We start from the raw sequence: 115343 nt of genomic DNA, 5'->3' as shown, positions 1-115343 counted from the left end.
CGCGCACGAACTGAACCAGCCGCTCGCCGCGATCAATAACTATTGCTCAGGAACCGTAGCACTGGTTAAATCCGGTCGAACGACCCCGGACAACCTGCTGCCCGTGCTCGAAAAAACCGCTCAGCAGGCAGTGCGGGCCGGCATGATCATCAAGCGCATTCGCGAGTTCGTCAAACGCAGCGAGCCGAAACGGCAGGCGACGCGCGTGGCCGATATCGTCGCGGACGCGGTGGGTCTCGCCGAACTCGAAGCACGCAAGCGGCGCATTCGCATCGTCACCGATCTGCGCTCGCGCCTGCCGGTCATCTATGTCGATCCGGTGCTGATCGAGCAGGTGCTGGTCAACCTGCTGAAGAACGGCGCCGAGGCCATGCACGACGCGCGCCCGAATGCGGTCGATCCCGTGATTCGCGTGGTCGTACGGCTGGAAGGCGGGTTTGTTTGCATCAGCGTCGTCGACCAGGGACCGGGCGTCGACGAAGCGACAGCCGAGCGGCTGTTCGAACCGTTTTACAGCACCAAGTCCGATGGTATGGGCATGGGGCTGAACATCTGCCGTTCGATTATCGAATCGCACCGGGGTCGCTTGTGGGTGGTCAACAACGTCGAATCTGACGGCCACATCATAGGCGCCACGTTCCATTGCAGTCTGCCTATTGGAGAGCCTGACGGCCCGAGCAACGGCGGGTCAGAGGCGCCGACACCACAAACCGTTACGGGAGAGCTATGAACAGCCCAGTCACCACACAGGAAACAGTCTTTGTCGTCGACGACGACGAGGCCGTGCGAGATTCGCTGCGCTGGCTGCTGGAGGCGAACGGCTACCGCGTGCAATGCTTCTCCAGCGCCGAGCAGTTCATCGACGCATGGCAGCCGCATCAGCATCCGGGCCAGATCGCGTGTCTGATTCTCGATGTACGGATGTCCGGCATGAGCGGGCTCGAGTTGCAGGAACGCCTGATCGCCGACAACGCGTCGCTGCCGATCATCTTCGTGACGGGTCACGGCGACGTGCCGATGGCCGTGTCGACGATGAAAAAAGGCGCGATGGACTTTATCGAAAAGCCGTTCGACGAAGCCGAGTTGCGCAAGCTGGTCGAGCGCATGCTCGATAAGGCGCGCAGCGAAAGCAGCAGCGTGCAGCAACAGCGCGCTGCCGCCGAGCGACTGGGCAAGCTGACCGCGCGTGAGCATCAGGTGCTCGAGCGCATCATCGCCGGCCGCCTGAACAAGCAGATTGCCGACGATCTCGGCATCAGCATCAAGACGGTCGAAGCACACCGCGCGAACATCATGGAAAAGCTCAACGTCAACACGGTCGCCGATCTGCTGCGCCTCGCGTTGTCGAACAAGCCACAGCAAGCGTAATAGTGCGATAAGCGCTGCACGCCCCGCCTGAGCGCTGTTGAGCCGTAACGCGGCCGGACTGTCGAAAGTCCGGCCCGCCCGTACCCGTCCGCTTCTCTGCTTTCGATTCTCTGCTCCCGCCTCTCTCTGCCGCAACGCAATGACGACGAGGCCATCAAATCGTTCGATCCGCACGACTCCTGGCAGGCGGTGCAGCAATAAGCGCAGGGCCGGCGGTGGTTTGACGGTCGGCAATAAGCTTTAAGCGGCGTCGAGGGCGCGCGGCACGCGAGGGCCGCGCCGGTATAATGTTGGACTTCGCAGCGGCGCGCGTCTTTCCGATTCGCGCCGCGCGCTTTTCCCAAACCGACAGGTTCGCGGAAAAGCGCCACCGAGCGTGCCGCGCCAGCGCGCCCGCGTCGTCCCGCTTTCCAAACCGCCCATCTCGACCGACCATGACTGCCAAACTGATCGACGGCCTAGCCCTTTCCAAGACCCTGCGCGCCGAAGTCGCCACGCGCGCCGCCGCCCTCACCGCCCGCGGGCATCAGCCTGGCCTCGCCGTGGTGCTGGTCGGCGATAATCCGGCCAGCGAAGTGTATGTGCGCAACAAGGTCAAGGCGTGTAACGACAACGGCCTCGGCTCGTCGTTCGACCGCTATCCGGCCGATTTGCCGGAAGCCGATCTGCTCGCGCGCATCGACGAACTGAACCGCGATCCGCGCATCCACGGCATTCTGGTGCAACTGCCGTTGCCGCCGCATATCGACAGCCACAAGGTGATCGAGGCAATCGCCCCGGAAAAGGATGTCGACGGTTTTCACGTCGCCAATGCCGGCGCGCTGATGACCGGCCAGCCGCTGTTCCGCCCGTGCACGCCGTACGGCGTGATGAAGATGCTGGCCGCCTACGAAATTCCGCTGAAAGGCGCGAACGCGGTGGTGATCGGCCGCTCGAACATTGTCGGCAAGCCGATGGCGCTGCTGCTGCTCGAAGCCGGTGCGACCGTCACGATCTGCCATAGCAAGACGCGTGATCTGGCCGTCCATACGCGTCACGCCGACGTGGTGGTCGCCGCCACCGGCTTGCGCAACATTCTCACGGCGGACATGGTGAAACCGGGCGCGGCCGTGATCGACGTCGGCATGAATCGCGACGAGGTCGGCAAGCTGTGCGGCGACGTCGATTTCGCGGGCGTCAAGGAAGTAGCCGGCTACATCACGCCGGTGCCGGGCGGTGTCGGTCCGATGACCATCACGATGCTGCTCGTCAACACGATCGAAGCCGCCGAACGCGAAGCCGCGAAAGCTTAAACGCAGCCAGCTAGCGCAAAGCCGGCGAAACGCTTTCGCCGGCTTTCATGGCGGTTTGGAGGCCGCTTTTAAGGCGGTTTTTTTAGGCCTTATCCATCGGCATCGAATCACGTCGGTCAACAACGCCCCCGACACGCTCAACGCGCGACGTGATCACGTGGAGAGAGGCCCGCGGCGCTCGGCGCGTCTGAACGCGCGAGACGCCGCCGGCACCACTTCAGCACCGGCCGTTCCACGAAGTGCCAGGACAGCGCCGCGCACAGCAAGATAAACGGCGCGGCAATCAGCACGGCCGTCACATGGCTTAAGTGCGGCGCGATACTCGCGACGCATTGCTGCATCATGAAGCCATACAGATAGATCCCATACGAGTAATCGTGGCGCGGCACGAAGCGGCGCAGGAGCGGCGTCGTGCCCACCCACAGCACGCCGTACACGAAGGCCAGATAGAACAGCGGCTGTGCGCCGGCCGTATCGCGGAACACGAGAAAGACCATCAGCAGCGTGAAGGCCATCAGCCCGTTGATGTCGATCCGCTCACGCCAGCCATACAGCAGCATCCCGACCATGAAAAACGGCTCCGGCCAGAACGAATAGCCGCCGGGCGTTTCACTGAAATCACGCAACCCGACCTGCAAATGCGGCGCATGCACGCGCAAGACGAACGCGGCGCAACCGAGCGCCACGGCCAGCACGACGCCGCGCGGGCTCGACAGCAACCCCAGCATGCCGGTCACGAGCACGATCAGATAGCAGCGCACTTCGAGCGGCAGCGTCCACAGCGGCGCGCAGACATCGAAAGCAAACCGGTTATGTTCGAACACGCCGGGTAGCACCCAGCCGGTTTTCAGCACGATGGTCGAGAAGTTGTCCAGGTTAGCCCATGTCACGCTGGAAGCGAAATAGTCGCGCAGCGGCAGCGTCGTGAAGAGTGGTCCAATCAGCAGCACCGTCACTAGCGAGCCGCCCGCCACCGCCGGCCACAAGCGCGCGATGCGCAACGCGACGAAGCGCGGCACCGAGCGTTGCCGGTCGAAGCTGGCGGTCACCAGCATGCCGCTCAGCAGAAAGAACGCGTAGACGCCGAGCGCCCCGAAACCGTCGAAGCCGAGCGCGTTCTGGACCCAATCGGTCGTGCCGTCGGGCGCTTGCAGCAGATACGAATGGCCATACGCCACGGCGACGGCGGCAAGCAGCCGCACGAGGTCGAAATTGTTGCCGTTGCGCGATAGAGCATGCGAAAGCGGATTCATCGATACCTCTTGCAGAGCGTGCCGTTGACGGACGGCGATTCTCCACAATGCGGCGCGGCAGCAATTTTCACCGTTCGTTTTCGCACAAAGTGAAGCGGCCAATTCCGCACGCATAAACGACGAACAAGCGACGCGCGGCACGCCGCGCCCGCGCACAGCGCCGCGACATCTGATAATTTGTCTGTCGACGGATTGGAATCGGCGCGCCCTGCCCCAATAATGGCTGTACCGGGCGTGCTTGGGTTGTCAGCGCGCGCCCGTCGATTCACTGCGTCGATTCACCGAGATTACCCGTTCACCCGCGTCAGACAGGAAGCCTTATGTCCACTACCCCCTCGACACACGACAATCCGCTCCTCGATTTCTCCGACCTGCCGCGCTTTGGCGAGATCCGCCCCGAACACGTCACGCCCGCCCTCGACGTGCTGCTCGCCGATGCGAGCGCCGCCGTCGAACGCGCCGCCCAGCCCATTACGCCCGCCTCATGGGCCGACGTGGTCGAGCCGGTGGAGCGCGCCACTGAGCCGCTCTCTCGCGCCTGGAGCGTGGTCGGCCATTTGAACGCCGTCGCCGATACGCCGGAGCTGCGTGCCGTGTACGGCGAAAATCTGCCGCGCGTGACCGAATTCTGGTCGAGCGTCGGACAGAATCTCGCGCTGTACGAGAAGTACAAGGCGCTCAACGCAAGCGGCGATTTTGCATCGCTGACCGGCGAGCGCAAGAAAATCCTCAGCAATGCGCTGCGTGACTTCCGTTTGTCCGGCGCGGAATTGCCGGAAGACCAGAAACCGCATTTCGCCGAATTGCAGGAGCGCCAGGCAGCCTTGTCGAAGGCGTTTTCGGATCACGTGCTCGATGCGACCAACGCCTACGCGTACCTCGTCGAAGCCGGCAATGAGACCGAACTGGCCGGCCTGCCCGAAGACGTGATCGAAGCCGCAAAAGAAGCCGCCGAACGCGACGGCAAGACCGGCTATAAATTCACGCTGCACTTCCCGTCGTATTTCCCTGTCATGCAGTACTCGGAAAATCGTCCGATGCGCGAAGCGATGTACCGCGCCTACGTGACGCGTGCATCCGAACTCGGCCCGCAATACGGCAACGGCAAACCCGAATGGGACAACACGGCGGTCCTCGCCGAACAGCTGAAGCTGCGCGCCGAAGAGGCGCACATGCTCGGCTTCAACAACTTCGCCGAAGTGTCGCTCGCGCCGAAGATGGCCGAATCGCCCGCGCAAGTGATGGCCTTCCTCGAAGACCTCGCCACGCGCGCGCGTCCGCATGCCGAACAGGACTGGAAAGAACTGCGCGAATTCGCCGCGAACGAACTCGGCATGACCGGGTTGCAACCGTGGGACATGACGTTCGCCGCCGAACGTCTGCGTCAGAAGCGCTATTCGTTCTCCGAGAACGAAGTCAAACAGTACTTCCCGGAAGACGCGGTGTTCAAGGGCCTCTTCAAGGTGACCGAGACGCTGTTCGGCGTGCGCATCCGTCGCGACGAAGCGGCCGTGTGGCATCCGGACGTGCGCTTTTTCCGCGTCGAGAATCAGGACGGCGGCCTCGTCGCGCAGTTCTATCTCGACCTGTATGCACGCGAAGGCAAACGCGGCGGCGCCTGGATGGACGATGCGCGCGGCCGTCACAAGCACACGCCTGGCGGCGTACAAACGCCGGTCGCCTATCTGACCTGCAACTTCTCGGCGCCGGTTGGCGGCAAGCCCGCCTGCTTCACGCATGACGAAGTGATCACGCTGTTCCACGAGTTCGGCCACGGTCTGCATCACATGCTCACGCGTGTCGACGAACTGGGCGTGTCGGGCATCAACGGCGTCGAGTGGGACGCGGTCGAGTTGCCGTCGCAATTCATGGAGAACTTCTGCTGGGAGTGGGACGTGTTGAGCGACATGACCTCGCACGTCGAAACCGCCAGGCCGCTGCCGCGCGATCTGTTCGACAAGATGCTGGCGGCGAAGAACTTCCAGAGCGGTCTCGGCACCCTGCGGCAGATCGTGTTCTCGATGTTCGACATGCAACTGCACGTCGATTTCGATACTTCAGGTACGAAGAACGCCACCGATCTGGCGCGCGAGATCAACGAGCGCTTCCATGTGGTGCCGCAAGCCGAGTTTTCGCGTTGGCCGAATACGTTCAGCCATATTTTCGCGGGCGGTTATGCGGCCGGCTACTACAGCTACAAGTGGGCCGAAGTCTTGTCCGCCGATGCGTACGCCGCGTTCGAAGAGGCGGCGCAAGCGGCTAGCGGCAGCGTGCTCGATGCGGCAACCGGCATGCGCTATCGCAAGGAGATTCTGGAAGTGGGCGGCAGCCGCCCGGCGATGGAATCGTTCAAGGCGTTCCGCGGCCGCGAGCCGAATATCGACGCGCTGTTGCGGCACAACGGCATGACGCCGGCGGCGCATTGATGAGTTGAAACATCGGCGGGATTGGTCTGTTAGTTAGCGCCGGTAAAAAAGCCGGTGACTTGCGCGAGCAAGCACCGGCTTTTTTTATTCGAGCGCCCGGCGCTGCGGCTAACCGCGGTGCAGTTTGAAGTCCACCTGCGACGGACGCCCTTCGAGCAACAGCGCCGCGCGTGCAGCAGGCGCGCGGCTCACCACCTTGCCACGGCTCACCACGGCGAGCCGTGCGGCGCGCAAGCGGATCGCTTCGACCGGATCGCGTGCATCGAGCAGCACGAGATTCGCCGCGCAGCCCGGCGCGACGCCGTAGCCTTCAAGGCCCAGAATGCGCGCGGCGTTCACCGTGACCGCATCGAAACACGCATGCATGCCCTCGACGCCCGTCATCTGCGCCACGTGCAAGCCCATGTGCGCGACTTCGAGCATGTCGCCGGAGCCAAGGCTGTACCACGGGTCCATCACGCAATCGTGACCGAACGCGACGTTGATGCCCGCCGCCATCATCTCGGGCACGCGCGTCATGCCGCGCCGTTTCGGATACGTGTCGCTGCGGCCCTGCAACGTGATGTTGATCAGCGGATTGGCGATCGCGGCGACGCCCGACTCGCGCATCAGCGGCAATAGCTTGCTGACGTAGTAGTTGTCCATCGAATGCATCGAGGTCAGATGCGAGCCGGTCACGCGCCCGTGCAAGCCGAGCCGATGGGTTTCGGCCGCGAGCGTTTCGATATGGCGCGACATCGGGTCGTCCGACTCATCGCAATGCATGTCGACGCGCAAGCCCTGCTCCGCCGCGTATTCACACAACAGGCGCACGGACTGAGCGCCGTCGGCCATCGTGCGCTCGAAATGCGGAATCCCGCCGACCACGTCGACACCCATCGCAATCGCACGCTTGAGATTCTCGAATGCGCCGGCACTGCGCAAGAGGCCATCTTGCGGAAACGCGACCAGTTGCAAGTCGAGATACGGCGCGACGCGGCGCTTCACTTCGACCAGCGCCTCGACCGCGAGCAAACGCGGATCGCACACATCCACATGACTGCGGATCGCCAGCAAACCGCGCGCGACTGCCCAGTCGCAGTACTGCAACGCGCGCTCGATCAGCGCTTCCTGCGTCAGGTCCGGTTTGAGCTCACCCCACAGCGCGATGCCTTCCAGTAACGTACCGGACGCGTTTACGCGCGGCAGTCCGTACGACAGCGTCGCGTCCATGTGGAAATGCGGATCGACGAACGGCGGCGTGACGAGCAAGCCGGCTGCGTCGATTTCTTCGCGCGCGGCCGCAGCCAGATTCGACTCGACAGCGACGATGCGGTCCGCTTCGATGCCGATGTCGACCGGCTGCTTTTGCTGCAGTGCGGCGCCAGGCGGCAGCATCGCGCGGCGGATGATCAGATCCATGTATCGCTCCCTTTAAGCCTCTTCGACCCTCTTTGACCGATATCGATTCTATCGGCGTCAGAATGTGCGTGCCGGCGTTTTATCAAGGTGCCGTACCGGCGCGCAGCGGCAAATCCGTACCGGCTGCGCGCCCTGCCGCCGGCCTATACTCGGCGTTCGACTTCGACGCACAACGGCGCACATCATCGAACAGCGGAGCAAGCGCATGAAAACGATCGGCGTGATCGGCGGGATGAGTTGGGAATCGTCCACCGAGTATTACCGGCTCATGAATCGCCACGCGAAGGCGCGCCTCGGCGGCCACCACAACGCACGCAGCCTGATGCTGACGGTCGACTTCGCGTCGATCGAAGCGAACCAGCGCGCCGGCGACTGGGCCGCGCTAGGCGAACAGATGGCCGATGCCGCGCGGCACCTCGAACGAGGCGGCGCCGATCTCGTGATGCTGGCGACCAACACGATGCACCGCGTGTATGAAGCGATCGAACAGGCGATCAAGGTACCGTTTCTGCATATCGCCGATCCGACCGGCACTGCGCTGCGGGCCGCCGGCATCGAGCGTGTGGGCTTGCTCGGCACGCGCTATACGATGGAGCAGACGTTTTACACGGGGCGCCTGCGCGAGCGCTACGGCCTCGACACGCTGATTCCCGATGAAGCCGAACGCGCGGACGTGCACCGCATCATTTACGACGAGCTATGTCACGGCAACGTGGATGGCGGCTCGCGTGCGGCGTATCAACGTGTGATCGAAGGGCTTGCCGCGCGCGGCGCGCAGGCGGTGATTCTCGGCTGCACCGAAATCACGTTGCTGATCAAGCCGGAGGATGCGGCGCTGCCGGTGTTCGATACGACCGCGTTACATGCGCAAGCGGCGGTGGAATGGGCGATCGATTCCGAGTGAGCGACACAACAACGTGGGCGGTGCCAGAAGTTAAAAAGCCCGCGTGGCTTGCGCCAGCGGGCTTTCAACAATGCTTGGTTGCGGGGACAGGATTTGAACCTGTGACCTTCGGGTTATGAGCCCGACGAGCTGCCAGACTGCTCCACCCCGCGTCAGAGAAACCGGATTGTATAGAGATGTTCTCGAAGCGTCAAACAATCGTGCGGAATTATTTCGAACGGCGCAGACAGCGCGCCTGCGCGCTCAAAGATCGGAGACTGTTGCGCCTTCCACCTTGCCGTCGATAATGTCCGCACCGTACTGGCTCGCGCTGCGTTTGGCGACACCGAAATCGGAGAACGTCGCCGGCAACACAAGCCGGAACACACGGCTTGCCTTCGAACCGCTGATTGCGCCCGGACGGCAGACACGCACCGCGACGTCGTAACCTTCGGCGTGACGCTTGTGGCCGTCGAACTTGTCGAACTCCCGCGAAAACACCAGCGGATGCACTTCGAAGTCCTTATAAAGGGCTGGATAAAATTCGGCCATGATGGATCCCCGATGCGCGTGAGTGTAATCCCACTATACGCTGCGGCATGTGGCGCACGAGTAAATATTTTGGGGCTGTCGCGGCCGCCGGATCAGCAGCTTTGCTGCACTGCGCTGGACCTGAATTTGCAAACCGGTGCATGATAGCGGCGATTGCAGCGCTGAAACCGGCTAACCGGCACCCTCTCGCCGCCTGGCGAACACAATTTACCGAACGACATGCGAATCGCCACCTGGAACGTCAATTCCCTCAAAGTCCGCCAGCAGCACGTGATCGACTGGCTCGAAACCAGTCACACCGACGTCCTCGGTCTGCAGGAACTGAAGCTGACCGACGATAAATTCCCGCGCGCCGAGCTCGAAGCGAAAGGCTTCCGGAGCTGGTACGCGGGCCAGAAGACGTATAACGGCGTCGGCATCCTGGTGCGCGAAGGCCTGAACGTCGACGAAACCAGCGTCGTGCGCAATATTCCTGGCTTCGAAGACCCGCAGCAACGTGTGATCGCCGCGACCGTCGAAGGCGTGCGCATCATCTCCGCGTACTTCCCGAACGGCCAGGCGCCGGGCACCGATAAATTCGCGTACAAGCTGCGCTGGCTGGCCGCGCTGCACGACTGGATCGCGAGCGAAATGGCGTTGTATCCGAAACTCGCATTACTCGGCGACTACAATATCGCGCCGGAAGATCGCGACGTGCACGATCCGCAAGCATGGGAAGGCCAGAATCTGGTGTCGCCCGAAGAGCGCGCCGAGTTCGTGCGGCTGATCGAACTCGGTCTTGCCGATGCGTTCCGTCTGTTCGACCAGCCGGAAAAGATCTACTCGTGGTGGGACTACCGGATGATGGCGTTTCGCCGCAACGCCGGGCTGCGGATCGACCACATTCTGCTGTCGACAGTGCTTGCGCAAGCCTGCTCGCTTTGCGAAGTCGACAAGACGCCGCGCAAGTGGGAGCAGCCGTCGGACCATGCGCCGGTAGTGGCGCAGATCGACTGATCCGGCCGGGGTCCGGCCAGCCCCGGCCGGACACAAGGGCTGGAGCCTTATCAGGCGCTATTCGCAGCCCTTGCCGGGCCGCTCAAACAGCGCCACAAGAACTCGAACACCATCGCGTCATGCTCGGCCTGCTCCAGTTCATCGGAGCCGCCGTGCCCGCCTTCCATGTTCTCCCGATACCAGACCTTGTCGGCGCCGAGCGCCTGCATCCGCGCGGCCATCTTGCGCGCGTGGCCCGGATGCACGCGGTCGTCGGCAGTCGATGTCGTGAACAGCACCGGCGGATACGCCACATCGGAAGCGACGCGATGATAGGGCGAATAAGCGGCCAGCACGCGCGCTTCGTCGGGCTCGTCCGGATCGCCGTATTCGTCGATCCATGACGCGCCCGCGTGCAGCAGGTGATAGCGGCTCATATCGAGCAGCGGCACTTCGCACACCACCGCGCCGAACAACTCGGGCCGCTGCACCATGCACGCCGCCACCAGCAAGCCGCCGTTGCTGCCGCCCTGAATGCCGAGTTGCGCGGCGCTCGTCACGCCGCTGTCGATCAGCGCCTCGGCGACTGCGATGAAGTCGTCGAACGCGCGCTGGCGATGCTCGCCTTGCGCCGCCGTGTGCCACTGCGTGCCGAACTCGCCGCCGCCGCGAATATGCGCGACCACATACACGCCGCCCCGCTCCAGCCAGCCGATGCCCGGCCCGGTGAGATAGTTCGGCGTCAACGGGATCGCGAAGCCGCCGTAGCCGTTGAGCAGGCAAGGCCGCGTGTGCTGTGCGGTATTTTGTTGCACTGCACGTGGCCCGATCACGGTGTATGGCACCCACGTGCCGTCGGCGGACACCGCATGGCCGCGCGTCACGGCGAACGGCGCCGCGTCGAACTGGGTCGGCCAGCGGTCGAGCAATTCCCAGTCGGTCAGATCGTCACGGGCGAGATCGGCGAGCCAGTACGCGGGCGGTTGCAGGTAATCGTCGGTATCGACGAACACTTCGTCGTTCAACGTCGGTTCGACCGGCGAGACGTCGGCTTGCTCGTCGCCGCGCGACGGAAACAGGCGCTGATTCCATTGCCACGTTTCATCGGAGGATTGCGACGGGGTCCACAGGACGGTCCTGCTCTGCACGTCTTCCAGATACGAAACGATCAGATGGTGACGCGTATGGGTCCACTCGCAGGCCGACGTTTGCGGCGTCGGCGTGAAGAGCGGCACCACCTCGCGCTCGCCGCGCAAAAAGGCGGCTTCGCGGATCGCCAGCAACGCGCCGCCGGAAAAGCGCACGCCATTGCAATCCCAATCGAACCGGGGCTCCAGCAGCAACCAGCCCTGCCAGCCGTCGACCGCCACGTGCGACGGCACCTCGTACTGGCGCCAGGCGGCGGCAGCATCGGCGGCGGCGAGGTAATACGTGTGCGAATCGAAGAAATCGACGCTGCTCACCACCGTGTGGCGCTGCTCGACCGGATCGTAGTGCGCTTCGACGCCGATATCGTCGAACGTGCCTTTGAACACGACCGGCGCCGCAGCCAGCGCACTGCCCCGCGTCCAGCGCCGCACCTCGCGCGGATAGCCGGAGCGCGTCAGCGTCTTGCGGCCATTGTCCCAACCGACGTAAAGCGTATTGCGATCGATCCATGAAGCCGTGTGCTTGCCGGCCTTCGCGATGACGAAACCGTCGTCGACAAAACGCTGGGCGCCGATGTCGAACTCGCGCACCACCAGCGCATCCGAGCCGCCAGGCGACAGCGTGATCAGCGCGCGATCGCCGTCCGGATAGAGAATATCGAGTTCGACGCAGACCCATGGCGTGCCTTCCGCGGCGCCGAGCGCGTCAAAGTCGAGCAGGTTCTGCCAGACGGGTGCGCCGCTACGCCAGGCGGCCCATGGCGTGCGCCGCCAGAGACCTTTCGGATTGCGCTCGTCCTGCCATAGATCGTAGGCCCAATCCATCCAGCGATCGGGGATGACCGGGCGCTCGCGCGGCAGATAGGCATCCGCGAGCTTTAGCCTGAGCGTGTCGAACGCCGCGCTGCCGCACCATGCCGCGCGCGTGCGGACATTCTGCGCTTCGACCCACGCAAGCGCGTCAGGGTCGTCGAGCGCTTCGAGCGACAGAAAGGGATCGGGGGAAAGCGGCCAGGAAAAGGGAACCGGAGAAGCAGGCATCGTGAGCTGTCGAATGAAAACAGCGTCGATTATGCCTTGCGAGAGCCCGAAGGCTTTTGACGAGCAGCCGGGGCGACATTTAAGCCGCCCCGGCCGGCAATACAAACCTCAAGGCTCGAGGTTGAGTTCCTGAATCTTGCGGGTAATCGTATTGCGGCCGATGCCGAGCCGTTCCGCCGCTTCGACCTTGCGCCCACGCGTGAAATCCAGCGCTTCGCGAATCACCGCGGCTTCGAAACGGCGCGCGAGTTCGTCCATCACATCCGCCGCGTTCTCACGCAACATCCGCGCGACTTCGGTACGCAAGCCGCCTTCCCAGGCGCTGACGGGTGTCGTGACCGGCAGGCCAGTCGCTGTGGCCGGCAGCGCCGACGCGCTGATCCCGTTCATCGGAGCGCCGCCGGCAAGGCCGGCTTCGCCCGTGCCGAGCACACCACCGCCCCCACCCGCGAGGTCGGTCACGCCCGCTTGCGCCGGCCCGAGGTCCGGCGGCAAATCCTTGATCTCGATGGTCTGCGCCGGCGCCATCACCGTCAGCCAGTTGGCGAGATTCTCCAGTTGCCGCACGTTGCCCGGAAACGGCAACGACGCCAGATACGCAAGCGCTTCCTCCGACACGCGTTTCGGTTCGACGCCCAGATCACGCGCACTCTTTTGCAGGAAGTGGCGCGTGAGCAGCGGAATGTCTTCGCTGCGCTCGCGCAAGGCGGGCAAACGCAAGCGGATCACATTGAGCCGGTGATACAAGTCCTCGCGGAACAGGCCCTGGCGCACGCGCGATTCGAGATTCTGGTGCGTCGCCGCGATCACGCGCACATTGGCGCGCAACGGATTGTGGCCGCCGACGCGATAGAACTGCCCATCCGACAGCACGCGCAACAGGCGTGTCTGCAAATCGAACGGCATATCGCCGATTTCGTCGAGAAACAGCGTGCCGTTCTCGGCCTGTTCGAAGCGCCCCTGGCGCATGGCCTGCGCGCCCGTAAATGCGCCGCGTTCATGCCCGAACAGTTCGGATTCCAGCAGATCCTTCGGAATCGCCGCCGTGTTCAAAGCGATGAAGGGACCGTTCGCGCGTGGGCTATGTCGGTGCAACGCACGCGCGACCAGTTCCTTCCCGGTGCCTGATTCGCCGGTAATGAGCACAGTGGCCGCAGAATGCGACAACCGGCCGATCGCGCGAAACATATCCTGCATTGCCGGCGCCTGGCCGAGCATTTCCGGTGCATCGGCGACGCGGTCGTCCCACGTCTGTTCGCCGCGCATGCTTTCGTCGACCGCGCGGCGGATCAATTCGACCGCCTTGTCGACGTCGAACGGTTTGGCGAGATACTCGAACGCGCCGCCCTGGAACGCGGCGACCGCGCTATCCAGGTCCGAGAACGCCGTCATGATGATGACCGGCAAGCCGGGCACCTTGTCACGCACGGTTTGCAGCAATTCGAGGCCGGAGCCTCCCGGCATCCTGATGTCGGACACCAGCACTTGTGGGCTGTCGTGATCGAGCGCGGCCGATGCCTCGCGCACATTCGCGAAGCTGCGTGTCGCGAAATTTTCGCGGGCGAGCGCTTTTTCGAGCACCCAGCGAATCGATTGATCGTCGTCTACTATCCAGATCGGCTTCATATAGTTCGGTCAGAAGTCTTGAGGTGCGTTTGGTGTTAGCAGTCGAGCGGCAGCAGAATCTGAAACTCGGTATGGCCCGGGCGGCTATCCACTTCGATCAGGCCGTCGTGTTGTTGCACGAAGGTCTGCGCAAGCGTCAGACCGAGACCGCTGCCGTCCTCGCGCCCCGACACGAGCGGATAGAAAATGCGGTCACGGATTTCCTCGGGAATACCTGGGCCGTTATCAATGATATGCAAGTCCAGTGCCAGCTTACATAAGCGTTTCGACACGGTGATCTTGCGGGCAATCCGGGTGCGCAATTCGATGCGCGCGTCGCCTTGCGAAATACGTTCGCGCAACGCTTCGGCCGCATTGCGCACAATGTTCAGGAGCGCCTGGATCAGTTGCTCCTTGTCGCCGCGCAAATCCGGCACGCTCACGTCGTAATCGCGTTCGATCGTCAGACCGCGCGGAAACTCCGCGAGAATCACCTGGCGCACGCGCTCGCACACCTCGTGAATATTCACGTCGCCAACGATATGCGGATGACGGTGTGGCTCGAGCAAGCGGTCGACCAGCGTTTGCAGCCGGTCCGATTCCTTGATGATGACCTGCGTGTACTCGCGCAACTCGTCGCGCTGGCGCTCGCCGAGTTCGAACTCGAGCAATTGCGCCGCGCCACGAATCCCGCCAAGCGGATTCTTGATCTCGTGCGCGAGATTGCGGATCAGTTGTTTGTTGACCGCCGTGAGGTCGTTGATGCGCTCCTCGCGGTCGGTGCGTAAATGCCGCTCGTTCTCGAACAGTTCGAGCAGCACATAGTCTTGCGCGCTTTCCAGAAAACCGACGATCGCATGCACATGCAGCAGCTCGTGGCCCGGACGCTCGAGCACGGCGTCCAGATGCGTCGCGTGAAAACGGTGGGCGGCGATCGCGGAAATGGTCGCGAGCAGTTCGTCCGCATTCGTGAAGATGTCCGGCCACGCCATCTGCGTCAGTTGCCGGCGCGAGAGCTCCAGCATCGACTCCGCCGACGGGTTCGCGAACACGACGCGCAGCGTGCGCTTTTCGAGCACCAGCACGACCGTCGGCAACGCCTCGAAGCCGGGCAGCAAACCGGAACTGACAAGCTGAGCGTCATCCGACAACGTCTGCTCGTGCCCTTTCCTTGCCTTGATCAGATTCTTGAGAACCATCTTGCAGTCTGTGGCCGATAGGAGATGGTGATAAATCAGGGTACCGCTTGTGGTGCTGCTTATGGTGCCGCCTGTGGCGGTGCTTATTGCCCTGTGCATCGCAAACGTTCAGGCCGGAGCCTCATTCGGGTCCAACAAAAAAGGGACGGCGCCGCCGTCCCTTCGTGACCGATCGCGAGCGTCGGGCAAGCGCTTCGCCGTTTGAAGGGCGAAGCGTCATTGCCGCTTACAGCGAGTAGTACATTTCGAACTCGATCGGGTGCACCGACTGACGATAGCGTTGCAGCTCGCCCGTCTTCAGTTCGATGTACGCGTCGAGCATCGAATCCGTGAACACGCCACCGCGCGTCAGGAATTCGCGGTCCGCGTCCAGCGCGTCCAGCGCCTGGTCGAGGCCTGCACACACGGTCGGGATCTTTGCATCCTCTTCCGGCGGCAGGTCGTACAGGTTCTTGTCGGCAGCTTCGCCCGGGTGAATCTTGTTCTGCACGCCGTCCAGACCCGCCATCATCAGCGCGGAGAAGCACAGGTACGGATTCGCCATCGGATCCGGGAAACGCGTTTCGATACGACGGCCCTTCGGGTTCGACACGTGCGGAATGCGGATCGATGCCGAACGGTTGCGTGCCGAGTAAGCCAGCTTCACCGGTGCTTCGAAGTGCGGCACGAGGCGCTTGTACGAGTTCGTCGACGGGTTCGTGATCGCGTTCAGCGCGCGAGCATGCTTGATGATGCCGCCGATGTAGAACAGCGCGAATTCCGACAGACCTGCGTAACCGTTGCCTGCGAACAGGTTCTGGCCGTCCTTCCAGATCGACTGGTGAACGTGCATGCCCGAACCGTTATCGCCGACCACCGGCTTCGGCATGAACGTTGCCGTCTTGCCGTACGTGTGCGCGACGTTGTGGACGATGTACTTCAGTTGCTGCAGCCAGTCGGCGCGTTGCACCAGCGTCGAGAACTTCGTGCCGATTTCGTTCTGGCCCTGGCCCGCGACTTCGTGGTGGTGCACTTCGACCGGGATGCCGATCTGTTCGAGCAACAGACACATTTCCGAACGGATGTCCTGGAACGTGTCGACCGGAGCGACCGGGAAGTAGCCGCCCTTCGTGCCCGGACGGTGGCCGGTGTTGCCGCCTTCGAATTCCTTCGCCGACGACCACGGTGCTTCTTCCGAACCGATCTTGATGAAGCAGCCCGACTGATCCGTGTTCCACTGGACCGAGTCGAAAATGAAGAATTCCGGTTCCGGACCGAAGTAGGCCGTGTCGCCGAGGCCGGTGCTCTTCAGATACGCTTCAGCGCGCTTTGCCAGCGAACGCGGGTCGCGTTCATAGCCCTTGCCGTCAGCCGGTTCGACGACGTCGCAGGTCAGGACGAGGGTCGACTCTTCGTAGAACGGGTCGATGAAGGCCGTGTTCGCGTCCGGGATCAGCAACATATCCGATGCCTCGATGCCCTTCCAGCCGGCAATCGACGAACCGTCAAACGCATGGCCGCTTTCGAACTTGTCTTCATCGAATGCCGACACCGGCACCGAAACGTGTTGCTCCTTGCCGCGCGTGTCGGTGAAACGGAAGTCGACAAACTTGACGTCTTCGTCTTTGACGAGTTGAACGACGTCGGCCACGGATTTACTCATAACCTATCTCCTGATTAACGAATTCGGCGGGTTCAGCCGCCGCCCAATCTAGCTGACCCGTCCCGGCGCGTCCACCCCGGATCGTTGAAGGCGGACATAAAGATTTGCTGGGACAAATCGATCGGGACCAATAAAGCAGCTTCTGTGCCATGTATGCGCCAAGCAGGCGCAGAACCATATTGTGCGCGCGTTTGCGGGGAATGCACGCACCGAATGACATGCAGCCCCGATATCTTTGAACGGAACAATGCACCAAATAAGTGCCACCGCAAATGCGAAGGCCGAGTTAGTCTTTATTTTGGTGCATTTTCAATGATTTGCACCAGTCAGGGGCATTTCATGGGCAGCCGTGTGCGCATCCCTGACTCTGACTGTGGGCGGCATCCGCGCCGCACGCCGCGCGCTAGAATGGTCATTTGGACGGAAGGAGATTTGCGCTCATGAGCACGCTCGAACAGTTGTACGCCCAGGCGGAAAAACGCCGCACCGAGAGCCAGCTGCCCTACGCGGGCGCGGTGTCGCCCGCGGAGGCGTTCGAACTGCTGCAACTCGATCCGCGCACGCGTCTCGTCGACGTGCGCACCCGCGCCGAACTCGATTGGGTTGGCCGGCCGGTGATTGGCGACGGTCAATACGTGCATATCGAATGGACGCGCTACCCGGGCGCCGTGCCGAACCGGGAATTCCTCGATCAACTGAGCCAGGCGGCCTCGCCCGATACGCCGGTGCTGTTTCTGTGCCGCAGCGCCGCGCGCTCCAAGCTCGCCGCGATCGCCGCCACCCAAGTTGGCTTCACGAAGGCGTACGACCTGCTGGAAGGCTTCGAAGGCGACAAGGACGGCCAAGGGCATCGGAAGACGGTGTCGGGCTGGTGTTTTCGCGGCTTGCCGTGGATTGGCGCCTAAAGAGAAGATGCGCGTCCGTCAGAATCGCTTTTGACGGCGCGTGGTTCGCGCGGTGTAAGTACGCATCGTCGGCGCTGGATTTGACAGGCCGATGATGCGTCGAGTCTTGCCGTTTGAGCCGTTGGTCAGGCGTGGGCGCGAGCGCGCCCGAGGTTTGGCGCGCGGCGCAGACGGCTTACGTGGCGTGGATCAACCGCGCGCTTTAGCCGCAACCGCAGCTGCAGCCGCCTCCGGTTCGACGATATCGCCGCCCAGCAGATGCACGCCCTCGCGCAGTTTGACGAACGCCGCCGCCACCGCTTCGGGCTCGCCCTTCACGCCCAGATCGATGTGGTGCCGCGCATACACGCCACCGCGCTCGGCATCGCCGACGCTCGGAAGGCTGAACACCCGCACGCCCGGAAAGTCGTGCTCGATCTTTTCCATCAAAGGCGTGAGGCGTGACTCCGGCAACTCGAACACCAGCAATGACTTTTCCGCATGCGGCATCGCGTGATGCAGGTGCGCGTACTGGGTGTCCAGCACCCACTCGATCATCGGCCACGCCATCACCGGGAAGCCCGGCACGAAGTAGTGCTCCTTGATCGAGAATCCCGGAATCTTGTTGTAGCCGTTCGGAATGATCGACGCGCCCTGCGGATACGTGCCCATGTTCAGACGATGGCGGTTTTCCGCCGAGTCGAGATCGAGCGGCGTGGCCGAGTTAGCCGGATGCATGTCGCGGATGCGCTCCTGAATCAATCTGGCGGCTTCCGGATGCAGCTCGAGCGGCACGCCTAATGCGGCCGACGCGCATTGGCGCGTGTGGTCGTCCGGCGTGGCGCCGATGCCGCCCGTCGAAAACACGATGTCGCCCGACGCGAACGTACGGCGCAGCGTCGCCGTGATGCGCGCCGGATCGTCGCCGATGTACTCCGCCCAGCCGAGCGACAGTCCACGCGCGCCCAGCAATTCGATGACCTTCGGCAGATGCTTGTCGATACGTCTGCCCGACAGAATTTCATCGCCGATGATGATGACGCCAAATGCCATTGTCGCCTCTTCCGTTCAATCAGTAAGGAACCGGCGCCGCGTGCCGCGCGCCGTGCTCTTCCGCGCGCATGCGTTGGAGCGCGCGCAGACAGTAGTAGCCGAACCACAGGGCCGAAAACACGAGGATGAACGCGTAGATCCAGATCGTCACCGCGGTAATCACCGGGAACAGCACGATCATCCATACCGACGACGCCCACAGCAGCGTCGGCAGCGAACCCAGCAGACCGCTGGCGATGCCGATCAGCAGTAGCGGCAGCCGGAAACGCCGCATCAGCTGACGCCGTTCGTCGCGCGTCGCATGCAGCGCGAGCGCGTCGTAGCTCATCACGCGATAGGTCAGCCAGCCCCACAGCAACGGCGGAATCAGCGCAAAAAACGGCGGCACCAGCCAGAGCGGCAACGTGACGATCAGCAGCACCAGACAGACCAGCGTGGTCCACAGCGCCTGGCCGAGACTACCGTACCACGTTCCGCCACGGCGCATTTCAAGGCTCGCGAATTGCCGCGCCGACAGAAAGCGGATCACCGCCGGCATCGACAGCGTGGCGATCAGCAGCAGCACGCTGACGACGATCAGCGGAATCGCCATCGCAATCACAATAAAAGGCGCGATTGCCGTGTGCAGCGCCGAAAAGCCGAGCCAGTCGAACAGATGATAAAGCGTGACGGTAAACGACCAGCTTTCGAGCCATGTGCGGGTCGCGCCGATCAGCGTCTGCCAGGAAAACCAGAGAATCACACCCCACCCGACCGTTGCCGCGAGAAACGGCATGAAGGTCAGCCAGAGCATGCGCGGGTGGAGCGCGCTTGTGAGCGCGCGTCCGAACGAGCGCAACAAATCATTCATGCGAGCCAGTGCCGGTGAACAAAACAATGGGACAAGGGGAACAGCGAAACGAACCGGGATACGGACCAGGACACTGTCCAACAAGCGAACCAGGAACGCACGCGAAAACGTGGACAGGATAAACCACGCGACGCGCCGCCGGGGAAACCGGCGGCGCGAGAGGGAGAATGTTCAGACTGCAGCGGGGTCGCTGCCTTCCGCGCGGCGCTTCGACGAGAGCCGCCCGGCGATCCGCACAAAAGCGAGCCAATGCTGCGCCCAGAAACCGTCGCCATAGCGGCGGCCTTCGAGTTGATCGCGGATGCCGGTGGGCTCCATTTCGCGGCTCCACGACACGCTGCGAAACAGCATGTCCCACCACGGGAACAGCACCCCGAAGTTGCAGCCGTACTTCAGCCCTTCGTGGCCGTAGCCGATCGCATGATGCCGGCGATGGAAGGTCGGGCTGACCAGCAGACGCTCGCCAAGCCAGCCGAAGTACAGGCGGATGTTCGCGTGCTGCACGCTCTGCGCGAGATTCGTGATCGCCACCAGCACGACGAATTGTGACGGCGGCACGCCGATCACCAGCGCGATCGCGGCGAAAAACGACGCCTGCAACAAATCGTCGAGCAGATGGTTGCGGTCGTCCGACCATAGCGACATCTGTTGCTGGCTGTGATGCACCGCGTGCAGCTCCCACCACACGCCGATCCGATGCTCCCAGCGGTGATACCAGTAACCGGCGAAATCGAGCACCAGCAGATACATCACGAACGTGACAAGTGGCTGCGTGGTGACGCCCGGCCACAGATTGTCGAACTCGATATTCGCGATGTTATGCAGCCGCAGCCAGGCCTGCACGTTGTCGAAGAACGGCTGCAGCGCGAAAAAGAACAACAGGTTGAGGATGCCGAGCTTGGCGATCCAGGTGTAGATCACGTCGACCTGCACCGCCTTGCGGTTTTCCCACTGCTCGACCGGGCGCAGCGCCTCGAGCGGGCGCAGCACCGCGTACATCGCCAGCACCTCGAAGACGCCGACGAGCACCCAATACAGGCTGTCGAAAGTGTCTTCGTCGTAGTCCATCAGGTCGAAACGGAACAGCAGCGGCTGCACCACGTCGACGTACAGCAGCGTCTGCACGGCTGAGACGAAGCTGTCGAGAGAAGAAAAAATCAGATGGAACATGGTGCTAGCCTGGTTACTTCATTCGTGACGGCTCGTTGACGTGCTGCCTTGGTGCTGCCTTGGTGCTGCATTACGCGCCGTTCGGCGCCGTCACCGGCGCGCGATTGAAGAAATAGATTCCGTGCGGCGAACGGCCGACGGCAATCGTCTGGATCAGCTTGCGCGAATTCAGGTCGATGATGCCGACGTGCTTCGCGAAGCGGAACGTAACCCACAGATAGCGTTTGTCGGCGGAAAGTTCCATGTCGTCCGGCCCCGGCATCAAACCGGTGATGTCGCCGACGTTGGTGAGCGTGTCTTCGTCGATGATGCTGATCGTGCTCGCAACGCGGTTCGACACCGCGACGTGCTTGCCGTCAGCCAGCGAGCGGAAGTTGTGCGCGCCCTTGCCTGTCTGGATCGTCTTGACGATCTTCTGATTGCGCCAGTCGACCACAGCGACGTAATCCGCGCCGGTCATGCCGATCAGCAGGTACTTTTCGCCCGGCGTCATCCACAGGCCGGCCGGCACCTTGCCGACCTTCATCTTCCATTTGACGGTTTGCGTGGCCAGATCGATCGCGGCCAGTTCACCCGAAACCTGCAGTGTGACGAACACCGTCTTGCTGTCGCTGGTGAACGCCATGTGGCTCGGCATCACCGCGAGCGGCAGGCGCGAGGCCAGCGTCATGTTGTTCTGGGCGTCATAGTGATAGATGTCGAGGCGGTCCAGACGCAGACCGGTGGTGACGAGCCACTTGCGGTCAGGCGAAAAGCCGATCTGGTACGGATCCTCGATATTCTCGATCCAACGCTGCACCTTGCCCGACTTCGGATCGACGAACATCAGGTTGTTCGACACCGAATTCGCGACGATCAGCGACGAATTGTCCGGCGTGGCCATCAGGTGATGCGGTTCCTTGCCCGTCGGCACCGTGCCGACGACCTGGCGAGTCGTCTCGTCGATCAGGCTCAGCGTGGCTTCGCCGGAATTGAGCACGATCACGTTGTTGGCGTGGGCCGCCGGAGAAAAAAAGCCTGCGGCGGCGACCAGCGCAGCGCCTGCGGCGAACGTGGCAGTCACGCCGGGAAGAAAAAATTTACGCATGAAAACTCACTTCGGAGAACGACCGTCATTGTAGAACGTTTGCCGCGGGGAGCGGTTGACGTGGATGCGGGTGTGGTGCGCGGAAAAACGGGAATGCGCGGCACCCAGAGGCGAGTCTGCCAGCGAATTCTGGCGCATCGACAACCAAGCGCCGATTTTATGCAGGAGAGTCGGCGGCGGACCGTATAAAACCATTTTAATTTGCAAAATTACAGGCCAATGCCACCGGCACGAACGCAATCGCCATGGGCGCGAACGCGGTCGCAAGCGGTCTTGCCGGGTCGCGGCATGGTTGCGATTGCCGGCGGTACCTACGGCGGCCAGTCGGCGATGGCCATCGGCGTGTCGCAGCTGTCTGAAACGGGCGAACACGGTCTACAAGGTGCAAGGCACCACCGACTCGCGTGGCCAGTTCGGCGCGTCGGTCGGCGCCGGCATGCACTGGTAAGACGCAGGGCTGGCTCGACCTGAGCCAGTCACTGCGAAGGCTTTGGCATTGTTTTAATAGCAGCGAGCGGGAGCGGGTCCGGAAGGGCCCGCTCCCTTTACGCGTGATGTCATTCTCAAAAGGAGTGGCGTCGCGCGCTTTTTTATGCGCGCCGCAAAAGCGCGCCACACCGCGCCGCCGAACGCCACTCAAGTGGAGCGAACGCACGCGGCGCCCCCCCACGCGCCGCTCAGCGCTGCATCGATTCCCACACCTTGTAGAGACGCTTCACCGATACCGGCATCGGCGTACGCAACTCCTGCGCGAATAGCGAAATCCGCAACTCCTCCAGCAGCCAGCGGAATTCCGATAAGCGCGGATCCAGCACGCCGCCGCGTTGCGCCAACGCGCGCTGGTAGTTCTGCAGCAGTGGCTGGAATTCGGCGAACTGCCTTGCGTCGCGGGCGGAATCCGCCTTGAGCTTATCGATGCGCAGCGCGATACCCTTCAGATAGCGCGGAAAATGCGCCAGCTGGGAATACGGCGTGTCGACCACGAAGCGCTTGCCGATCAGTCCATCGAGCTGGTTCTGCAGGTCCGCATGCGCCGCCGTGAACGACTTTGCCTGCACCAGCTTCTTCGCCACGGTCGCGTACTCAGTGAGTATCTGGCCGACCAGCCGGGCGATTTCCTGGGCCAACAAAGTCAGACGGCTGCGGCCTTCGTCGCGGCGGGTGTGGAAACTGACGTCGTCGCCGGGCAGCGGGTCTTGCAGACAGGCGCGGTCGAGCGCGGTGTCGATGAGTTGGTCGCGCAGTTCTTCCTGGGTGCCGCGCGGCATGAACTGCATCGCCATTTCGCGCAGGCCCGGCAGATTCTTTTCCAGATATTTGATCGGCTCCTTCAACTGCAGCGCGAAGAGGCGCCGCAGCCCCGCGCGATGAATCCGCGCGGCTTCGTCCGGCGAATCGAACACTTCGACGTCACAGTGCGTGCCGCGATCCACCAGCGCCGGATAGCCGAACAGCGTCTGCCCGCCGCGGCGAATTTCGAGCAACTCGGGAAGCTTGCCGAAATTCCAGGTGGTGAGCTTTTCGTACAGCGCAGTGGCCGGCGCACCATCTTGCGGCGCGGTTTGCGGACCGGGTGCCGCGCCCTTGCTTCGCGGCGCAGCGCCTGCGGCCGCGATACTGCCGCCACCCGCATCCGCCAACGCCGCTCCAGCCGCACTGGACGCGATCTTCTGAAAATGCTGCTGCGCCTGCCCGCCGAGTTCGGCGCGCAGTTGCGACAGGTTGCGGCCCATCGCGAGTTGCCGCCCATGCTCGTCGACAACCTTGAAATTCATGAACAGATGCGGTGTCAGCGTCTCGAGCTTGAAGTCCGATTGCTTCATCGCGATCTGGGTCTGCTCGCGAATGTCGGCGATCAGCGACTCGAGCACGCCGCCCGCGCCGAAACGCGGACCGCTATGCCGGTCGACAAAGCCTGCCGCGTACTCGGGCAGCGGCACGCAATGACGCCGCAGCTTCTGCGGCAGCGACTTCAGCAGCAGTTGCGTCTTCTCTTTCAGCATGCCGGGCACAAGCCACTCACAGCGCCGCGCATCGACCTGATTGAGGGCATAGAGCGGCACCGCGAGCGTCACGCCGTCGCGCGGCGAACCGGGTTCGAAGTGATAGGTGAGCGCCATCTCGACGCCCGCCATGGTCATCCGCTTAGGAAACAGATCGGTCGTCACGCCGGCTGCTTCGTGTCGCATCAGATCGTCGCGCGACAGATAGAGCAAACGCAGCTTGTCTTCTGGCTGGCCGCTCTTTTTCACCTCATCGCGATACCAGCGCTCGAACGACGCGCCGGTGTAAATGCCCTGCGGCAACGCCTGATCGTAGAAGCCGAAAATCAGTTCGTCGTCGACCAGCACGTCCTGGCGGCGCGACTTGTGTTCCAGTTGCTCGATATCGGCGAGCAGCTTGCGGTTGTGCGCGAAGAACGCGAGCTTCGTATCGAATTCGCCTTCGACCAGCGCGCCGCGAATGAACAACTCGCGCGCACGCGCCGGATCCTGTTTGCCGAAACTCACGCGCCGCCGGTGATAGATCGGCAGGCCGTACAGCATCGCGCGCTCGAACGCCGACACCTGCGCCGCGCGCTTCTCCCAATGGGGCTCGGAGAGCGACTTTTTCAGCAAGTGCGCGCCGATCCGCTCGATCCATTCCGGCTCGATCTTCGCGATACAACGCGCGTACAGACGGCTCGTCTCGACCAGTTCGGCGGCCATCACCCACTTACCCGCCTTCTTCACCAGCGCGGAACCCGGCCACAGATAGAACTTGATGCTGCGCGCGCCGAGGTAATACGGTTCGTCGTCGGCTTTCAAGCCGATGTTGCCGAGCAAGCCGGTCAACAACGCAAGGTGAATCTGCTCGAAGGTCGCTTCGGCCTCGTTCAGACGCCAGCCGTGCTCGCGCACCACCGTCAGCAGCTGCGAATGCACGTCGCGCCATTCACGCAGCCGCAGTTGCGATAGAAAATTCTTGCGGCACTCGTCCTGCAACTGCCTGTTCGACTTCTTGTGCGCGATCGCTTCTTCGAACCAGTTCCAGATTTTCAGCCATTGGAGGAATTCGGAACGCTCGTCGGCGAAACGGCGATGCGCCTGATCGGCCTGCTCCTGCGCTTCGATCGGCCGGTCGCGCGGGTCTTGCACCGACAACGCGCTGGCGATGATCAGCACTTCCTTCAACGCCTGCTGATCGCGCGCGGCGAGAATCATCCGGCCGACGCGCGGATCGAGCGGCAAGCGCGCGAGTTCACGGCCGAGCGGTGTGAGCTGGTTGTCGTCGTCGACCGCGCCGAGTTCGTTGAGCAGTTGATAGCCGTCGGCGATCGCACGGCCCGGCGGCGGCTCGATGAACGGGAACGTTTCGATCGCGGTCAGGTGCAGCGACTTCATCCGCAGAATCACCGACGCCAGCGACGAGCGCAAAATTTCCGGATCGGTGAAACGCACGCGGCCCTGATAGTCGCTTTCTTCATACAGACGAATGCACACGCCATCGGCGACGCGGCCACAGCGCCCCGCACGCTGATTGGCGGCAGCCTGCGAAATCGACTCGACCTGCAACTGCTCGACCTTGTTGCGATACGAGTAGCGCTTCACGCGCGCGAGCCCGGTATCGACCACATAGCGAATCCCCGGCACCGTCAGCGAGGTTTCGGCGACGTTGGTCGCCAGCACGATGCGGCGCGCGTTCGAGGTGCGGAACACGCGCTCCTGTTCGGCAGCGGAAAGGCGCGCGAACAGTGGCAAAATTTCCGTATGCGGCGGATGGTGCTTGCGCAGCGCCTCGGCGGCGTCGCGAATCTCGCGCTCGCCGGGCAGGAAGACGAGCACATCGCCGGGACCTTCGCGGCACAGTTCGTCGACGGCGTCGACGATGGCTTCCATCAGATCGCGGTCAGTCTCGCGCTGGGTTTTCGGCCTTTCACGCGACGACGCAGAAGAGCCTTCCGCCGCCTTCACCGCCGGGCTGTCCTCCGCCATCGGCCGGTAACGCACTTCGACCGGGTAAAGACGCCCGCTCACTTCGATCACCGGCGCGGGTTTCTCCTCGCTGCCGAAATGGCGCGCGAAGCGGTCCGCGTCGATCGTCGCCGAGGTCACGATCAGCTTCAGATCGGGGCGCTTGACGAGAATTTCCTTCAGATAGCCGAGCAGAAAATCAATGTTCAGACTGCGCTCGTGCGCTTCGTCGATGATCAGCGTGTCATAGGCTTTCAGCAGCGGATCGGTCTGGGTTTCGGCGAGCAGAATACCGTCGGTCATCAGCTTGACCGACGCGCCCGGCGACAGATTGTCGGTGAAGCGCACCTTGTAGCCGACCACTTCGCCGAACGGCGCGCCGAGTTCTTCGGCGATGCGGCGGCCCGTCGCCGACGCGGCGATCCGGCGCGGCTGCGTATGGCCGATCAAGCCGGTGCCGCCGGCGCCGAGGCCGCGCCCCAAAGCGAGGCAGATTTTCGGCAACTGCGTCGTCTTGCCGGAGCCGGTCTCGCCGCAGACGATCACCACCTGATTCTGCGCGATCGCGCGCGCGATCTCGTCGCGTCGGCCGGAGACCGGCAGCGCTTCGGGGAACGTGATCGGCGGAATCGGGTTCGGTTCGACCACGCGCTGAATGCGCGGCGGGCGCGGCGGATTTTTTTTCTGCGCAGACGCCTGCGCGCCATCCGCGGCACGCCGCTGCTCGCGCGCCGCCGGCGGCGTGTTGCGGGTAGCGTCCTGCGCGATACGGCGCGCGGCGTCGCCGGCGTTCACCTGATCGGCGGCCGGCACCACATTCTCGTTCGCCGTAGCGGGACTTTTGGGTACATTCGACATGGGGGCGCATTATAATCCCCGGCATGAATTCCCAAACCGACCTCGTCCCCGCGCCCGCGAGCGTTCCGGCCCCCGCCGGAGCAACGGAAGACCTCGCACAGCACGCGCAATTCGTCGACTGGATGCGCTCAGTCGCCCCTTACATCCATGCGTTCCGCAACAAGACGTTCGTCGTCGGGTTCGGCGGCGAGGTGGTGCATCAGGGGCTCCTGAATGCGCTCGTGTCGGATATCGCGCTGTTGCAGGCCATGGGCATCCAGATCGTTCTGGTGCATGGCTCGCGACCGCAGGTCGAAGAGCAGATGAGCCTGCACGGCGTGGAGTCCGAGTTTTCGCACGGCATGCGTATTACGGATGCGCGCGCGCTGGAGTCGGCGAAAGAAGCGGCCGGCGAAGTGCGTCTGGACATCGAGGCCGCGATCAGCCAAGGCTTGCCGAACACGCCGATGGCGCACGCGCACATCAGCGTGGTGTCGGGCAACTTCGTGACAGCCCGGCCGGTCGGCATTCTGGACGGCGTCGATTTCGCCCACACTGGCGTGGTGCGCAAGATCGACGCGGATTCGATCCGTCATTCGCTCGCGAGCCGCAAGCTGGTGCTGCTGTCGCCGCTCGGCTTCTCGCCGACCGGAGAAGCGTTCAATCTGTCGATGGAAGACGTCGCCTCGGCTGCAGCGATCGCGCTGCGCGCCGACAAGATCGTGTTCCTGACCGAAACGCCGGGCCTGATGGGAGCCGGCGAAAACGGTCCCGAGTTGATCCGCGAACTGTCGCTCGACGACGCTTACAAGCTGCATGAAAGCGGCGAAGTCACCGGCGACGCCGGTTTCTACCTGAAGCACTCGATCCGCGCCTGCCGCGGCGGCGTGGCGCGGGCGCACATCATCCCTTACGCGCTCGACGGCAGCCTGCTGCTCGAACTGTTCCTGCACGATGGCGTCGGCACGATGATCTCGTACGAGAACCTCGAAAGCCTGCGCGAAGCCACGCCGGACGACGTCGGCGGCATTCTCGCGCTGATCGAGCCGCTCGAATCCGACGGCACGCTGGTGCGGCGCGGGCGGCACCAGATCGAACGCGACATCGACCATTTCTCGGTGATCGAGCACGATGGCGTGCTGTTCGGCTGCGCGGCGCTGTATCCGTACACGCAGGAGCGCATCGGCGAAATGGCGTGTCTGACAGTCGCCCCTGAAGCGCAAGGCACCGGCGACGGTGAGCGCCTGCTCAAGCGCATCGAACAACGCGCGCGGGCACGTGGCCTCACGCGGATTTTCGTGCTCACCACGCGTACCGAACACTGGTTCCTCAAGCGCGGCTTCGTCAAGGTCACGGTCGACGACCTGCCGGAAGACCGCCGCCGGCTCTATAACTGGCAGCGCAAGTCGCTCGTGCTGATGAAACAGCTCTAAGCGCCCCAACATAAGCGCCTGCCCGCCCCCACATCGATTACAGGAGAAGCACAGCATGACTCGTATGGTTCAATGCGCGAAGCTCGGCAAGGAAGCCGAAGGCCTCGATTTCCCGCCGCTGCCGGGCGAACTCGGCAAGCGGATCTACGAAAGCATTTCGAAGGAAGCCTGGCAGGCCTGGTTGAAGCAGCAAACCATGCTGATCAACGAAAACCGCCTGAACATGGCCGATCCGCGCGCACGCCAATACCTGATGAAGCAAACCGAAAAGTTCTTCTTCGGCGAAGGCGCGGACACGGCGCAGGGTTACGTGCCGCCGACGGCTGAATAAGCGCTTTAGGCCGCAAGCCGACCAGACAAAAATCCGCGCAGCGTGCGCGGATTTTTTTCGCCCCCCTTTCGTTGCGATCCTGCCACCGACTCGCCGAACAATACATTTCGAGCCGTTTTCAAGCCGCCTCCACATACCGCCGCAATCGGCGCAATCCCCCGCCCCGCAAGGGATTGAGCGCTCGCCGCCGGCCCCTTGCCGAACCCCGGGTTTGCACGATCCTCTGTCATCGTGCTACTATGGGCGCCGTTCCAACGGCAATTCACCTTCATTCGCGTTCAGTTCATTGTGTCGCGCCGTGCGTGCGACCCACCGGATCGAACAGTTTTTATACAAGAAGGCTTGTCGGTCGTTTCACCGCTTGATCTCGCACCATGAGCGGCGATCCAGCACCGGCCTTTTTCGTTTCGAGCCTTCCAGCGGCGCGTGGGCCAGCTTTCAGCCACCCCAGCGTCCTCATGCATCTGCCCCCCTTCCACGGCCACGCAGATGCAACAGTCAGCACAATCTAGACGAGTGTTTTTTCGCGAATCGTTCGCGCGGCACGGGCGTTCTGTGTTCTTTTTTGCGCCCTGATTTTTTGCCCTCGGTATCGGGCAACAAAAGCGCCATCGCCCTGCTCGCGAAACCGCACTTCCCCAGCACCCGTGGCGGAACGTTCATGCGCATTCATGAGTTTCGTCGCAGTCATTGGAGTTTTCACCTTGACCGCTTCCAGCAACGGCTTCTGGCGACACCACAAAGAAGAACAACGCCTCTCTCCCGACGACATCACGGTCGTCGACACATCTCTCCTCAAGCGGGCCGTCGGCGCGATGGCGCTCGGCAACGCAATGGAATGGTTCGATTTCGGCGTGTACAGCTACATCGCTGTCACGCTCGGCAAAGTGTTCTTCCCGTCGTCGAGCCCGTCCGCCCAGTTGATCGCCACCTTCGGCACGTTTGCCGCGGCGTTCCTCGTGCGGCCGATCGGCGGCATGGTGTTCGGGCCGCTCGGCGACCGCATCGGCCGTCAGCGGGTGCTGGCGATGACCATGATCATGATGGCAATCGGCACCTTCGCGATCGGCCTGATTCCGAGCTACGCAACGATCGGCATTTTCGCGCCGGTGCTGCTGCTGGTCGCGCGTCTCGTGCAAGGCTTCTCGACCGGGGGTGAATACGGCGGCGCCGCCACGTTCATTGCTGAATTCTCGACGGATAAGCGCCGCGGCTTCATGGGCAGCTTCCTCGAGTTCGGCACGCTGATCGGCTACGTGCTCGGCGCCGGTACGGTCGCGCTGCTGACCGCCACGCTGTCGCACGACGCGCTGCTGTCGTGGGGCTGGCGTGTGCCGTTCCTGATCGCAGGTCCGCTGGGTCTGGTGGGCCTGTACATCCGGATGAAGCTCGAAGAAACGCCTGCGTTCAAGAAGCAGGCCGAACAACGCGAAACCGAAGACAAAGCGCTACCGAAGCAATCGTTCCGCGAGTTGCTCCTGCAACAGTGGAAGCCGCTCTTGTTGTGCGTCGGCCTCGTGCTGATCTTCAACGTCACCGATTACATGGCGCTGTCGTATCTGCCGAGCTATCTGTCGGCCACGCTGCACTTCAACGAAACGCACGGCCTGTTCCTCGTGCTGCTGGTGATGGTGCTGATGATGCCGATGACCCTGGCGGCGGGCCGCCTGTCCGACACGATCGGCCGCAAGCCGGTGATGCTGTTCGGTTGCGTGGGTCTGTTCGTGCTGTCGATTCCGGCGTTGCTGCTGATCCGCACGGGCGAGATGCTGCCGGTGTTCGGCGGCCTGATGATTCTCGGCACGCTGCTGTCGTGCTTTACCGGCGTGATGCCGTCGGCACTGCCGGCATTGTTCCCGACCAGGATCCGCTACGGCGCGCTCGCGATCGGCTTCAACATTTCGGTGTCGCTGTTCGGTGGCACGACGCCGCTCGTCACGGCATGGCTGGTCGACAGCACCGGCAATCTGATGATGCCCGCGTACTACCTGATGGGTGCGTCGCTGATCGGCATCGTGTCGGTATTCGCGCTGCACGAAACGGCGAAGAAACCCCTGCTCGGCTCGGGTCCGTGTGTCGCGACGCGTGCGGAAGCGCACGCTGTGCTGCGCGGCGAACGTGAAGCGGCGGAGATGGATGAAAACTACGCCGCGGCAGCAACCGCGCGCGCTTGATCCTGTATTGATCCTGTACTGCGCAACTGAGTCACCAAGCTAGAAAACGGGCCGGCCTATTTGCCGGCCCGTTTTTTTATGTCAGCAGCGGTTCAAGCGTAGCCGTTGCGTGCGCACCTTCGACGATCAGCATGCCCGCCGAAATCGGCAACTTGAAACGCCGCGGTCCGGCGCTGCCTGGATTGACGAACAGCACGCCGTCGCGCTCGGCAATCGACGGTTTGTGCGAGTGACCGGTGACCACCACACCGATGCCTTCGCTGCGCGGATCGTTGGTGAAGCCGCCGACGTCGGCGATATCGTGCACGACGAGGATCGTCACCTGTTGGACTGTCAGCTTTGCGTGGGCCGGTAAGGCGGCGGCCCATTCGCCGGTGTCGTTATTGCCGCGCACGGCCGTGACCGGCGCGATCTGCGCGAGTGCATCGAGCACCGGCTGATTGCAGATATCGCCTGCGTGAATGATCGCATCGCAGCCTACGAGGAATTGCAGCGCCTCCGGACGCACAAGGTTATGCGTGTCGGAGATCAAACCGATGCGGGTGGTTCTCGCGTGTGAACTCATGCTGGGCAGTATCCACTGAATCAACGGAGCGCGCTCAATCCGCTTGCGGCTGCTCGGCCAGCTCACGCCGCAGTGTCCGCACCGGCCGCTTCGCACCGAGCATCCGTTTGGTCGCGCCCTGCACGATCACCGACACCGCCGACGCACATGCGAAGCTCAGCAATACGCTGTAATGTGGCAGCATCGTCGCGGTCACGGCGAAGAACGCGGCGAACGAGCCGCGACCGATCACCATGCCGCGCATCAGCAACGCCACGAAGTCCGCGCCGTGCGCGCGCTGTGCCGACACTGCGAGCACGATGCCGAGCAAAGGAAACACCGACAGCAGCCCGCTCCAGGTTGTGCCCATCGACGCTGACAAGGTCGTCACCGCGACGGTCAGCAGCGCACCGGCAAGCATGCGCAATGCGAGATCGCCGAGGCCAGGCCGCGTCGCCGGCACATGTCCCGCAATACGCGGCAAGCCGCTTTGCGAAATGGCGACGGCCACACAGGCCGCCGCCACCGCCCACATGAGTCCACTGCGCAGATACGTGAGCAGCATCGCGACGCCGACCCACCCCGCCATCCCGGCGACCAGAGCAAGCGGCCACGCAAAGCGCCGGCAACTCCACGCGTAAGCAAAATTGAACGCTTCCGATGCGGCAATTGCCGCGATCGACGCCGCCGACGCCTGCGCCGCGAACGCCGGGCCGCGCTCCAGCGCGAGCAGCAACACGATCGGCCCAGCGACCACCGGCAGTCCCGCTAGCCACCCCGCCACCGACGGCCCCCACACGCGCCCCGCCATCGTCAATGCGGCGAGAAACGCGGGCACCAGCGCCAGCTTGAGCGCAAGCAGCATGCTTATGCCTCGAGAAGGTGTTCGATGCGCCGGTCCGGCACGAGCCACCACGCCGCGGCCAACGTATAGAGCGCCACCGAAACCCACGGCGCGACGAACGCCAATACGATGCCCGCGAGATAGATCACGACCGAGACCTTGCCCTTGAAGTCGTTGCCGACCGCTTTGGCGAGCGTCGAATCCTTGCCGTGGTGACGGATCAGCACCTGGGTCAGAATGAAGTACGCGATCGCCGCCATGAACAGCACGACGCCGTACATCGCGGTCGGCCACGAGGCCAGATGGTTTTCGCCGACCCAATGCGTGACCGCCGGCAGCAACGACAACCAGAACAGCAGATGGAGATTGGCCCACAACACCGCGCCGCTGACCTTCTGCACGGTGTGGAACAAGTGGTGATGATTGTTCCAGTAGATGCCGACGTAGATAAAGCTCAGCACGTAGGCGAGAAACACCGGAATCAACGGCCGCAGCGCGGCGAGATCGAAGCCGTCCGGCACCTTCAATTCGAGCACCATGATCGTGATGATGATCGCGATCACGCCATCGCTGAAGGCTTCGACGCGTCCTTTGCCCATCGCTCGGTTTCCTGATGATGAATGTGATTAGGCGCGCGGCTCGCCGCTATCCGCTATCGGTTATCCCGCCGACGGCCCGCGCCGCTGCCGATTATCGGCGATGGCGCGGCGCTTTGTCGATGCTGGCCGATGCCGGGATGTTCAACTCGCGCCGCCCGGGTAATACACTGCGAGCCAAACGCTCGGCTCCGCCTCGCTCGTCCATGCCACCCGATGACGGCAATGCGCTTCGATCAGCACGTGATCGCCGGGCTTCATCGGATGCAACTGCGGGTCGCCTTCGAATTCGAGCGCCGCGGCGCCGCTCAGCAGCAAGACCCATTCCGCGCGCGGACTGTCGTACCAGAAGCCGGGCGCACTCGCCTGGCCCGTCGAGACGATTCGCTCGATGGTGACGCCGGCCCGTTGCACTAGCGTACCGACCTGCTCGCCGGGACCTGCCGGTTTGCCGATATCGAACAGATTGCCGCTGCTGATTGCGCGCTTCATCGCTCGGCTCGTCACTTATGGTCGTTACTCAGGCTCGCCGTTCACTTCATCGGTTTCAGTCCATCGAGCAGGGTCGGTACCAGCTCACCGATGGTCGGATGGATATGCATGGCGTACTGCAGCGTCGGATACGGCGCGCCGGCCGTCATGATGTCGATGAATGTATGTATCGCTTCGTCGCCCTCGATACCGTGGATTGCCGCGCCGAGAATCTGCTTGCTGCTGGCGTCGACCAGCGCCTTCATGAAACCGTCGGTCTCGCCGCGTTCACGGGCGCGGCCCACGCGCGTCATCGGCATGGTGGAGATCAGCGCCTCGCGGCCGGACTTGCGCACGTCGTCTTCCGAGAGCCCGACGCGTGCCAGCGGCGGATCGACGAACACCGCATACGCCATGATCCGCGTATCGACGCTGCGCGCGCCGCCGTCGAGCAGATTGGCCGCGACGATCTGGAAGTCATCGTATGAAGTGTGGGTAAAGGCGCCACGGCCGTTGATGTCGCCGATTGCCCAGATACCCGGCACATTGGTGCGCAACTGGCCGTCGACGGGGATCATGCCGTGCCTGTCGGCAACGATACCGGCGGCCGCGAGGCCGAGAGAGTCGGTATTCGGCACGCGGCCGGTGGCGAACAGCAGGTGCGACGCTTCGAGCACGGGAATGTTCTGCTCGAAGCCGATGCACACTTCGCCCTCGCGTTGCGGATGCGGTTCTACCCGTGACGGCTGCACGCCGAAGCGGAACTCGACGCCCTCGCGCGTCAGCACTTTCTCGACGGACTGCGCGAAATCGGCATCTTCGCGGGTCAGCAAGCGTTCGCCGCGCACCAGCACCGTTACACGGCTGCCGAAGCGGCGAAAGATCTGCGCGAATTCGAGCGCGATATAGCTGCCGCCGACAATCGCCAGATGCGTCGGCAATTCGGTGAGTTCGAGCAGCGAGGAATTCGTGTAATAGCGAATCCGCTCGAGGCCTTCGAGCGGCGGCACGACTGCGCGCGTGCCGGTATTGAGGAAGATTTCGTCGGCGCTGAGTTCGGCGAGCGCCGAACCGCCCGTCCCGCCGATGGACAGCGTATGTGCGCCGGTAAAGTGTGCGTGGCCGTTGAACACGGTGACGTTATCCGTGCCGCGCAGCCATTTCTCGACGCCGTCGCGCGATTGGCCGATGATCCGGTCCTTGCGCGCCTTTACGGCGGCCAGATCGACGCCGATTGCCCCGCTCACCTGTACGCCCAGCGCCGCGGCGTGGCGCGCCACGTGCGCCGCGCGGGCGCTTGCCACATACGACTTGGTCGGCGTGCAGCCGACGTTCACGCAGGTGCCGCCAAACGCAGCGCGTTCGACGACAGCGGTTTTACGTCCGCTTTGACCGAGACGAACCGCGAGCGGCGAGCCGCCTTGTCCGGTGCCGATCACAACTGCGTCGAAGTGCTGTGGCATGGCAAATCTCCCGAGGCGTGGTGGCAGGTCGTAGCATCTTACCCTTACGTCTCGTGTTGCCCTTATCGGCGCCCTTATCGGTGCGCCGGTACCTCCGCCGTGTGCCGCTTTGCGATCTGGTTTTGCCCCATCGGGGGCGGTGCTGTCCGGTTGCTTCTGGTTGTCCTTGATTGCGCTCAGGCGTGGCAGTGCGCTGCGCAGATCAACTCGCGCGAGCGTTGCAGTGCGGCCTGCGCGCCGCGCGTCGCGACTACCCAGCCGACCTGACCGAGGTTGAAGTCCTGCGACACCATCACTTGCATGAGAGCGACCATCGGCAGGACCACCGATGGTCGATAAAGCTGGTTCTTGATCAAGGCTGGCATGGCCGCTCCTGTTGCGCAACGCCGCTTCGGCGCAGCGCTGAAAAATACGTTTCGATGGCGGGATTTTAGGCAGGCGGCGGCCGTGGATAAATACTGCGAACGCGAAGTCACTTGTTTGCCAGCGCGAACAATCGGTTTGATGCCCGGTGGGCGGGGGTTGTGGGCCTGCGGTGTTGGGATTTTATTGGTTTTTTTTGCCTGCGCGGCGCTTTTGGTCTGTACGCCTGCGGCGGTGGCCTTTGCTTGTTTTGTTATTGGTTTATTGGCGTTCCCCCCGTGCTGTTTGCCTGCTCGGCGCTTTTTGGCTGTGTGCCTACGGTGTTGGCCCCTCCTTGCTTTGTTATTGGTTTATTGGCGTTCCCCCCGTGCTGTTTGCCTGCTCGGCGCTTTTTGGCTGTGTGCCTATGGTGTTGGCCCCTCCTTGCTTTGTTATTGGTTTATTAGCGTTCCCCCTGTGCGGGGGGCACCTACTTTTCTTTGCCTGCCGCAAAGAAAAGTAGGCAAAAGAAAGCGGCTTTACACCGCCAGTTCTTAAGCGGGTCCCCTGGCTTGGAGGAGGTAGTGGAGCATCTGGAATCGGTGTCCTCGCACACTCCGCGCTGGTGACAAGGCAGTCATTCTTCCGGCGGCGCTGCGCGCGCCGCGGCGGTACTTCATCAAACCGCCGGGCGGTTTGGGCGTCTGCGCCTGGTTCGGCACTTTTTCGGTGCCTGCGGTGGCTCGCCCTCGTGTCCCCAATGGCTCGCTAAGGCAATAGCATCTCACTCGGAGTGGTGGCCACACTCGCACATCTGGTCACTTCGCCTCGGCGAGGCGCCGAAGTGATTTGCGACTTGCGCTTTATGGATTGCTGGAAAAGTAACGCCCAGCAGTTTATTCGGCGAGGCGCAGAAGATTGCTTCGGCTTGAAAAATGCCGCCGCGGTTGCCTCAACATGGAGTGGAAACGACCAGATGGTTTTAGGGGCGCGAGTGCGAGCCACCGCAGGCACCGAAAAAGTGCCGAACGAAACGTAGCCGCGAGTTACGCTAGCGCAGCAAAGGCAAGCCGCTACGCGTGAACAACTGCAGGCGCCGAAAGCGCCCGACGGACCCGACGGTTTGATGAAGCACCGCTACGGCGCGCGCAGTGCCGCCGGAAGCATGACGGCCTTGTCACCGGCGTGGAGTGTGCGAGAACACCGATTCCATATGCTCCACTACCTCCTCCAAGCCAGGGGACCCGCTTAAGAACTAGCGGTTTGAGCCGCTTTCTTTTGCCTACTTTTCTTTGCGGCAGGCAAAGAAAAGTAGGTGCCCCCGCACAGGGGGAACGCTAATAAACCAATATCAAAGCAAGGAAAGGCCAACACCGTAGGCACACAGACATAAAGCGCCGCGCAGGCAAAAAAAAGCAAAAACCCAACACCCCAATCAGGCGCTACGCGCAAAAAAACCCTGTGTTTCACCCAACACGCGAGCATAAGCGCTCGCACTAACCGGCCGGCTATACAAATACCCCTGCTGCTTATCGCAGCAAATCGCCCTCAGGAACGCCGCCTGCTCCGCGGTCTCCACACCTTCGGCGGTCACGTTCATGCCGAGCGAATGCGCCATCGCCACCACAGCCTGCGTGATCGCAATCGAATCGCGATGATCCGGCAAGCCGGCAACAAACGAGCGGTCGATCTTCAGGTTATGCAGCGGGAAACGCTTCAAATACGACAGCGATGAATAGCCCGTGCCGAAGTCGTCGACGGAAATACGCACGCCCATATCGCTCAGCGCAATCAGCATCGGCAGCACCGTGTCGCTGTCGCTCATCAGCAAGCGCTCTGTGATCTCCAGCTCCAGCGCGGCCGGTTCGAGCCCGGACTGGACGAGACAGCGCTCGATCCGCTCCACCAGCCCGTCGTTGAACTGGCGCGGCGACAGGTTCACCGCGACGATCAGGTCCGGCGCCAGCGTACGGCGCCACTGCGCGACCTGCTCGCAAGCCCGCCTCAGCACCCAGGCGCCGATCTCGACGATCAGGCCGGCGTCTTCAGCCACCGGAATGAACTCGACCGGCGAGACGTTGCCGAGTTCATTGTTGTACCAGCGCAGCAGCGCTTCAGCGCCGATGGTCCGGCCGTACTGGCTATCGACGATCGGCTGGTAGACGAGGCTCAATTCGTCGGCGGCGAGCGCGCGGCGCAACGATTGCTCGATCGTGAAGCGGCGTTGCAGATGCTGATTCAGTTCGGCAGTGAAGAACTGGAAGTTGTTGCGGCCGCGCTGCTTCGCGAAGTACATCGCCGAGTCGGCGTTGCGCAACAGCGTCTGCACGTCCAGGCCGTCTTCGGGAAAAAGGCTGATGCCGATCGAAGCGCCCAGGTAGTACTCGTAGTCCGCCACCGCGAACGGCACCGCGATCATGTCGAGGATGCGGCGCGCGAGCGCAATCAGATAAGCAGCGTCTTCGTAAGCGCTGACGACGATCACGAACTCGTCGCCGCCCACGCGCGCGAGCGTATCGTCCGGCGCGACGCAAAGCGACAACCGTTCCGCCACACTGCACAGCAGCGCATCGCCGGCCTCGTGACCGGCCGTGTCGTTGACCTTCTTGAAACCGTCCAGATCGACGAACAACACAGCTACGTGCGCCAGCTCTCCGATACCGCCCGCGCCGTCCGGGGCGAACAGATCGCGCATCCGCTCGGTCAGATAGGCGCGGTTGTAGAGACCCGTGAGCGAATCGCGGGTCGCGAGAAATTTGAGCTGCCGTTGTGCCTCGCGCACCGGTCCGATATCGGTAAAGGAGATCAGCACCGAGCTGGGTTCGCTGTCGCCCGGCTTGATGATCGGCACGACGTTCTCGGTGATCCAGATGATTTCGCCGCTGATCAGTTCCAGACCGATCGTGACGCCAAGCAACGGTTTGCCGGTCTCCAGCACCCGAGTGGTCGGGCGGTCCGCATCGGTGACCAGCGAGCCGTCCTCGTGATACGCACGCACCATCACAGTGAGAATATCGTGGCCGACGAGTTCGGCGCTCGCGCGCAGAATGCGTTGCGCACTCGGATTGCAGGCCAGCACGACGCCCGCACGCGATTGCACGACGATGCCTTCGTTCAGATGGTCGACAACCAGCCGGTGATGTTCCTCGCTGCGTGCAAGGCGTTGCGCCATGGCGTCCTGGTGGACGGCCAAACCGACACTGCGGCTGATGTCGCGCAGCATCGCTTCCTCTTCGACGCTGGGACGGCGCGGCGCACGGTAATAAACCGCGAACGCGCCGAGCACCACACCAGCATCGTTCTCGAACGGCACCGACCAGCATGCGCGCAAGCCGAGCGGCAACGCGAGCTGCCTGAAGTCGGCCCACAGCGGATCGGTTTCGATATCTTCGACAGCGACCATGCGCCGCTCGTACATCGCCGTACCGCACGAACCTGCTCGCGGACCGATCGCGACGCCGTCGATCGCGGCGCTGAAATGCGCCGGCAGCGACGGCGCGACGCCCATTCTCGTGTGCACGCCGTCCGCATCCAGCAGCAGGATCGTACAGGTCGCGCCCTCGCCGAGCAGCGCTTCCGCGCGGCGGCACACTTCATCGAGCAATTCCGGCAGCGGCGTGTTGCGGGTAAGCAGCCGCAACACCGTGCGCTCCGACGCCAGCACCTCCTCGGCCAGATTCGGCCGGTAGCGGGTGCCCTCAGGCGTTGCTCCCATCGTCTTATCTGATGTCGCTTCGCAAGTCATATGTACGCCCCCTAACCCGACATCGGCAAGTTAGTGTACGCGGCACACGGGGGTTTACGCCAAGCAAATGCACTTTAATCGCGCTGCATAACATGCATGCTGCACGGCGCCGGGTCGTGAGTTGGCAGCGAGTGGCTTCCAGTGGCATCAAGTGGCGTTCGGCGGCTCCAGGTGGACTTGGGTGGCCGCCGTCGGCTGGCTTCCGGTCAGCCAGCCGACGTTAGCCGGCTTGCAGTTAGTCAGCGCATCGACAGCGCGTCAGCACGGCTAGTCCGACGATCACGCCCACTGCCAGCGCCAGCCCCGCCAGATGGGTGACCAAGCCGTGCAGGCGTCGAGCGGCGCTGACGCTCGCGTAGGCGTAGGCTCAGGCTCAGACGCTCGCGCTCGCGCACTGCATTGGACGGCACGCCTTGTCGTCAAGTTGGTTTGGCCGGCCACGCCGCTACACGCGCTACACGCGCCACTCGGGCTCACGCCAGGCTCGCGATGCCCGGCCGTGCCAGGTGCAGCACCTCGTAGACCGTGCGACCGGCCGTTTCGGCCGGCTCCGCCGACGACAGCGTCAGCCGGATCAGACGCCAGTTGGTGATATCGAGCGCGGAGACCACCGCGACCGTATCGTCCTGTTCGGCGATACGGCGGTTCTGCGCGGCATGCGCGGCGCGCAACCCGGCACGGTCGTCGTGCTCGCCGATCGGCTGCTCTTCGCGATACAACGCGTGCGCCTGCTGCGCCGGCCCCTTGCGCGCATCGAGCGGCAGCCAGGTTTCGACCTCGGGACGGCCGAAGTCGTCGATCACTTTCTGAAAGCGCGAGCCCATGAAGAAGTCGGCGGTCCGCGCGGCGTCGAGCCACAGATACACCGCGGAATACACATTCGCGCTCGCGCCGTAACGGCCTCGCTCACGAACCACAAAAGCCTTGAAACCCAGGCCCTCGGTCGCGTCCCACAGCGGACCGCGCTGCGCCGCGCGCTGGCGGATGATCCCCATGTCGTAGCTGGAAGGCAGACGGTGTGAATACTGCTTGGCGAACATCACGGACTCCTTGTGGTTTGGGCTGGTGATGAGCTTGCGCCCACCCACTCATTACAGCAAGATATGACGCTTTATATCTGCGATAAAGGTTTGATATGGCTACCCTTCCCCGTCCTCTCGATCTGGATGCTATCCGGGCTTTCGTGCTGGTCGCGGATCTCGGCAGTTTCACGCGCGCCGCGGAAATCATGGACACCTCGCAGGCCGCGATGAGTCTCAAGCTAAAACGGCTCGAAGAACGTTTGGGTTACCGCTTGCTGGAGCGCACGCCGCGGGTGGTGAAGCTCTCGCCGCGCGGCGACACGTTCATCGGCGCCGCGCGTCAATTGCTGCTCGCCCATGAGCGGGCGCTGGCAGGCTCCGCCGAAGCGCCGGAGCGCCGGCTCAAGCTCGGCATCAGCGATCACGTTGCAGGGCCGAATTTGCCGGCGCTGCTGGGACGGCTGGCGGCTTACGATCCCCTGCTCGTGATCGAGGTGCGGATTGCCGCGTCGCGCGATGTGCTGGCGTGGTTCGAGCGCGGTGAAGTCGACGCGGCGATCGGCCGGCGCGAGGGTGATCGCCACGACGGTCAACTGCTGGCCGAAGAACGGCTCGGCTGGTTCGCAGCGCCAGGCTGGCAGCATCGCCAGGGTCAGCCGCTGCGTCTGGCGACCCTCGCCGCGCCGTGCGGAATTCGCGCGATGGCCACCGATGCGCTCGACGCAGCCGGGATTGCGTGGACCGAGGTATTTGTGGGCGGAGGCGTGATGGCGGTCGGCGCGGCGGTCAGCGCCGGCTTGGCGGTGGCAGCGCTGGCGCAGCGGGTGGCGCCGCCGGGCGCAGTCGACGTCGGTGAGCAACTCGGCTTGCCGCCGCTACCGACCTCGAGAGTGGTGCTGCATACACGGCTTCGCGACCCGCGTTCGCAGGAGACTTTGCGGGCGGTCAGTTCGGCGTTTTTGAACGCGGCGTATTGAAGGAGGTTGGGTCTTGCGCCCATGCGAAGCAAGATTTTGTAATCACCCACCTGAAGTCACGCTGTTTTCCGGCGTCTGTGTCCTGGCGACTGCACCGATCATTCATTGCATGAAAAACCCTTGCACCGCCGGGACCGCAATGAAAATCATCCGCCCAATTCTCACTGCCGCCTTGATGTTGACGAATCTGCCTGCGCACGCCACCAGCTTCGATTGCAACAAGGGGCGCTCGCTCACCGAAAAGATGATCTGCACCGATCCCGCGCTATCGAAACTCGACGACGCGCTGGGTCAGTTGTACTGGAAAGCGCGCCGGCGAGTCGTGAACCGGCGAGCCTTTCTTAACGATAGCGACAGCAAGTGGGCCTGGCGGGAAGCGAATTGCCGCGATGCGGCGTGTCTGGGGGCGTGGTATGCCACGCGGATTGACGAACTGCGACGGTTGATCGAAAGCATGCAAAGCGGGACGACGGGTATTCCGGCTGAACCGCTTGCGCCGCAGCAAGCCGAGACCGTGGTGCTTCAATGCACGGCTGCGAATCCAGGTATCGTGGTGAATGAGCAGTGTTCCACTGTGATCAAGCAGAATGCCCACTGGCGATATGAGCCGCATGGCGGCGATTGGTTTTGCGGACTCGCTATGGTGGGGCCGGCGGATGCGGCCCTGACACAATGAGATTGCGGTTTTTTGCCTTAGTCCGATCTTGAGCAGTAGCAGCACCGAGCACAGCAACCATAGCCGCCCCGCCACCAGCAGCAACAAACTCCCCTAGAACAGCTTGCAAAGCAGAATAAAACCCAACATCAAGCACCATCACAACAATCGCATCAAACGCCTCCTGCGAGGCGAGAAAAACCCCATCCCGCAGATCATCGGCCCGCTGCAGACTATGCGCGCTCTCCTGCAGCGCCTTGAACAGCCAGGCGGCTTCGGGATGAGAGGGAGCCACGAACAGAACCCGCATTCACCCCCTACCAGGCTGCGCATTGCCGATCGTCATCGTGAAGTCATGCACACGCATCACCGCGGACACGATGCTCAAACCCAAGCCGGACCCAGCCAGGTGCCGGGTGCTCTCACCGCGATAAAACCGCTGCAGCACCGCATCGCGTTCGTCCGCGGCGATGCCTGGGCCGTTGTCGATAATGTCTACCTGCGGCCCCGCCGATGTCTGGTGCAATTCCATCCGCACCGTCCCGCCTTCAGGCGTGAACTTGATCGCGTTGTCGACCAGATTGCTCAATGCTTCAAAAAGCAACGCGCGGTCGCCGTGAACCGCATCGACCGGTTGGGCGCGCACCGAAAGCTGAATCGCTCTACTTTCGGCCAGCGGCTTATAGAGTTCGCCCACTTCCCGCACCAGCGTTTCCAGTTGCATCTCACCAAAGCCGCCGCGCCGCTGCAACGTGCCGATCTCCGAGATACGCAACATCGCGCGAAACCGGTCGAGCAATGCGTCGGTCTCGATGCGCGCGCTCCACCAGTTGCGACAGCGCGGCATCGTCGAGTGCATCGGTGCGCTCCGCCGCGTGTGCCAGCAAGGTCCGCACGTGTGCAAGCGGCGTGCGCAGGTCGTGGGCGATGCCGTCGCAAGCGCCCTTCACTTCGTTCATCAGGCGCTCGACTTCGGCGAGCATATGGTTCACCAGATGCGCGAGCATATCCACTTCATCGCGTCCGCCGATCGGCAGACGCTGCGCGAGATCGCCCTGCGCAATCCGTTGCGTGCCGGCTTCACGCAGCAGCAATGCAACGACTATCCGTTCAACGCGCTCAAAGGCGAAGTCACGCATAAGCAATTGATGCACGAGCTGGGCGAACTGGAAGCAGTCGGCTACAACCCCGGCGACGACGACAGCGAATACCCCAACGATCTGCAACAGGCGGAACAGAAGCCGCAAGCCGAATATCGCGCGGATTACGTGCCCGCCAAGCCGATGACCCATGCGCAAACACCGGCCGGCGAAGCGCCCGCGCAAGCGGCCAATCAGCCGGCAGGTTGAACGTGACGTTCAGCGCCGCGGTCACACGGACCCGGCTTGCGCGCCGTCACCGGCCATTCGTCAAGCGGCCGGTGTCGCTCGCCGCGCGGTCCTCACGCCGCTCACGCCGCTCGCCGCGCCTGCGATTCAGCTCCGCAAGCCGCCGTCTGCCATGCGTGAGCGACGCGACCGCATGGAACGCGAGGGGTGCGAACACGAGCCCGAACAACGTTGCAGCCAGCACCCCGCCGAACACGCCGGTGCCGATCGAGCGGCGGCTTTCAGCGCCCGCGCCGCTCGACACCACCAGCGGCACGACGCCCAGCAAAAAAGCCGCCGAGGTCATCACAATCGGCCGGAAGCGCGCGGCGGCTGCCTCGGTCACCGCGCGCGTCAACGGCAAGCCGCGCTGATGCAGATCACGGGCGAACTGCACGATCAGAATCGCGTTCTTCGCCGCGAGACCAATCACGGTAATCATGCCGACCTTGAAATAGACGTCGTTCGGCATGCCGCGCAGCAGCACCGCGGCGACCGCGCCGATCACGCCGAGCGGCACCACCATCAATACCGAAAGTGGAATCGTCCAGCTTTCGTAGAGCGCGGCCAGCGCCATGAACACCGCCAGCAGCGATAAACCGATCAGCAATGGTGTGAGCCGCGCCGCCGCGGTTTCTTCGCGCGCCGCGTCGACCCAGTCATAGCCGATGCCCTCCGGCAGCGTCGCCGCGAGCCGTTCCATCTCGGCCATCGCCGCACCGGAACTATGACCCGGCGCCGCGCGGCCGCTGACGTCGAGCGACGGATAACCGTTGTAGCGGCTCAACATCACCGGACCGATGGTCCAGTGGCGCGTTGCGATCGCCGAGAGCGGCACCATCCCGCCCGTCGCGTTGGGCACCGCGAGCGCCATCAGATCGTCGTCGGTCATGCGTGCGGCGGCGTCGGCGGCGATCATCACGCGGCGCATGCGGCCGCCGGCCGGAAAATCGTCGATGTAGGTCGAGCCGAACGTGCTGCCCAGCACCTCGGCAATGCGCTCGAACGGCACGCCGAGCGCATACGCTTTGGCGCGGTCGATATCGAGCTCGACGCGCGGCGCGTCCGGCAAATCTTCGGAATGTATCGAGGTCAGCACCGGACTCGCCTTGGCCTGCGCGAACAGCTGCTCGCGCGCCGCCTTCAGCGCGTCCACGCCGATCCCGCCGCGGTCCTCGAGCCGGAACACGAAACCGTCTGAATGCCCAAGACCCGGCACCGAAGGCGGCAATTGCGCTTGCACATCGCCGTCGATAATCTTGTCGAACTGTTCGTTGAGCTTATCGCGCAACGCCAGCGCGCCAGTGTCGCGCTTGTCCCAGTCCTTCAGTTCGACGAAGGCCATGGCCACATTCTGACCGCTGCCGGTAAAGCTCCAGCCGATCACGCTGGTGATATTCGAAATCGCCGGCTCGGCATGCAGAATTTTTTCCATCCGCTCGACCACCGCCAGCGTGCGCGCCTGGGTCGCGCCCGCAGGCAACTGGACCGTCACCTGCAACTGGCCTTCGTCCTCGCTCGGCAGAAAGCCGCCGGGCATTTGCCAGTACAGCACGCCGCACACGCCGACCAGCACCGCGTAGATCGCCAGCATCGGCCCGACGCGGCGCAGCGTGCGTGCCGTGAGTCCACGATAAGCGCTCGCGGCGCGATCGAAGCCGGAGGTGAAACGGCTCGCCGCGCGCGCCGCAAAACCGGGCAGGCCGCGGCGCGCGTCGCGCTGATGCACCGTCTGCTTGTGTGCCTTCAGCAGATTCGCGCACAACGCGGGCGTCAACGACAGCGCCATGAACGACGACACCAGCATCGACGCGATCATCGCTACCGCGAACTGCCGATAAATACCGCCGACGCCGCCAGGAAAGAACGCCATCGGCACGAACACCGCCGTCAACACCGCGGTCACGCCGATGATCGCGCCGCCGATCTGCGACATGGCCTTTCGCGTGGCCTCGCGCGGCGGCAAACCCTCGTCTTCCATCACGCGATGCACGCTCTCGACCACCACGATCGCATCGTCGACGAGAATGCCGATCGCCAGCACGAGGCCGAACATCGTGAATACGTTGATCGACAGGCCGCACGCATACATCGCGAGGAACGCGCCCATCAGCGTGACCGGAATCACCACGGTCGGCACCAGCGTGTAGCGCAGATCGCGCAGGAACAGCCACATCACGAAGAACACCAGCACCACGGCTTCGAACAGCGTCACGAGCACTTCGTGAATCGCGATCTGCACGAAATGCGCGTTGTCGAAGGGAATGTCGATGGCGACGCCAGGCGGCAAACGTTTCGACAGTTCGGCGAGCCGCGCGCGGATCGCAGTGGACGTTTCAAGCGCGTTGCCGCGCGGGCCGAGCTGAATGCCGACGGTTGCCGCCGCCTTGCCGTTCAGGCGCGACCAGTATGAATAATTGTCGCGGCCGAGCTCGACGCGCGCGACGTCGCGCAAGCGCACCGCCGAGCCGTCGGGCCGCGCCTTCAGCACGATCTGGCCGAACTCGGCGGGCGAGATCAGTTGGCCCTTCACGCTCACCGAGGCGTTCAATTGCTGCCCCGCGACGAACGGCGCATCGCCCAGCGTGCCCGCAGTCACCGTGGCGTTTTGCGCGGCGATCGCGGCGTTCACTTCGGCGGCGCCCAAGCCGTACTCGCGCAGCTTCATCGGGTCGAGCCAGATGCGCAGTGCTTCGTCTGCGTCCCACAACTGGGCGGAGCCCACCCCGGGCGCGCGCTTCAGTTCGCGCATCACGTAGCGGCTCAGATAGTCGCTCAATTGCACGGAATCGCGCGTGCCGTCGGTGGACGTGAGCGCGACCAGCATCAGGAAGGTGTTGGCCGCCTTGAATACGCTGATGCCCTGCTGCACGACCTGCTGCGGCAGGCGCGACTCGATCTGCTTCAGGCGGTTCTGAACGTCGACCATCGCGAGATCGGGATTGGTGCCGGGTGCGAACGTCACGTCGATCTCGAGTTCGCCGAGGTTGTCGCTGGTGGTTTCGTAGTACAGCATGTTGTCGGCGCCATCGAGACTCTCCTCGATGATGCTGCCGACGTTCGCGTCCACTACTTCAGTCGACGCGCCCGGATAGGTGGCGCTGATGACCACACGCGGTGGCGCGAGGCGCGGATACTGCGCGACCGGCAGTTGCGGAATAGCGAGCGCGCCCGCCACGACGATGGCGAGCGCGACGATCCATGCGAAGACCGGGCGGTCGATGAAAAAAAAAGGCACGCAAAAATCCGTTCAGATGGCGAGGAAGCTCGGTGCGTCGGCGAGACGGGCCATGTGCAGCGCATCGGCCAGCACGCCGTCGCGCATGGCATAACCGCGCGACACGCCTTCTTCGACGAAGCCGAACTTGCGGTACAGCGCGATCGCCGGCGTGTTGTCCGTGAACACCTGCAGTTCGAGGCGGCGCAAGCCGAGCGACGCATCCGCGGTTTCGGTCAGTGCCCGCATGAGCGCCGTGCCGACACCGCGCCCATGATACGCGTCGTGCACCGCCAATCCTAACTCGGCGCCGTGCGCACGGCACGGCCGAAATACCGTAAGTCCGGCGTGCCCCACCATGCGGCCGTCCAGCCATGCGCACACGCTCACACTGCCTTTGAGGCGCCGCTCGTGCCACGCGGCGATTTTTTCGGCGTTGCGATAACCGACTGACAGCGTGCCGCGCCGCACGCCGGGCAGGCTCATGATCTCGGCGAACGACGCCATGTCGGACTGTTCAAGCGCCTTGATCGTGATGCGGTTCTCCACTGCCGGGTCGCTATGCAAGGTTCGATCGTTCATGGTCTTATTCCGCGGCAAGGTTCGGTGTCGACAGTGTCGACTGCACTGCAGTTGACGGCGTCGACATGAACGGCGCCGCCTCGCGCAGCCGCGCCATGAAGAAGCAATCTATCAGCACGCCGCCGCGCAACACCGCGCCACGCTGCCGCGCTTCGATCTCGAAGCCGAACTTGCGGTACAACGCGAGCGCCGCGTGGTTATCGGCGAACACGTGCAACTCGACACGGCGCAGGCCGAGCCAGTTGTCGGCCACATCGAGCAGTTCGATCATCAGCGCATTGCCGATGCCACGCCGATGCCATGCGTCGTGCACGCAGATGCCGAGCGAGCCGGCATGCGAGCGGCGCCCCTTCGAAGGCGTCAGTTCCGCTTCACCGACCAGCGTGTCGCCGATCGTCGCCGCGATCACGATCTCGCTGGGTTCGAGCTTTTCGATGTATTCGCGCGTGCTGGCAAGCGACTGAAACGGCGGGTGCGGATTGCCGTTCACCACGACCGGCAGTTGCTGCATCGCGTGGAATTGTTCGGCGTCGGCGAGAAGCAACGGGCGCAGCGTCAGACCCTCGGGCAAGCTCTCAGGTTTAGATGTTGTTTTTATGTGTTGATCCATAGGCTCATAACGTCAATTCAAAAGATCGCGCCAGAATGCCGGGTAATTGCACGCCGCCGGTTGCGCGCTCGCCCCATGTGGAATCGCTCAGCAGCAACTCGGGTTGAGCGCCGAGCTGTTCGAGCTCGCCGCCGAGCAACCGGTACAAGCTGTCGTCGAAACGCATCGCCTCGAGCGGCGCGACGATCTGCCCGTGCTCGACCCAGAAGGTCGCGAAGCGCGTCATGCCGGTCAGGCGGCAATTCATCCGGTCCGAGAAATTCACGTACCAGAGATTGCCGATGTAGAGGCCGGTATCGAGCTTCGCCAGCACGTCCTGTTCCGCCAGATCGCCGCCTTCCATCGAAAGCGCCGCCGGCGATTCGTTCGCCAGCGCGCCGTTGGGCGTCAAACCGTACTCGCGTGCGCTGCGTGCATTGGTCAAGCGCTCGGCGCTGCGGCCCGCCTGGATCAGCGGCACGCTTTGGCGCAGATAGCCGTCGTCGTTGAAACCCGGCGTGATGCCGAGATTCAGGTCTTCGCTCAAGCTCACGCGCGGATCGAGCGCGACTTCGCCGGTGTGCAGTTTGTACAACTCGCTGCGCGAGCTCGCTTGCGCCCGCGCGGAGAATCCGCTCCATGCGGTCACGCTGAGCAATTCCGCAAGCGCCGCGGGCGCCAGATACGAGCGATAACGCCCCGGCGCCAACGCGCGCGGCGTGCGCGCGAGCACGGCGAGACGAGCCGACGCCTGCTCGACTTTGCGCGCGAAGGCGGCATCGCTCCAGTCGTCGCCGGCGTAGGTCGTTTTGATCGCCCGGCCGCTCGGGTCATACAGCGACCAGCTGAAATTGAAGTTGTCGACTTCGTACCAGCCGCGGCTGCCGCTGGTGGACGCGAAGCCGCGCACGATCGTGCCGCCCGCGTAAAAGCCGACGAAATCCAGCCCCTGCGCGCATTCGGCGACAGTGCGCAACAAGCCCTGCGGGTCCGGCAGCTTGCCGGAACGCTGCGTGGCCCGCTGCCATTGCGACGTATCGAACAACAGATGTGGATCGTCCGCTGCATCGCGCAAGCCGTCGCGCAAGGTGGCGAGCGCCGCGCTCACTTCGTCCAGGTCCTGTTGCAGGTCGCCGCATACGGTCAGCGTCGAATAGGCCTGGCGTGCGCCGTCGATCAACCGCAAGGTCAGCTTGCCTTGCGACACGCTGCCGATCTGCCGCACCTTGCCTGCGTTGAAGCGAATGAAGTCGGACTGCTCGCCGGCAAACGAACTCAGCGTGGTTTCGCCAGCGTGCTGCAAGCGCTCGATCGCATCGGCCAACGACGTGAAATGCTGCTGCCAGTCGAGCGATGCACCGGCCCGCGAGGACATGAATTGGCTCATCAGGCGCCTCCGAACACGTCGACGTTGCTGAACACGCAAGCAGGCGACGCATGACCGACGCGAATGATCTGCGCCGGTTCGCCCTTGCCGCACATCGGGGTGCCGTACACCTCGCGCGTGCCCGCATTGCCCACCGCGCTCAGGCTGCGCCAGAAATTCGCCGAGATGCCGCGATAATTCGGCTGCTTCACCACCTGCGTGAGCTTACCGTGTTCGATCAGCTGGCCGAACTCGCAGCCGAACTGGAATTTGTTGCGATGGTCGTCGATCGACCACGAGGTGTTGGTGCGCATCAGAATGCCGTGTTCGATGTTGCCGATCATCTCGCCCAGCGAGCTATGACCGGGCTCGATGTTCAGATTCGCCATCCGGTCGATCGGCGGCCGGTTCCAGTTCGACGCACGCGAATTGGCGACGCCGGGCATGTGCGCACGCTGCTGCGAAAGCGCGCCGCCCAGCGGCCGTTCGAGCACGCCGTTGCGAATCAGATATTGTTTGCGCGCTTCGGTGCCGTCGTCGTCGAACGCGTAAGCGGCGGCTTCCTCGCGCAGCTCCGGGTCGAAGGTGACGTTCAGCAGTTCGGAACCGTAGCGGTATGAGCCGAACATCTCCTGCTTGACGAAGCTCCAGCCCGCGAAGTTGCGCTCGTCGCCGAGAATACGGTCGAGTTCGAGCGGATGGCCGATCGATTCGTGAATTTGCAGCATCATCTGATCGGGCATCAGCAGCAGATCGCGCTTGCCTGAAGGGCAATTCGGCGCAGCCAGCAACTGCAACACATCGTTGGCGACCCGCAGGCCCGCGCCTTCGAAGCCGAAGCGCGCCAATACTTCAATGCCGCCCTGTCCGAGCGTGCCGTAGTTGCCGCCGAGCGTGCGCACCTGGGTGTCGCCGTTCGCGTGCGCGGCCACACTCAATTGCGGCATCACAAAGCGGAATTGCTGGTCGATCCGTACGCCGTCGCCGGTAATGTAGAGCTGATCGGTATGCGTGATCTGCACGCCCGCCACACGTTCGACAATACGTGTATCGAGATTCGCGCTCGCGCATTCCGCGCCCAAACGGTCGAGCCATTCGGCCCGGCCCGGCAACGCGTGCTGCGCATTCGGCGATACGTAGTGGCCGCTGGCAGCCGGACGCACCACCTCGCGATGGTCGATCAAAGATAGCGTGGCGCTCGCTTCCGCGCGAGCCGTCGCTATATCGAGCGCCGCCTGCAAGCCGGCGGCGGACAGATTCGCCGTGGCCGCATAGCCCGCTCCCGCGCCTACCCATGCGATCAGCATCGCGCCACGATCGCGCACCGTGCGCAGCGGCTGCGCAATGTCATTGCGGATTTCGTGGTCGTCGATCTGTTCGTCGACAATGCGCAGCGACCAGAACGCCGCGCGGCTCGTCAGCGTGCGGGCAGCTTGCGCCCAACGTTCGTCAATCATTCGAGGTTCCTGTATGAATCTCTGTTTAGCCCGGCGGCGGCAGGACCAGCGACGACGCCAGCAGCGACTGGGTATAAGGATGCGACGGCGCATGCAACACATCGAGTGTGTCGCCGGCTTCTACGATGCGTCCCGACTTCATCACGATCACGCGATGCGCCATGGCTCGCATCACCGCCAGATCGTGCGTGATGAACAAAAAACTAAGCTTGTACTTTTTCTGCAGATTTGTCAGCAGATTCAGCACCTGCTTCTGGATCGACACGTCGAGTGCGCTGGTCGGTTCGTCGAGCACCAGCAACTCCGGTTCGACCGCCAGCGCGCGCGCAATCGCAATGCGCTGGCGCTGTCCGCCGGAAAACTCGTGCGGATAGCGCAGCATCGCATCGGCGGGCATGCCAACCTCTTCGAGCAGGCCGCCCACGCGCGCGCGCCGCGCCTTCGCATCCACTTCCGGCCGATGCATGGCGAGGCCCTCGCCGATGATCTGCTCCACTGTCATCCGCGGCGACAGCGAACCGAACGGGTCCTGGAACACGACCTGTATGCGCGCATACAGCGCACGGCGCGAGGTGGCGGTCTTCAGCGTCGACAACGGCAAGCCGTCGATGTGAATATGACCCGCGGCCGGCTGCTGCAAACCGAGCACGGTGGCCGCCAGCGTCGACTTGCCCGAACCCGATTCGCCGACGATCCCGAGCGTCTCGCCGCGCCGCAAGCTCAAATCGACCTCCTGTACCGCGCGAAACGTGGAGCGCCTGAACATCGAACGCCAGCCCTTCGCCGACGTGCGGTAGTCGACCGCGAGGCCTTGCACTTCGAGCAGCCGCCGCGCGCCGGCTTCGACCGGTTCGACCGCGCGTTGCGGCTCGCTGTCGAGCAGGCGCTTCGTATACGGATGCTGCGGATCGGCGAACAAGGCTTCGGTCGTATTGGTTTCGACCAGCACACCCTTCTCCATCACCGCGACGCGCTGCGCGAAGCGCTTGACCAGATTCAGGTCGTGCGTAATCAGCAGCACGGCCATGCCGCGTTCGGCCGCTTCCTGTTCCTGCAAGGCGATCAGCAGATCGACGATTTGCTGACGCACGGTGACGTCGAGCGCGGTAGTGGGTTCGTCGGCGAGCAGCAAACGGGGGCGGCATGCAAGCGCCATCGCGATCATCGCGCGCTGCCGCTGGCCGCCGGACAGTTGGTGCGGAAAGCTGTCGATGCGCCGTTCCGGCTCGGGAATGCCGGTGCGTCTGAGCAATTCGATGCCGCGCTCGCGCGCCGCGTTCGGCCGCAGGCCTTCGTGCAGGCGCAAACTCTCGGCGATCTGCTTGCCGATCGTGAAGAGCGGATTAAGAGCGGTCATCGGCTCCTGAAACACCATCGCGACATCCGCGCCGCGAATCCCGCGCATCTGCTGCTCGGTTTTTTGCAGCAGGTCTTCACCGTCGAGCAGGATGCGCCCGCTCAGCTCCGCATGCTCGACCAGCTGCAAGATCGACAACGCGGTGACGCTCTTACCCGAACCCGATTCGCCGACCAGCGCGACCCGTTCGCCGCGCGCGATCGAGAGGCTCAGTTCATGCACCGCGATCTTGTCGCCGAAACGCACGGAGAAGCGGTCGATTTCCAGCAAGGGTTGAGTCGACGTGACGTGGCTCATCGCGGACCTCCGCCGAAAGCCGAACCGCGCGAGCGCGTATCGAGCGCATTGCGCAGCGCATCGCCCATGAAGGTCAACAGCAGCAGCGTGATCACCAACGCGGCAAACGCCGAAATCGAAATCCACCAGGCGTCGAGGTTGTTCTTGCCCTGCTGAAGCAATTCGCCGAGGCTCGGGGTCGGCGGCGGCACGCCCAGGCCGAGAAAGTCGAGACTCGTCAGCGACAGAATCGCCGCGCTCATGCGAAACGGCAGGAACGTAATCACCGGCGTCAGGCTATTGGGCAGCACGTGGTGCCACATGATCTGCCAGTTTGAGAGGCCCATCGTGCGTGCAGCCTTGACGTAATCGAGCGAACGGTTACGCAGGAATTCGGCGCGCACGTAGTCGGACAGCACGAGCCAGCCGAACATCGATAGCAGAATAAACAGCAGCCACAAGGTCGGCTCGAAAATCGACGCGAAGATGATCAGCAGATACAGGTCCGGCATCGAACTCCAGATCTCAATGAGGCGTTGCCCGATCAGATCGGTGCGTCCGCCATAAAAACCCTGCACCGCGCCCGTCAACACGCCGACCAGCACGCCGGACACGGTCAGCGCGAGCGCCATCAGCACCGACAGCCGGAAACCGTACAGGAGCCGCGCGAGCACGTCGCGACCGTACTGATCGGTGCCGAGCCAGTTGGTCGTCGTCGGCGGCGCCGGATACGGATGCGCGGCGAAGTAATCGATCGTGTCGTAGTGAAAATGATTCGGCGGATATATCGCGAAGTTGCCGTTCGATTCGAGCCGCGAGCGGATATACGGGTCCAGGTAGTTCGCGCCAGCCGGAAAATCGCCGCCGAACAAGGTCTCCGAATAGTCCTTTACGATCGGGAAGTAATAGTGGCCTTCGTATCGGACCACCAACGGGCGATCGTTGGACAGCACCTCGCCGAGCAGGCTGATGACGAACAGCGATACGAAGATCACGAGGCTCCAGTAACCGAGACGCTGCTGTTTGAAGCGCAGCCATGTGCGCCGCCATGGCGACGGCGACGCCGCGTGCGCCACGCCGGCCACGTCAGCGGTCCAGGCGGTTGAATTGGATGCGGGGGTCGACAAGGACATAGCAGACGTCAGCGATGAGTTTGGTTACGAGGCCGATCAGCGTGAAGAGAAAGAGCGAACCGAGCACGACCGGATAATCCCGGCGAATCACCGAGTCGTACGAAAGTTGCCCCATGCCGTCGAGCGAGAACAGCGTTTCGATCAGCAGGTTGCCGTTCAGGAATGCGCCGACAAACGCGGCTGGCAGACCCGTCAACAACGGAATCGCGGCATTGCGCAGCACGTGCTTCCACAGCACGTCGCGCTCCGGCGCGCCCTTGGCGCGCGCGGTCAACACATATTGACGGCCGATCTCTTCGAGGAACGTGTTCTTGGTGAGAATCGTCACGATCGCGAAGTTGCCGACCACCGAGGCCGTCACCGGCAGCACGATGTGCCACAGATAATCGAGTAACTTGCCGAAGGTGCTCAGCTCGCCGAAGTTATCCGACGTGAGGCCGCGCATCGGAAACACCTGCCAGAAGGTGCCGCCGAACAGCATCAGCAGCAGCACACCGAGCACGAAGCCGGGAATCGCGTAGCCGGCCAGCACCAGCACGCTCGTTGCCGTATCGAAGCGCGAGCCGTTGCGCACCGCTTTCGCAATGCCCAACGGCACCGATATCAGATACGTGAGCAGCACCGTCCATATGCCGAGCGTGATCGACACCGGCAGCTTCGAACGGATCACCTCCCACACGCTTTCATGCTGGAAGTACGACTGGCCGAGATCGAACGTCGCATAGTGCTCGAGCATCAGCAGATAGCGTTCGAGCGGCGGCTTGTCGAAGCCGAACTGCTTCTTGATCTGTTCGATCTGCAGAGGATCGACGCCCTGGCTGCCGTGATAGCCGCCGGCGCCGGCCCCCGCCTCTCCGCCACGGCCAGTGCCGTGGCGGAGTTGCGTCATCACCTGTTCGACCGGCCCACCCGGCACGAACTGCGTGACGACAAAGGTCAGCGTGACCACGCCGAGCAGCGTCGGCACCATTAACAGCAGTCGTCTGAGAATGTAGGCAAGCATGCTGGTCCTCAGTGGGCCGTAGCCGTGGTTGAGAGAACGGACTGCGCCGCCTGGGTGGTTTGAGTCGCTTGAGTGCGCGGCGCTTTTGCGTACCAGTAATCGATGACCCAGTCTTCGTACAGGTAAGACGTGGGCACGATCTTCGGGAACGCCAGCGTCGTCTTGTAGCCGATGCGCGCGCCCGGCGCGTAGTACTCCGGCACCAGATAGAACGAGTAGATCAGGACGCGGTCGAGCGCACGGGTCGCCGCCTCCAGATCGTCGAGATTGGTGGCCGAGAGCGCGGCGCGAATCAGCGAGTCGACCGCTTTCGATCGAATCCCCGGATAGTTCTCGGAGCCGACTTCGGACGCGGCCGCACTGCCGAAGCGGCGTGTCAGTTCGGCGCCCGGAATCGTCACCGGCGGATAGATAAAGGTGGTCATGTCGTACTCGAAATTGTCCAGACGCTTCTCGTACAACGCACTGTCGATTTCACGCATATGGGCCTGGATGCCGAGCATGCCGAGCGCCTGCATATATGGCAGGATCAGACGATCCATACCGGGCTGATCGTCCATGATCTCGATCGTCATCGGCGTGCCGTTCGCGTCGCGCAATGCGCCGTCGCGATAGTGCCATCCAGCCTGCGCCAGCAGATCGCGTGCGACACGCAGATTGCCGCGCAGGGAATCCGGTGCAATCGTAGTGGGTTGCTTGAGCATCGGACCGAATACCTCGGGCGGCACACTGGCGCGCAACGGCTCGAGCAGCGCCAGCTCCTTGGGTCCGGGCATGCCGGTTGCGCCGAACGGACTCGCCTCGAAATAACTGCTGGTGCGCCGGTATTGGCCGTAGAACATCATCCGGTTCATCCAGTCGTAGTCGAATGCCAGCGTGAGCGCGTGGCGCACGCGCGGGTCCTGGAACATCGGCTTGCGCAGATTCATCAGCATGCCCTGCATCTGCGCGGGACCGTCGGCGAAATCACCCTTCTTCAGCAGTCCGTTGTCGAAATTCTTGCCTACATACTTGCGCGCCCACTGCGTCGCGCTGTATTCCACGATGACGTCCGCATCGCCCGCCTTGAAGGCTTCGAGTTGCGTGTAGTGGTCACGGTACAGCTTGAAGGTGATGTGCTGGAAGCGGAACATGCCGCGTCGCGACGGCAGATTCGACGCCCAGTAGTCAGGGTTGCGGCGATATGTGATCTGCTTGTCGTTTTTTCGTCCCTCGACCAGATAGGCGCCGCTGCTGATCGGCGGTGTGGAAGAGATCTGATCGAATGGCGGACGCTTGCCGTTGGGCTGCATCCCCCACTTCGGCGAGAAGATCGGCAGGTCGCCGGCAATCAGCGGCGCATCGCGTTCGGGATGCTTGAAATCGAAGCGGATCGTGTTCTTGTCGATTACCGTCGCGCTTTTGATGACCGAGAACTGCGCGTTGAAAAGCGGCGAAGCCTGCGGACTTATCAGCGTGTCGTACGAATATTTGACGTCGGCAGCGGTGATCGGGTCGCCGTTCGAAAAGCGGGCGGCGGGATTGATATGGAACGTGGCTGACGTCAGATCCGACGCCACCTCTACGTCGTTCGCGATTAACGGGTATTCGGAAGCCAGCTCGTCCCAGCTACGCTGCATCAGCGTGTCGAACATCAGATTCAGAATGTCGGGTGCGGGTGCGCCGCGCACCAGAAACGGATTCAGCGAATCGTAAGTCTGCAGTTCGTTATAGTTTTCGAAACTGAGCGAGCCGTTGGCCGGCGCGTCGGGATTCGCGTAGTCGAAGTGGTTGAAATCAGCCGAGTATTTAGGCTCGTCGTATTGCGCGATCGAGGGCTTCGCCTGCACCGAAGCCGCGTTCAAACTCAGGCACAGGCTCAGCGCTATCAGCCATGCGGCGCCGGCCGTCAGCGCCGGCTGGCGCGAAACCGACCACACGGTGCGCGGCAGGCGAAACTTCACAAGTCTCATCTTCGGAATGCGTGAGAACGCGCGCCGGCCTCAAGCCGGCGCGCGGTAAGTCGAATCGGCGCGAGCGACGGCTTGACGCCGTCGCTCGCGTAGCTTTTCCCGCTAGCGCTGCGCTGCGGCTTACTGGTCGTCGTCGCTCGCCGTGGTCTTGAACGAGCACTGAGCACGGGGAACTCCAAAGTACGCCTCTGACAAAATTGAGCCGCTCCGGCACCGATGACCGGAAGCCGGAGCAGCCGACCGACTGGACAGACTGCGGGTGAATCACAAACATCAAAGACTTCAGAAGCGGTACGTTGCACCGACCTGGAAGAAGCGGCCGATGTTGGTATAAAGCGACTGGTCGTAGCCCGTGATATCCGGGGTGGCCTGCCACTCGACGTCGAACGGCGGTTTGCGATCGAAGATGTTGTTGATGCCGCCGTAGATCGTCCAGTTCTTGAAGCCGCGATACGTGGCCATCAGGTTGAACTGGCTGTACGACGCCACCGACAGCGTGCCGCCGTCGCCAAACTCGGACGCCACCGCATTGGTGTACGGGCCGGTGTACTGCCACGTCAGCGTGGTGGTCAGCTTGCGGTAATCCCAGGAGAGGCTGGTGTTACCCTTCCAGCGCGGATTGGACGCACCGAACGGCTGCAGCAGCGCGAGGTTGTTGCCGGCGAAGTCCTGCGTCGGCGCACCGGGGCTGTTCAACTTGAAGTGCCACACGTAGACCCAATCGCCTGCCAGCGTGAACGTGCCGTACTTCGTACCGACCGACTTGCGGAAGTTCATGTCGAAGCCGTCGGTGTCAAGCGAACCGAGGTTGATGAACTGTTCCTTGATGTAGGCCACCGTGCCGTCAGGATTGCGGATCACGGTCGACGGGTTGTTCGCATCGATCACCGCGTTCGGATCGTTCGTGCCGATCACGCCGTCGATGTGAATCTTGTAGAACGCCGCACCGATATCCGTCGACGAATCCGGCGAGAGCTGGAAGCCGATGTTGTAGTTCTTCGTATGCTCAGGCTGCAGCGCCGGATTGCCGTTGACCTGTTCCGTTGTGAAGTGCTTGGTCGGCACGCCGCTCGGGTCGTTCGGGTCCACCAGGTTCTGGTGGGCCAGATACGTTGCCTGCGAGTTCTCGACCAGCGTCGGAGCACGGAAGCCACGGCTATACGATGCGAAAGTCGTGAGAGCCTGCACCGGCTGGAAGCGCAATGCGAAGCTCGGCGAGAACGCACCACCGAAGTCGCTGTAGTGGTCGTAACGGCCCGCCTGCGTGAACGTCAGGTTCCGGATGATCGGAATATCGACCTGATAATAGACGGCGGCCACGTTGCGCTCGCCGTCGACAGTCTGCACGTTGGCCGGCGCGGTAATCCCAAGCGCGCTATAAGTGCGCGAGTTGATCACGTTGCTTTCGTGACGGAATTCCGTACCGAAACCGACACCGACCGGGCCACCCGGCAGATTGAACAGGTTGCCCGTCGAGGCTTTGGCCGTGACGCTGTCGAGCTTCGAGATCGCCTGCTCGTAGTCGTTCTGGAACACACCGTTCAAACCGTTCGGCGTGGCCGACGGGTTCGAGAAGTTGAACACGCCGTTCTGCAGAATGTTCTCGAGGCCTGCAACATTCAGCGCGTTGCCGTAGGTCGTGTCGACCGTGCTCTGCGAATGGCCGTAATCCGCTGACCAATCCCAGTCGCCGAACCTGGCGGTGGTGAACGAGCCCTTCACACCGGTCATCGCACGCCAGAACGTCGACACCGTATCCGCCGACACGGTGTTCGGGAACGTGTAGTTGATCGGCGTCGGCACGCCGAACGGATTGTACGGGTTGGTGCCCGAGACCGTGCGCGACAGCGGCAACGCCGAACCAGTGGCCGGGTTGAACGCATTGGTCTGGCTGCTCAGCACCGCCGGACCTGCGTTCTGCACGGTTTCGTTGCGACTCACCCAGAGGTCGGCGTAAGCCTGCACATCGTCGTTGATCTTGAACGTACCGCGCACTTTCGCGTTCAGGCGCGTGATCGCCGGCACGAGCGAGGTCTGGCTCGCGGGATTCGACTTACACTCCGCGCCGCCGTCCGCCGACACGCTACCGGGAGGGCATGGGCTGAGTGCTACCTTGCTGCCGTCGGGTGCGGTCCAGTACGACTGTTGATTCGGGCCGAGCGGGCCCGCGAGGCCGCCAGCGAACTGGCTGAAGTCCTGGTTCGCCGTCATGGCGCGATCGGCGAGCGAGGAGCCGGTGTCGCGGTAGTAGCTCGCTGCAGCCGTCACGTTGAAACGGTCGCCATTCAGATCGCCGATACCGCCGAGCACGCTGAAGTTGCCCTGCGCGTCGCCCGGATGCTGCGCCTTGCCGAGCTGGCCATCGACCTGCAAGCCCTGGAAGTCCTTCTTCGTGATGATATTGACAACGCCTGCAATTGCATCCGAACCATACACCGAGACCGCACCGGTCTTCACGATGTCGATGTGGTCGATCATGTTGAGCGGGATCGAATTCACGTCGAAGAACGTGTCGGTGAAGTTCACCGCCTTGCCGTAATTCGCCACCCGTTGCCCGTCCACCAGCACTAGCGTGTACTTCTCGCTCAGACCGCGCAATGCAATGCCGCCACCGCCTTGCGCGGAGCTGTTCATCGTCGTTTGGCCCCAGCTGCTCCCCGAGTTCGCGGACGTGCCGCGCAGGAAATCGGCCACGGTCGTATAACCGCTTTGCTGGATTTCCTTGGGCGTGATGGTCTGGACTTCCGTGTTGCCGACCTTGTCCGACGTGCGGATTAGCGAGCCGGTCACTTCAAATTTCTTAAGTTGCTGAACCCCTTTTCCCGCAGGCGTCGCGGTGTTGTTGTCCGCGGACGGCGTTGCAGCGGTGCCCGATGCGGGAGCCGCAGCCGCTGCCGGCGTGCTTTCCGTTGTCGTCGCGCCTGCTGCGGTTCCTGTCGTGGCCGGCTGGCTTTGCGCAAACGCCGGTACGGCGATTGCGGCCGACAACGCCAGTTCAGCCCAGATTATTCTTTTGATGGCCAGTGCCAATGCCCGTTGTTTCATTTTTCCCCTTCTCGCTCGTCAGTAAGGCCACAGCTGTGTGTGAAGAGAGGTCTTGTGAACCTCTCCACTCGATATACGGCGATCTTGCGCCGCGCTCCGTTAAAGCCGCCCCGCACCTTTCCGCCTCACAAGCCGGCCACGAAATGCCGGCATTGCAAATGCATCCATATAGACAGGACACTTCAAATAACTCAATATCGGACTACTTATTTATTACAAACGAAATGCGCAGCGCTTTCTAATTGTTTTTACTTTCACTACCACGAGTGATGGAGCGAGCAACGTCCTCCCACCCGATCAATCTGCAACCTACCATTAAGTAATGCTTACAAATATCGAGCGACTGCTTTCAACGAAAGCACGGAGCAAAGGCAGCTAAAACAATCTTGGCGTGCCCACCCACACGACCACCGCTTCTTCGCGGGCCGTATTGGCCCAGGCGTGAGGCACGGTGGACTCGTAATGCGCGGTGTCACCTGCCTGCAATACGAACGTTGTACCTTCTAACGTGAGCGATATCTGACCGCTCATCACATACAAAAACTCTTCCCCTGCATGCGTCGTGACTTCCGACGGGTTCTGCCCCACCGGCATCCTGACGAGAATGACTTCCAGCTTGCTGCCGACCGACAGATTCGTCAGCCGTCCAAAAAGATTCGCGGTCCCGTCAAATCCGAAGTACTTCAGCTCATTCCCTCTACGCACCGACTTGTCTTCGGTCGGCGTGTCGACGAAGTACTGCACCGTGACACCTAAAGCTCGAGCAATGCCGACTAGCGATGTAATCGAAGGCGTTGCGTGCCCCCGTTCTACCTGCGACAAAAAGGGCTTGGAAATTCCCGCAGTTGTTGCCACTTCGTCCAGCGTGCGCTTGAGCCGTTGGCGAAGCGCGCGGATTTTGCTTCCTATAGAAACTGCGACCTGTGCCTTGTTATCGAGTGGCAAAACCATAGCAAGACAGAATCCCGTAGTCAAAATTAGTTTGATAAAACTAAACTATGTTTCATTGAGTGCAACGTCCTCCTTAAAACTCGCTCGATATGCCTGGTCAGTTGCCGCCATGAGTGACTCGATCAATGCGATGTCCGGGAGGCTTTCACACTTGCCGCAAACCGGACGATGGTTGCGCACGCAACCAGGCCCGGCCATTGGTGACGGCCGCTGCTCCATACGGCGAACATGCGCCTCCCGGCTCAATGTCCGGATACCCTGGATGCACTTCGCCGGGTGGGACATATCAGGAACAGGATGCCGTTACTTCGACGCCACCAGCACCCACAAACGGGCGAGGTCGGCCGAACCGTCGGTGCCCTTCACCGCGCGGAAGGTTTGCACTGCACGAGCTTTTTCGCCTGCGATGTAGTACGCCTCGCCGAGATGCAGTTGCGCCTGGTCCGGGTGATCGACTCCCCCCTTCGCGATCGCTGCGTCCATTGCCGTAAGACCTTGCTTGGTCTGACCGGCGAAGACCTGGTTGAAGCCGACATCGACAGGTGCGACGGGGTTCGCTGGATCGGCCGGCGCTTGCGCCCGTTTCGCGGCGAGCGCCTGCAGCCGCTTCTCGCGATCCGACTGCGCATCGTGCCCCAGAACGCCTGACGTAAAGCCCTGATCGATAACCTGTTTGCCTTCGGCCGTGGTACCGGCCACGATCGCGAGCTGAGTCATCTCCATGTAATCGTCGGCGGTGGTGAGCGAGCCGGTCGCACGGCGCAGCCGGTACGTGTCGATATCGAGCGCCGACGAATAGCCAGGCTTGCTGCGGATCGCGGTGAACAGATCGTCCCAGTAAGACTGCTTCGGATGATAGGCGACCAGCTTTTCGAGCGTGCTGCGGTAGGTCGCGTCATCTTTCACGCGTTGCGCGCAAGTGCCGAGCAATTGCAGTTGCGATTCGTCGGGTGCGTGACCGGCACGCACTTGCGCATCGACGCTCGGCTTAAGCAGGCTCACGACGTTGCCGCAATCGTTTGACAGGTAGTAAGACTGCACAAGCAAAGTCCGCATGTCGGGATCGCTGCCGCCCGATTTCAGATAGCGCTGCGCGACCTTCGCTGCCTGTGCGTAGTTTTTCTGCTGGAAGTAGATGCCTGCGAGCGCCGCGGTGGTGCGCTGCTCGTCAGCGCCGCTCAAGCGTCCGGAACCCAGCAAGGTTTCGTAGGCTTGGGCAGCTACGCCGGATTCGCCGGCTGCCGCAGCAGCAGCGCCGCGCATCTCCTGGACCATGTAGCTTTCATAGGACGTTTTGCCCGCCACGGCATCCGCCTGATCGATCTTCGTCAACGCATCCTTGTACTTGTGCGCGCGATACAGATCCTGCGCGGCGTTCAGCGGCTTCGCCACATCCGGCCGCAAGGTGTCGGCGGCATGAGACGTGACCGGCAGCACGACGAGCGCAGACAGCCCTCCGACAGCGGCCGCAATGACGGCGCGCCTGAACCGTTGATGGATCGTTAGCATTCCACTTCCCTATTGCATGTACTGCTCGTTGCCGATCAGGCCGATTTTCGTCGCGCCCAGTCGTTGCGCGGACGCCATCACCTCCGCGACGTCTTTGTACGGCACCAGCTTGTTAGGCCGCAGATGGATTTCCGCCTGGACTGGTTCGGCCGCCACCTGGGCCAGCCTTGATTCGAGCGCCGCCCGGTTCGGCACAGGCTGGCCATTCCAGGTCGTGGTGCCGTCGAAGTCGATATCGATCTGCACCACTTCCGGCTGCGTGATCGGCGGCGGCGGATTGCCGACCGGCAAGTTCATCTTGATGGCATGCGTCTGGATCGGAATCGTGATAATCAACATGATCAGCAACACCAGCATCACGTCGATCAGCGGCGTGGTGTTGATATCGACCATCACATCCGGTTCAGAACTGCTACCGCCCGAAGATACGTTCATCCCCATAATCGTCTCCTGTCGATCGGACTTGGCGCTTTAGCGCTTAGTCCGATCCCATGCAAAGCCGTCGACCAGAGTTGGCGCTTTAGTGCTTACTCTGGTCCCATGCAAAGCTGTCGGCCAGAGTTGGCGCTTTAGCGCTTACTCTGGTCCCATGCAAAGCTGTCGGCCAGAGTTGGCGCTTTAGCGCTTACTCTGGTCCCATGCAAAGCTGTCGGCCAGAGTTGGCGCTTTAGCGCTTACTCTGGTCCCATGCAAAGCTAGCCGCCGCGCGCGGGCGGCTCAGTGATAAATGAAACCTTGGCGATACCGGCGCGTTCGCACTCGGTAATGACCCGGCCGATGAATTCGTACCGTGCGTTCTGGTCACCGCGAACGTGCACTTCCGGTTGCGGCGTCATGACCGACACGGTTTTCAGGCGTGCCAGCAGCGTAGGCGCATCGACCTGCTTCTCGTTCCAGAAGAAATCGCCGTCGCGGTTGACCGCGATGACGATACTTTTGGGCGTCGTTTGCAGCGGCTGGATCGTCTCCTTCGGCAGTTGCACCGGCACCGTATGCGTCACCACCGGAATCGTGATCAGAAAGATGATCAGCAGGACCAGCATCACATCGACGAGCGGCGTGGTGTTGATACTGGAGATGACCTCGTCGTTATCTTCCTGCCCAACGCTCATAGCCATGACGGACTCCGCTTATTGGGCCAGCGATGCTTCGCGGGCGGCGGCGCGTGCCGGGCGACGGCTGCCTGCGAGCAACACGGTGTGCAGTTGCGCGCCGAAGGCCCGAACACGCTCCATCACCGACTTGTTGCGGCGAACCAGGAAGTTATAGCCGAGCACGGCCGGCACCGCCACGGCGAGACCGATCGCGGTCATGATCAGCGCCTCGCCGACCGGACCCGCGACCTTGTCGATCGAGGCCTGGCCGGCGATACCGATTGCCGTCAGTGCGTGATAAATCCCCCAGACCGTACCGAACAGACCGACAAACGGCGCTGTCGAGCCGACCGTGCCGAGGAAAGCCAGACCGTCTTGCAGACGATTCGACACGTTGGTGATCGCGCGCTCGACCGAGGTATCGATCCACGTATTGCGGTCGACGGCCTCGAGCAATGCTTCGTCATGATGTTCGCCTGCTTCGATGGCCGTTTCGGCGATGAAGCGGAACGGCGACGATTCGTCAAGCCGCTTCGCGCCTTCGCTCAGCGACGGTGCGGTCCACAGTTGCTCGTCGGCGCTCTTCGCGCGGCGGTTCGCGCGGAATTGCTCGAAGAACTTGGTGATCATGATGTACCAGCTGCCCATCGACATGAGCACCAGCAGAATCAGCACGAAGCGCGCGACGAAGTCACCGTTCTTCCAGAGTGCGCCGAGCCCGTACGGGTTATTGACGGTTTCGGACGTGGCCGGAGCCGGCGGCGGCACCGCTTCGTCCGCGGCCGAGCCGGCCGTTTGCGGCGCAGCGGTGGCCGGGGCAACTGCCGACGCGGTGGCGTCGCTAGCTTGAGCATGGGCCATTTGCGGTGCAACAAAGGTATCCACCGTGGTTACGGCGATCAACATGCTTGCCGCCAATGCGGCGAGAGTACGCTTCTTCATGCCTGCTCCAAGTTCATTAGTACAACTTCTAAACTAAGACTGATAAATCGCTACCGGTACCGAACAGCCTGTGGATTCAGTTCAAGTTGAACGAGAACGGAACTTGCACACGGACAGCCTGGCCTTGGGAAACGCACGTGAACTGCTTGACCGCGTTGAACGCTGCGCGATCGAGTGAGGAATCGTCCGCAGACTTCGCAACGCGTTCATTCGTAATATGGCCCTGCGCGTCGACTACGAATTCAATCAGCACATCACCCGTCACGTTGTTTTCCTGCGCTTCCTTCGGGTAACGGATCGACGAACGGATCTGATCCGAGTTCGGGCACACCACCCCTACTTCGGCGCTCACGGGCTTGGCCGGCGCCGGAGGTGCCGGCGGTGCGGGCGGCGCCACGGCAGGTGCCGACACGACCGGTGCGGCCTGGTGCGTGATGGTCGGCTGCGGCGGCGTCTGCACCTGCACTTCCGGTGGCGGCACGAACGGCGGCGGCGGCGGTGCGAACTTCGGCGGCGGCAATTGCACGGTCGGCAATGGCGGCGGCGGAGGCGGCTTTACCGGCTCGATGATTTTCGTTTCGATCGGATGCTGGATGACCTGCACGACCTTGGTGGCGAGGCCATTGATGAGCGCGTAAATTAACACTACGTGCAGGAGCAGAACGACTGCGATACCGCCGAAGCGGCGTACGGGGTTTTGCTGCTTACGCCCAAACTCGCGCGGGCGTCCTGGCCTCTCTATCCGGGCCACTGCTGCCGGAAATTGCCCTTCAACTTTCGTACCCACCTTTACTCCTCCGGCGTGAACCGTCCATTTCTGTCACTGCAGCGCGCTTACATACCGCAAACAACGTTCACTTCAGTCAATCATGGCCATCGATTGCATTTTTTATTTGCAGTCCAAAATTTATGCTTCATTGCCCAACTGAGATTCGATGACACATACAGACCCTGACGCAGCGCGTCGGCTCGTCGCACGCCACGGAATATCGATCTAGGTAGAAGTACTAATAGATCGAATTCGACTCCGTCATTTCCGCTTTCATGTGTGCAGCAGATAACCTGATCGAGGTGCGCCGCGGCTTGCGAGCCGTTCTGCGTCAAGGTCAGCTGCGTTTCATGGGAGGCAACGATAGCAGGACAAAAAATCCGCGGTCAAACTTTTTTTGATGACGGCATACTAAGTTTAGAGCGATAGCTCTAATTAGTGCCCCATTTACGTCGCTTTAGAAGAGTAGGCGCATATGGAACAGAGGTGAGCGCGTCTTTCTTGCACACGATAGCGCAGGAAAAAACCAATATTCCGGCGTTGCCGGCACACCCGGAACCATCCACAGAGCGCGGGGATTCGAAGACGAAAGGCCTGCCGGGCGGGCTTCCCGCAATGGTTGCAAGGCAACCGGGCGGATCGCAGACAGTAACCTGAGTTGATGATCGACCGTGACGAATGAACCCGAGGCCGGAGGCGAGAACATAGCAGAGGGAAAACCGCGTTCGAAAAATTTTTTTAGCGGTATTTACGACACTCTAAATCTGCATTTCAATTGCTTCTTTAACCTAATTACAAAGTCATTAATTAAAATTACATATTGCCGACGAACAGGATAATGCCCGGCAAACTGATAGCGATAGCCGCGTCAACGCTTTGACAGCCCTTGGAACGGCTGTGGCGCAAGCGAATCGTGCGCCTCACGTCTCCTGCACTTAGGCGAAAAGGAGCGGAGCGACTTCCGCTGCCCCGCTCCGCTATTCATCCGTTCGTTCCCTCGCTCGCCACCATTGCAACGCCGCTATGCGTTCGCGCCAGGACAGGCCGTAGCGCCGCGCCGGTGTGGCTATCGGCCACGCGAGAAAGTCCTTCGGGATCCGTAGCAGCCACTATTGTCCCGCCGCCGACACCACCTTCCGGACCCAGGTCGATGATCCAGTCCGCCTCTGCAATCACGTCGAGATCGTGCTCGATCACCACAACGCTATGGCCGCCGTCCGCGAGACGGTGCAGCACGCGAATCAGCTTTGCGACGTCCGCCATATGCAAACCGACGGTCGGTTCGTCCAGCACGTACAGCGTATGAGGCGGCTTCTGACCACGCCGCGTGATGTCGTCGCGCACTTTGCTCAATTCGGTGACCAACTTGATGCGCTGTGCTTCGCCGCCCGACAACGTAGGCGACGGCTGACCGAGCGTCAGATAGCCAAGTCCGACATCCTTCATCAATTGCAATGGATGTGCGATGTTGGAGATCGGCGCGAAGAACGCGACGGCCTCGTCGATTTCCATTGTCAGCACGTCGCCGATGTTCTTGCCGCGCCACGTGACCGCAAGCGTCTCCGGATTGAAACGTTGACCGTGGCAAACGTCGCACGGCACTTTCACGTCGGGCAGGAAACTCATGCCGATGGTGCGCACGCCTTGCCCTTCGCAGGCGGGACAGCGGCCTTCACCGGTGTTGAACGAGAAACGCGACGCCGTATAGCCACGCGCGCGCGCTTCGAGCGTACCGGCGAACAGCTTGCGGATCGCATCCCACACGCCGATGTAGGTCGCCGGACACGAGCGCGGTGTTTTGCCGATTGGGGTCTGGTCGACTTCGAGCACACGGTCGATGGTTTCCCAGCCGGTGACCGCATCACATCCCTGCCATGCGTGCGTGACATTGAGCGGTGCACGCGGCGCGGTACGCGCCAATACGCTAGCGCGCCGGTTCGCCGCCGGTTGCTCCTGAGCCGCCGCAGCGCGCGCACGCCGCGTAGCTGGCGACGACAGCACCGAGCGCCCGACCGCATCCAGCAGATTGGCCATCAACACATCGCGCGCGAGCGTCGACTTGCCCGAACCGCTCACACCCGTCACCGCGACCAGCCGCGATAGCGGAATGCCGACCGTCACGTTGCGCAGGTTGTGCAGCTTGCCGCCATGCACCGTCAGCCAGTTCTCCGGCACGGCTGCTGCGCGTTTGGTCGGCGCGACCACCTTGCGGCGCGGCTGCAACGGATGCACGATCGGCTGCGCGAGAAACTGCCCGGTCAGCGAATCGGGCCGCGCCGACAGATCGGCAACAGTGCCTTGTGCGACGAGCGTACCGCCGCGCTTGCCCGCACCCGGCCCGATATCGATGATGTGATCGGCACGCCGAATGGTGTCTTCGTCGTGTTCGACCACCACCAGCGTATTGCCCTTCTCGCCCAGCTTGCGCAATGCGTTCAACAAAATCTGGTTGTCACGCGGATGCAAGCCGATGGTGGGTTCGTCCAGCACATAACACACGCCTTGCAGGTTGCTGCCCAGTTGCGCGGCGAGCCGGATGCGCTGCGCTTCGCCACCCGACAAGCTCGGCGCCGCACGATCGAGACTCAGATAGCCGAGCCCGACTTCCTCGAGGAACTGCAGGCGGCTGCCGATTTCGCTGACCACATCGCGTGCGATCTCCGCATCGCGGCCGGTCATCTCCAACGTGTCGATCCAGGCGCGCGTATCGGACACGGTCCATTGCGCGACGTCGACGATCGCGTGCGCGTCGAACGTGACCGCGCGCGCGGTCGGATTCAGACGCGTGCCGGCACAGTCGGGACACGGTTCGTCGACGAGACCTTCCGGCTCCTGCTCCTCCGACGGCAAGCTTTGCTCGCGGCCGCGATTGTCGTCGACGATCACGGTGTCGTCGTACGCCGCGCGTTGTTCGCGCGTCAGCGCGAGGCCCGTGCCGACGCAGGTCGTACACCAGCCGTGCTTGCTGTTGTACGAGAACATGCGCGGGTCGAGCTCGGGATAACTGGTGCCGCATACCGGACACGCGCGTTTGGTGGACAGCACCTTCACGGCACCGAGCGTGGCTGTAGGATGGCCGCCGCTGATCGCGTCGTGCAAGCCGTCGAGCGGCGCGAGCAGATGCATCAACCCCTTGCCGATTTCGAGCGTTTCGTCGAGCGCGCGGCGCAGTTCGGTTTCGTTATCCGGCGAAACGACGATGTCGGCCACCGGCAACTCGATCGTGTGCTCGCGAAAGCGATCGAGCTTCGGCCACGGGTCAACCGGCACGAACTCGCCGTCCACGCGCAGATGCGTATTGCCGCGCGCTTTCGCCCATTTCGCGAGGTCGGTATAGACGCCTTTGCGGTTCACGACCAGCGGCGCGAGGAAGCCGACGTGCTCGCCTTTGTGATCCCGCAACAATTGCGCGGCAATCGATTCGACGCTCTGCGACGTGACCGGCGTGCCGTCGTGAATGCAATGCTGCAGACCGAGCTTCACATACAGCAGGCGCAGGAAGTGCCACACTTCCGACGTGGTCGCCACCGTACTCTTGCGGCCACCGCGCGATAAACGCTGCTCGATCGCGACGGTGGGCGGAATGCCGTACACCGCGTCCACTTCGGGGCGCCCGGCCGGCTGCACGATCGACCGTGCGTAGGCGTTCAGCGATTCGAGGTAACGGCGCTGCCCTTCGTGGAACAGAATGTCGAAGGCCAGCGTGGATTTGCCCGAACCGGACACGCCGGTGATCACGTTGAACTTGCCGTGCGGGATATCGACGTCGAGCGCCTTCAGATTGTGCTCGCGCGCATTGACGATGCGCACCACGTCCTCGCCTTCGATCGCCCGGCGCGCACGCGCCGCGCTCAGCGCCTTTTGCAGCGGAATGCCTTGCGACGAGGGTTCGGCCGCAGCGCTCATCGCACGATCGTATTGCAGCAGTGCCTCGCCGGTGTGCGATTCGGTGCAACGTTTGACGTCTTCCGGCGTACCCGCGCACAGTACCCGGCCGCCGCCGTCCCCGCCTTCAGGGCCGAGATCGATCAGCCAGTCGGCCGCGCGGATCACGTCGAGATTGTGCTCGATCACGATCAGCGAATGGCCGCTCGCGAGCAGCTTGCCGAAAGCCTGCATCAGCTTGGCGATGTCGTCGAAATGCAGGCCGGTGGTCGGCTCGTCGAACATGAAAAGACGTTTCGCAATGGCCTGTTTTGCACTGCGCGCGGTAGGTGCCTGCGCCGATTCCGCGAGGAAACCGGCGAGCTTGAGCCGTTGCGCCTCGCCGCCGGATAGCGTGGGCACCGGCTGGCCGAGCTTCACGTATTCAAGACCCACGTCGACGATCGGTTGCAGCACGCGCAATACTTCGGCATCCTCCGCGAAGTATGCGGTGGCTTGGCTCACCGTCAATTCCAGCACGTCGGCAATGCTCAACGCGCGCGCCGGCTCGTCGCGCCCGATTTTCACTTCGAGCAATTCGGCGCGATAACGGCGCCCATCGCAATCCGGACAGCGCAAATACACGTCGCTCAGGAACTGCATTTCGATGTGCTCGAAGCCCGAGCCGCCGCAAGTCGGGCAACGTCCGTCGCCCGAGTTGAAGCTGAACATGCCGGGGCCGTAACCGCGTTGTTTCGCGAGCGGCGCCTTGGCGAACAGCTTGCGGATTTCGTCGAATGCGCCGACGTAACTCGCCGGATTCGAGCGCGCGGTCTTGCCGATCGGCGACTGGTCGACGAATACGACGTCTGTGACCTGGTCTGCGCCCGTCAGGCTCCTGAACGCACCGGGCGACTCGGTGGCGAGACCGAAGTGCCGCGCCATGGCCGGATACAAAACGTCTTGCAGCAAGGTGGATTTGCCCGAACCCGACACGCCCGTCACGCAGACGAGGCGTTGCAACGGGATTTCGACAGTGACATCGCGCAGATTGTGTTGGGTCGCGCCTTCGAGCACGATGCGCGGCGTGCTTGCGTCCACCGGACGCTGCAACCAGTGTGCCGCGTCCGCCACATGCCGGCGCCCGCCGAGGTACTCGCCGGTCAGCGTGCCGGACGAACGGATTGCCTCGGGCGCACCGTCGTAAATGATCGTGCCGCCGCGTTCGCCCGGCCCGGGGCCCATGTCGATCAGGCGGTCAGCCGCGAGCATCACCGACGGATCGTGCTCGACCACCACCAGCGTATTGCCCGCGTCACGCAGCCGATGCATCGCTTCGACGATCCGGTTCAGATCGCGCGGATGCAGGCCGATGCTCGGCTCGTCGAGCACGAACAGCGTTTTGGTCAGCGACGTGCCGAGCGCCGTGGTGAGGTTGATCCGCTGCACCTCGCCGCCCGACAGCGTGCGGCTTTGCCGGTCGAGCGTCAGATAACCCAGGCCTACGTCGCACAGATATTTGAGGCGTGTACGCACTTCGGCGAGCAGCAGCTTGAGGGCGTCGTCGAGCAATGCGCTCGGCAGGCTGATCCCGTCGAAGAAACGCCGGATGCGCTCGATCGGCAGCAGCATCAGATCGTGCACGGTCAGACCCGGCAACGCCTCGAGTTGCGCGCGCTGCCAGTCGACGCCGCGTGGCATGAAGCGCCGCTCGGGCGCGAGCACCCCGTCGGCATTCGCTTGGCTGCCGAGGCGCCACAACAGCGATTCCGTTTTCAGACGCGCGCCGCCGCAGGTTTCGCACGGCGTATAGCTGCGGTACTTCGACAGCAGCACGCGAATGTGCATCTTGTACGCTTTCGATTCGAGATATTCGAAGAAGCGTTTGACGCCGTACCAATGGCTTTGCCACTTGCCGTTCCAGTCGGGCGAACCGTTGATGACCCAGTCGCGCTCGGCGTCCGTCAGTTCGCCCCACGGCGTGCCGCGCCGGATATCGGCTTTCGCGGCATAGCGCATCAGATCGTCCTGACACTCCTTCCAGGCCGGCGTTTGCATCGGCTTGATCGCGCCTTCGCTCAGGGTCTTGCGCGCGTCAGGGATCACCAGACCCAGATCGACGCCGATCACCCGGCCGAAACCGCGGCAGACTTCGCACGCGCCGTACGCCGAGTTGAACGAGAACAGCGCCGGCTGCGGGTCGGCGTAACGCAGGTCGCTTTCGGGGTTGTGCAGACCGGTGGAAAAACGCCAGATTTGCGGCTCGGCCGCATTCGTTTGAGGCGGCGCTTCCGGCGCTTCCGACGTAGGAGGCAGCACGTAGATGTTGACGCGGCCGCCGCCGCGTTTGAGCGACGCCTCGATCGCTTCGACCACCCGCTGTTTGTCGACCTGACGCAAGCGGAAGCGGTCGGCCACCACGTCGAGCAGCTTGCGCTTGCCGGTGGGCGAATCGACTTCGCGCTGCGCCTGCACGCGCGTGTAGCCGCTCGCGGACAACCATTGCTCGACTTCCTGCTCGGACGCGGACTCCGGCAACTCGACCGGAAACGTGACCACCAGCCGCGGATCGTGCTCCGCGGCGCGCGCCTGCAGGTCGGCGTAAATCGTCTCCGGCGTGTCGTGGCGCACCTGCTGCGCGGTCTTGCGATCGAACAGCTCGGCCGCCCGCGCGTAGAGCAACTTGAGGTGGTCATTGAGCTCGGTCATCGTGCCGACCGTGGAGCGCGAGCTGCGCACCGGATTGGTCTGGTCGATCGCGATGGCGGGCGGTACGCCGTCGACACGGTCGACTTGCGGGCGGTCCATGCGGTCGAGAAACTGCCGGGCGTAAGCGCTGAAGGTTTCGACGTAGCGCCGCTGCCCTTCCGCGTACAGCGTGTCGAACACGAGGCTCGACTTACCGGAACCGGAGGGGCCGGTGACGACCGTCATTTCGCCGGTTCGCACGTCGAGATCGACGTTCTTCAGGTTGTGCTGACGCGCGCCGCGAATCTTGATAATGCCGTTAGATGCCAATTTATCCGACCGTCTGAATGAGTGGGCCACCTCTCACGGACGCCTCGCGACCGCGCAAGTTCGGGGCACCCCGGCCGGCGGGACGACACGCCAAAGGCCAGGTTGCAGCGGGATACTATACTGTATATTTATACAGTTTTCCATGACACGACGCGGTGGCGCTGCCGTACCGGTTCGGGCAATGACGGGCGACGCTGGACACAACCGGTCGGCAAGGGTTGTGCCGGTTCGAAAAGTTGGCGTAGAGCCGTGGGAAATGGTTGTCTGCGCAGGGGATCGAGGGACGCCATAGGCCGCCTGGCCAGGTGACGCAATCGAACGCGCCACCAACCGAAGTGCGGCGCAAGCCTGATCTAGCCGTAAACGCTCGCCACGCTGAACCTGTCCATCGCCGAAACTGCCGAATCGGCCGGAGCATCGGCCGACTCATCTGCCGCCCTGCTCCCGCCCAGCGCACTGGCCACGCAGCGTCTCGCCAGCACGTCGGTCGGATCGACCAGCCGCACCACCAGTCCGCCGGGCCGCGCCAGCGTCGAGCCGCGCAGCAGCAGCGGCAGTTCGGTGCAGCCCAGCACGATCACCTGCACGCCTTGGGCGACCAGATCGTCGACCGCCGCGGCGACGTCGTCGCTGCACTCGCCCGACGTATGACCGGCCTTGGCGCCATTGCGCCCGTAGATCGCGTTCATCAGCCGCGCCTGTGCCGCCGCGGCCGGCGCGATCTGCACGAGGCCGCGCGCTTCGAGCGCCTTCTCGTAGACGCGGCTTGCGAGTGTGCCCGAAGTCGCCAGCATGCCGACTTCGCGCAGGCTCGGGAACGATTCGCGCAGATAATCGACGGTACAGCTCAGCATATTGACGATCGGAATGTTCAGCGAAGGCTGGATCCGTTCGACAAACGCATGCGCGGTATTGCACGGAATCGCGATGATGTCGGCGCCGCCCTCTTCGAGCGTCCTGCAGGCCGCATAAAGGGCGAGCGTCGGATCGTCGCCGTTACCGAGCAGGGATTCGGTGCGATCCGGAATCTGCGGATTCTGCTCGACCATGATCTTGATGTGATCCTGATCGCGCCCAGCTGGGGTGTTGCGCACCAGCTTCGCCATGAAATCGACGGTCGCCGCCGGCCCGACGCCACCCAGCACGCCCACCTTGAAACGCCGCTGCGGCGGCGGGAATTGCGCCGCCGCGACGTAGCGCGCGTAGACCAGATTGGCGTCGACCAGCGGCACGTCCAGCGTTCCGAGCGCGCGCGCGACCATGGCGATTTCGGCGAGCCCGGGCAGAATGATTTGCGCGCCTTGCGCCACGAGATCCGCGCAGGCGGCACGCAGCAACTCCACTGGCCGGCCGTAGAGACAGCCGCTTTTGATGCCGTCGTTGCCAGACACCGCGCTTGTGACGCAATCCACGCCTTGCTCGTTGCGCGGATGCAGCACGTCGAACTGCGCGGCGTCGAAATAGCGCTCGAAGAGACCGTTGCAGCGTATGTAATCGGTGGTCAGTACACCGATGCGCCGGACTGACGGGAAGGTTTGCCGCACGTGGATCGAAAGCGCCGTCATGATGTCGGCAATCGGGAGGGACACGTTCGCTGTCAGTTCGTCGATGAAGGTATGACTGAGAAAGCACGGCAATACGATTGCATCGACTCCGCGTTTTTCGAATGCGCGGATAGTGTCGAATACGTGGATTTTGAATGCGGCGTTCACTGCGGTGATTGAAGCCTGGCCGTGCCATGCGTGCTGCTCGAGCACGAGGTCGAATCGCTCCGCGGTGCGAGATCGGCGCTGGATGGCGGTCATCTTGCTCAGTACGTCAGCGCTCGCCAGCGGCGCCGCACCGGTCACTATGCCCAGCGAACGATAGCGTTGCATAGATGACTCCCGTCGGTTCAGTTGGCTTTGATATTAGGTCGCTTTTGCGCAGTTTAGGACGACATTATGGGTGTGTTGGATTACATGGGGTTAACGTTGATTTTTGCCTTTGGCGGCGGCACTGTCTGTCTGCCTGCCTGCGGCGTTGGCCTTTCGTTGATTTGTTTGTCTTGCGTAGCGCTGTCGGTTGTGCGCCTGCGGTGGTGGCCTTTTCTTGCTTTGTTATTGGTTTATTAGCGTTCCCCCTGTGCGGGGGGCACCTACTTTTCTTTGCCTGCCGCAAAGAAAAGTAGGCAAAAGAAAGCGGCTCAAACCGCTAGATCTTAAGCGGGTCCCCTGGCTTGGAGGAGGTAGTGGAACATCTGGAATTGGTGCTCTCGCACATTCAGCTTGAGTGACAAGGCAGTCATTCTTCCCACCTCGCACTGCGTGCTCGCCGGAACGGTCTGCCAGGCAAACCAGTGGTTTCGTTTTTGGTTTGGTGGGGCCATCGGCTTCGCCTCGGCGAGGCATGGGGGACTCGATGGCGAGTCACCGCGCCGAACCAGGCACCGGCGCCCAAACCGCCGGGCGATTCGATGAAGTACCGCGTCGGCGCGCGCTGCGCCGCCGGAAGCATGACGGCCTTGTCACCCGCGCGGAGTGTGCGAGAACACCAATTCCAGATGCTCCACTGCCTCCTCCAAGCCAGGGGACCCGCTTCAAAGCTAGCGGTTCGAGCCGCTTTCTTTGCTTACTTTCTTTGCGGCGGCAAAGAAAGTAAGTGCCTGCCCCGCACAGGGGCGACGCTAATAGACCACTAACAAATCAAGGAAAGGCCAACGCCGTAAGCACACACCCATAGCGCCGCGAAGGCAAAAAAATCAAACAACCTCAACTACACCCCTAGCAGCGCCACCCTTTCGGCGCTCCAACACCCCGATACAAAAAAGCGAAACTCCAGCCAGAAAACTATAAAACACAGCCAACGGCCACCACGCCCCCGGATACCGATGCGCGAGCAAAGTCCCAATCAAGGGAGTCAAACCACCAGCGAGCGCGGCACAAACCTGATAAGACAAAGAAATAGCCGAATACCTCACTCTCACCGCGAACGCGGTAGACATAAACCCAGCCATGACGGCATAAGAACTGGACATGCACATCACCGCCAGCGCAATCCCCACCACAATGGCCACCGGCCGCCCGGTCGACACCAACGCAAACATCGGATAAGGCGAAAGCATCGCCAACGCCGCGGCGCCCTTCAAAAACCGCCCGGTCCCAATCCGTTGCGCAAACCACCCCGAACCCAGTTGCGTGAACAACTGAATGAACGCCACCACGAACAAACAATCGAGAATCAACGAACGATCGAGCCCAAGCGTCTGCGTCGTGTAATTCAGCATGAATGTATTGACGAACCACGCACCCGCCACGCCGATCACGTTCGCACCGAGGCACAACAACAACGTGCGCCACGCGTCACGCACAACCTCGGCGACGGGCAACGCAGCCACGCGCCGTTGCTCCTTGAGCACCTTGAATTCAGGCGATTCGTCGACGCCCACGCGAATCAGCAGGCCGACGATCAACAACACCGCACTGGCAAGAAACGGCAAACGCCAGCCCCAAGTGAGAAACGCGTCCCTATCCATCGACGCAACCGCGCGAAACGCAAGCAACGACAGAATCAACCCCGCCGGACTGCCAAGCTGTGCGAACGAAGCAAAGAAAGTGCGCCGGCCCTGCGGCGCATGTTCGCTTGCCATCAGCACCGCGCCACCCCACTCGCCGCCAATCGCGATGCCCTGCGCGATGCGCAGCAACACCAACAGCACAGGCGCCCATACACCGGCGCTCGCATAGGTCGGCAGAAAACCAATCCCGACCGTGCCGACGCCCATGATCGCCAGCGTGGCAACGAGCGCCTTCTTGCGGCCGATGCGGTCGCCGAGATGACCGAACACGAGACCGCCGAACGGCCGCGCGAAAAATCCCACCGCAAAGGTGCCGAATGAAGCCAGCGTGCCAAAAAACGGATCGCCGCCCGGAAAGAACAGCTTGCCGAATATCAGGGCGGACGCGGTGGCGTAGATGTAAAAGTCGTACCACTCGATCGTGGTGCCCACAAATGCCGCGGCGGCGGCGCGAGTGGGTTGCCTGCCTGCGGTGTGATTGTCTGGCTCGCGGTTCATGTCTCTGTCTCCAAGGTCGTTCTTCTGAATGGCGCGGCTTCTGCGTGCCGTCACCGGATAACTGCATGCGGGCTACGCCTTGAGCACACCCGCTTCGAACAAACGCTGCTGGGTCGCGGCGTCGATGCCCAGCGTGTCGAGCACCGCGCGTGTGTCGCCGCCCAGCGTCGGCGGCGCGCTGCGATATGTGGCAGGCGTACGCGACAGTTTGATCGGCGACGCGGTGCCGCGATACTCGCCCATCTCGACCACCATGCGGCGATGCAGCGTATGCGGATGCCGCGCGACGACATCGACGGTTTGCACCGGCCCGCACGGCACACCCGCATTGATCAGCGCGTGCGCGAGCGGCTCGCAATCGTGCGCTGCGAGCAGGCTTTCGAGCGCGGCCTTCAGCGGCTCGCGATGGGCACAACGGCTGCGGTTATCGACATAGCGCGGATCGTCGGCCAGTTCCGGCGCGCCGAGATGCGCGCACAGGCGCGCGAACTGCCGGTCGTTGCCGACGGCGAGAAAGATCGGCGCGGTTGCGGTGCGATAACTGTCGTAAGGCGTGATGTTCGGATGCGCGTTGCCGCTGCGCTGCGGCGTGCGGCCCGAGCCGAAATAGTTCGGCAGGTGCGGATGTAATAGCGACACGCCACAGTCGTACAGCGCGATATCGACCGACTGGCCGCGCCCGCTCTTCGTGCGCTCGGCCAGCGCCAGCAGAATGCCGGCGAGCGCATTCAAGCCAGTGACCATATCGACGACCGGCAAGCCGACCCGCGTGGCCGGCCCGTCGCGTTCGCCGTTCACGCTCATCAAGCCGGTCATCGCCTGAATCGCGGCGTCGTAGCCGGGCAAGCCGCCGAGCGGGCCGTCAGCACCGAAGCCCGACACGGCACAATGAACCAGCCTCGGGAAACGCTCGCGCAAATCGCGCTCGCAATCCATCCCCCAGCGAGCCAGCGTGCCAGGCTTGAAGTTTTCGACCAGCACGTCGGCGTCTTCGAGCAGTTTCCACAGAATGTCGCGGCCTTCGTCGCATGACAGATCGACAGCAATGCCCTGCTTGTTGCGATTCACGCCCGCGAAATACCACGCGGTGTCGCCGTAAAAGGGCGGCCCCCAACCGCGCGTTTCATCGCCGCCCGGCGGCTCCAGCTTGATCACCTGTGCGCCGTGATCGGCCAGCGCCTGCGTGCAATACGGACCACCGAGCACGCGGCTCAGATCGACGACCTTGATGCCTTGCAATGCGCCTGAGGTGACATGACTGGCGTGGATGGCACGCTCGCTCATTGCGCACTCCCCGCCGGCAGAAGTTGCAACGCCTGATCGAGCGTGACGTTGCGCGCGTTGACCAGTGCATCGACCACGCTGCTTTCGTCCGACGACGTCTGCATGTCGAGCGGATCGAATGGCAACAGCTTATGCCGCAACACCAGATGACCGAGCGCGAGACGCCGGTAATCAGGGGCGAGACGCACGCCTTCGCACGCCATCAGTACCGCGGTGCTCGCGTGATACAACGCGGTGCCGGCCTGGCGGACCGATTCGTCACGCCCCGACTCAGCCACGCTCGCCAGGGCATCGCAAGCGCGCATCAAGGTCGAGCGAAGCAGCGCGAGACTCGCTGCCGGCAATCCCGCCGCGCCGAGCAGATCCTGCAAATACGCGCGCAGCGGCTCGAGCGCACCGTCGCGTTTCGCGGCGCGCGCGATGTCGAGCGCGACGATGTTGCTGGTGCCCTCCCAGATCGAGCCGAGATGTGCATCGCGCACGAGGCGCGCGTCGCTCCATTCTTCAATGTAGCCGGTGCCGCCGCGCACTTCCATGGCGTCGCCGGTAACGCGCCGCGCATCGCGGCAGGCGCGGAATTTGATCAGCGGCGTCAGGATGCGCACGCATTTCGCTGCCTGCCGATCGCCGCCGTCGGCCTTCGCGAGCAGCAAGGCGATCTGCATGAACATCGACCGTGCCTGTTCGGCGGGCAGCATCATTTTGATCAATTGCCGCTGCATCAACGGCATATCGATCAGCTTGCGGCCGAACGCTTCGCGGTTGCGCGAGATGTGCAGCGCTTCGGTCAGCGCACGACGCATCAGACCGGCCGCGCGCACGCCGTTCGACAGACGCGACATGTTGATCATGTCGGCCATCTGATGAAAACCGCGCCCTACTTCGCCGATCAGATACGCCACCGCGCCTTCCAGCACGATCTCGCCGCTCGCCATCGAACGGCTGCCGAGCTTGTCCTTCAGGCGCACGATTCGATAACTGTTGCGCGAGCCGTCCGGCAAGGACTTCGGCAACAGGAACAACGCAAGGCCGTTAATGCCTGACGGCGCGTCGTCAGGACGCGCGAGCACCATCGCGAGATCGGCATCGGCGTTCGAGCAGAACCATTTGTCGCCGTACAGACGCCACGTCTGCCCGCCGTTCGCGTCGGTTTCGAGGGCAGCGCGCGTCGCGATGCGGGCGACGTCCGAGCCTGCCGCCTGCTCCGTCATGAACATCGCGCCTTGAAATAGCGTGTCGAAATCGCGCGACGCCAGCATTGGCAGAAAACGCGCGACCAGTTCAGACGCGCCGAATTTGCGCAGCGTGCGCGTGAGCGAGTCTGTCATGCTGACCGGGCAGCAGAGACCGAATTCCGCCTGCACGAACAGGAACGTCAGTGCGTATTTCACCAGCGGCGGCGGCGCTTTTTTGCCCTCACTGGTGTCATGACTCATCGACGCCAAACCCAATTCCGCGTACGCGACACGCTCCAGCGCGACGTAATCGGGATGTTTGTCGATGCTTTGCAGCGCTTCGCCGCGCCGCGTGCGATGCCGCAATTGCGGCGGATTCCTGTCGGCGGAGAGCGCCCAGACGTCGAGTTCGTCCGACGCCCGCTGGCCCAGCGCGATGAGTTGGCTTTCGAGTTCCTGATACAGCTCGTCGCCGAGATGCAGTTTGAGCAGACGGGCGAAGTCCGGGTCGCTGGTAAAGAAGTTGATGCCCCGGCTGTCGGGAATATTGGACGCGCCGGGTGCCGGCTGCGCTGTGATTTCGCTCATGCGTGTCTCCTTTGTGGAAGGAGCATAGAAGCGACTTCGATAATCGTCTAATACAACTTATATCCGGTACGATAGACGTTACTTATCGATGGAAGAACCGGAGACAGTTGTGGACCTGAAGCAATTGCGCTATTTCGTGGCGGTCGCCGAGGAGTTGCACTTCGGCCGTGCGGCCAAGCGGCTGTTCATATCGCAGCCGGCGTTGAGTTTCGACATCCGCAAGTTCGAGGAGCAACTTGGCGTGCAATTGCTGACGCGCACCAACAAGACGGTCGCGTTGACGAACGCCGGGCAGGTGTTGCTTGGCGAAGCGCACCGGCTGTTATTGCAGGCTGGCGAAGCGGAACGCATCACGGTGCGCTCGGCGCATGGGCTCGCTGGGCGTCTGCGGATCGGCTTTGTGAATTCGATGTTGTATCGCGGTATGCCGCAGGCCGTGAGCCGGTTCGAGGCTGACTATCCGAGTGTCGAGATCGTGTTGAAGGAGATGAACACCAGCGAGCAGGTGCATGCGATTCAGCGGATGCAGATCGATATGGGATGTGCGCATTGGGGCAATTTTCCTTCTGATGTGATTTCGACGCCGATTTTTTCTGAGCCTTTTTTGTGTTGCCTGCCGGTGGATCATCCGCTGGCGCGGCAGCGCAAGATCGATTTGCGCGGGTTGGCGCAGGAGCCGTTTATTCTGTTTCCGCGCACGGTGTCGCCGCATTATCACGATTTGATCATCGCGCAGTGCGTGGGGGCCGGGTTTAGTCCGTTGATTCGCCATGAGGCGCGGTTGTGGCAGACCGTTGTCACGATGGTCGGGTTTGGAATGGGGGTGGCGTTGGTGCCGTTTACCTTACGGCAGGTGCAGGACCCACGGGTCTGTTTTTTGCCCCTGCGGGGGGAGACGCTGCTTTCGCAGGTTTTGCTCCTGCGGGGTGCTGGCGACTCGGAGCCTGTCGCGGATCGGTTTGTTGAGTATCTTGAGAGCGCTACTGTGAAGTTTAATAAGTGATTTCTTTGCCTGCGCGGCGCTATGGTTGTGCGCTTACGGCGGTGGGTTTTTCTTTTTGCCTTTTGCGGTGGTATTTGGCTGTTTGCCTGCGGCGGTGGCCTTTCTTTTCTTTTTGGTTTATTAGCGTTCCCCCTGTGCGGGGGGGCACCTACTTTTCTTTGCCTGCCGCAAAGAAAAGTAGGCAAAAGAAAGCGGCTCAAACCGCTAGCTTTGAAGCGGGTCCCCTGGCTTGGAGGAGGCAGTGGAACATCTGGAGTCTGTGTCCTCGCACACTTCGCCCTAGTGACAAGGCAGTCATACTTCCGACGGCGCTGCGCGCGCCGACGCGGTACTTCATCAAACCGCCTGCCAATTGTGCGTCAACGTTTTGCCTGGCGCGGTGGCTCACCCTTGCGTCTCCCATGCTTCGCCGAAGCGCTCGCGTTTTGCCCGGCGCGGTGGCCCGCCGTTGCATCACCAATCCTCACTGTCGTACCGGCTCTTCGCTCCGTGTGATGGCCCGCACTCGCACATTCGTGCACTTCGCCGAGGCGAAGCCGATGGCCCCCACCGCGCACAAACGAAACCTCTGGTTTCCCTTGCCGACCGTTCCGGCGAGCACGCAGTGCGAGGCGGGAAGAATGATGCCGGTGCCGCCTATCTGCTATTGGTGTTGAGAAGTACCGCGACGGCGCGCGCAGCGCCACCGGAAGGATGACTGCCTTGTCATCGGCGCGGAGTGCGCGAGAACACCGATTCCAGATGCTCCACTACCTCCTCCAAGCCAGGGGACCCGCTTCAAAGCTAGCGGTTTGAGCCGCTTTCTTTTGCCTACTTTTCTTTGCGGCAGGCAAAGAAAAGTAGGTGCCCCCCCGCACAGGGGGAACGCTAATAAACCAAAAACAAAAGAAAAAGCCACCCCCGCAGGCACACAACCGACAGCGCTACGCAAGACAAACAAATCAAGGAAAGGCCAACGCCGCAGGCACACAAAACACGAGCGCCGCGGAGGCAAAAAAAACCAACCCTAATCGTCCTGCAAACCACGAACCACCAGCACCTTGTATGCAACCATATCCATTGCCGGCTTGACCAAGCCATTCTTATCGGTCCAAACCTTGGGCGTCAACGCCCCGCTCAGGGCGACACTATCAGCGTCACTCAGCGCCAAAAGTCCACTTTGCACATCATCATCAAACGCAATCACATTAACAAAAATCGTATCCCCATCATTGGTGGTAGCCCGCACCTTGCAGGTCACAAACCGTTTGCCATTCTGCCCTGTGCGAATCTGCGCCTCGCCGTACAACCGCCCGCCCACCAGTCCATCGATCATCGCCCTGCTCCTCTTTTCCGCTCACCGTGCAAAAAGCAAAATCGCCAGCACGACACGTATGATCCCACGAGAAACAGCACCGCCCACACGAAACAAAGAACCAACCGCGCGTCACGCGCCAACAACCATATCGACACCCCTCACAAGGCGTTTAGCCAACCGCGGCTGCCGCAACTGCTCGAGCCACCACTGCAACGCGCGCCCCTCCTGATCGCCGCGCCACGCGACATACAGCACATTCGGCTCGCGCGGATCGGCCGTCGCCTTCTCCACCAGTTCACCGTTCTTCAACAAAGAAGCCACCCGCTGCCGCGGTAACCACCCCACCCCCAGCGCGTCGCGCTGCGCAAGAATCTTCGCGCGCATGGTCGGCACGGCCAGCGACGCCTGGCCGCCAATCACGCCGTAAGCGCGCCCCGCCGTGGTCCGCGACGAATCCGCCACCACCACCGCGCGATGCTCAAGAATCAGCTCGCGTTCGAGCGGCCCTTCGACGCTAGCAAGCGGATGGCGCGGCGATACCGCGAACACCCACTCCATCACGCCAAGCTCAAACCAGCGCAACCCAGGAATCGCCGGCGGTTCATTGGTCGCGCCCACGATCAGGTCCGCGCGGCCGTCGCGCAGCGCCTCCCACGTGCCGCTCAACACCTCGTGCGTAAAACGCAGCTTGACGCCGGATTCGAGCGCGTCGAACGCGCGCACCACCGGCATCAGCAGTTCGAATTCGAGAATTTCGTCGGTCACCACCCACAGGCGGTCTTCCCAGCCGCTCGCGATCTGCCGCACACGCTGCGTCATGCGCGACATGTCGAGCATCAGGCGCGCGGCTTCGTCAGCGAGCAGTTGGCCGGCCGGCGTCAGTTGCAGGCGGTAGCGGCGGCGGTCGAACAGCAGTGCGTCAAAGCGCGTCTCCAGTTGCCGCGCGGCGTGCGAGACGGTCGACGGCGCCTTGCCTAGCCGCGCCGCCGCGCGTGACAGGCTGCCGGTCTCGCGAATCGCTTCCAGCAAGGCCAGTTCGTCTTCTGACAACATGTTCCATTCCTTCGAACGAGTTTGACGGAAAATGGTACGGTAAGGCGGCAATGCAAGTCCACTATAGCGATATGGCAACTAAACAGCAGCACTCGACAGCGCAAAAGGCAGCGGGAAATGCTTTCGGAAAAATCGCATAAGCAACGCGCGGCAAACCGAATCCGCGCGTGAAACACTCATAGGTCACCGCCATTGCACGGTAGCGAACCGGCAAGAAGCAACGACATGGGACTTTTAGCGAACGCTCAATGGCAGAACCGCTGGTACGACACCGAGCCGACCGGCGGCCGTTTCGTGCGCAAGGACGCGGCATTCCGCAACGGGGTCACCGCCGACGGTTCGGCGAGCCCGGGCGACATCGGCGGCTTCAAGGCGCAAGCCGGGCGCTATCGCCTGTATTTGAGCCTCGCGTGCCCGTGGGCGCATCGCACATTGATCGTGCACGCGCTGAAAGGTCTCGAAGACATGATCGACGTCTCGGTCGTGCACGGGCTGATGCTGGAAAACGGCTGGACCTTCGCGGACGGCCCCGGCGTCGTGGCCGTCCGCGTCAATCACGCGAAGCTGCTGCACCAGGTCTAGACCGCCGCCGATCCGCATGACAGTGGCCGCGTCACGGCGCCGATCCTGTGAAACAAGCAGCAGGCCACCATCGTCAACAATGCGTCGTCGGAAATCATCCGTATGCTGAACTCGGCGTTCGACGGTATCGGCGCGAGGCCCGACGATCTGGCCGCGGCCACCGCCACGCTCACGCAGCACGGCGTGGAATTCGTGTGGGCCAATCAGCCGCTGAACGCGGCGCGCAGCTCGACCATGCTGCGCGACCCGGAAGGCAATCTGATCAACATCTTCGGACCCCGTAGCGCGTCTGTCTGAACCCGCGTTCACGGCGAACCGCTTGCCGCGCCGGCGGCCTCGAAGATGTCGCGCAGCCACTGCGCAAACACGCGCACGCGCGACGACAACTGGCGGTTCTGTGGATAGAGCACCGACACCGGCATCGGCGGCGGCGGAAAGTCCGACAGGATGATCTTCAGCCGCCCCGCCGCCAGTTCTGCCGCCACCCGGTATTGCGGCACCTGCACGATACCGAGGCCAGCCACCGCCGAGCCGGTGTAGAGATCGGCGCCGGTCACCGACACCGCCGCTTGCAGATACACCGCACTCGCGCGACCGTCCACGGTGAATTCGAGCGGCACCGGCTTGCCGGTCGCGCTCGACAGGTAGTTGACCGCCCGGTGCGTGGACAGCGCCGCCGGCTCTTCAGGCTCGCCGTAGGCCGCCAGATAGGCCGGGCTTGCCACCGTCACTTGCGGCAGTTGCGCCACGCGCCGCCCCACCATCGACGAATCCTGCAGATTCCCCGCCCGCAGCACGCAATCGATCCCCTCGCGCACCAGATCGACCAGCCGGTCATCCTCGCCAATCGTCAACTCGATCCCGGGAAACTGCGCGAGAAACGCCGGCAGCGCCGGCACGACGAAGTGCCGGGCCAGTGTGCCCTGCAAATTCACCCGCAATAAGCCCTTTGGCGCGATGTTCGTGAACGAGCCTTCCGCCTCCTCCATATCGGCGATCAGCCGCACGCAACGCCGGTAATACGCCTCGCCGTCGTGCGTGAGGCGCACCGAGCGCGTGGTGCGCTCCAGCAGCCGCGCGCCGAGCCGCTGTTCCATGCGTTTCATCAGGTTGGTGACGGTTGCGCGCGGAATCTGCAAATCATCTGACGCCCGCGTGAAGCTCTGCCGCTCGGCGATCCGCACGAACACCCGCATTTCCTCGAAACGATCCATGTTTGACGCCTAAGGCGTGATCTAGCGGTTAATTATTAAAGTAAATGAAATGATGATACCAAGTCTTGCCGGATTATCTCAGCGACGAAAGCATCCATGATTCATCTCAACCACTCACCACACAGAAGGAAACGAATCATGAACACGATCAAAAACGCTCAAGTCGCCATCGTGACCGGCGCATCCCGCGGCATCGGCGCAGCGGTTGCGCAACGCCTCGCCAAGGACGGCTTCGCGGTTGCCGTCAACTATGCCTCGAGCTCGACGGAAGCCGACGCCCTGGTCGCCGAACTCAAGGCTGCCGGCGCCAAGGCGATCGCGGTGAAGGCCGATGTCTCGAAGGCCGACGAAGTGCGCCGCATGTTCGAGACCACCGAACAGCAACTCGGCAAGGTGGACGTGCTGGTCAACAACGCCGGCGTGCTCAAGACCGTGCCGCTCGCCGATACCAGTGACGCGCTGTACGACCAGACCTTCGACATCAACGTGCGCGGCACCTTCAACACCTTGCGTGAAGCCGCAGCCCGGATGAACGACGGCGGGCGCATCGTCAACTTCTCGAGCACCACGCTCGCGCTGAACATGCCCGGCTATGCGATCTACAACGGCACGAAGGCAGCAGTCGAAGCGTTCACCCACGTGTTCGCCAAGGAACTGCGCGGCCGCAATATCACCGTCAACGCAGTCGCGCCGGGCCCGATCGCCACGTCGCTGTTCCTCGACGGCAAGACCGAAGAACAGATCCAGACCTTCGCGAAGATGCCGCCGCTGCAACGCCTCGGCCAGCCGGACGATATCGCTTCGGTGGTGTCGTTCCTCGCCGGTCCGGACGCCGGCTGGGTGAACGGCCAGATCCTGCGCGCCAACGGTGGCGTCGCTTGAATCCCCTCTTTCAAAGCACTTTTTAACGCCGTATCACTTCCATCGAATCGGAGAACGAAATGAAGAAGAACGTCATCCTGGTGACGGGCGCGGGTACGGGCATCGGCAAGCTCACCGCGCAATCATTGGCCGAAGCCGGTCATATCGTGTACGCGACGATGCGCGACGTCGAGGGCCGCAACCAGCCCCGCGCCGACGAATTGCGTGCGCTCGCCAAAGCGAAGGACATCCAGTTGCATCCGCTCGAACTCGACGTGTTGTCGCAAGACTCGGTCGATGCCGCCGCGGCGACGATCGTCCGCGAGCAAGGACGTCTGGATGTGGTGATGCAGAACGCCGGGCATCTGGTGGTCGGCCCGAGCGAAGCGTTTACGCCCGAAGAAATGGTGAAGGTGTTCGACACCAATCTGTTCGGCGCGCAGCGCGTGAACCGGGCGGTTCTGCCGTATCTGCGTCAGCAGGAAGCCGGCTTGATGCTGTGGATCAGCAGCACGACGACCAAGGGCGGCTTCCCGCCGTTCCTTGGGCCCTACGGCGCCGCGAAGGCCGCGATGGATTCGCTGGCGGTGACGCTCGCTTACGAGATCGCGCGCTTCGGCATCGAAACCGCGATCGTCGTGCCGGGCGCGTTCACCAAAGGCACCGCGCACTTTCCGAGCGCCGGCAAGCCGGCCGACGCGGAACGGGCCGCTGCGTACGCACGCTATGACGGCGTGATGGACCAGATCGGCGAGCGTCTCACCGAGCTCACGCCGGACGATGCCGATCCGCAAGCGGTGGCCGATGAAATCGTGCGGATCGTCGCGCTGCCTTCAGGCGAGCGGCCGATGCGCTCGGTGATCGACTTCGTCGGCGACGGCGCGCGCGAAGTGCTCGAAGTGTCGGAGCGCGTGCGCATCGACTTTGCGAAGCGGATCGGCATGGCCGATTTGCTGGAAGCGAAGATCAAGCCTTAAGCACGATGGCTGGGGCGCCTAGCCGGGGGCGCCTGGCCGGGGGCGCTAAAGATAGTGCACGAGCCTTGGCGTCCCCTTGTTTTTTGCCGCTTCGGACAAGTTCATGAAATCTTCAACCCTGATCGCTTGCGCCGTGCTGCTGCCGTTTCTGATCGCCGCGTGCGATTCCCAACCGAAGCCGCCGAACGCATCCCTCACCACGCGGAGCACGGAGATGAAACCCTCGGTCACTTACCTTCATTTGTTGAAACACACCCCCTTCTTCACGAGTCTGACGACCGCGCAGCTGCGTTGGGTGATCGGCCATTCGCGCGAATGGGAAGCACAAGCGGGCACCGTGGTCGCACAGTGCGCCGATGACGCGAATCAGCCCGCCAAAGATCAGGGCATGTGGATTCTGCTGGATGGCGGCTGGCAGATCGAGTATGACCACCATGCGTATCCCGCGGGCCATGCGAGTGCCGGAAAATGGTTCAGTACGGAAGTGACGGACAAGCCATGCCGCCTCGTCACCAACGAGCACAGCTATGTGATGAAAATCGAACGCACCGAGTTCGACGCGATGCTCGCGCAAGGTTTCGCGTTCGACCAGCATCTCGATGCCGGCCGCCGTTACTACGGCGAGCTGTTCGCGGCTCCGGCGGAACTCATGAAATGACGTCGGGCCGGAGCGCGTTGGAGCTTACCGCGATGTGCTTAAACCGCCTTCGGATTGCGTTCGGCAAATCCTTCCTGATGCCAGTACGGATAAGCCGGACGTACCGCGCTGGCAGCGTCGAGCCTGGCCACCTGTTCAGGCGTCAGATTCCAGCCGACCGCGCCGAGGTTCTGCCGCAACTGTTCTTCGTTACGCGCGCCGATCAGCACGGTGGACACCGTCGGACGCTGCAGCAGCCAGTTCAGCGCAATCTGCGGCACCGTCTTGCCGGTTTCGGCGGCGACCTCGTCGATCGCATCGAGCACGCGGAACAGATACTCGTCCGGCACCGGCGGCCCCATGTCGGCGGTTTTATGCAAACGGCTGGTATCCGGCAGCGGCTGGCCGCGCTTGAGCTTGCCGGTGAGCCGGCCCCAGCCGAGCGGACTCCACACCACCGCGCCCACGCCTTGATCGACGCCGAGCGGCATCAACTCCCATTCGTAATCGCGGCCGACCAGCGAGTAGTAGGTCTGATTCGCGACGTAGCGCGGATAGCCGTAGCGATCCGCGGTATCCTGCGATTTCATCAAGTGCCAGCCGGAAAAGTTCGACACGCCGGTGTAGCGAATCTTGCCGGCGCGCACGAGATCGTCGAGCGTGGACATCACTTCGGCGATCGGCGTTTTCGCGTCGAAGCCGTGCAACTGGAATAGGTCGATGTAGTCGGTTTGCAGGCGCTTGAGCGCCGCATCGACGGCCTGAATCAAATGAAAGCGCGATGAGCCGACATTGTTCGGACCATCGTCGAAGCGGAACGTCGCCTTGGTCGAGATGATCGCCTTGTCGCGCTTGCCCTTGAGCGCTTCGCCGAGCACCGACTCGGAAGCGCCGTTCGAATAGATGTCGGCACTGTCGAACATGGTGACGCCCGCATCGAAGCAGATGTCGATCAAACGACCTGCTTCGGCGACATCAGTCGCCCCCCAGGCTTCGAAAAACTCGCCCTTGCCGCCGAATGTGCCCGTGCCGAAACTCAGCGCCGGCACCTTGAAACCGGACGCACCCAAATGTCTGTATTCCATTGAAGAATCTCCATGGCATAGCCGCCGATAAACGGACGTTCAGTCTACCCGCGTCTGCATAAACGCGCCGGACGCCTCGGGGCCTCGCGCCGCGCGTCGATTCATGCGCCGGCCGGCGCGCCTAACGCGGCCAGCGCGTCACGCGCGGCTTGAATCACGCTGTCCCAGTCGCCCAATGCCGGCTGCCGGAACAGGGTCGCGCGCGGATACCACGGCGTATCCGTGCGCTCGAGCATCCAGCGCCAGCAGGTGTCGAAGCGATTCAGAATCCATACGGGCTTGTCCATTGCCCCGGCCAGATGTGCGGTGGACGTGTCCACCGAAATCACCAGGTCGAGGTTCGCCACCAGCGCAGCGGTGTCGGCGAAATCATCGAGTTCTTCGGTGTAGTCGACGATGCGGTGGTTCGATTCGTTGCGGAGCAGTTGCTGTGCCGCCGGTCCTTTTTGCAGGCTGAAGAACTGCACGTTCGGCACGTCGAGAATCGGCGCGAGCCGCTCGAATGCGATCGAACGGCGCGCATCGTTCTTGCGGAGCTCCGCGATGTGCGGCCGATTTCCACCGGCCCAAACCAGTCCGACTTTCAGGCGGCCGCCCGCTGGTGCGTCGATACGGTCGCGCCAGTGCCGGGCGGCTTGGGCGTCGGCGAACAGATAGGGGGTCTTCGACGGAATGCTCGCGATGTCTGTCCTGAACGCGAGCGGCAAACTCAGCAACGGACAGTGACAATCGAACGGCGGCAGCGCCTGTCCAGATTCGACCCATTGAGCCACGCCTTCGAGCGTGGACATTAGCCGCATCAACGCCGGCGGTACTTCGAGCACGACCTTCACGCCGAGCTTCGACACCAACGCGGCATAGCGGCAAAACTGCAACGTGTCGCCCAAGCCCTGCTCCGCGTGCAAGAGAATCGTTTTGCCGTCGAGCGGAAAATCGCCCAACCAGAGAGGTTCGGCAAAACGGCGCTTGCTTGCCCGGATCCGGCTGCGCTCCCAACGCCATTCGTACTTTTGCCACCCTGCTTCGAGCCGCCCCATTTGCAGCAGACACAGCGCTTCGTTCCAATGCGTCTCGGCAGACCCAGGATTCACCGCCAGCGCGCGCTCGTAGCTGATCAACGCTTGCGCGTGCTCGTTGAGATCGATCTGGGTCAGGCCGAGATTGTTCCAGGCATCGGCAAACGCGGGAGCAAGTTCAAGCGCGCGCCGATAGCTGAGTTGTGCCTCTTGCGGCTGGTTCAGATCGCTGAGTGCATTGCCGCGATTGCTCCAGGCGTCGGGATAATTCGGCTGCAGTGCGAGTGCGCGATCGCAGCTTGCCAATGCATCGGCGGGGCGGCCCAGATCGCGCTGCACGCAGGCGCGATTATTCCAGGCCTGCGCGAAATCTGGCATCAAGGCGATTGCACGATCAAAACTGCCAAGCGCCTCAGCCGGTAAATTGAGCCCAGCCAGCGCGTTACCGCGATTGTTCAATGCGTCGGGAAATCTCGCCTGAAGCGCCAGCGCGCGATTGGCGCTCGCGAGGCCTTCATCGAAACGCTGCAGCGCATTGAGCGCATAAGCGAGATTCGAATGGATCGGCGCCTGTTTCGCATTGATGGCGATGGCTTTCCTGAGCAGGTCGATGCCCTCTGGCAGCCGGCCTGCTTGCAGCAAGAGAGCGCCCAGCAGTTGCAGCGCGTCGAAATGGCGTGGTTTGAGTTCGAGAATCTCGCGATAGAATTCTTCGGCCTCGGCGAATGCGCCGTTATGTTGAAGCGCGACGGCTTGCCGAAGCATGTTGTCCAACTGTTGAGGCAGATTGGCTGGCTTGCTCATGGGGCGAGCTTTTATTGAATGCGCGTGGAATCGGAAGACAGCTTTCGACTCGCCTGAACCGCGCTAAACGCCGCGCAAGCCGGGCTCGAAAGAATGAAGCCGATTATCGCCGAAAAGAACGCATTCGAACTGTGCCGCAACCATGCGATATGAATAACCGCGTGCGGAACTGGGATTGCTAGTGTCGAAACTGTGTGGTGGCGCGCGTCACGCCGCAACGTGACGCGCCCCGAGCCTTACTGTGCTGCTGACAGGTGTTTACGCTTGGCGAGTTCCTGAGCCATTTCGTAGTGTTCCTGGATGGTTGGCAGCGCTTTCTTCGCCGCATCCTTCAATTGCTCGTCGCGACCCGAAGCGATTTCCGCCTGGAATACCGACAGCGCTTTTTGCTCGCCGGCAAGCGCGACCTGTTCGATATAGGCCTTGTCGAAGTCGGCGCCGCGCAGGTTGTTGATGCTCGCGAGCACCGCCGTGTCCGGATCGTTCTTCGGCACGTCGACGCCGCGCGGGCTGGCCGCGCGCAGTGCGTTCGACAATTTGGCGTTGTCGTTCGACACGCGTTCGGCGAAGGCCTTGACTTCCCTATCGGTGGAGCGCGAGGCGGCAATGCGTGCGGCATCGCGTTGCGTCGAGACGGCCTTGGTTGCGTCGGTGATGAATGCCTGATCGGCGCCATGCAGACGGCCAGTTTCTGGCGTTGCCGCTGACGGCGAAGTTTGAGCGCTGGCTGCAGTGGCGATGACCAGAAGGCTGGCCATGGTGGCACTGGTGATGGCGAGAGGCAAGCGGATCATAGGTTCTCCTTGGGATGGAAGCGAAATTGCACCGATACGTGCGGGTTGGCCACTGGCTTGCGAGTGGTCCTGACGACGCTGCGATCGATTGATGTGCATTCTAGGAGCCGCTTTACGCGGTGTGTGAAACGGTGCTGTCGATTCTGTAACCGTAGGTAACGGTTTATTTTTTGGATTTTTTTTGGGTTTTTTTGTCTTGCGGGGCGCGCATTTTTCTGGTTTTTTTGCGCGGTGGCCTTTCGTTTCTTATTGGTTTATTAGCGTTGCCCCTGTGCGGGGCGGCACCTACTTTTCTTTGCCTGCCGCGTAACTATTCAGCGGCAGTCAGAGGCGAAACGACGAATCCGGCAAAGCTCAAGGCCAGCGCATCGATCAGCGAACGGTTCTGTTTGCGCAAGGTGGCGAGGTAGGAGCGGATCGTGCAGAACGCCTCCATGCCCGATATCGCGCGGAAGCATCCCGAGATTTTCTGTTTGAGTTTGGGCATGCGGATATCGCGTTCGGCCTGGTTGTTGTCGAACGGTACACGGTGATCTGCAATGAAGCGCCACACCTCGCGCGCATGCCTGTGAAGGCGTCCGAGCAGGTTGTAGGTAAAGCTTTGCCTGATCCTGCCGCGCAGTTCGCGGCGCGTGGGCTCACGTGCCTGCTGCGGATTGAGCTTGCGCGCCTGGGCGATCAGCGTCCGACTGCGTCGCGCGTAATAGCGTTGGCGCGATTGACCCAGCGCTGTGTTGCCTGAAGCCAGACTGAGCTCGACCTCGCGCTTTGCCTGGCAAAGCAGATCAATCATCTGCTGGGCCCAGGCCTGCTGCGTGGACTCCAGTACAAACACCAGTTCGCGCAGATGGTGGGCATTGCACAGCGCATGTTCACACTCATACTGCGCGTAGGCTGCCCAGCCGTCATGCACGGCGATTCCCGCAAAGCCGGGCAGAATGCCGAAGCTGTCCAGCGCCTCGCGACCGCGCCTGTTGTGCGCGCCATACCAGGTCAGCGCTCGCGTCGAGGCGCTATGCAGCCAGTGAGTCTTGCGTCCCACGCGCATGCAGCTCTCATCGAAATGCACCACCGGTTGCTCACGCAGCGCCTGGCTGATCTGTCTGACCGCCGGCGCCAGCAACTGGGCGGCCTGGTCAATGCTGTGCTGCACGGTACCCGTACTCACACGCAGACCGAACAGGTCTTCGAGCGCCTGGGCCGTACGCCCCACGGGCAACTGCTGGTATTGCGTCAGATAGACCGTAGCGGCGCGCACCTGGGGGCCATACTGCACCGCCTGGCTCACGCCTTCGGGAAACACCCCCGAATGGTGCTTGCCGCAGCGGCACTGTGCGATCTGCACGCGATGCTCCGTCACCTCAAGGCGCGTGGGCGGCAGATCGATTACCTGACGTCCCTCGGGCAACACGGCAATGCGGGCCGGTTCGATGCGTTCGCCGCATGCATCGCATACCGGCGCTACCGGGTGAATCTCGATGTGATCGGGTTGGGTCACGCGTTTGAGCGTCTTGCCCTTGTGCCCCGGTTGCGCGCCAGGCTTTGCCCCGCTCGTGCCCCGCAATGACTTCGGCTTGCGCTGCGGACCATCGCTTGACGGCGGCTTGCTGGAGTTATGACTGTCCTTCTCAAGCTTTGCCTCAAGCTCGTTCAGACGCCTCACCAGATCAATGATGAGTGCGTCTTTCTGCTCCGGTGTCAGGTCCTTGATGTCAGGCATCTTCGTCATGTCCCTCACTATGCACAGCCTGGCAGCAGTTTACAAGCGCTGAATAGTTACGCCTGCCGCAAAGAAAGTAAGCAAAGAAAGCGGCTTCACACCGCTGATATGACTCCCGGTGTCAATCGGGATCGGTTTTTCGGTTTCTCAAATTCATATTTACCTGAATTTCCTGAGGGCGACGTAGCAGTACATCTCGACGGTGGATCACGCTGATATCCGCGGGTTGGGTACCGCATTACAGAGGTCCGCCCAATGAGCCTGCCGCAATCTAAAGCCGCAAGTCGGATGCAATCCGTTGCGTAGCGGTGTCGCGGGTTACTCGTGTGCCGGGCTACGCCGCCTTCAGGAAACTCCTCCAGTGCTCAGGGTGAGCGCAAGGGGTGAGGGGTGTGCTGCATCATGCCAGGGACACCTCGTGCGGTACGGCCAGCGACATCGCGAGCCGGCTGACGTCCCAGATAAAACCTGCCAGTTCGCGGGCAACCGCGACCACCGCGATGTTCTTCTGCTTGCCGCGCGCGATGAGCTTGCGATAGCGTCGGCACAGCCGCACCTGTGCGTCCCAGGCGCGATCCACGATCGGCTTGGGGATACCTTCGTGGCGGCGCTGGATGTCGGGACTGACACGGGCCGTATGCCGGTAGCTCCAGGCCGCTTCGACGAGCAGCTTTCTCGCGTAGCTGTTGCCGTTCTTCGTGATACTGCCCTGACGGCGCTTCTCGCCTGACGAGTGTTCCGAGGGCGTCACGCCCAGCCAGGCCATCAACTGGCGCGGATGGGCAAAACGCGACAGGTCACCCAGCTCCGCGAGCATGCCCACCGCCGTGGTGAACTGCACGCCGCGCATGGTCTGCAGGCCCAGCACGGCCGGATAGAAGCGCCAGTTGGGGACCGCTTCGCGCAACGCGGCCTCCAGTCGCGCGCATTGAGCGAGGCGGTCCTCGATCGCGCGCCGATGTTCCTCGAACGCCAGCTGCTGCCATGCACTGTCGAATGCATACGCGCCCAGCCAGCGCCGGTGCGCCGCTCCCCAGTCGGCGCGGCCTGTATAGCGCACCCCATGCGAGAGCAGGAAAGCCTTCAGCCGTTGCCGTGCACGCTTCAGATCATCTTTGGCGCTGACCCAGGTACGCGCCAGATCGCGGAACGCTTCGTCGTCCACGCCGGGCACGTACACGGCTGACAGGTCGCCAGCGCGCAGTGAACGTACCAGCTTGAACGCATCACGCCGATCGGTCTTGACCCGCTCGCCTGGTTTTTTGGGAATCAGCGATGGCGCGCACACCATGCAGTCGAAACCCTTGTTCACGAGTTGACGGTAAAGCCCGTAGCCGCACGGGCCTGCCTCGTAGACGAACCGGATGCGTGGCGCCTTTGACTGCAGGCGCTTGCACAGGCGATCGATATCGGCCTGCCTCGTACCGGTCTTGCCGAGCAGTTCAACCTCGCCCGCATCGAGTGCATAGGCAACCGTGATCGAATCCTTGTGAACGTCGCAACCGACGTACAGCGTGCTATCGTGTTCCATGCTGGCCTCCGTGCCGGAATTCGCCGGGTGCGGCCCGTCCGCACCGTGCGGCTCTGGTAGCAATGCTAACCCGCGTTTGATTCCTCACGGCAGGCCAGCCCTTGCCTCACGGGAGTCATACTGTCTAATGCTAAGCGGGTTCCTCGCGCAGTCGCGGTAGTGGAACATCTGGAATCTGTGTTCTCGCGCATTCAGCGTTTGTGACAAGGCAGTCATTCTTCCCACCTTGCACTGCGTGCACGTCGGAAAGGTTTGCAAGGGAAACCAGTGGGTTATTCGTTACACGGTGGGGCTATAAAAGAAAACCTCGGCGACTTGACACCTTATCGCGAATGCGTAGCCGGTTCGCTTTCCAAGCTTTGCAATAGTACGGCAACAAAGGCATTCGTCGCCGGTGACAGCGTTCGTCCACGCTTCTTTACTAACGCGATCGGACGCACGAAGGCCGGGTCGTCGATCGATCGGGCCGCCAGCTTCGACTCCGCCAGCACTTCGCGTGCCGAGCCTGGCAGAATCGTCACGCCAAGGCCGCCGCGTACCATCGCTACCGCCGTCATCATGTAGGTCGGTTCGCAACTCACCTCGGGCGTGCAGTGGGCGTTCGCCAGCGCGGCATCGACGACCGCCCGCACGCTCGTGCCGCGCGCCGTCAGCACGAGCGGCAAGCTGACCAGATCCTTCAGCGTGATGCGGCGTTTGCGTGCCAGTGGATGATCCTTTGGACAAACCACCACCAAACGGTCTTCCGCGACGTGCAGCACCTCGAGCGCCGAATCGGATAGTTCGCCGCCAGTCAAACCGACGTCGACCTCTTCGTTGCGCACCAGCGTGTTCACCATGCCCGCCACCACGTCGCGAATATGGAAACCGACTCGCGGGAAATCGTGTTTGAACGCGCGTATCAGATCGGGTAGCAGGCTCGCCGCAAACGACGGCAAGCACGCAACGCGCACCGTCCCCGTCGAGCCGTCACCGAGTGCGCGGGCATCGAGCAAGACGTGCTCCATGTCGTAGAGCGATTTTTGCAGCACCGGCAGCAGTTCACGTCCCGTCGGCGTCAACGCCACGTTGCGGCTATTGCGATCGAATAGCCGCGCGCCGACCGTCTCCTCGAGGCGGCGGATTTGCACCGTCAAAGCAGGCTGCGACAGATGCAACTGCGCCGCCGCCCGCGTGAAGTTGCCTGCCTGCGCCACGGCGATGAACGCCCGGATATCGCGAAGATTCAGATCCATTACATTTCGTGATTGCTGCAATCAAATCATTTCAATTGCTTTATCGTCGTCACAAAACTACGCTGGTATGCACTAAAAAACAAGTTCGGAGACACGCAGATGCTGCCATTGCTGGGGCTCGCCACCATCGTCGTCCTGCTCGGGGCGATCCTTTCAAAACGCATGTCGCCGCTGGTCGCGCTGATTATCGTGCCGATCGCCGCATCGCTGATCGGCGGCTTCGGGCTGCAGACGAGCAAATTCGTCATCGACGGTTTGAAGAGCCTCGCGCCGGTGGTCGGCATGTTCGTGTTCGCGATCCTCTATTTCGGCACGATCACCGATGCCGGCACACTCGATCCGATCATCGACCGTATCCTTCGTGCAGTCGGCACGAAACCAACGCGGATTGTGATGGGCACCACGCTGCTCGCACTGCTGATTCATCTGGATGGCTCGGGCGCGGTGTGCTTTCTGGTGACGATTCCCGCGATGCTGCCGCTCTATGACCGCCTGAAAATGGATCGACGGGTGCTCGCGGCTGCAGTATCGATGGCGGCAGGCATCAACTTTCTGCCGTGGACGGGACCGATGATCCGCGCGTCGGCGTCGCTTCATCTACCCATTGCCGCGCTTTTCAATCCACTGATTCCGGTGCAGATCGCCGGCCTCGTGTTCGTCTTCGGCGTCGCGTACTGGCTCGGCCGGCGCGAAGAAAAGCGTCTCGGTTTCTCCACCGCCGACGGCGCCGTCCCGCTGCCGAAACGTGAACTCACGCCGGACGAACAGGCGCTGCGCCGTCCGCAAAACTTCTGGTTCAACATTGTGCTGACGCTGATCGTGCTGGGCACGATGGTCGTGATGGGCGAGAAAATCCCGCCGGCGATCATGTTCATGGTCGGTTTGTGCATCGCGTTGATGGTGAACTACCCGAACGTGGACATGCAGCGCAAGCGGATCGATGCGCATGCGCGCGCCGCGCTGATGATGGCGGGCATTCTTCTCGCCGCCGGCGTATTCACCGGCGTCATGCAGGGCAGCGGCATGCTGAAGGCAATGGCTCAGGCGGCCGTCGGCTTTGTACCGCCCGCGATGGCCGGCCACATTCCGGTCGCGCTCGGCCTCGTCGCGATGCCGCTCAGCATGCTGTTCGATCCCGACTCGTTCTATTTCGGCGTGCTGCCGGTCATCGCCGAAGTGGCGGCGCAACTCGGCGTGCCGGCGGTGCATGTCGGTCAGGCGGCGCTGCTCGGCCAGATGACCACCGGCTTTCCGGTCAGTCCGCTGACACCCGCGACGTTCCTCGTGGTCGGCTTATGCGGCATCGATCTCGCGGACCATCAGAAATTTACGTTTCCGCTTCTGTTCGGCGCATCGATCGTGATGACGATCGCGTGCGTCGTGCTGGGCGTTTTTCCTCTATGAGTGCATTCACGGGCGATACCAGCATGGCGGCAACTTCACACGCTCACGTTGTCCGGCTTGGCGCGGGCGCCGGCTATTCGGGCGATCGCATCGAGCCTGCGGTCGAACTGGCGGAACACGGCGCACTCGACTACCTGGTGTTCGAGTGCCTGGCCGAGCGAACCATCGCCATTGCCCAACAGGCGCGGCGCAAAGATCCTGAGCTTGGCTATGACCCGCTTCTCACGGCACGGATGAAGGCTGTCTTGCCCGTCGCGGTACGCAATGGCGTGCGGATCATCTCAAACATGGGCGCGGCCAATCCGCGAGCCGCCGCGCGCGAAGCAGCGCGAATCGCACGCGCGCTAGGCCTGACCGGCTTGAAGATCGCCGCCGTCACCGGCGACGACGTGCTCGACGTCGTGCTGCAAGGCGAATTCCGCTTCGAGGAGTCGGGCGAAAGCGTCGCGTCATTTCATGACCGCCTCGTCTCGGCCAACGCCTATCTCGGCGCCGCGCCGATTGTCGAAGCGCTGGCGGCCGGCGCGGACATCGTGCTGACGGGCCGGGTCGCCGATCCGTCGCTCTTCACCGCGCCACTGATCCACGAATTCGGCTGGAACATGGACGATTGGACGACGCTGGGACAGGCGACCGTTGTCGGCCATCTGCTCGAGTGCGCGGGACAGGTGACAGGCGGATACTTTGCCGATCCGGGCTTCAAGAATGTGCCGAACCTCGCACGCCTCGGCTTTCCGATCGGCGAAGTCAGTGCTGACGGTTCCGTCGCCATCACGAAGGTGCCGCATGCGGGCGGCTGTGTCACCGAGGCAAGCTGCAAGGAACAATTGCTCTACGAGATTCATGACCCGCAACGCTATCTGCAACCGGATGTCGTCGCCGACTTTACGCAGGTTCGCGTGCTTCAGGAAGCGCATGACCGCGTACGTGTCACAGGCGGCCGCGGCACGCCGTGCACGGATACGCTGAAGGTGTCGGTTGCGTATGCGGACGGCTTTATCGGCGAAGGGCAAATTTCCTACGGCGGTCCGGGCGCGGTCGAACGGGCGCGGCTCGCGCTCGATATCGTTCGGGAACGGCTCGAATTGACCGGCGTCGAAACGCGCGAATTGCGTTTCGACCTGATCGGCCTGAATGCTCTGCACGGCGAGACTGCGGGTGCGCGCGGCGCCGAGCCATATGAAGTCCGCGCTCGCGTAGCCGGGCGCACAGCCTCGGTCGAGCAAGCCGCACAGATCGGCAACGAGCTCGAGACGCTTTATACCAATGGCCCAGCGGGCGGTGGCGGCGTCACGAAAGCAACCCGCGAGGTGCTCGCCGTGCAGTCCATTCTGTTGCCGAGGACGCACGTCAGCCCGTCGTTCGAGTTTGTGGAGGCTTGAGATGAAACTGCGGGAACTTGCCCATTCGCGAACCGGCGATAAAGGCAACACGCTGAACGTTTCGGTGATTTGCTACGACGCGCGGCATTATGAGCATCTGCGGCAGCAGGTCAGCGCTGAACGCGTGAAAGCCCATCTGGCTGACGTCGTGCACGGTACGGTGACGCGTTTTGAATTACCGAACCTTGGCGCATTCAATTTCGTACTGACGGAAGCGCTAGGCGGTGGCGTGACGCGTTCGCTTGCGCTCGACGCGCACGGCAAGTCTTTGAGTTCTGCGTTGATGGATCTGGAGATCGACACGCCCTAAGCATGTGGGCGCGACTAACCGGAGCCATTGCTTAAAGCTCGCTGTCCTGCCCGCGAAACGGCGAACTGTCTCTGTCGCGATGCTGAACGCCGGGCTACGCTTGCTTGACAGCGGCCAGACACCACTCGGACACCACGCAAACCCATGCTAAAAATCCTCGGAAAAGCCTCGTCGATCAACGTTCGGAAAGTGCTTTGGACCTGCGCGGAACTCGGCTTGGCGTTCGAACGCGAAGACTGGGGCACAGGCTTTCAGCCAACTGAAACGCCCGAGTTCCTGCGCCTGAATCCAAACGGCATGGTTCCCGTCATCAAGGACGGCGATTTCGTCCTCTGGGAATCCAATTCGATCATCCGCTATCTGGTTTCCCGCTATGGCGGCGAGCATCTCTATCCGTCGGAGCCACAAGCGCGGGCACGCATCGATCAATGGATCGACTGGCAAGCGGCCGATCTGAACCGCTCATGGAGTTATGCTTTCCTCGCGCTGGTCAGACAATCGCCGTTGCATCAGGATCAGCAAGCGCTTGCCATGTCTTGCGCAAGCTGGTCGAAACACATGACAATCCTGGACCGGCAACTTCAATCGACCGGACAGTTTGTTGCCGGAGAGCACTTTACGCTAGCTGACATTCCGATCGGACTGTCGGTGAATCGTTGGTTCGGCACGCCGTTTGCACGCCCGGAACTCCCTGCCGTCTCCGCGTATTTCGAGCGGCTCGATGTACGCAGCGGCTATCGACAGTACGGCAGAAACGGTACCCCATGACCCAGCACGTGCGCATCCTGCTCATTCACGGCCTGCTTGGCCCACTCGACGGCTAAAGAGGTTTCTGTGCAGCGCCGTGATGTTGTGCGAACATCCGGAAACCTCACTGCGGCACCGGAGTTGGCAATGACTGACCAAGAAAGGCTGCATCCGCTACGTCCCTTCCTGAAGAATTACGTCTGGGAGCATGGCCGGATCGGCACGCGCTATCTCGACTGCGTCGACGGCGAAATCAAGTTCGACGACGGCAAGAAGTCACGTTTCGCCGCGGAAAAATACCTCTACGTGGCGCTTGGCAAAGACGCCGTCGACGATCCGAAGATCGAAGGCCCCGCCATTCAGGAGGCCGGTCTCGCCCGCTTCCTGCACGCCGCCCAGCTCGGCAAACCGGAAGAAGGGGGTTCGGCGGCCGAGGTGCAACGCGCCGTGCACGATTGCGTCGAGCTTGGTATTTTTAGCGCCTATCAGCTCGATGCCCGGCAAGCGATGGCACGCTATGCGCAGGAAGCGATGTTCGACGATGAAATCCGCGCCGCGGTTTTCGCCGATATTCGGCATGTGTATGTCGGCATGCGTGAACAACTCTCGCTTTATGACTTCACCGTGCTGCACGGCTTGCCCACGCCGCTGCTCTTTAGCGAAACACCGTTTATCGATTGGCGGGTGCGCGCCAGCCCCGCTCTGCCACTCGTATCGATTCCGCTTGGACCTTATTGCCTGCTGGTCGGCACGCCGTCCGGAAGAACGAGCCGCGTCGCGCCGGTGGTATGGAAAGCCGGCGTCTCAATGGGTCCATTGAAGGACCATAACCGGCATATGGTCGAGCGAGCGCGCTTATGGCTCGTTGCCACCAACGACGATCAGCTCATTGCCGTGCAAAGCCGCTTTAAAGCGGCCGATCCGGACGGCGCGAAGCCCGCTTGACGAGCGCGTACACGACGCGTTGGCAAACGCTCGTGTACCCGCCCTTACTGCGAATGCGGTTCGAGTGCTAGCGTGATCGAAAGATGTCCGGTCTCGATGCCCATCGTGTTGCGCATCGGCGGTCGGCGGAATGCGTCGAGCGGGGCGCGTTGCTGCGCGCTGCCGATGCCGAGTTGCACAAGCAGTTCCGCGGCAAGCGCGTACAGCACCATCAGGTTGCCGTCCTCGACCTTCAGCGCAATGCCGAGTGCCCCTTTGGCGCCGAGCCGCGCGGTCTGCCCGGACGCGCGCACACCGATCGCATAACTGCAACGGGTCGCCGAACTGGTACAGCAAGCGGCCTTCTTCATCGACCACGGCGACGTGGGCGGCATGCGTATTTTCGATCGCGTCGCCACGATAGACGGTGACCGCAATCGGCCTCGCTTCACGCGCTGTCATCGGCGCCCTCCTGATGTGATCACGGAAATCCGTGCGATTCTACTTGCGCTGATCGCCCGCGAGCATCTTTTGTCAGGGCGAGCTGTTGCGCGCAGATTCGCCGATCGTGGCGCACGGCGCCATCGATCACGCCGCGTCGTGAATATGCTCGGCCAGATAATCGATCAGCACGCGCACCTTCGGCGGCAAGAAGCGATTCGGCGGGTAAAGCAACCACACCGAGCCCACATAGGCGCGCGCCTCGAGATTCCAGTCGGTGAGCACTTGCACCAGTTCGGCTCGCTGCAGGGCGTCGGCGGCAGCGAACGCCGGCAGATTGGCGATGCCGAAATCCTGCTGCGCGGCCTCGAGCCGCGCGCCCGCATGATTGGCGATGTAGCGCCCTTTCACGTCGACGGTTTGCGTCTCCGTGCCGCGGCGAAAGCGCCAGCGATTATCGTCGGCGGTCTCGCCGAGGTAGATGCAATCGTGTTGCAGAAGATCGCGCGGCTGCGCCGGCGTGCCGCGCGCCTGCAAATAGGCAGGCGACGCACACAGCAGCCAGCGCACCGACCCCAGCCGGCGCCCCGCCAAACCTTGCGGCGGATGCTCGGTCAGGCGGATCACCAGATCGACATCGTCGGCGAGCGGATCGACGTCGTGATCGGTAAATAGCAACTGCAAATCGACTTCATCGTAGGCGCGCAGGAAGCCGGGAATCAGCGGGTGAATCACAGTCTTCGCGAACGCGGTAGGCGCGCTGACGCTCACCCGTCCTTGCGGTCTGCCGGCCAGTTGCCCGGCGGCATCGACCGCGCCCGACGCCGCGCTCACCATGTCGCGACAGAATCGCACCACCTGGGCACCCGATTCCGTGACCCGCACCTTGCGGGTAGAGCGTTCGAGCAGACGCGTGGCCAGCGCGTCTTCGAGACGCTTGATCTGACGGCTGACCGTGGACGGCGTGCTGCCGAGCTGACGCGCCGCCACCGAAAAATTGCCGGCATCGACGACGCGCGCGAACACCGCCATGTCGGGCAGCAAGGCGAAAAGGTCGGTCGGGGTCATCGTGGCGCGCTCGTAGGCAGTGGATCAACCGGTCAATTAATGCATTCTCGACATAAAGGCTATGCGCGATGACCCGATTATCGCCTTCCAAGCAAAGTTCGACAATATGCACTCATCTGTTCGAGGTCCGCCATGTCGAAACAAGAACGCTTGCTCCTGCTGTCCGATCTGATGCTGCTCGCGGTCGCCGTGGTTTGGGGAACCAGCTATGGGGTCGTCAAAAGCGCATTGGCGTTTTATCCGGTGCTGGGTTTGCTGGCGATGCGCTTCGGCATCACCTTCGTTATCCTGTCGCCCGCGTTGCGCCACTTGCGCGCAGCGGATGCCCGCACGCTGCGCGGCGCGCTGATCGCCGGCGCGCTGCTGCTCGGTATCTTTCTGTGCGAGACCTTCGGCATCCTGCTGACGCGCGCGGCGAACGCGGCGTTTCTGATCAGCCTGTGTGTGGTGCTGACGCCGCTCGTCGAATGGCTGCTGCTCAAGCGCAGGCCGAGCCGTATCGAATGGGTTGCCGTCACGCTTTCGCTGTTCGGCGCCTGGCTGCTGGCTGGCGACGGCGCGCTGACGTTCAATCCGGGCGATGCGCTGATTCTGCTCGCCGCACTGCTGCGAGCATTGAATGTGTGCGTGACCAAGCGGGTGATGCGCGATTCGGCATTGCCGCCTTTGTCGGTGACTGCCGTGCAGTCGGGCGTGGTCGCATTCGGCAGCGCGGCGGTAGCGTTGCTGTTTGTGCCGCAACAGTGGCAGCCGGTGCCGTCGCTGGCCGGACACGCGATGTTCTGGGGTTATGTCGGCTATCTGGTGCTCGCGTGCACGCTGTTCGCATTCTTCGTGCAGAACTTCGCGATCAAACGCAGCAGTCCGACGCGGGTGTCGCTGCTGATGGGCAGCGAACCGGCGTTCGGGGCGCTGTTCGCATGCCTTTGGTTAGGTGAACGGATTTCGACGACGGCTTGGATCGGCGGTGCGCTGATCGTCGCGGCGTCGATCCTCGCGACGGTGCGATGGACAGCATTGCGCGTGAGCGCAGCAGAAGCTTGAAAGAGCCCAGGCCAGCCACTGCACACCACCTGCATCACCGTGACGCGACGCTGCCCCGCTCGCTCACCACCTCGCCACGCTGCAAGACATACTCGATGCGCTCGCCCTGCCCGGTCAGCACGCCGATATCCTTGAGCGGATCGCCGTCGACCACCAGCACATCGGCAATCGCCCCTGCCTGGATGACGCCGAGCCTGCCGCTCAGATCGACGATATCCGCCGCGATCGTGGTGGCCGAGCGTAGCGCTTCCAGATTGCCGAGCACGTCGGCGCGAATGCGCAGTTCGTCGCTTTGAAACGTGTGCATTTCACCGAGCAGGTCCGAGCCGAATCCCATCGGCACACCCGCCTTCGCATAGATCTGCAACGAGTCGCGCCCTGCCTGCCGCACGGTTTCGACCTTGGCGATCGAATCGGCCGGCAAACCATAATCGGCGCCGTACTTGGCCAATGCATCGTAGGTGACGAGTGTGGGCACGACGAACGCGCCATGCTCATGCATCAGTTTCGCCGCGGCTTCATCGACGAGGTTGCCGTGCTCGATCGTGCGCACGCCGCAGCGAATCGCGCGGGAAATCGCCCGGCCGGTGTACGCATGCGCCATCACATAGGTATTGGCCGCTTCTGCTTCGGCAACGATCGCGCGGATTTCATCCTCGGCGTACTGCGTGTTGCCGATCGGATCGGTCGGCGACGCCACGCCGCCGGACGCCATGATCTTGATCTGCGTAGCGCCCTTCTGAATCTCTTCACGCACCGCGAGGCGCACCGCGTCGACGCCGTCGACAACCCGCGCGATCGCCCCGGCCCGAAAGCAGCACGAACACGGTTCGAGCATGTCGCCGCGCGGCCGGAAGTCGCCGTGCCCGCCGGTTTGCGACAACGCCTTGCCCGACGGAAAAATACGCGGCCCCGGAATCAGCCCGCTTTCCAGCGCTTGCGTCAAACCCCAATCCGCACCGCCCGCATCGCGCACACTCGTAAAGCCGCGGCCGAGCATCGCCTTCAGAATCGGCAGCGCGCGAATCGCGGTGAGGATGTTAGGCTGCGCCGCATTCAGGCCGAGGTTCGCACGCGAAGCCAGCACATGCACGTGACAATCGATCAGACCGGGCATCACCGTCTTGCCGCGCGCGTCGATGGTTCGCGCATTCGGCAGATCGACCGGGCGATCGGTAACCTCGACGATACGACCATCTTCGATCACCACATGATGATGCTCGAGCAGCCTGCCGTGCGACAGATCCAGTACGTTGCCGCCGCCGATTACTGTGATGCTCATTGATATCTTCCTGACTTGATAAGAAATCCCGCTAGTTTTCCGCCGGTTTTCCGCCGGTTTTCGTTAACCAGGCGTGCCGCTTCAGCCGCGGCCACCGCGCATATCGCGCACATAGAAAGTGCCGACGAGGCTAATAGCGGCGGCGATCATCACGTAGATCGCGGGCGCCATATTGCTGCCGGTCGACGCGATCAGCCACGTGATGAAGAACGGCGCGAAGCCGCCGAAAATCGTCACCGCGAAGTTGTATGCGACCGACAAACCCGTCGACAGCACCTTGGTCGGGAACAGTTCGGCGAACGCCGCGAGAATCGAGCCGGTGTAGGTGGCGATCAGCAAGCCGAACACGCCCTGAAACACCATCAGCGAAGCGAGGCCGGGTGCGCGGTTGATGTAAGCGAACATCGGCCATGCGAGCAGCAGGATCGACGCGGCAGCGCCGGACAGAAAGCGGCGGCGGCCAAAGCGGTCAGCGAGTCTGCCGACCACCGGCGAGAAACACATGATCATCAGACCGCCGAACATGCCGGCGCGAAAGCCCGTCGATTGCGGCAGATGCAGCGTGCGCACCGAATAGGTCGGCGTATAGAACAGCAGCACGTAGGTGCACACCGTCCACAGAATCACCATCGAAAAACTGGCGAAGGTTTCGCGCGGAAAGCGCCGAAACACTTCCGCCAGCGGCGAGTCGTTCCTGGCCTCTTCCGCGACCGCGCTGAACGCCGGCGTTTCATCCATGCGGCTGCGAATGAAATAGCCGACCGGGCCGATCAGAATGCCGATCAGGAACGGCATTCTCCAGCCCCACGAATGCAGCGCGTCGGCGCTCAGACTCGACGTCACGAACGTGCCGACCGCAGCGCCCAACAGCACCGAAAAACCGATGCTCGACTGAATCCAGCTCGAATAGAACGCACGCTTGTCCGCCGGCGCGTATTCAGTGAGAAACGCTGTCGCGCTACCCATTTCACCGCCCGCCGAAAAACCTTGCAGCAAACGCGCGATCACGATCAAAACCGGCGCCCACACGCCGATCTGCTCGTAGGTCGGCGCGAGGCCGATCAGCGCGGTGCCGCCAGCCATTAGCAGAATGGTCAGCGACAGCGCAGCCTTTCTTCCGACTTTATCGGCGTATACACCGAGTACGATGCCGCCCACCGGTCGCATGAAAAAACCCACGCCGAAGGTGGCGACGGCGAGCAGCAGCGAGGTCAGTTCATTGCCGGTCGGAAAGAACAGCTTGGCGATAATAACCGCGAAAAAACTATAGACGGTGAAGTCGAACCACTCAAGCCCATTGCCGAGCACAGTGGCGATAATGGCGCGGCGCCGTTGCCGCGCGAGCGTATCGACGGATATCGCGATGTTGGATGAAAGCGTTCCTTGCATGGTCTCTTTCCTCATCTGGCTGCGGGTGTGGCTGCTTACATGGCCGCTGGTCCGGCAAATCTGTCAGCAAGGCGACGCGTCGGAATCGAGCGTCGCGTGTCGCATGCACAATGCCGATCCTAGAAGAGACCTGATTTGTTTTCGAAACGAAAGATTCGCATGCATGCATGCGCGTAGCGCATGCGAAAGGCATTCAGGCGACGGAGGCTTTGCCCGTCTGCGTGCTTATCTGCGTGCTTATCTGCGTGCTTATCTGCGTGCTTATCTGCGCGTTCATCTGTGCTTCGGCCTGCTCGAAGAGCCAGCGTGTAAACAGACGCGCCGCCTGATTCTGCGCGCGGTCGTTAGGCGATACGACGTAGTAGCCGCCGCCGTGGCTCGCTGAAGCGCGCGTGGCGCGCACCAGCAACCCCTCGTTCAGACACGCGTCGATCATGTGGCGCCAACCGAGCGCCACGCCCTGGCCGAGAATCGCCATTTGCACGAGTTGCGGATAGTGATTGACGACGACCGACTGCGGCGAAGTCGGCATTTTTACGTCATTGAGCCGGAACCATTCTGACCACGACATCCATTGCCGCTGACCGTCCTCCTGCATCAGCAGCGTCTCGCGCGCGAGGTCGGCGGGTTCCAGCACGCGGCCTGCCAGATAGTCCGGCGAACAAACCGGGTACACCTCCTCGTCGAAAATACGGCGAGCGGTGAAATGCGGCTCGGCGCGCTGGCGGATGTAGTACAGACCCACATCGAATTCCGCCGGCGACAGTGACGCGAGTCCGTCGCGCACGATCATCCTGATCTTGACGTTCGGATGAGCGGCGCGAAAGGCACCGAGCCGCGGCGTGAGCCACAACACCGCGACGCCTGACGAACAGGCGATCGTCAATTCCAGATCGCCGTATCGCTTCATCACGTCGAGCGTGGCTTCCGAGCAATTGGCGAGCAGCCACTGCACATGCTTCGCGTAGCCTTCGCCGGCGATCGTCAGACGTAAAGCGCGGTGCTCGCGCACGAACAGCGACCGGCCGAGGAAGTCTTCGAGCTGGGCGATCTGGCGGCTGACTGCGCTTTGCGTCAGATGCAGTTCCGCGGCTGCTTTAGTGAAGCTGGCATGCCGCACGGCCGATTCGAATGCGATCAGGCATTGGAGCGGAGGTAAAGGGGCGATGCGCATGATGGTGTCAGCCGAGTGACGTTGACACCATCATAGCGGGTCGACGCCCGCGTCAAATCATGCCTGCGATGCTTCCCGCAATTGCGCGAGCTCCGCCTCGAGTGCTTCGATGCGCCGATCGCGTTCGTTCAGTGTGCCTACGGTGTTGGCCTTTCCTTGCTTTCCGTTGGCCTTTCCCTGCTTTCCGTTGGCCTTTCCCTGCTTTCCGTTGGCCTTTCCCTGCTTTCCGTTGGCCTTTCCCTGCTTTCCGTTGGCCTTTCCCTGCTTTCCGTTGGCCTTTCCTTGTTTTCTTTTTGGTTTATTAGCGTTCCCCCTGTGCGGGGGGGCACCTACTTTTCTTTGCCGGCCGCAAAGAAAAGTAGGCAAAAGAAAGCGGCTCAAACCGCTAGATCTTAAGCGGGTCCCCTGGCTTGGAGGAGGCAGTGGAGCATCTGGAATCGGTGTTCTCGCACACTCCGCGCTGGTGACAAGGCCGTCATTCTTCCGGCGGCGCTGCGCGCGCCGCAGCGGTACTTCTCAAAACCAATTGGGCGTACGCGCCTCCCGCATCATTCTTCCCGCCTCGCACTGCGTGCTCGCCGGGACGGTCTGCAAGGGAAACCAGGGGCTTCGTTTTGGTTTGATGGGGGCCATCGGCTTCGCCTCGGCGAAGTGCACGAATGTGCGAGTGCGGACCATCACGCGTAGCGAAGAGCCGGTACGACAGTGAGGATTGGCAATGCAACGGCGCGCTACCGCGCCGGACAAAACGCGAGTGCCGCGCCGAGGCATGGGGGACGCAAGGGTGAGCCAACGCGCCGCGCAAAACGTTGACGCGAAATTGGCAGGCGGTTTGATGAAGTACCGCCACGGCGCGCGTAGCGCCGCCGGAAGCATGACTGCCTTGTCACTAGCGCGGAGTGCGCGAGGGCACGGATTCCAGATGCTCCACTGCCTCCTCCAAGCCAGGGGACCCGCTTAAAAACTAGCGGTTTGAGCCGCTTTCTTTTGCCTACTTTTCTTTGCGGCAGGCAAAGAAAAGTAGGTGCCCCCCCCGCACAGGGGGAACGCTAATAAACCAATATCAAATCAAGGAAAGGCCAACGCCGCAGGCACACAGATATAAAGCGCCGCGCAGGCACTAGCGCTCACCTGCCATCGGGTCGCCACCCAACCTCCCGAAGGGCCGACAACAATCTCCCAGACCCAATAGCCATCGCAGCGCCCCCTCGCGCGCGCATATCAGTCGCCGCCAGCAGGGCGTTAACAATAGCCTCCTCAACAGCCTCCGCAGCAGCAGCAAAAATTGAAGAGATATGATCGTTATTAACCATCGCCACAGTAGCAGTAGCCAACCCAGTCCGCCCATAATCAGCCGCCGGCAGGCCAGAATTCCCAGTGGAAAAAGCCACAAAAATATCCCCACTAGAATCCTCAGTCCCCCCGCCCATCCGGGCAACACCAACACCCGCACGTTGCGCCAATCGCGTGCACTGATGCGGCAACAAAGGCGCATCCGTCGCCAGTGTCACCGCAATCGACCCCATGCCCGCTTCCCCAGTACGCCGGCCCTCGCTTTCCCTAAACGGTGAATGCACATCCCCCAACACCTCACCCACCGGGTATCCCGCAACCCGCAATGCATCGCGTCGCCCATAGTTCGCCTGCACAAGCGCCCCAACGGTCCAGCCGCCTTCAGACGGCTTCAATACACGTGATGCCGTGCCGATGCCGCCTTTGAACTCGTGGCATATCATCCCCGTGCCGCCGCCGACACATCCCTCCCTGACCTCCCCCGAGCGCGCTTCGGCTTGCGCGCGTAGAACGTGGTCGGCCGTGACATGCTGGCCCCAGATGTCGTTCAGCAGTCCATCGTAGGTTTCAAGCACGACCGGCATGCACCAATAGACTTCGCCTTGGGCTCGATCACGCTCGGCGGCGACCAGCGCGTCGCGCACCACGCCCACGCTGTGCGTGTTCGTGTAGGCGATCGGCGTAGTCAGTAAGCCCGCCTCGCGTATCCATTCGAGACCGGTTGCGTCGCCGTTGCCGTTCAGAATGTGGCAGCCCGCAAAGCAAGGCTCCATGCGCGCGCTGCCGGCGCGCGGTTCGATGATGGTCACGCCGGTGTGAATCGATGCATCGCCCGCTTCGACGTTCAACGTGTGATGGCCGACACGCACACCGGCCACGTCGGTAATCGCGTTGAAACGCCCTGGCGTGCCACGCCCGATACGGATGCCGAGTTCCCTTGTTCGCATTGCCTGTTTCCTTTGATTCAAAGTTCGCGAAACTTCACGCTATGACGCGCCCACGCCGCATACATCGCAAGCGCCAACACCAACAATCCGCCGATGATGTACAGGTCCGTTGGCTTGGCCGCGCTCTGCATCGTCGTATACAACGTGTAACTCGCGCCGATGATCGCTACCAGCGGCGGCAGCGGCCACAACGGCATCCGGTAATGATGTTCGACGTCGCGCCGCACGATCCGGCTGGCGAGCGCCGCCAGCGCAATCACAATGTAAATAACCAGCAGCAGATCGACCGTGAAAGCGGTCAGTTCGTCGAGGCTGGACACGAATAGCAGCAGCGTCGACGGAATCGCGAGCGTCAACGTCGCCAGCCACGGCGAATCGAAACGCGGATGAATGCGCGTGAACGCATGATTGCAGCTGCGCACCCACAGCGCGTGGCGGCCGCTGCTGTAGAGCAGACGTCCCACCTGAATCACGATCGCGATGATCGCGTTGAACACCGACAGGAAAATCCCCGCGCTCACCACGCGCATGACAACCGGGTTGCTCAGTTCACGGACCACGTAACCGATCGGATCAGCGCTCTTCGACATATCGACCAGCGAAGGCGCGCCGAGCACGATTGCCGTCAACGGAATCAGTTCGACCAGCAAGATCACCACCAGCGAATAGATCACCGCTTTCGCAATGCCATGGTTGCCGCCTTCCAGGTCCTCCGCGAGAAACACCGCGGCGCCGAAGCCGTTGTAGCAGAAGATCGCCGTGCCGATGGCCGGGATGATGGCGGCCGCGGTCGCCGAAATCAGTGTGCCCTTGCTCGCGACTTCGGGATGCACGAGCGCGCTTAAGGCCCGATGCGGCTCGGAAAATCCCAGGTAGGCAATGAGCAGCAGCACCAGCACTTCGACTGTCAGGAAGGCACCGGTAATCCACGCGTTGGTCTTGATGTTGAGAATACCCAGCACGTAACTGAGCACGACAATCGCAAGCGCCACCGACTGATTGCTGAAGCTCGTCCCGAGCGCGTTGTTCAGGTACGGCGCCGCGCCGCTCGCCAGCACGGCAGGAATGAACACGCTGACGGCCAGCACCGCGATGAAGGTCAGATAGCCCGGCAGCGCGCCGAATACGCGTTTGGCCATGACATACTCGCCGCCGGCGCTACGGTGCGCCGCGCTCAATTCCGCATAGCACAGCGCGAAAGCCAGCGCGAGCACGCCGCCTAGCAGAAACGACAGCACCGCCCCGCTGCCCGCCTGCTGGATCGCAAACGGCGCGATCACGAAGATGGAGCTCGCGGGCGTCACCCCCGATACGGTAATCATCACCACGTCCCGCACGCTGAGCGACTGCTTCAGCTCGCCGGACGTTCCCAACCCTGCGGAGACGGCCTGCGCCGCAACCGACGTTTCCGTGATCGTCATGCTTCTCTCCTTTGCGAAGGCTTTTTTGAGCGCCCATACTTCAGCACTGTCCGGCGGAGTGTAGGAAGCCAATTTACGCACCGCTATTACCGCTTGGGGTTACGCCAATTAGGTGGAGACGCATGGATCGACTGTTCACGGAAGTAGCGATGCATCAGGCGCTGGCGCGCGTGATCGACCATTTGGGCGGGCCTCGCTTCTGGCGCAATCTGATTCTTCTGCTTAACGAAATCATGCCGTTCGACAACGCGCTCGCCGCGCTGGTCGGCGCGGATGGGATGCCTCGCGTGCTCGAGGAATACGATACCGGCGGCACGGATGCGCCGTCGCCGGTGCCGCTGTATCTGAATGGTTTGTATCTCCTCGATCCGTTTTTGCAAGCCGTGCACGATGGGTTAGCTGACGGGCTCTATCGGCTCGAAGAGGTCGCGCCCGATCTGTTCCGGCAAAGCGAATATTTCCTGAGCTACTTTCGCGATGCCGTGGGCGACGATGAGCTGCAGTTGATCGTCAATATTGCGCCTGCGGGTGGCGTGGTGTCGTTGTCGCTGGGTGCGAAAACGCGCTTCGAGGTCGAGACGCTCGGGCGGCTGACGATATGCACTCCCTGGCTAATTGCGGCGATCCGGCAACATTCGGCACGCCTCGCCACCGAGCCGGGCAAGCGCGCCGATAGTGGCGATCTGTCGGGACGCGTCGAGCGTGCGTTGGCGGGGTTTGGGGCGGCGTTGCTGTCGGATCGGGAAATGGCGATTGCGCGATTGGTGCTGCGTGGTAATTCTTCGAAGGCTATTGCCGAACGGCTGGCGATATCGCCCGAGACGGTGAAAGTGCACCGGCGCAATCTGTATAACAAACTCAGTATTTCAACGCAGCCGGAACTGTTTTCACTGTTTATTCAGGCGTTGGGGCATGAGGCTGGGTAGTTGCTCCAGTCCGCTGCGACCGCATTGGACCCACGCTTTGGTAAGCAGACCTTCGACTGTGTCAAAGGGTTATCCGCTTAAAGGCAATCGTCGGCCTTTATAGCGGTCACTTGCACCTTGCCGGTAACCGTCTCGGCGAGTGACCGATTCGTCGCATCACATCCGCAAAAACTGTTGGCGAGCGGAAGGTAGTCCAGGCTTCATTGCCCGGTAAGGCTGCGCACATCTCCACTGGTGCAGCGCTGGCGGTCAGCGTCGCTACGTGTGGCTACCGGCAGATAAACCCCTGATTCATGGTTCGCAGCTTTCACGCTGAATGTCACCGCAACTCTCACAACGGTAGGGGGCATCGCCGACCGAAGCCACAGTCCCAGGGAACTGATCGTTGATAGCCCAACGCCCGGTTCTCGGGGACACATCAGAGCAGGCGAGCGATTATGACCTACACTAGAAAGGCGTCTTTCGCGTGCTCGGGTGCGGCTTTGACGCAATGCAACGTCGCTGGCAGCCGATTGAAGCGGGCGAATGGCCATGGCACGGGCAACACACCGTCATCTGCTGCCCGAATTCATCTGGAACTGATGTTCAAGAAGGGGGGCATCATGTTGCAAGCCAGTGAAATCCAGAAGCGCTTTACTCATCTGCAGCAAACCGTCAGCGAGGCATCACGGACCTGCCATGCCGACGCGGCGATTCCAAAGGACTTGATGAACTGGGTGGATGAGCTCGATAAGGAATGCAAATCGGCAAAGAAGGTCATGTCGTCCAAGGATGAGGATCGAATCCGGCAGTGCGTCGACGATCTCGAACGGATCGGTAATCGTGCGGAGCGCGCTTGCCAACAGGCCGGCGGTCTCGATGCCAGGATCATGGATGCAGTCAGTTCGATGCATTCGGAACTTTCTGACCTGAAGCGACAACTGCACTGACCTACCTGACGGCCCCGGTCCAACCCGCCGGGGCTATTTACACTTCGGCGCCATCAAGACGCGCAGCAACGCATCCGCTTGAGGCGCGGCCGTTTGCTTCCGCGTGACTGCCGTGCTCGATTGCGGAGCAATTTTTTGCACGGAGGTATGTCATGGCTACGTACGTTATCCTCAGCCGTCTCGCTCCTGACGCGTTCAAGGATCCCAGCGACCTGAAGCAACTCGCCTCCACAGTGGCCGGGAAGATCAAGGCCGAATGCCCTGCCGTCATCTGGAAGAACAGCTATCTGACACTCGGGCGCTTCGACGTCGTGGACGTCGTTGAGTCGAACGATCTGAAACAGCTCGAGCGGGCGGCGTTGATCATCCGCGGCTACGGACACGCCGCCACCGAGACCCTCCAGGCGACGCCGTGGGACGAGTTCATCGCGGCACTCTAACGGAGATTGATGGATCGGGCTCGAGGCGATGAAATTCACCGGGTTGATACTGCGTCTCGCCGTTGCGTGTCTGACCGTGTTCGCAGGAGTCGCCATCTTGCAGGATCGTTTTATCTACTTCCCTGAGAAGGCCGCAATCGAGGACCTCGCGTCCGGCGGACTTCGCGCCTGGCCGACACCTGAGGCGTTTCGGGGCCTCGTGGCCGAGCCGGCCGGAAAGGCGTGCGGCACGGCCATCGTCTTTCACGGCAATGCAGGGCACGCCGGACACCGTTCGTTCTACGCCGCGGCGCTCACCCGGCTTAGGCTACGCGTGATCCTCGCCGAATATCCTGGCTACGGGCCACGCGACGGCGCGCCGGGCGAAGAGATTCTGGTGGCCGATGCCCAACAGACCATCGCGCTTGCGCATCGCCTCTACGGCACGCCGCTGCTGCTCGTCGGTGAATCGCTCGGGGCCGGCGTGGTGGCCTCGGCCGGCTCGCGCGAACGCGACAAGACCGCCGGCTTGCTGCTCATCACGCCATGGGATCGGCTCGAGCACGTCGCCGCTTACCACTATCCGTGGCTTCCCGTGAAGTGGCTGCTGCGCGACCAATACGACAGCGTGACACACCTGGCGTCGTTCGACCGCCCTGTTCTCGTCGTGGTTGCGCAAAGCGACAGCATCGTCCCCGCGCGCTTCGGCGAGGCGCTCTACAACGCGCTGGCCGATCCGAAACAACTGATGGTCGTGAAGGCGGCCGAACATAACGACTGGATTGGGCACGTCGACGATACCTGGTGGCAAGACGCGATCGGCTTCCTGCTCGCGCCTTGCCATTGAAATATGAAATCCCGCTCTGTCCCGCCCAAGTGGGAGCGATTCTACGTCCTCGATGAGAAGAACAGGCCTGTCGAGGTGTTCAACCGCAGCGAGTGGTCGCGCTGGATGTCTGAGAACGAACTGATCTTCCGCCGCACGTTGCTGGAAGAATCCGGCGTGACGGTCACGACCCGCTTCTGCGGTGTGTCCGAAACGAGTACCGGGGAGGCGCTGTTGTTCCTGACGCGCATCGCCGGAATGCAGGCGCGAGACAACAAGAGCTATGGAGCAGGTACGCTCGATGAGGCGCTGGAGCAGCATGAGCGCATCGTACAGAAAATCCTCCGGATGCTGACCGGGCGGTGATCGCCGCAGCGCGACGATTCTCCGTGACCGTAGCCACACCTCGCGGGAGCAACATTGCCTGCCTGCGCTTCCACCCGAACGCGGGGCCGCCGTTTAAGCTGGCTTTCAATGCGACGGAAATGTGTTGCCGCCGGCTAAACAGATTTCGTTTCGAGGTGTTGCGATGTTAGCGACCAATGATGCCGAACCGTACGTGGCCGTTCTAGCGAGGACGATGTGGGTCGCGTGATCGGCCTTGTGCGAAGCTTTCCATAAGGCCGAGAATCCGCCGGCTCTTCATTGGAAGCGAGTGCCATTTCTCAGGTTCAGACTCTTCAGCGACACTGCTGGATGATAGGACGGGCGCCCCGTAACCGAAGGCGTAGCACCGTCAAAGCCGAGTGGCCCCAGTTCGAGGCCTTCGACCAATGCTTCTATTATCCTGACTGGGTTATCGTCGTCGATGAAGTCATCGAGGCATTCTGGAAGCAGAGTGACCTGCTTGCGGTCTTCGCCTTCTATGAATCGCTTCATCCGGCCGCCTCAGCTGAATGCGTTGATTCAACGTAGGCGATCAGGGCGTTTTCACACAGCCTCCGGCCATACCGGCCGTTCAAGTCTTTCGAGGAGTGGCCAGTCGGTAATGTCCCTTCGAGGCGGAAAATCAAATCGACTGTTCACACTATCCGAACCGGCACTTCGTGGATAGCGTTGTTGCCGTAGCCCAGCCGGTTCCATTCGGCGCGCTCGGGCTGAGTGCGGCCGGCAAGATCGGTGGCCCGGGCGCGCAAGGTGACGACGCCCGGCGCATGGGCCCGGGTGATCAGCTCCCACCACTGCCAGCTGTGACGCTTGCGCTCGCTGACGAGATGCGCCCCCTGCCAGCCACCGCCGCCCACGCTTATCTCCACGCGCGCAATCTGAGCGGCGCCGGACCAGGCCACGCCGCGGATGGCCAGCTCACCGCACCGGACCTCCTGCTCAGGCGCCGGCTCGGTGATCAAGGCCCGCACCCGCTGCAGCGTGACCGGTTCGCGGACGGCCGCGCCGTCGCGTTCCCATTCATACCAATACTTGGCGGCCTGGTAATGCCCGGCGAACGGCCGGTCGATGAGCTCGATTTCAGTCAGCCATTTGACCGACGCCACGGCATACCAGCCCGGGACGACGAGGCGCACGGGGTAGCCGTGCTGAATGGGCAGCGGTTCGCCGTTCATCGCATAGGCCAGTAGCATGTCAGGATCGCGGGCATGACCGAGCTGGAGACTGCGCTCGAAGCGCAACGGTCCTGAGTGGCCCTCTACGGTTCCGCCGTCCGCCCCCCGGAACAACACCTCCGTCGCGCCCGTCCGCACGCCAGCCCGGTCCAGCACTTCCGTCAGCGACACGCCGGTCCACTCTGCGGTGCTGACAGCCCCCAGGTCCCATTTCTCGCCCTCGATGGGCGGATCGAACTTCATGCGGCCGTTTCCGGCGCACTCGAGGGTGACGATGAGTGTCTGCGACGGCATGTTGCGGAGGTCGCGCAAGCTGAGGCTCAGCGGTCGTTCTACGAGGCCGCCAACGGCGAGCCGGAAGGCGGTCGGGTCGAGGTTGGGGATCTGGAAGTGATTGCGGACATAGAAGTGCGCGTTCGGCATGACCACGCCGCCGATCAGCGCAGGAATCGAAGTCTCGCAGTTGAGCGGATGCGCGCGATGGACCACCAGGCCGGCTTCAATAGCCTTCTGGCAGGCCTCTTCGGGATCCAGCGCCGGCACGAGTTCGCTCACGGGCAGCGCTGCGCCGCAGCCGCCGCTGGCGACTACGCGTGCGCATGTCGAGGCGGGGTAGATGTCCAGGCTGCCGACCATCTGGAACGGCTTCATGAACTCGCGCAGGTGGCCCTCGTCCTCAGCTTCCACGATGAGGTACAAGGTGTGCTCACCCTGCACGACGGCCTCGCCCCGGATCTCCACCCCGTGCCGCCTGACGTTTGGGCGGCTCAGGTGATTCAATAGCATGGCCCCCATATAGGGATCTTGAGCGGGGCAGCGCTCGGCAGCGTGCTGATGCCGCACAACGAACAGTGCCATGGTCGCTTCCCGGGACGTCGGTTCGATCAGCTTACTGCGGGTCGGTGGTCAAAGTCGAGCTCGGAAAAGATCGAACGCAGACGGTCCGGTTTATGGAACGGCACGGCAGAGCCTCCAGCCGCGCCCCCGGAAATCGATCGCGCCAGTGGCTGGTGAAGCTGCTCCGTCAGCCCGCCGCTTTCGGCGCCGTCCGCGCCGCGTTGCGGCGGCTGCTTCCTGGAGCTGGCCGAGCGGTCGCGCTCGGCCAAATTGCAGCCATCAAGGCGTGGAGTAATGGGCAATAAATGCGCCGCAGCACAGTGACGCGCAGCATGCCCGGTAGAGGCGAATCTGCTCATGACGCGAGAGACTATACTTCACTGCAGATGGTCAATCCACAGCCTGCAGCCAGTCGTTCAGGAAAACAGATCGCAGCCCAAAGCCGTCGGGTCTCGCGATCGTCCTATTCGCGAATTTTTTTGCAGTTGTGTCGGGGATTCCTCAGCGTTCAGAGGAGCATGGTATGAATTCTCAGGCTAAGCCGAATTGGCGCGATCACGGCGTCAAGATCATTCCGGGTTCCCGCCTCGATATGAATACGCCCCAAACGCCTGGCATGACGAGAGCAGCTGCAATCACTCACGCCCGGGTGGGCGCCAGCAAACTTTGGGCCGGTACGGTCACCATCGACGCCGACGCCAAAACGGGCGCCCACCATCATGGTGAACTGGAAAGCGTCATCTACGTTGAGCGCGGCAGGGCACGTATGCGATGGGGTGAACATCTCGAGTTCGCCGCAGAGGCAGGGCCTGGCGATTTCATTTATGTGCCCCCGTTCGTACCCCATCAAGAGATCAATGCGAGCAAGACCGAGGTGCTCAGTTGCGTTGTGGTCCGTAGCGGTCAAGAGCCGATAGTCGTTAACCTGGATATCGAGCCCGCCGAGCCGCCGGAAGATGTCTATTGGGTCGATCCGATTCATCCGCATCCGTAAGTGCGGCTACCGGTTTCCGCCGTCAGTTCCGGAGTGGCCTTTCGGGACCCTCCGAAGGTGACGATCAAATGACCGTCGGTCAAGCGATCAGCGCTGTGCATAAGCAGAGCCTGGGCGCTGTAAGCAGCTCCCCAAAGCTGTGGCTAACCACGTAAGCCATTCATTCAACGTCGGGGATGAGCTGCAGACAGTTGCAACCCGGCCATTCGCGGATTGAACCGGCGAAGACGCGGCTCACCGTTGCGGTATCCGATGGGAGACCACACGAACAGCGAAATCTCTCTCAGATGTCAGGCCCACTCCCAGCCTCAAAGGCGCCGTGCTGCGCCTCTTCGGCGAAATCGAAATCGCGGGGAGGCGGCTCAGTGTCGCGAGCACGCGGCGCGATTCAGCGCGGTCGAGATCTA

The 115343-nt window shown here is 62.5% G+C and carries 89 protein-coding genes, 1 tRNA gene and 5 pseudogenes (1 of these 95 cut by a window edge); 31 read left to right on the top strand and 64 right to left on the bottom strand.

Going from position 1 to position 115343, the window contains the following annotated elements; all coding sequences use genetic code 11:
* From fixL to folD, 3 genes are all read left to right on the top strand, one after another.
* On the top strand, positions 1-730 hold the end of the coding sequence (gene fixL, locus AC3WOG_RS06790) for an oxygen sensor histidine kinase FixL (protein ID WP_492577264.1). Its footprint begins 1787 nt before the window's first position; 730 of the gene's 2517 nt are visible here — the last part of the coding sequence; its start codon lies off the left edge, out of view; the stop codon is at positions 728-730.
* Positions 727-1368 carry an oxygen response regulator transcription factor FixJ gene (gene fixJ / locus AC3WOG_RS06785; RefSeq protein WP_492577263.1) on the top strand — a complete coding sequence of 214 codons (642 nt, stop codon included), beginning with the start codon at positions 727-729 and terminating at the stop codon, positions 1366-1368. The genes fixL and fixJ overlap by 4 nt, the downstream gene beginning before the upstream one ends.
* A 434-nt stretch (positions 1369-1802) precedes the next feature.
* Positions 1803-2660 carry a bifunctional methylenetetrahydrofolate dehydrogenase/methenyltetrahydrofolate cyclohydrolase FolD gene (folD, locus tag AC3WOG_RS06780; protein WP_492577262.1) on the top strand — a complete coding sequence of 286 codons (858 nt, stop codon included), beginning with the start codon at positions 1803-1805 and terminating at the stop codon, positions 2658-2660.
* A gap of 137 nt (positions 2661-2797) precedes the next feature.
* Here the strand turns inward: folD and AC3WOG_RS06775 are convergent, their stop codons facing one another.
* Positions 2798-3913 (bottom strand): acyltransferase family protein, encoded by a 1116-nt coding sequence (locus tag AC3WOG_RS06775; protein ID WP_492577261.1) that lies wholly within the window; start codon positions 3911-3913, stop codon positions 2798-2800.
* 320 nt (positions 3914-4233) lie between these two features.
* Between AC3WOG_RS06775 and AC3WOG_RS06770 the strand changes: the two genes are divergently transcribed.
* Positions 4234-6339 carry a M3 family metallopeptidase gene (locus AC3WOG_RS06770; protein WP_492577260.1) on the top strand — a complete coding sequence of 702 codons (2106 nt, stop codon included), beginning with the start codon at positions 4234-4236 and terminating at the stop codon, positions 6337-6339.
* A gap of 108 nt (positions 6340-6447) precedes the next feature.
* Here the strand turns inward: AC3WOG_RS06770 and AC3WOG_RS06765 are convergent, their stop codons facing one another.
* On the bottom strand, positions 6448-7740 hold the full coding sequence (locus AC3WOG_RS06765) for an amidohydrolase family protein (protein ID WP_492577259.1): 1293 nt from the start codon (positions 7738-7740) through the stop codon (positions 6448-6450).
* 205 nt (positions 7741-7945) lie between these two features.
* Here AC3WOG_RS06765 and AC3WOG_RS06760 point away from each other — a divergent pair, with 205 nt between their 5' ends.
* Positions 7946-8644 (top strand): aspartate/glutamate racemase family protein, encoded by a 699-nt coding sequence (locus AC3WOG_RS06760; RefSeq protein WP_492577258.1) that lies wholly within the window; start codon positions 7946-7948, stop codon positions 8642-8644.
* Positions 8645-8719: 75 nt separating this feature from the next.
* On the opposite strand, the gene AC3WOG_RS06755 is transcribed toward AC3WOG_RS06760, so the two are convergent.
* Together AC3WOG_RS06755 and AC3WOG_RS06750 are read right to left on the bottom strand one after the other, a co-directional pair.
* A tRNA-Met gene (locus AC3WOG_RS06755) sits at positions 8720-8796 on the bottom strand.
* A gap of 91 nt (positions 8797-8887) precedes the next feature.
* Positions 8888-9175 (bottom strand): hypothetical protein, encoded by a 288-nt coding sequence (locus tag AC3WOG_RS06750; RefSeq protein WP_115105025.1) that lies wholly within the window; start codon positions 9173-9175, stop codon positions 8888-8890.
* A gap of 219 nt (positions 9176-9394) precedes the next feature.
* On the opposite strand from AC3WOG_RS06750, the gene xth reads away from it, so the two are divergent.
* Complete coding sequence (gene xth, locus AC3WOG_RS06745) at positions 9395-10171, top strand: exodeoxyribonuclease III (protein ID WP_492577257.1); 777 nt, start codon at positions 9395-9397, stop codon at positions 10169-10171.
* A 50-nt stretch (positions 10172-10221) separates the two neighbouring features.
* Here xth and AC3WOG_RS06740 read toward each other — a convergent pair whose 3' ends face one another.
* The 4 genes from AC3WOG_RS06740 to glnA all read right to left on the bottom strand — a co-directional run bounded on the left by AC3WOG_RS06740 (position 10222) and on the right by glnA (position 16785).
* Positions 10222-12339, bottom strand: coding sequence for a prolyl oligopeptidase family serine peptidase (locus AC3WOG_RS06740; protein ID WP_492577256.1), 2118 nt, complete (start codon positions 12337-12339; stop codon positions 10222-10224).
* A gap of 108 nt (positions 12340-12447) precedes the next feature.
* A complete protein-coding gene (gene ntrC, locus AC3WOG_RS06735; RefSeq protein ID WP_492577255.1) occupies positions 12448-13965 on the bottom strand; it encodes a nitrogen regulation protein NR(I) in 1518 nt (505 codons plus the stop codon).
* Positions 13966-14000: 35 nt separating this feature from the next.
* Positions 14001-15143, bottom strand: a complete 1143-nt coding sequence (gene glnL / locus AC3WOG_RS06730; protein WP_492577254.1) for a nitrogen regulation protein NR(II) — start codon at positions 15141-15143, stop codon at positions 14001-14003.
* A 226-nt stretch (positions 15144-15369) separates the two neighbouring features.
* Complete coding sequence (glnA, locus tag AC3WOG_RS06725; protein ID WP_492577253.1) at positions 15370-16785, bottom strand: type I glutamate--ammonia ligase; 1416 nt, start codon at positions 16783-16785, stop codon at positions 15370-15372.
* A gap of 440 nt (positions 16786-17225) precedes the next feature.
* Here glnA and AC3WOG_RS06720 point away from each other — a divergent pair, with 440 nt between their 5' ends.
* The gene (locus AC3WOG_RS06720) at positions 17226-17690 is read left to right on the top strand and encodes a rhodanese-like domain-containing protein (protein ID WP_492577252.1); all 465 of its coding nucleotides are present in this window, start codon (positions 17226-17228) and stop codon (positions 17688-17690) included.
* Positions 17691-17879: 189 nt separating this feature from the next.
* Here the strand turns inward: AC3WOG_RS06720 and AC3WOG_RS06715 are convergent, their stop codons facing one another.
* From AC3WOG_RS06715 to AC3WOG_RS06700, 4 genes are all read right to left on the bottom strand, one after another.
* Positions 17880-18722: a competence/damage-inducible protein A gene (locus AC3WOG_RS06715; protein ID WP_492577251.1), complete on the bottom strand. Its 843-nt coding sequence runs from the start codon at positions 18720-18722 to the stop codon at positions 17880-17882.
* Positions 18723-18741: 19 nt separating this feature from the next.
* Entirely contained in the window at positions 18742-19572 is an 831-nt protein-coding gene (locus AC3WOG_RS06710; protein WP_492577250.1) for an EI24 domain-containing protein, read from the bottom strand.
* Between the two features lie 171 nt (positions 19573-19743).
* A complete protein-coding gene (locus tag AC3WOG_RS06705) occupies positions 19744-20742 on the bottom strand; it encodes a sterol desaturase family protein (RefSeq protein WP_492577249.1) in 999 nt (332 codons plus the stop codon).
* 70 nt (positions 20743-20812) lie between these two features.
* Entirely contained in the window at positions 20813-21829 is a 1017-nt protein-coding gene (locus AC3WOG_RS06700) for a YVTN family beta-propeller repeat protein (RefSeq protein ID WP_492577248.1), read from the bottom strand.
* A 264-nt stretch (positions 21830-22093) separates the two neighbouring features.
* Between AC3WOG_RS06700 and AC3WOG_RS06695 the strand changes: the two are divergent.
* Positions 22094-22277, top strand: a pseudogene (locus AC3WOG_RS06695) (YadA C-terminal domain-containing protein); the annotation flags it as partial.
* Positions 22278-22506: 229 nt separating this feature from the next.
* Here AC3WOG_RS06695 and hrpA read toward each other — a convergent pair.
* Positions 22507-26640, bottom strand: a complete 4134-nt coding sequence (gene hrpA, locus AC3WOG_RS06690; RefSeq protein ID WP_492577247.1) for an ATP-dependent RNA helicase HrpA — start codon at positions 26638-26640, stop codon at positions 22507-22509.
* A 23-nt stretch (positions 26641-26663) separates the two neighbouring features.
* On the opposite strand from hrpA, the gene argA reads away from it, so the two are divergent.
* The 3 genes from argA (at position 26664) to proP (ending at position 30557) form a co-directional block, all read left to right on the top strand.
* Entirely contained in the window at positions 26664-28052 is a 1389-nt protein-coding gene (gene argA, locus AC3WOG_RS06685; RefSeq protein ID WP_492577246.1) for an amino-acid N-acetyltransferase, read from the top strand.
* Positions 28053-28107: 55 nt separating this feature from the next.
* Positions 28108-28383 carry an oxidative damage protection protein gene (locus AC3WOG_RS06680; RefSeq protein ID WP_035546551.1) on the top strand — a complete coding sequence of 92 codons (276 nt, stop codon included), beginning with the start codon at positions 28108-28110 and terminating at the stop codon, positions 28381-28383.
* 671 nt (positions 28384-29054) lie between these two features.
* A complete protein-coding gene (gene proP, locus AC3WOG_RS06675; protein WP_492577245.1) occupies positions 29055-30557 on the top strand; it encodes a glycine betaine/L-proline transporter ProP in 1503 nt (500 codons plus the stop codon).
* Positions 30558-30633: 76 nt separating this feature from the next.
* Here proP and AC3WOG_RS06670 read toward each other — a convergent pair whose 3' ends face one another.
* The 8 genes from AC3WOG_RS06670 to AC3WOG_RS06635 form a co-directional block, all read right to left on the bottom strand.
* Positions 30634-31122 (bottom strand): metallophosphoesterase family protein, encoded by a 489-nt coding sequence (locus AC3WOG_RS06670; protein ID WP_492577244.1) that lies wholly within the window; start codon positions 31120-31122, stop codon positions 30634-30636.
* Positions 31123-31156: 34 nt separating this feature from the next.
* Positions 31157-31966 (bottom strand): hypothetical protein, encoded by an 810-nt coding sequence (locus tag AC3WOG_RS06665; protein WP_492577243.1) that lies wholly within the window; start codon positions 31964-31966, stop codon positions 31157-31159.
* Between the two features lie 2 nt (positions 31967-31968).
* Positions 31969-32544, bottom strand: coding sequence for a TMEM175 family protein (locus AC3WOG_RS06660; protein ID WP_492577242.1), 576 nt, complete (start codon positions 32542-32544; stop codon positions 31969-31971).
* A 141-nt stretch (positions 32545-32685) separates the two neighbouring features.
* Positions 32686-33033 carry a cupin domain-containing protein gene (locus AC3WOG_RS06655; protein ID WP_492577241.1) on the bottom strand — a complete coding sequence of 116 codons (348 nt, stop codon included), beginning with the start codon at positions 33031-33033 and terminating at the stop codon, positions 32686-32688.
* Between the two features lie 41 nt (positions 33034-33074).
* A complete protein-coding gene (locus AC3WOG_RS06650; RefSeq protein ID WP_492577240.1) occupies positions 33075-34475 on the bottom strand; it encodes an FAD-containing oxidoreductase in 1401 nt (466 codons plus the stop codon).
* Between the two features lie 176 nt (positions 34476-34651).
* Positions 34652-34840, bottom strand: a complete 189-nt coding sequence (locus AC3WOG_RS06645) for a hypothetical protein (protein WP_492577239.1) — start codon at positions 34838-34840, stop codon at positions 34652-34654.
* Between the two features lie 1412 nt (positions 34841-36252).
* Positions 36253-38562 (bottom strand): putative bifunctional diguanylate cyclase/phosphodiesterase, encoded by a 2310-nt coding sequence (locus AC3WOG_RS06640; protein ID WP_492577238.1) that lies wholly within the window; start codon positions 38560-38562, stop codon positions 36253-36255.
* Between the two features lie 473 nt (positions 38563-39035).
* Positions 39036-39602, bottom strand: coding sequence for a DUF4865 family protein (locus AC3WOG_RS06635; RefSeq protein WP_492577237.1), 567 nt, complete (start codon positions 39600-39602; stop codon positions 39036-39038).
* A gap of 95 nt (positions 39603-39697) precedes the next feature.
* On the opposite strand from AC3WOG_RS06635, the gene AC3WOG_RS06630 reads away from it, so the two are divergent.
* Entirely contained in the window at positions 39698-40561 is an 864-nt protein-coding gene (locus tag AC3WOG_RS06630; protein ID WP_492577236.1) for a LysR substrate-binding domain-containing protein, read from the top strand.
* A 139-nt stretch (positions 40562-40700) separates the two neighbouring features.
* On the top strand, positions 40701-41237 hold the full coding sequence (locus AC3WOG_RS06625) for a lysozyme inhibitor LprI family protein (protein ID WP_492577235.1): 537 nt from the start codon (positions 40701-40703) through the stop codon (positions 41235-41237).
* Here AC3WOG_RS06625 and AC3WOG_RS06620 read toward each other — a convergent pair.
* Positions 41200-41526, bottom strand: coding sequence for a hypothetical protein (locus tag AC3WOG_RS06620; protein WP_492577234.1), 327 nt, complete (start codon positions 41524-41526; stop codon positions 41200-41202). The two genes, AC3WOG_RS06625 and AC3WOG_RS06620, sit on opposite strands and share 38 nt — an antisense overlap.
* Positions 41527-42289, bottom strand: a pseudogene (locus AC3WOG_RS06615) (HAMP domain-containing sensor histidine kinase); the annotation flags it as partial.
* Here AC3WOG_RS06615 and AC3WOG_RS06610 point away from each other — a divergent pair.
* A complete protein-coding gene (locus AC3WOG_RS06610; RefSeq protein WP_492577233.1) occupies positions 42284-42565 on the top strand; it encodes a DUF4148 domain-containing protein in 282 nt (93 codons plus the stop codon). The pseudogene AC3WOG_RS06615 and the gene AC3WOG_RS06610 sit on opposite strands and share 6 nt — an antisense overlap.
* Before the next feature lie 46 nt (positions 42566-42611).
* On the opposite strand, the gene AC3WOG_RS06605 is transcribed toward AC3WOG_RS06610, so the two are convergent.
* The 21 genes from AC3WOG_RS06605 to AC3WOG_RS06505 all read right to left on the bottom strand — a co-directional run bounded on the left by AC3WOG_RS06605 (position 42612) and on the right by AC3WOG_RS06505 (position 77808).
* A complete protein-coding gene (locus AC3WOG_RS06605; RefSeq protein WP_492577232.1) occupies positions 42612-45821 on the bottom strand; it encodes a multidrug efflux RND transporter permease subunit in 3210 nt (1069 codons plus the stop codon).
* Between the two features lie 12 nt (positions 45822-45833).
* Positions 45834-46382 carry a GNAT family N-acetyltransferase gene (locus tag AC3WOG_RS06600; protein WP_492577231.1) on the bottom strand — a complete coding sequence of 183 codons (549 nt, stop codon included), beginning with the start codon at positions 46380-46382 and terminating at the stop codon, positions 45834-45836.
* 4 nt (positions 46383-46386) lie between these two features.
* Positions 46387-46992, bottom strand: a complete 606-nt coding sequence (locus tag AC3WOG_RS06595) for a GNAT family N-acetyltransferase (protein WP_492577230.1) — start codon at positions 46990-46992, stop codon at positions 46387-46389.
* A gap of 4 nt (positions 46993-46996) precedes the next feature.
* Positions 46997-48358 carry a TldD/PmbA family protein gene (locus AC3WOG_RS06590; protein WP_492577229.1) on the bottom strand — a complete coding sequence of 454 codons (1362 nt, stop codon included), beginning with the start codon at positions 48356-48358 and terminating at the stop codon, positions 46997-46999.
* Entirely contained in the window at positions 48358-49794 is a 1437-nt protein-coding gene (locus tag AC3WOG_RS06585) for a TldD/PmbA family protein (RefSeq protein ID WP_492577228.1), read from the bottom strand. The genes AC3WOG_RS06590 and AC3WOG_RS06585 overlap by 1 nt, the downstream gene beginning before the upstream one ends.
* Positions 49795-49819: 25 nt before the next feature.
* Entirely contained in the window at positions 49820-51448 is a 1629-nt protein-coding gene (locus tag AC3WOG_RS06580) for an ABC transporter ATP-binding protein (protein ID WP_492577227.1), read from the bottom strand.
* Positions 51445-52560 carry an ABC transporter permease gene (locus AC3WOG_RS06575; RefSeq protein ID WP_492577226.1) on the bottom strand — a complete coding sequence of 372 codons (1116 nt, stop codon included), beginning with the start codon at positions 52558-52560 and terminating at the stop codon, positions 51445-51447. The genes AC3WOG_RS06580 and AC3WOG_RS06575 overlap by 4 nt, the downstream gene beginning before the upstream one ends.
* The gene (locus tag AC3WOG_RS06570; protein ID WP_492577225.1) at positions 52514-53563 is read right to left on the bottom strand and encodes a microcin C ABC transporter permease YejB; all 1050 of its coding nucleotides are present in this window, start codon (positions 53561-53563) and stop codon (positions 52514-52516) included. Before AC3WOG_RS06570 ends, AC3WOG_RS06575 begins: the two co-directional genes overlap by 47 nt.
* An 8-nt stretch (positions 53564-53571) precedes the next feature.
* Positions 53572-55515 (bottom strand): extracellular solute-binding protein, encoded by a 1944-nt coding sequence (locus AC3WOG_RS06565; RefSeq protein ID WP_492577224.1) that lies wholly within the window; start codon positions 55513-55515, stop codon positions 53572-53574.
* A 282-nt stretch (positions 55516-55797) separates the two neighbouring features.
* The gene (locus AC3WOG_RS06560) at positions 55798-58560 is read right to left on the bottom strand and encodes a TonB-dependent receptor plug domain-containing protein (RefSeq protein ID WP_492577223.1); all 2763 of its coding nucleotides are present in this window, start codon (positions 58558-58560) and stop codon (positions 55798-55800) included.
* A gap of 375 nt (positions 58561-58935) precedes the next feature.
* A complete protein-coding gene (locus AC3WOG_RS06555) occupies positions 58936-59511 on the bottom strand; it encodes a helix-turn-helix domain-containing protein (RefSeq protein WP_341312635.1) in 576 nt (191 codons plus the stop codon).
* Between the two features lie 303 nt (positions 59512-59814).
* Positions 59815-61020, bottom strand: coding sequence for a tetratricopeptide repeat protein (locus AC3WOG_RS06550; protein ID WP_492577222.1), 1206 nt, complete (start codon positions 61018-61020; stop codon positions 59815-59817).
* A 9-nt stretch (positions 61021-61029) separates the two neighbouring features.
* Complete coding sequence (locus tag AC3WOG_RS06545) at positions 61030-61461, bottom strand: ExbD/TolR family protein (protein ID WP_492577221.1); 432 nt, start codon at positions 61459-61461, stop codon at positions 61030-61032.
* 254 nt (positions 61462-61715) lie between these two features.
* Complete coding sequence (locus tag AC3WOG_RS06540; protein WP_492577220.1) at positions 61716-62138, bottom strand: ExbD/TolR family protein; 423 nt, start codon at positions 62136-62138, stop codon at positions 61716-61718.
* A gap of 12 nt (positions 62139-62150) precedes the next feature.
* The gene (locus tag AC3WOG_RS06535; RefSeq protein ID WP_492577219.1) at positions 62151-63056 is read right to left on the bottom strand and encodes a MotA/TolQ/ExbB proton channel family protein; all 906 of its coding nucleotides are present in this window, start codon (positions 63054-63056) and stop codon (positions 62151-62153) included.
* Between the two features lie 76 nt (positions 63057-63132).
* Positions 63133-63843: an energy transducer TonB gene (locus AC3WOG_RS06530; RefSeq protein WP_492577218.1), complete on the bottom strand. Its 711-nt coding sequence runs from the start codon at positions 63841-63843 to the stop codon at positions 63133-63135.
* A 963-nt stretch (positions 63844-64806) separates the two neighbouring features.
* A complete protein-coding gene (uvrA, locus tag AC3WOG_RS06525) occupies positions 64807-70707 on the bottom strand; it encodes an excinuclease ABC subunit UvrA (RefSeq protein WP_492577217.1) in 5901 nt (1966 codons plus the stop codon).
* A gap of 353 nt (positions 70708-71060) precedes the next feature.
* A complete protein-coding gene (gene cuyB / locus AC3WOG_RS06520) occupies positions 71061-72584 on the bottom strand; it encodes a cysteate racemase (protein ID WP_492577216.1) in 1524 nt (507 codons plus the stop codon).
* Between the two features lie 863 nt (positions 72585-73447).
* Positions 73448-74761, bottom strand: a complete 1314-nt coding sequence (locus AC3WOG_RS06515; RefSeq protein WP_492577215.1) for an MFS transporter — start codon at positions 74759-74761, stop codon at positions 73448-73450.
* 72 nt (positions 74762-74833) lie between these two features.
* Positions 74834-76045, bottom strand: coding sequence for a CaiB/BaiF CoA transferase family protein (locus AC3WOG_RS06510; RefSeq protein ID WP_492577214.1), 1212 nt, complete (start codon positions 76043-76045; stop codon positions 74834-74836).
* Complete coding sequence (locus AC3WOG_RS06505) at positions 76042-77808, bottom strand: acyl-CoA dehydrogenase family protein (RefSeq protein ID WP_492577213.1); 1767 nt, start codon at positions 77806-77808, stop codon at positions 76042-76044. The genes AC3WOG_RS06510 and AC3WOG_RS06505 overlap by 4 nt, the downstream gene beginning before the upstream one ends.
* A 109-nt stretch (positions 77809-77917) precedes the next feature.
* On the opposite strand from AC3WOG_RS06505, the gene AC3WOG_RS06500 reads away from it, so the two are divergent.
* Positions 77918-78811 carry a LysR family transcriptional regulator gene (locus AC3WOG_RS06500; protein WP_492577212.1) on the top strand — a complete coding sequence of 298 codons (894 nt, stop codon included), beginning with the start codon at positions 77918-77920 and terminating at the stop codon, positions 78809-78811.
* 1006 nt (positions 78812-79817) lie between these two features.
* Here AC3WOG_RS06500 and AC3WOG_RS06495 read toward each other — a convergent pair.
* Entirely contained in the window at positions 79818-80126 is a 309-nt protein-coding gene (locus AC3WOG_RS06495; RefSeq protein WP_492577211.1) for a single-stranded DNA-binding protein, read from the bottom strand.
* A gap of 111 nt (positions 80127-80237) precedes the next feature.
* On the bottom strand, positions 80238-81161 hold the full coding sequence (locus AC3WOG_RS06490) for a LysR family transcriptional regulator (protein ID WP_492577210.1): 924 nt from the start codon (positions 81159-81161) through the stop codon (positions 80238-80240).
* Positions 81162-81386: 225 nt separating this feature from the next.
* Here AC3WOG_RS06490 and AC3WOG_RS06485 point away from each other — a divergent pair.
* Positions 81387-81890, top strand: a pseudogene (locus AC3WOG_RS06485) (glutathione S-transferase family protein); the annotation flags it as partial.
* Positions 81891-82048: 158 nt separating this feature from the next.
* On the opposite strand, the gene AC3WOG_RS06480 reads toward AC3WOG_RS06485, so the two are convergent.
* Positions 82049-82957 (bottom strand): LysR family transcriptional regulator, encoded by a 909-nt coding sequence (locus AC3WOG_RS06480; RefSeq protein ID WP_492577209.1) that lies wholly within the window; start codon positions 82955-82957, stop codon positions 82049-82051.
* Between the two features lie 138 nt (positions 82958-83095).
* Here AC3WOG_RS06480 and AC3WOG_RS06475 point away from each other — a divergent pair, with 138 nt between their 5' ends.
* The 3 genes from AC3WOG_RS06475 (at position 83096) to AC3WOG_RS06465 (ending at position 85453) form a co-directional block, all read left to right on the top strand.
* The gene (locus AC3WOG_RS06475; RefSeq protein WP_492577208.1) at positions 83096-83839 is read left to right on the top strand and encodes an SDR family oxidoreductase; all 744 of its coding nucleotides are present in this window, start codon (positions 83096-83098) and stop codon (positions 83837-83839) included.
* 59 nt (positions 83840-83898) lie between these two features.
* Positions 83899-84795, top strand: a complete 897-nt coding sequence (locus AC3WOG_RS06470) for an SDR family oxidoreductase (protein WP_492577207.1) — start codon at positions 83899-83901, stop codon at positions 84793-84795.
* 103 nt (positions 84796-84898) lie between these two features.
* Positions 84899-85453 carry a hypothetical protein gene (locus AC3WOG_RS06465; RefSeq protein WP_492577206.1) on the top strand — a complete coding sequence of 185 codons (555 nt, stop codon included), beginning with the start codon at positions 84899-84901 and terminating at the stop codon, positions 85451-85453.
* A gap of 38 nt (positions 85454-85491) precedes the next feature.
* On the opposite strand, the gene AC3WOG_RS06460 is transcribed toward AC3WOG_RS06465, so the two are convergent.
* The 6 genes from AC3WOG_RS06460 to AC3WOG_RS06435 form a co-directional block, all read right to left on the bottom strand.
* Entirely contained in the window at positions 85492-86517 is a 1026-nt protein-coding gene (locus AC3WOG_RS06460; protein ID WP_492577205.1) for an aldo/keto reductase, read from the bottom strand.
* Between the two features lie 101 nt (positions 86518-86618).
* Positions 86619-88337 (bottom strand): tetratricopeptide repeat protein, encoded by a 1719-nt coding sequence (locus AC3WOG_RS06455; RefSeq protein WP_492577204.1) that lies wholly within the window; start codon positions 88335-88337, stop codon positions 86619-86621.
* Between the two features lie 236 nt (positions 88338-88573).
* Complete coding sequence (locus tag AC3WOG_RS06450) at positions 88574-89131, bottom strand: DUF4142 domain-containing protein (RefSeq protein WP_492577203.1); 558 nt, start codon at positions 89129-89131, stop codon at positions 88574-88576.
* A 310-nt stretch (positions 89132-89441) separates the two neighbouring features.
* Positions 89442-90860, bottom strand: coding sequence for an IS66 family transposase (gene tnpC, locus AC3WOG_RS06445; RefSeq protein WP_492577202.1), 1419 nt, complete (start codon positions 90858-90860; stop codon positions 89442-89444).
* A 391-nt stretch (positions 90861-91251) separates the two neighbouring features.
* Positions 91252-92382, bottom strand: coding sequence for an IS110 family RNA-guided transposase (locus AC3WOG_RS06440; protein WP_492577201.1), 1131 nt, complete (start codon positions 92380-92382; stop codon positions 91252-91254).
* Between the two features lie 323 nt (positions 92383-92705).
* A complete protein-coding gene (locus AC3WOG_RS06435; protein WP_492577200.1) occupies positions 92706-93617 on the bottom strand; it encodes a LysR family transcriptional regulator in 912 nt (303 codons plus the stop codon).
* Positions 93618-93716: 99 nt separating this feature from the next.
* Here AC3WOG_RS06435 and AC3WOG_RS06430 point away from each other — a divergent pair, with 99 nt between their 5' ends.
* The 5 genes from AC3WOG_RS06430 to AC3WOG_RS06410 all read left to right on the top strand — a co-directional run bounded on the left by AC3WOG_RS06430 (position 93717) and on the right by AC3WOG_RS06410 (position 98405).
* A complete protein-coding gene (locus AC3WOG_RS06430; protein ID WP_492577199.1) occupies positions 93717-95021 on the top strand; it encodes a CitMHS family transporter in 1305 nt (434 codons plus the stop codon).
* Between the two features lie 23 nt (positions 95022-95044).
* Positions 95045-96403, top strand: coding sequence for an acyclic terpene utilization AtuA family protein (locus AC3WOG_RS06425; RefSeq protein WP_492577198.1), 1359 nt, complete (start codon positions 95045-95047; stop codon positions 96401-96403).
* Between the two features lies 1 nt (position 96404).
* Positions 96405-96713 carry an AtuA-related protein gene (locus tag AC3WOG_RS06420; protein ID WP_492577197.1) on the top strand — a complete coding sequence of 103 codons (309 nt, stop codon included), beginning with the start codon at positions 96405-96407 and terminating at the stop codon, positions 96711-96713.
* Positions 96714-96857: 144 nt separating this feature from the next.
* On the top strand, positions 96858-97481 hold the full coding sequence (locus AC3WOG_RS06415) for a glutathione S-transferase family protein (protein ID WP_492577196.1): 624 nt from the start codon (positions 96858-96860) through the stop codon (positions 97479-97481).
* A gap of 126 nt (positions 97482-97607) precedes the next feature.
* Entirely contained in the window at positions 97608-98405 is a 798-nt protein-coding gene (locus AC3WOG_RS06410) for a hypothetical protein (protein WP_492577195.1), read from the top strand.
* A 44-nt stretch (positions 98406-98449) separates the two neighbouring features.
* Here the strand turns inward: AC3WOG_RS06410 and AC3WOG_RS06405 are convergent, their stop codons facing one another.
* The 3 genes and pseudogenes from AC3WOG_RS06405 to AC3WOG_RS06395 form a co-directional block, all read right to left on the bottom strand.
* Entirely contained in the window at positions 98450-98755 is a 306-nt protein-coding gene (locus AC3WOG_RS06405; protein ID WP_492579732.1) for an asparaginase, read from the bottom strand.
* Positions 98756-98759: 4 nt separating this feature from the next.
* A pseudogene (locus AC3WOG_RS06400) lies at positions 98760-98846 on the bottom strand (hypothetical protein); the annotation flags it as partial.
* A 126-nt stretch (positions 98847-98972) separates the two neighbouring features.
* Complete coding sequence (locus tag AC3WOG_RS06395; RefSeq protein WP_492577194.1) at positions 98973-99893, bottom strand: LysR family transcriptional regulator; 921 nt, start codon at positions 99891-99893, stop codon at positions 98973-98975.
* A 132-nt stretch (positions 99894-100025) separates the two neighbouring features.
* On the opposite strand from AC3WOG_RS06395, the gene AC3WOG_RS06390 reads away from it, so the two are divergent.
* Positions 100026-100937, top strand: a complete 912-nt coding sequence (locus AC3WOG_RS06390) for a DMT family transporter (RefSeq protein WP_492577193.1) — start codon at positions 100026-100028, stop codon at positions 100935-100937.
* A gap of 34 nt (positions 100938-100971) precedes the next feature.
* Here AC3WOG_RS06390 and AC3WOG_RS06385 read toward each other — a convergent pair whose 3' ends face one another.
* From AC3WOG_RS06385 to AC3WOG_RS06360, 6 genes are all read right to left on the bottom strand, one after another.
* A complete protein-coding gene (locus tag AC3WOG_RS06385; protein WP_492577192.1) occupies positions 100972-102219 on the bottom strand; it encodes a metal-dependent hydrolase family protein in 1248 nt (415 codons plus the stop codon).
* A gap of 81 nt (positions 102220-102300) precedes the next feature.
* Positions 102301-103608 (bottom strand): MFS transporter, encoded by a 1308-nt coding sequence (locus AC3WOG_RS06380; RefSeq protein ID WP_492577191.1) that lies wholly within the window; start codon positions 103606-103608, stop codon positions 102301-102303.
* 193 nt (positions 103609-103801) lie between these two features.
* Positions 103802-104782, bottom strand: coding sequence for a LysR substrate-binding domain-containing protein (locus AC3WOG_RS06375; RefSeq protein WP_492577190.1), 981 nt, complete (start codon positions 104780-104782; stop codon positions 103802-103804).
* Between the two features lie 57 nt (positions 104783-104839).
* Positions 104840-105163, bottom strand: a complete 324-nt coding sequence (locus tag AC3WOG_RS06370) for a hypothetical protein (protein WP_492577189.1) — start codon at positions 105161-105163, stop codon at positions 104840-104842.
* Between the two features lie 746 nt (positions 105164-105909).
* The gene (locus AC3WOG_RS06365; RefSeq protein WP_492577188.1) at positions 105910-107022 is read right to left on the bottom strand and encodes a DmpA family aminopeptidase; all 1113 of its coding nucleotides are present in this window, start codon (positions 107020-107022) and stop codon (positions 105910-105912) included.
* A 17-nt stretch (positions 107023-107039) separates the two neighbouring features.
* On the bottom strand, positions 107040-108443 hold the full coding sequence (locus tag AC3WOG_RS06360; RefSeq protein ID WP_492577187.1) for an APC family permease: 1404 nt from the start codon (positions 108441-108443) through the stop codon (positions 107040-107042).
* 122 nt (positions 108444-108565) lie between these two features.
* Between AC3WOG_RS06360 and AC3WOG_RS06355 the strand changes: the two genes are divergently transcribed.
* The 5 genes from AC3WOG_RS06355 (at position 108566) to AC3WOG_RS06335 (ending at position 111909) form a co-directional block, all read left to right on the top strand.
* Complete coding sequence (locus AC3WOG_RS06355; protein ID WP_492577186.1) at positions 108566-109369, top strand: helix-turn-helix transcriptional regulator; 804 nt, start codon at positions 108566-108568, stop codon at positions 109367-109369.
* Between the two features lie 602 nt (positions 109370-109971).
* Positions 109972-110298: a hypothetical protein gene (locus AC3WOG_RS06350; protein ID WP_492579731.1), complete on the top strand. Its 327-nt coding sequence runs from the start codon at positions 109972-109974 to the stop codon at positions 110296-110298.
* A gap of 152 nt (positions 110299-110450) precedes the next feature.
* The gene (locus AC3WOG_RS06345) at positions 110451-110738 is read left to right on the top strand and encodes a GYD domain-containing protein (RefSeq protein WP_492577185.1); all 288 of its coding nucleotides are present in this window, start codon (positions 110451-110453) and stop codon (positions 110736-110738) included.
* Between the two features lie 28 nt (positions 110739-110766).
* A complete protein-coding gene (locus tag AC3WOG_RS06340) occupies positions 110767-111564 on the top strand; it encodes an alpha/beta hydrolase (RefSeq protein WP_492577184.1) in 798 nt (265 codons plus the stop codon).
* A gap of 3 nt (positions 111565-111567) precedes the next feature.
* Positions 111568-111909: a hypothetical protein gene (locus AC3WOG_RS06335; RefSeq protein ID WP_492577183.1), complete on the top strand. Its 342-nt coding sequence runs from the start codon at positions 111568-111570 to the stop codon at positions 111907-111909.
* Positions 111910-112221: 312 nt separating this feature from the next.
* Here AC3WOG_RS06335 and AC3WOG_RS06330 read toward each other — a convergent pair.
* Together AC3WOG_RS06330 and AC3WOG_RS06325 are read right to left on the bottom strand one after the other, a co-directional pair.
* Positions 112222-112422, bottom strand: a pseudogene (locus AC3WOG_RS06330) (IS5/IS1182 family transposase); the annotation flags it as partial.
* Positions 112423-112565: 143 nt separating this feature from the next.
* Complete coding sequence (locus tag AC3WOG_RS06325; RefSeq protein WP_492577182.1) at positions 112566-113963, bottom strand: molybdopterin-dependent oxidoreductase; 1398 nt, start codon at positions 113961-113963, stop codon at positions 112566-112568.
* Between the two features lie 502 nt (positions 113964-114465).
* Here AC3WOG_RS06325 and AC3WOG_RS06320 point away from each other — a divergent pair.
* Complete coding sequence (locus AC3WOG_RS06320) at positions 114466-114936, top strand: cupin domain-containing protein (protein ID WP_492577181.1); 471 nt, start codon at positions 114466-114468, stop codon at positions 114934-114936.
* Positions 114937-115343 lie beyond the last annotated feature (407 nt).

The organism is Paraburkholderia sp. FW306-02-B (assembly GCF_058782725.1).
The sequence above is the reverse complement of the archived record's forward strand: the minus strand, read 5'-3'. Positions and strand labels throughout refer to the sequence as shown.

Bases quoted from the DNA above. Each gene is read 5' to 3' on its own strand.
- fixJ (WP_492577263.1), top strand. From the start codon at position 727: ATGAACAGCCCAGTCACCACACAGGAAACAGTCTTTGTCGTCGACGAC.
- folD (WP_492577262.1), top strand. From the start codon at position 1,803: ATGACTGCCAAACTGATCGACGGCCTAGCCCTTTCCAAGACCCTGCGC.
- AC3WOG_RS06775 (WP_492577261.1), bottom strand. From the start codon at position 3,913: ATGAATCCGCTTTCGCATGCTCTATCGCGCAACGGCAACAATTTCGAC.
- AC3WOG_RS06770 (WP_492577260.1), top strand. From the start codon at position 4,234: ATGTCCACTACCCCCTCGACACACGACAATCCGCTCCTCGATTTCTCC.
- AC3WOG_RS06765 (WP_492577259.1), bottom strand. From the start codon at position 7,740: ATGGATCTGATCATCCGCCGCGCGATGCTGCCGCCTGGCGCCGCACTG.
- AC3WOG_RS06760 (WP_492577258.1), top strand. From the start codon at position 7,946: ATGAAAACGATCGGCGTGATCGGCGGGATGAGTTGGGAATCGTCCACC.
- AC3WOG_RS06750 (WP_115105025.1), bottom strand. From the start codon at position 9,175: ATGGCCGAATTTTATCCAGCCCTTTATAAGGACTTCGAAGTGCATCCG.
- xth (WP_492577257.1), top strand. From the start codon at position 9,395: ATGCGAATCGCCACCTGGAACGTCAATTCCCTCAAAGTCCGCCAGCAG.
- AC3WOG_RS06740 (WP_492577256.1), bottom strand. From the start codon at position 12,339: ATGCCTGCTTCTCCGGTTCCCTTTTCCTGGCCGCTTTCCCCCGATCCC.
- ntrC (WP_492577255.1), bottom strand. From the start codon at position 13,965: ATGAAGCCGATCTGGATAGTAGACGACGATCAATCGATTCGCTGGGTG.
- glnL (WP_492577254.1), bottom strand. From the start codon at position 15,143: ATGGTTCTCAAGAATCTGATCAAGGCAAGGAAAGGGCACGAGCAGACG.
- glnA (WP_492577253.1), bottom strand. From the start codon at position 16,785: ATGAGTAAATCCGTGGCCGACGTCGTTCAACTCGTCAAAGACGAAGAC.
- AC3WOG_RS06720 (WP_492577252.1), top strand. From the start codon at position 17,226: ATGAGCACGCTCGAACAGTTGTACGCCCAGGCGGAAAAACGCCGCACC.
- AC3WOG_RS06715 (WP_492577251.1), bottom strand. From the start codon at position 18,722: ATGGCATTTGGCGTCATCATCATCGGCGATGAAATTCTGTCGGGCAGA.
- AC3WOG_RS06710 (WP_492577250.1), bottom strand. From the start codon at position 19,572: ATGAATGATTTGTTGCGCTCGTTCGGACGCGCGCTCACAAGCGCGCTC.
- AC3WOG_RS06705 (WP_492577249.1), bottom strand. From the start codon at position 20,742: ATGTTCCATCTGATTTTTTCTTCTCTCGACAGCTTCGTCTCAGCCGTG.
- AC3WOG_RS06700 (WP_492577248.1), bottom strand. From the start codon at position 21,829: ATGCGTAAATTTTTTCTTCCCGGCGTGACTGCCACGTTCGCCGCAGGC.
- hrpA (WP_492577247.1), bottom strand. From the start codon at position 26,640: ATGTCGAATGTACCCAAAAGTCCCGCTACGGCGAACGAGAATGTGGTG.
- argA (WP_492577246.1), top strand. From the start codon at position 26,664: ATGAATTCCCAAACCGACCTCGTCCCCGCGCCCGCGAGCGTTCCGGCC.
- AC3WOG_RS06680 (WP_035546551.1), top strand. From the start codon at position 28,108: ATGACTCGTATGGTTCAATGCGCGAAGCTCGGCAAGGAAGCCGAAGGC.
- proP (WP_492577245.1), top strand. From the start codon at position 29,055: ATGAGTTTCGTCGCAGTCATTGGAGTTTTCACCTTGACCGCTTCCAGC.
- AC3WOG_RS06670 (WP_492577244.1), bottom strand. From the start codon at position 31,122: ATGAGTTCACACGCGAGAACCACCCGCATCGGTTTGATCTCCGACACG.
- AC3WOG_RS06665 (WP_492577243.1), bottom strand. From the start codon at position 31,966: ATGCTGCTTGCGCTCAAGCTGGCGCTGGTGCCCGCGTTTCTCGCCGCA.
- AC3WOG_RS06660 (WP_492577242.1), bottom strand. From the start codon at position 32,544: ATGGGCAAAGGACGCGTCGAAGCCTTCAGCGATGGCGTGATCGCGATC.
- AC3WOG_RS06655 (WP_492577241.1), bottom strand. From the start codon at position 33,033: ATGAAGCGCGCAATCAGCAGCGGCAATCTGTTCGATATCGGCAAACCG.
- AC3WOG_RS06650 (WP_492577240.1), bottom strand. From the start codon at position 34,475: ATGCCACAGCACTTCGACGCAGTTGTGATCGGCACCGGACAAGGCGGC.
- AC3WOG_RS06645 (WP_492577239.1), bottom strand. From the start codon at position 34,840: ATGCCAGCCTTGATCAAGAACCAGCTTTATCGACCATCGGTGGTCCTG.
- AC3WOG_RS06640 (WP_492577238.1), bottom strand. From the start codon at position 38,562: ATGACTTGCGAAGCGACATCAGATAAGACGATGGGAGCAACGCCTGAG.
- AC3WOG_RS06635 (WP_492577237.1), bottom strand. From the start codon at position 39,602: ATGTTCGCCAAGCAGTATTCACACCGTCTGCCTTCCAGCTACGACATG.
- AC3WOG_RS06630 (WP_492577236.1), top strand. From the start codon at position 39,698: ATGGCTACCCTTCCCCGTCCTCTCGATCTGGATGCTATCCGGGCTTTC.
- AC3WOG_RS06625 (WP_492577235.1), top strand. From the start codon at position 40,701: ATGAAAATCATCCGCCCAATTCTCACTGCCGCCTTGATGTTGACGAAT.
- AC3WOG_RS06620 (WP_492577234.1), bottom strand. From the start codon at position 41,526: ATGCGGGTTCTGTTCGTGGCTCCCTCTCATCCCGAAGCCGCCTGGCTG.
- AC3WOG_RS06600 (WP_492577231.1), bottom strand. From the start codon at position 46,382: ATGAACGATCGAACCTTGCATAGCGACCCGGCAGTGGAGAACCGCATC.
- AC3WOG_RS06595 (WP_492577230.1), bottom strand. From the start codon at position 46,992: ATGGATCAACACATAAAAACAACATCTAAACCTGAGAGCTTGCCCGAG.
- AC3WOG_RS06590 (WP_492577229.1), bottom strand. From the start codon at position 48,358: ATGAGCCAATTCATGTCCTCGCGGGCCGGTGCATCGCTCGACTGGCAG.
- AC3WOG_RS06585 (WP_492577228.1), bottom strand. From the start codon at position 49,794: ATGATTGACGAACGTTGGGCGCAAGCTGCCCGCACGCTGACGAGCCGC.
- AC3WOG_RS06580 (WP_492577227.1), bottom strand. From the start codon at position 51,448: ATGAGCCACGTCACGTCGACTCAACCCTTGCTGGAAATCGACCGCTTC.
- AC3WOG_RS06575 (WP_492577226.1), bottom strand. From the start codon at position 52,560: ATGTCCTTGTCGACCCCCGCATCCAATTCAACCGCCTGGACCGCTGAC.
- AC3WOG_RS06570 (WP_492577225.1), bottom strand. From the start codon at position 53,563: ATGCTTGCCTACATTCTCAGACGACTGCTGTTAATGGTGCCGACGCTG.
- AC3WOG_RS06565 (WP_492577224.1), bottom strand. From the start codon at position 55,515: ATGAGACTTGTGAAGTTTCGCCTGCCGCGCACCGTGTGGTCGGTTTCG.
- AC3WOG_RS06560 (WP_492577223.1), bottom strand. From the start codon at position 58,560: ATGAAACAACGGGCATTGGCACTGGCCATCAAAAGAATAATCTGGGCT.
- AC3WOG_RS06555 (WP_341312635.1), bottom strand. From the start codon at position 59,511: ATGGTTTTGCCACTCGATAACAAGGCACAGGTCGCAGTTTCTATAGGA.
- AC3WOG_RS06550 (WP_492577222.1), bottom strand. From the start codon at position 61,020: ATGCTAACGATCCATCAACGGTTCAGGCGCGCCGTCATTGCGGCCGCT.
- AC3WOG_RS06545 (WP_492577221.1), bottom strand. From the start codon at position 61,461: ATGGGGATGAACGTATCTTCGGGCGGTAGCAGTTCTGAACCGGATGTG.
- AC3WOG_RS06540 (WP_492577220.1), bottom strand. From the start codon at position 62,138: ATGGCTATGAGCGTTGGGCAGGAAGATAACGACGAGGTCATCTCCAGT.
- AC3WOG_RS06535 (WP_492577219.1), bottom strand. From the start codon at position 63,056: ATGAAGAAGCGTACTCTCGCCGCATTGGCGGCAAGCATGTTGATCGCC.
- cuyB (WP_492577216.1), bottom strand. From the start codon at position 72,584: ATGCAACGCTATCGTTCGCTGGGCATAGTGACCGGTGCGGCGCCGCTG.
- AC3WOG_RS06515 (WP_492577215.1), bottom strand. From the start codon at position 74,761: ATGAACCGCGAGCCAGACAATCACACCGCAGGCAGGCAACCCACTCGC.
- AC3WOG_RS06510 (WP_492577214.1), bottom strand. From the start codon at position 76,045: ATGAGCGAGCGTGCCATCCACGCCAGTCATGTCACCTCAGGCGCATTG.
- AC3WOG_RS06505 (WP_492577213.1), bottom strand. From the start codon at position 77,808: ATGAGCGAAATCACAGCGCAGCCGGCACCCGGCGCGTCCAATATTCCC.
- AC3WOG_RS06495 (WP_492577211.1), bottom strand. From the start codon at position 80,126: ATGATCGATGGACTGGTGGGCGGGCGGTTGTACGGCGAGGCGCAGATT.
- AC3WOG_RS06490 (WP_492577210.1), bottom strand. From the start codon at position 81,161: ATGTTGTCAGAAGACGAACTGGCCTTGCTGGAAGCGATTCGCGAGACC.
- AC3WOG_RS06480 (WP_492577209.1), bottom strand. From the start codon at position 82,957: ATGGATCGTTTCGAGGAAATGCGGGTGTTCGTGCGGATCGCCGAGCGG.
- AC3WOG_RS06475 (WP_492577208.1), top strand. From the start codon at position 83,096: ATGAACACGATCAAAAACGCTCAAGTCGCCATCGTGACCGGCGCATCC.
- AC3WOG_RS06470 (WP_492577207.1), top strand. From the start codon at position 83,899: ATGAAGAAGAACGTCATCCTGGTGACGGGCGCGGGTACGGGCATCGGC.
- AC3WOG_RS06465 (WP_492577206.1), top strand. From the start codon at position 84,899: ATGAAATCTTCAACCCTGATCGCTTGCGCCGTGCTGCTGCCGTTTCTG.
- AC3WOG_RS06460 (WP_492577205.1), bottom strand. From the start codon at position 86,517: ATGGAATACAGACATTTGGGTGCGTCCGGTTTCAAGGTGCCGGCGCTG.
- AC3WOG_RS06455 (WP_492577204.1), bottom strand. From the start codon at position 88,337: ATGAGCAAGCCAGCCAATCTGCCTCAACAGTTGGACAACATGCTTCGG.
- AC3WOG_RS06450 (WP_492577203.1), bottom strand. From the start codon at position 89,131: ATGATCCGCTTGCCTCTCGCCATCACCAGTGCCACCATGGCCAGCCTT.
- tnpC (WP_492577202.1), bottom strand. From the start codon at position 90,860: ATGACGAAGATGCCTGACATCAAGGACCTGACACCGGAGCAGAAAGAC.
- AC3WOG_RS06440 (WP_492577201.1), bottom strand. From the start codon at position 92,382: ATGGAACACGATAGCACGCTGTACGTCGGTTGCGACGTTCACAAGGAT.
- AC3WOG_RS06435 (WP_492577200.1), bottom strand. From the start codon at position 93,617: ATGGATCTGAATCTTCGCGATATCCGGGCGTTCATCGCCGTGGCGCAG.
- AC3WOG_RS06430 (WP_492577199.1), top strand. From the start codon at position 93,717: ATGCTGCCATTGCTGGGGCTCGCCACCATCGTCGTCCTGCTCGGGGCG.
- AC3WOG_RS06425 (WP_492577198.1), top strand. From the start codon at position 95,045: ATGGCGGCAACTTCACACGCTCACGTTGTCCGGCTTGGCGCGGGCGCC.
- AC3WOG_RS06420 (WP_492577197.1), top strand. From the start codon at position 96,405: ATGAAACTGCGGGAACTTGCCCATTCGCGAACCGGCGATAAAGGCAAC.
- AC3WOG_RS06415 (WP_492577196.1), top strand. From the start codon at position 96,858: ATGCTAAAAATCCTCGGAAAAGCCTCGTCGATCAACGTTCGGAAAGTG.
- AC3WOG_RS06410 (WP_492577195.1), top strand. From the start codon at position 97,608: ATGACTGACCAAGAAAGGCTGCATCCGCTACGTCCCTTCCTGAAGAAT.
- AC3WOG_RS06405 (WP_492579732.1), bottom strand. From the start codon at position 98,755: ATGAAGAAGGCCGCTTGCTGTACCAGTTCGGCGACCCGTTGCAGTTAT.
- AC3WOG_RS06395 (WP_492577194.1), bottom strand. From the start codon at position 99,893: ATGACCCCGACCGACCTTTTCGCCTTGCTGCCCGACATGGCGGTGTTC.
- AC3WOG_RS06390 (WP_492577193.1), top strand. From the start codon at position 100,026: ATGTCGAAACAAGAACGCTTGCTCCTGCTGTCCGATCTGATGCTGCTC.
- AC3WOG_RS06385 (WP_492577192.1), bottom strand. From the start codon at position 102,219: ATGAGCATCACAGTAATCGGCGGCGGCAACGTACTGGATCTGTCGCAC.
- AC3WOG_RS06380 (WP_492577191.1), bottom strand. From the start codon at position 103,608: ATGCAAGGAACGCTTTCATCCAACATCGCGATATCCGTCGATACGCTC.
- AC3WOG_RS06375 (WP_492577190.1), bottom strand. From the start codon at position 104,782: ATGCGCATCGCCCCTTTACCTCCGCTCCAATGCCTGATCGCATTCGAA.
- AC3WOG_RS06365 (WP_492577188.1), bottom strand. From the start codon at position 107,022: ATGCGAACAAGGGAACTCGGCATCCGTATCGGGCGTGGCACGCCAGGG.
- AC3WOG_RS06360 (WP_492577187.1), bottom strand. From the start codon at position 108,443: ATGACGATCACGGAAACGTCGGTTGCGGCGCAGGCCGTCTCCGCAGGG.
- AC3WOG_RS06355 (WP_492577186.1), top strand. From the start codon at position 108,566: ATGGATCGACTGTTCACGGAAGTAGCGATGCATCAGGCGCTGGCGCGC.
- AC3WOG_RS06350 (WP_492579731.1), top strand. From the start codon at position 109,972: ATGTTGCAAGCCAGTGAAATCCAGAAGCGCTTTACTCATCTGCAGCAA.
- AC3WOG_RS06345 (WP_492577185.1), top strand. From the start codon at position 110,451: ATGGCTACGTACGTTATCCTCAGCCGTCTCGCTCCTGACGCGTTCAAG.
- AC3WOG_RS06340 (WP_492577184.1), top strand. From the start codon at position 110,767: ATGAAATTCACCGGGTTGATACTGCGTCTCGCCGTTGCGTGTCTGACC.
- AC3WOG_RS06335 (WP_492577183.1), top strand. From the start codon at position 111,568: ATGAAATCCCGCTCTGTCCCGCCCAAGTGGGAGCGATTCTACGTCCTC.
- AC3WOG_RS06325 (WP_492577182.1), bottom strand. From the start codon at position 113,963: ATGGCACTGTTCGTTGTGCGGCATCAGCACGCTGCCGAGCGCTGCCCC.
- AC3WOG_RS06320 (WP_492577181.1), top strand. From the start codon at position 114,466: ATGAATTCTCAGGCTAAGCCGAATTGGCGCGATCACGGCGTCAAGATC.